Origin of the sequence: Rhodococcus jostii NBRC 16295 (genome assembly GCF_001894825.1) — a bacterium.
Taxonomy (GTDB): Bacteria; Actinomycetota; Actinomycetes; order Mycobacteriales; family Mycobacteriaceae; genus Rhodococcus_F; species Rhodococcus_F jostii.
Window position 1 is genome coordinate 1 of sequence record NZ_BCWY01000028.1, and the last position, 113,872, is coordinate 113,872.

Below are 113,872 nucleotides of genomic sequence, written 5' to 3' on the forward strand. Positions count from 1 at the left end.
GACGTGACCGCGCCGCCGCCGGGGCTGCAGGCCGAACGCACGGTGCTGGCGTGGCGTCGCACGCTACCGGCGGTCTGCCTGTGCCTCGCCGCAGTCGTGCGCGCCGCGCTCGTGCACCCGCACATCGCCCATGCCGGTGCGGTCGCCGGAGTCTGCGTCGCTGCCGCGTCGGTGGTCGCAGGCGCCGTGACGCGGCACCGCCGATACCGTCGGCGCGCCGACGACCCCCGCCCACTCGGCCTTCTGATACCCGCCGCCGTCAGCGTCGCAATTTTCGCGACGTCCGGTGCCGCCCTGGCCGCCTTGGCCTGACAAACCGGTGTCCTGCGGGACATCTCACACTCGTATCCCGATCCGACAGAGGAGATCAGCTGTGTCGCAATTGCCACTCTCAGAACTTAAATGGACGCTCGGATTCACCGACCCGGCGCAGGTCCGGCGGCAGGCGACGGCCGTCGGCGAGACCGGCCCCACGCGTCGAGTCTGGCGCGGCGACGGTCCGCGCTGGGAACCGCCGGAGCAATTGCAGGACCTCTCACGGCTCGCCGTCGAGACCGGAGGCGGGGGAGCGAGCACCCTGTACCAGTTCCTCGTCGACGCGCATTCGGACGGGATGATCGTGCTGCACCGCGGCGCGGTCGTCTACGAGCAGTACCTGCACGGCCTCCGCCGTCAGGACCTGCACCTGACCGCGTCGATGGCCAAGGCCTTCATCGGCCTGCTCGCCGGGATTCTCGAGGACCAAGGGTTGTTCACGCGAGAGGACCTCGTGTCCACGTTCGTTCCCGAGTTGGCGGGAACGGCATTCGGCGACGCCACCATTCGTCACCTGCTCGACATGACGACACAGGTGGCATACGGGGGACGAGAATTCCATCGAGAGGTCGAGGCGCACCGGTGGTGGGCGGTGGTGGCCCCCGCGATGCGGCCCGACGGATACGACGGGCCGACGACCCTGCTCGACCGATTGACGACGGCCCGCGCGACCGGTCCGTACGGCGAGGTCTTCCACTACGAGAACGGAAGCTGCGAGGCGATGGGTGCGCTGATCAGCCGCGTCACCGGCACGACCGTCTCGGACCTGCTGAGCGAGTTGATCTGGTCGAAGATCGGCGCCGACGAGGACGCCCGGTACATCCTCGACGCCGCCGGCGTCGAAACCGCCTGCGGAGGGTTCGCGGCGACACTCCGGGACATCGCCAAGGTAGGGGAGGTGCTCCGCTGCGAAGGCGCTCTCGGCGACCGCCAGATCGTCCCGGAATCGGTGGTGCGCGCGATCAGCACCGTCCCCGAGGGAGCCACCGCTCAGGTGCGGTTGCCGCGTGCGTCGGCGAATTCGCCTGCTACGATGAGCTACCGGGACTACTGGTGGATTCTCAACGACCCGTTCGACTCCTTCATGGCCAGCGGAATCCACGGCCAGCGGTTGTTCGTCTCCCGCCAACTCGACCTCGTCGTCGCACATTTCGGGTCACAGATCATCTCGCCGTGCGTCGAGACCCCACCGTTCCCGGCGGTGTTCACGCGGCTCGGAACCCAATTGGCGTTGACGGGCGTCTGACGGCTCGCCGAACCACGGATCGGCCGGTGGTCAGCCGCGGCCGACGTAGGGCATGCGGGAGGCCATGATCGTTATCGTCGGCACGGTGACGTCGAGGGGGAGTTCGACCAGTCGGGTGACTGTGTCTGCGACGTACCGTGGATCGAAGGTGGGTTCCGCTCGCAACGATCCGTCCGGTTGGCGGGCGGATTGGCCGATCCCCGCGGTCATGGCGGTCTCGGCGTTCCCGATGTCGATCTGGGTGCAGCAGATGTCGTGGTCGCGGCCGTCGAGTGCGATCGACTTGGTCAATCCCGACACTCCGTGTTTGGTTGCCGTGTAGGCCACGCTTGCCGGTCGTGGCGTGTGCGCCGACAATGAACCGTTGTTGATGATGCGTCCGCCGCGTGGGGTCTGCGACTTCATCATCCGGACCGCCTCCCGTGAGCAGAGGAAGACCCCCGTCAGATTTGCGGCGACCGTCCGGTCCCAGTCCTCCGGTTCGATCTCGTCCACCGCACCGGACGGGCCGAATGTCCCCGCGTTGTTGACGAGTACGTCGAGGCGGCCGAACCTGTCGGCGACGACGGCAAAGAGATCGTGCACCGACTGGGGTGACGAGACATCGCACGGCACCACGACCGCGCGTTCGTGACCTTGCGCTGTCTCGCCCAGCCTCGCCCGCGTCCGTCCTGTCAGCACCACGTGATGCCCGGCATCGAGCAGTCCGGTCGCGATGGACCGCCCGATTCCCGAACCTGCACCCGTCACCACGACGACTCGTTCCGTCACGTCCACTCCCTATCCAATGGTTCTCCGTGAACCTCACCGAGATTGTCCCCGATCGTCGGTATTCACACGCCGCTATTGGGTCGGCCGGCGGTGCACTCAGGAATCACGGTGCGCCTAACCCTGGAGAGGGAGACGGTGGTCGGCTTTCCTGTCTCGGTGACCATCGCAGACATCGCAGACATCGCACCCCGCACGGCACTGCAGCAGCGCTACTGGGACGCCGCCCTCACCGAACCCGCACAGTGGAATCCGATTCTGGAAGCCCTGCACACGCACCGGTCGGTCCGCCGCTACCTGCCCGATCCGGTGGCCGACGAAACCCTCGACGTACTCGTCTCGTCGGCGCAGTCCGCCGCCACGTCGTCGAACCTCCAGGCGTGGAGTGTCGTCGCGGTCCGCGACCCCGCCCGCAAGGCCCGGCTGGCCGCCCTCGCGGGCGACCAGGCCCACATCGTCGAGGCCCCGGTGCTGCTGGTGTGGCTCGCCGACTTCGCCCGCGTCCGCCAGCTCGCCGACGATCGAGGTGCGCCGATCGAGGGCGCCGACTATCTCGAGAGCAGCTACATCGGATTCATCGATGCCGCGCTCGCAGCGCAGAACGCCGTGACCGCCGCGGAGTCACTCGGGCTGGGAACGGTATTCATCGGCGCACTCCGCAACAAGCCCGAGGAGGTCGCCGCGGAACTCGGACTTCCTCCCCACGTGTTCGCGGTGTTCGGTCTCGTCGTCGGGCATCCGCATCCGGACGCCGACGCCCAGATCAAACCCCGCCTGCCCCGGGCGGCGGTGTTGCACCACGAGACGTACGACCTGCCTGTCCAGCGCGACCACGTCGACGCCTACGAGGGCCGCATCGCCGCCTTCTACGCGGCGCAGCATCTCGAACATTCGTGGATCAGCCGGGTCCTGGACCGACTCGCGTCCGGCGCGCGGCTGAACGGCCGGGACCGGCTGAAGGAATCGCTGATCCGCCTCGGGTTCCCACTTCGCTAGAGGCGTCCCGGGGTCGGCGGTGCGAGGCGGCGGGCCTTCACCGAAGTGTAGCGTCGCATACGGGAGGTCACCGTCATGGCGAGAACCGGTGCGTTCTGGGACGGCGTCGAGGGCCGCACCCCGATGCCGCAGGCGGCGCGCACTCTGGGGTTCGAGCTGATCGACGCCGATCCCGACGCGGGGACGATCACGGTGCAGTTCGAGGGCGCGCAGGCGTTCACCAATCCCTTCGGAGAGGTACTCGGGGGCTTCCTCGCCGCCATGCTCTACGACACACTCGGTCCGGCTCTGCTGGCGACCCTGCCGGACGGGCAGTTCATCGAGACCCTCGATCTGCAATGCTCGTTCACCGCGCCTGCCCGTCCGGGACGCCTTGTCGGGCGGGGGCGGGTCGTCGCACGGGACGCCGATATCGCGACGCTCGACGGCTCGTTGATCGACCACACCGGAACCGTCGTGGCCACCGCCACTGCTACCGCCAGGGTCGTCGTCCTCGACGAGGGACACGAGCAGTAGCCTGCGCGGCCCGTCCTTGCGTCGAGGTCAATTCCATGCCGCTCCAACATGATTCCTGTATCAGGGGATTGGTCGTGCTGACGCATGGGTCGTGGATCCCTCATCCCTGTGCATGCGGTTTCCGCACCGGTCGGTATGTGAGGTAGACGATGTCGCCATCGACGGTCCGGGTGTCGACCAGCCGCACGAGTGTCTTGTCGCTGGTTTCGCCGAAGAGTCGCTTGCCGCGACCGAGCACCACCGGGAAGACCATCAACCGCAACTCGTCGACGAGGTCGTGCTCGATCAGCGTGCGCATGAGCTGGAAGCTGGCGTAGACGCGGATGTCGCCTGCAACCTCGTGCTTCAGCGTCGAAACCTCTTTCACCACATCGCCTTCGAGGACCGTCGAGTTGCTCCAGCCGGGATCGTGAAGGGTCGAGGAGGCGACGTACTTGGGCAAGGTGTTCACTCTGTCGGCCAAGCCACCACGCCGGGGTTGCCACCGCGCGGCGAAGAACTCGTAGCTGCGCCGTCCCAACAGCAGGGCCTCGGAATGCAGCGCCTCGCCGAGCTTGACCGCGTACAGCTCTTCGCGATCCTCGAGATGGCCGACCCACCCGCCGGCTCCGAATCCTTCTTTACCGTCGGGGTCCTGAATGACGCCGTCGAGCGGGGCGAACTCGCTCATGATGATCTTTCCCATTTCGGTTCTCCCTCGCCTGTGGTGTCAGATCACTCATGTAGACACGGCGACATCGGGAAAGTGGGCGCCGGCCGACCGCCCAGTTCACCGCTCGGCCGGTGTCGATATCAGCTATGGGTATGCGACAAAGGTGCGGGAAGAAGGTGGTGTCGGTGGAGCCGGTGACGACGGAGCTGATCGCACGGGCGCGATCCGGGGACGGGGAGGCATTCCGAGAGCTGACCGAGCCGTACCGCCGCGAGCTGCTGGTGCACTGCTATCGGATGCTCGGATCCTTCCAGGACGCCGAGGACGTCCTGCAGGACACGCTGCTGGCCGCCTGGCAGGGCTTCGCAGGCTATGGGCGACGCGCCTCACTGCGCACCTGGCTCTACCGGATCGCGACCAACCGGTGCCTCAATGCGCGTCGCGCCGCGAGCCGACGCGCCGCGAAGGAGTGGGACATGTCCAAGGTTGAGCCGCCCGTGCCGACCCGGCTCGGTGAAGTCGTCTGGCTCGAGCCATTTCCCGACGCCCTTCTCGAGGGGGCGATCGGCCCCGAGGCCCGCTACGAGCGAACCGAATCCATCTCCCTGGCTTTCGTCACCGCTTTGCAGACCCTGCCGCCTCGCCAACTGGCCGTTCTCGTTCTGCGCGACGTCCTCGGATTTCATGCGGACGGGGTGGCTGTGATGCTCGACTCGACCGTGGAATCGGTCAACAGCGCTCTCAAACGGGCCCGTGCCGGCCTGCGGAGCCGCAGGGAGTCACCGACCACCGAGCGCGACCTGGCTCCCGTTCCCGACTCATCCTCCGAGCGCGCGCTTGTGGAGAAGTTCGTCCGCGCCTACGAGTCCGGGGATCTGGGCGGACTGGTCGCCTTGCTCACCGACGACATCTTCGTCTCGATGCCGCCGATTCCGCTCGAATATCAAGGCCGAGCTGTCGTGGCCCGCCTCTTCGCGAGCATCTTCAGCTCGGGCAGGAGGGTCGATCTCGTCCCGACCAGGGCCAACGGGCAGCCGGCGTTCGGTGCCTATCTGCGTACCTCCACCGGCATCCGCCACGGATCGGGCCTGTTCGTGCTCACACTCACCGGCGACCGCATCTGCGCCTTCAGCAGATTCGAGAGCAGCATGCTTGCCTCATTCGGGCTACCGCGATCGCTCCCGAGCCGATAACGATCTCACGTTCGGATGAGGAACCGGCGTCTCTGACTGGAGGTCGCCGGACATCGGCCCGGCGACCTCCAACGAAACCCGTTCGGTGTTCCCGCTCAGTTGAGCTTCTGCGGCACACCGTAGGTCATGACGGTGTCACCGTTCTCCGTCACGGCCATCGCGTACGGCCGGATGGTGACCGGTCCGATCGCTCCGGAGATGGAACCGTGGACGCCCTGCATGCGCACCAACGCCTCGGGTCCGTCGAACTCCTGGCCCTCGAGCAACGGGACCGTGGTGATACCGCCCGGCTCGAGGTCGATGTCCAGCTCCTGCGACGGGATGATGTCACCTGCCAGCTCCGCGTTGGTTCCTGCATTCAGGTCCAGCGTGAAGTCGGGGACAAGTCCCAGGTTGATTCCGTTCTCCGACCCGATCGCGAACCCGAGGCCGGGCGAATTGAGGACGATGGTGGCACCGGCCAACGCGACCGGGTAGCCGATCTGGTAGCCCACCGTGAGCTGTGTCCCCTCGAACTCCGCCGCGTCGGGGCCGCTGATGTTCACCGCGGCGTACCCGTTGTGGAAGAACTCGACGCTGGTCGGAACACCGTCGAGCGGCGGAACGACTTGATACTGCGTGTCGCCCTGCAGGACCTCGATACGGTTGCCGTCCGCGTCGATGACAGAGCTGGAATTGTCGATACCGGCCGAGGCGGTGCCATTACCCATCACCATCGCGAGCACCGAGATGCCCGCGACCGCCGCCAGGCGGGTGAGGCGTTTCTTTCCGGGTCGAGCCGTGCTGGTCTTCGTCATGCCGATCCCCATTCAGTTTGTACTGCAACCGATATGAAAAAGCATGCAGAGCGTAACCATTCGGAGTCTGCGCCGTCTCGGTGTTGTTCAGAAGTTCACGCGCGTTTCGTATGGTCCGCCACCGCTGACCTGGTAGTTCGCGGCACAATGGGCGGTCCGGATTCGTCCGCCGATCGATCGGGCAGGGTGTCGCACGGGAATCCGTTGCTGTTCTAGCCGAAACGAGTTCCCGCAAGGGCACACGGGACGCGTTCGCTATGCCGGGATACGTACCTTCCGTGTGATCGCTGCGACGCAGAGCAGGCTGAGCAGGGTGACCGCGGTGAGGTACAGGGTGATCGGTGTCGACGAACCCCAGTTTGCGTACAGCGCGGCGGCCACCGTCGGAGCGAGCCCGCCGCCGAGAACCGACCCGATCTGATAACCGAGCGAGGCACCGCTGTACCGGACCTCGGCGCTGAACAGTTCGGTGAACAGCGCCGCGATCGGGCCGTAGACGATGCCCATGAACACCGCGGTGCCGAGCAGGGCGAGCATCATCACCGCGGGGTTCCCGAGGTCGATCAGCGGGAAGAGCGCGGCCGCCCAGAGAGTCAGCCCCACCGACCCCGTGACGAGGAGTCGCCGTCGGCCGTACCGGTCCGACAGCGTCGACGCGACGGGGATGACGATCAGCCACACGAACGAGGCGACCAGCGTGAAGACGAGTACGAGTGTCTTACTCATACCCAGGACTTTCGTCGAATACGACAGCAGGTACGCCATGAAGATGTAACCGACGGTGTTGATTCCGATGAACGCGCCGGCGGCCAGGAGCACTTCGCGGAGGTTCTCCCGCAGGACGGTGACGATCGGCAGTCGCTGATCGCGGTGTGCGCTCTTGACCTCTTCGAAGTCGGGGCTCTCGGTGATGGTGAACCGGATGACGAGCCCCATCAGCACCATCACTGCGCTGGCCAGGAAGGGAACCCGCCAGCCCCAGGCCAGGAACGCTTCCTCGCTGAGGCTCGTCGACACGCCCAGGAACACGAGGTTCGCCAGGATCAGGCCGCCGGGCACACCCATCTGCGGAAAGCTGCCGTAGAAGCCCTTTCTGTTGGCGGGCGCGTGCTCCACCGCCATCAGTACCGCTCCACCCCACTCCCCGCCGACGCCGATTCCCTGCACGAAGCGCAGCGTGACCAGCAGTATCGGCGCCCAGACGCCGATGGTGGCGTAGGTGGGGAGCAGCCCGATACCGACGGTCGCGCCACCCATCAGCATCAGGGAGAGGACAAGCATGGACTTGCGTCCGATGCGGTCGCCGAAATGGCCCATCACGACGCCGCCGATCGGTCGTGCGATGAATCCGACGGAGAACGTCGCGAACGCGGCCAGCGTTCCCGCGATGGAGGAGAAGGACGGGAAGAACAACGGGCCGAACACGATTGCCGCTGCCATGCCGTAGATGAAGTAGTCGTACCACTCGATGGCGGTTCCGATGAGGCTGGCGCCGGCCACCTTCAGCGGGCGGACGGTCGTCGGTGATGTCACGGAGAGATGGGTGGAGGTCATGTCGATTCCTTCGAGGACGCCGGGGCAGCAGACGTGCTGCCCCGGCGGGATGGTGACGGGATGCCTACCGAACTGCCGAACCCACTAGTTCAACGTCACCTCGCTCGACTTGCGCGCGTCGACCGACTGTTCGGTCAGGCTGTCGGTTTTGCACTGGAAGTTCCGGTACATGTCCATCTGGTCGCTGTAGTGCCGTGACCGCGTACCGTCCGGTGCGATGAATCCGCTCTGGCCGGGCGGTCCGACGGTGCAGAGGTCGGCGATGCCGTCGCCGAGCACGATGCGGTCGTTCTGGGTTCCCCGGTTCATGTACGGCGACAGGGACAGCACCTCGTCGCTACCGGCCTGAGGGACGCCCAGGTAGTTCTTGTAGTCGAACCGGTTCGCGCTGACCGGCATCTTCCAGGCGGCGGCGTCGGGGCCCTGCTGGGTGCGTAGTGTGTCCACGGCCTGGCCGAACGTCGATCGGAGGACGGACTTCGGGTCGGCGCCGTTGAAGAAGTCGGTGGTCTGCGGAACTCCGGACTCGTTGCCGCGCAGCGCGTTGTAGACGAGTTTCGTCGCCTCGGCGGGGCGCGCGGTGCCGGCGGCGGGGTACACCTTGGCCGCGTACGAGTCGTATACGTCCTGCGGAAGGTCGTCGCGGATCACCGCGTCGAACAGGATCGGCAGCCACGTCCGCATGATCGCCGGTGCCGGGCCGTCGTACACGCCGTCCGAATTGTCGTCAGTGGCCTGTCCGTCCCAGTCGCGGAGCAACTTCACGCCCGCGGCAACGGGGTCGCTGTCGGGAAGTTGCTCGGTGGCCTGGGTGAGGTACGGCAGCAGATAGTCGACGTTGAGGTCGGCAAACGACGTCTGCCGGTTGATGTCCCAGATCTCGCCGGGGGTGAAGTGGTCCTTGGCCTCGAGGCGAGTGGTGATCGCCTGCACGCGGTCGACGGGGGACCAGTTGTAGCCGTCGGCGAGCGCACCGGCTGCGGACTGGTTGTTCCAGTTGGCGAGGTAGCCCTGTTCTGGGTTGTACGACTGCGGGTTGTCCTCGAACGGGCGGATGCCCTCCCACTCCATGCTGCCGTCACCGATCGCCGGAAGTCGAAGGTCCTGCCCGGCCGGGCGGACCGGCAGTCGACCGGGGGATACATAACCGATGTTTCCCTGATTGTCGGCGTAGTACCAGTTGATGGTGATGGCCACCTTCTTCGCCTGCTCGAGGAATTCGTCCCAGCTCGTGGCCTTCATGATGTCGATCCAGGCGACCAGTGACTGGATCTCGTACCCAGCCCAGCTCTCCTTCAGGGAGTAGGCGCTCCCGTTCGGGGTGTCGAAACTGGTGACCCGGCCGTGGACCGTCGAGTAGACGGGGTACGCCACGTCTGCGCCGCCTCGCACCTTGATCGTCTCGTTCCGGACCTCCATCGGCCGGTACTCGCCGTCGTGCCGGTATGCGTGCTCGTTCGCGGGATCGAGCACCTCCTGATAGACGTCGTTGACGTCGAGCGGCCCGGCGGTGGCGCCCCACGAGATCGTCTTGTTGGTGCCGAACAGGACGGTCGGGACGGCGTAGGGGGTGTTACCCGCGACGTCGAAACCGGCGCCGTGCAGGCCCACCCCGTAGACGTAGGACGGGTTGAACCAGCCGAATTGCGGTCCGTTCATCAGGACGGACGTGCCGTCGGTGGTCTTGTCGGCGCCGACCATCCACAGGTTGCTGGCCTCGGGTTTCATGTGCGGCCATTCGCCTCCGCCCGCGTTCTTCATCCGGGTCAGATTCGCGTCGGGCAGGGCCTGGGTCACGTCGGAGAGCCCGGCTTCCTGGGACATTGCATGCGGCTCGTCGGATGAATCGGACTCGTCACGCGGAACCGTGGTCGGAGCGCCGGGATCTTCCTCGGGCCAGATCAGCTGGTCGAAGAGTTGCCGGCCCTTCTCGTCGCCGTTCTTCGCCTGCAGGCTCCTGAGGACCTGGAGGTTGGCGAGTTCACTGCTCGACTGGGAGAATCGGTTGGCCATGGTCTGCACCCAGACCATCGCGACGTCGTACCCGGTCCAGTGCTCCGGCCGGAAATTGCCGTCCAGGAACTGCTTTGGCATCAGGTGTGACGGATCCGCCTCGACCTCGTCGATCCGCTTGTTGAACCCCTCGGCGTAACCGTCGAAGATGTCGCGCTCATCCTGCGGCAGCCCGTTGAGTTGATCCTTGATCGACTGTGGATCGATGCTGTTACGCGCCGTCTTGTCGATCTCGACGTAGTCCGGTCCGAGCACCTCGGCGGCCGTGCCGACCGACGACCGCTTGGCCATCTCCATCTGGAACAACCGATCCTCGGCAACCGAGTAGCCGTAGCCCGAGTACAGCGCGCGCGTGGTGTCGGCGTACACGTTGGGGATTCCGTAGCCGTCCCTCTTCACGGTGATACCGGATGTGGGGGACTGCTGACCTTCGGTTGCCGTGCAGGCCGTCAGCAGCACGCTGAGTCCGACCCCGAGGGCCAGCACTGCCCTCGTCGTCTTCATCGACAACCTCGGGTCCGGTCCGTCGCAGACCGGTGGCGATCACATCGATACATCTCGCTCCTATAACCGTACGTTCGGTTGGTATATCGGGGTATTGTGTCGTGAAACACGATCGTCGTCAAGAGTGGTGGTGGCCTCCGGATTCGATCCCGGCGATACTGTGGATGCTGGCACGATCCACATCGCACCTTGCGGTCCCGGAATATCGGTCGGACCGCCGCGACGCCTCAGGCCAGGACTCGACGCGGTAGTGCCGGCGTGTAAATCGCCCGAATCCTACTGAACCAGAATTAGTTTCGGTGCGGCGGCCTCGATCCCGCGCGGTACTCGCGCCGTGAGCGTCGGCGTCATGGCCGGTCGGACATGGTGATCTCCGCCGTCGGCGTCAGGATGTTCTGGTGGTAGTCGGAGATCGAATCGACGAGCGCAGATACAGCGGGAGCGGCGAAGTGCTCAGGATCCCAGCCGGCATAGAGGGTGACCGCGAGGACGCCCTCGGGGATTCGGATCGGCACTCGGATGAGATCGAAGAGGGGTTGGTCTGTCAGTACCGCAACCCCCAGTCCTGATGCGGCGAGCGCTCTGGCCACGGATGTCACCGACACAACTCGGGGGTCGACGTAGGCGAGGCCTTGACTGGCAGTTGCGGTGTCGAGTGCGAGTCGGGCTGCGTTGTTGCGGTGCATGAGGATGAGTGACTGTTGAACAAGGTCCGCTACGGCGACGTTGGGCTGTTCGGCCAGGGGGTGATCCCGTGCAGTCAGCGCGCACACCGGGGCGCGGCCGATCACTCGGGTCTCCATCGACCCGGGCGGTGGGAACGTCGAGATCCCGATGTCGGCATCTCCGCGGTGGACGGCGTCGTACACGATGCGTGTGTCCCGCTCGATGATGTCGTTCAGTCCGGACCTCAGGTATCGACCAGCGAGATACGGTGCGAGGACATCGGCGATGGTGGTCGCCGGCGCCGCGATCGTCAGCGGTATGTCGTCGCCTCGGGCGAGGTGCCTGAGTACTGCGCTCGCTTGGTCGGCCCGCGCCACGAGGTCACGCGCGAGGGGCAGGAAACGTTCGCCCGCGACGCTGAGACGCATTGCGCCCGGTCCGCGGCGAAACAGATCGACGCCCAGCTTCTGCTGCAAATTGTGGAGTTGCCGAGAGAGCGAAGGTTGCGCAACTCGCACTGCTCGGGCGGCCGCTGTGACCGACCCGTGGTCGACGACGGCCAGGAAGTATCGAAGTACGCGAATTTCCACCATGCCTCCCAGGCATCGGTCCGCTGCGAAATGGATATTGGACGGTTATATCAGCACTCCGCACACTTATCTCCACGCACGTGACTGTGAGCTGCTCGTGGCTCCGTTTCTTTCGAGGAGAAGGCATGAACGCTATACCTGGACCGGATCCGGACGTGGTCCCGAACCTGCGCGGGGCTCGAAGGGCAGGCTTCGGTGCGTTGATCGGCACCACGGTCGAGTGGTACGACTTCTTTATCTTCGGCACCGCGGCCGCACTCGCTTTCGGGCACGTGTTCTTCCCGTCGGCATCGCCGACCGTGGGATTGCTCGCCTCGTTTGCGACGTTCTGGTCGGGTTTTCTGGCCCGCCCGCTCGGGGGAGTGATATTCGGTCATCTCGGAGATCGGATCGGCCGGAAGAAGACGCTGATCACCACCCTCGTTCTGATGGGTCTGTCCAGTACCGCCATCGGACTGTTGCCGGGCTACGCATCGATCGGCTTTGCAGCCCCCGTACTGCTCATCCTGCTCCGAATGGTTCAAGGACTCGCCTTGGGTGGCGAGTGGGGTGGTGCGGTGTTGATTGCCGCCGAGCACGCGCCCCCTGGTCGACGCATGCTGTTCGGCGCTTTTGCGCAGCAGGGATCGCCCGTAGGAAACATCTTGGCGACCCTGGCCTTTCTGGGCGTCAGCACACTCCCGGCTGACGATTTCGCCGCCTGGGGGTGGCGGATCCCATTCCTCTTCTCAGCGGTACTGCTTCTGGTCGGGTTGATCATTCGAATCGGTGTGGAGGAATCACCGGAATTCCTTGCGGCGAAGGAACATGGGGAAATTTCCGAGGCGCCGGCACTCGAGACTGTCCGAACCGCTCCCGTCCCACTCCTTCTCGGAATCGGGGCCGCCGCGATCGGTGTAGGCGGGGCCTATTTCATGGGCACGTTCATGGTTGCGTGGACGACCACGGACCTGGGTGTCAGCCGATCGACGATCTTGTCGGCCTTGCTGCTGGCAACGGTCGTACAGTTCTTCGTCCAACCCGTCGGCGCACTCCTGGCGGACCGCTTCGGGGGTTCTCGCATCATGGTGACGGCGCTGGTCGCCACGGCGATTTTGACTCCGCTTGTTTATGCGTTGGTCGGCACCGGGGAGATTGGTCTGATCTACGTCGGCCTCGCCCTCGGCGCTCTGACGAGTCCGGCATACTTTGCGGTGCTGGCCGGCTTCCTCGCGCAAGCGTTCGACGCCCGGATCCGCTATACCGGCATCTCTTTGGCCTACCAGTTGTCTGCAACGTTGATCGGCGGAATGGTGCCGTTCATCGCTCAGTGGCTACTCGCCGGCAGCGGCATCGCAATGGTGGCGGGGTACCACGTGGCCCTCACGTTGCTCACCTTGGTGTGTGTGGTCCTGCTCGCCCGGCGAACTCGGACCCAGCACGCCCCTCACTCGGAGCGCACAGATGTCAGCCTCGACGTCGCGGCCGACCGTCACATCGTTGCCGAAGTCGACTGAACACCATCATCATCACCACCACGAGATAAGGATTATCCCATGGACACACCGACACAACCCCACATCGTTCGCGGACGGCGAATCCTCACTTCCGCAGCGGAATCCGCCAACGCGATAGCGTTGATCGGTGACCGTGTGGTCGCGGTCGGCCAGGCCGACGATCTGCGCGGACAGTTCCCCACGGCGCGGATGGACGACAGGGGAGACGCCGTGATCTCACCCGGATTTCACGACGCACATCTGCACCTCGCAATGGCTGCAGACAACGAACTGAAGCTCGACGTGTCACCCGCGCAGGCATCCTCGCTCACACAACTCCTCGACCAGATCGGTACGGCAGCCAAGGGCGAGCCCGCACAAGGTTGGGTCCGCGCTGTGGGCTACGACGACGCAAGGATGCCGGAAGGTCGTGTTCTCACGCGCTGGGACCTGGACGCCGTCACCGGAGACGTACCCACGATCGTCCTTCACGTCGCCTGCCATTGGGGAGTCGTGAACTCCGCCGCGCTGGCGGCGGGTGGGATCACGGACAACTCGGAGCCGCCCAGCGGGGGTGACTTCGGCCGAGACGGAACCGGCCGACTCAACGGCATCCTCTATGAACGCGCACTCACCGACTTCGCCTACGCCCAAGGCAATGTCGACGGCCGAACCGTCGTACCACAGCTGGGACTCGACGAACGGGTGGCAGCCCTGGGGCGAGTGATTCAGCGATGGCACGCAGCAGGACTGACGTCAGTGTGCGATGCCTTCGCCGGGCCCGAGGACATTGCTCTGTTCTCGGCTGCTCGCGAGCAGGGCCTGCTGACGATGCGTGTCGGATTCCTTCTCGCCGCCGAGCACTACGACGCGGTGCACAGACTCGGTCTTCGCTCGGGTTTCGGCGACGACCACCTCCGCTTCGTCGGAGTGAAGGCGCTCGTCGATGGCGCTGTCGGCGGCCGAACACTGCTGCTGGAAGACCCGGACCACGATGCAGGGCATCACGGCATCCAGGTGCTCACTCGTGCGGAACTTGCAGACGTCGTCCAGAAAGTGCACGGCGACGGTAACCGGGTCTGCATCCACGCCAACGGTGACCGCGCAATTCGCCTCGTCCTCGATGAACTCGAAATCGCGCAGCAGAATATGCCGCGACCCGGAGTGCGGCACCGCATCGAACATTGCAGCGTGGTGGACGCGGACATCCTGCGACGAATGCACGACCTATCCGCGATCGCGGTACCTTTCGGCAACTATGTCCATCAACATGGTGGCCACCTGATCGACTGGTACGGCGAGGAGCGCGTGGAGCGGATGTTTGCGCACCGAGCGTTTCTCGATGCGCGGGTAGCCGTGGCGGGGTCCTCCGACTTCCCCTGTGGTGCAGTCGAACCGCTCCTGGCGATGCAGAGCATGGTCACTCGAACAGGGTGGGATGGTGTCCTCGTCGGACCATCGCAGCGAATCTCGCCGACCGAAGCCCTCTCGATATACACAGCAGGTTCCGCAATTGCCACCGGGGAAGAAGACCGCAAGGGCACCCTGGCCGCAGGCCGGCTCGCCGACTTCGTGGTCCTGGACGACGATCCACTGGAAGTGCCGCACGACCAGATCTCGAAAATCGGTGTCCGATCGACATTTGTCGGGGGTGTGGAGGTCTACACCCGAGGCTGAGATCATGACCGCCGTGGCGGACATGGTCGCCACGGCGAGGGTTCGGTCAGCGCTCGTGTTCGCTGGGTGCGATCGAACGGAGGAACCGGTCACGGTCGACGATCGCCCGGTCGATCTCGCCTGCCGCGACAATGGTCCCCGAGCTGTCGACGGCCCGCACTGCGAAGGTGAGCCGGTGGCCGACAGCGGCGGCCGGCGGCTCGGCGGTGATCTCGACTTCGGCACCGACCGGCGTCGGGACGCGGTGCTCGATTCGTATGGCCGTTCCGACCGTCGTCTGGCCCGCCCCGATGAACGGTGCAGCGCAGACTACGGTGGCCGCCTCCATCCACGCGATCAGCCGTGGGGTCGCCAGCACCGGAACGTCACCGCTGCCCAGCGCGGTCGCGGTATCGGCCTCGGTTACCTCATAGCGCACCGTGAGAACGGTACGCCTGGGGGCGCCGCGCGTCCGGTCGATTCGGTGTGTGATGTGCGGGATGTCGCGATCGCCCACCCGACGTGCGCGCTCCCTTACGCGAGGATGACGAGTTGCCGGGTCGCGCGGGTCATCGCGACATAACGGTCGACGGCTCCTTCGATGCCGTCGCCGAACGACTCCGGATCGACGAGGACGACGAGATCGAACTCGAGGCCCTTCGACAGTTCCGGGGTCGACGACCGCATGCGGGTTGTCGCCCGGAACGTCGGATCCCCGATGACACAGGCGATTCCGTCGGAGTTCGATTCGAACCAGGTGTCGAGGATCGAGTGCAGATCCGACGCAGATCCGTGCACGACGGGGATGCCGCTGTGGCGGATGGAGGTCGGCACGTTGGCGTCCGGAAGCGCGGCCCGGATGACCGGCTCCGCTTCCGTCATGATCTCTTCCGGAGTCCGGTAGTTGACGCTCAGGGCGGCCAGGTCGATCCGGTCGAACCCTATCCGCCCGAGCCGTTCCTTCCATGACTCCGTGAAACCGTGCCGTGCCTGGGCGCGGTCCCCGACGATGGTGAAGCTCCGGGACGGGCAACGGAGCAACAGCATCTGCCACTCCGCGTCCGTGAGTTCCTGAGCCTCGTCCACCACGATGTGCGCGAACGGCCCGGCGAGCAGGTCGGGGTCGGCGCTCGGCAGGGCGGACTCATCGACGAGGGTCTCCTGCAAATCCTGGCCACGCAGCATCGACATCACCAGCAACTCGGAGTCGTCGGCCGCGATCAGGTCGTCGACGACACTGCTCATACGCGCGCGTTCGGCCGCGACGGACGCGTTGTACCGCCGTTGACGACGGGACGCCTCCGGGTCTCCGAGCCGCTGCCGTGCCGCGTCCAAGAGCGGCAGGTCGGACACAGTCCAGTTCTGGGCGTCCGCGCGCTGCAGTTTCCGGACCTCGTCCGGGCTGAGCCAGGGCGCGCACTTGCGGAGGTAGGCGGGCACCGACCACAGGTCGGCGACGAGGTCGGCAGCTTCGATCATCGTCCACGCGTTGTCGAGGATCGTGCGCAATTCGTCGTTCTGCAGCAAAGACTTCCGGAGCTGGGCCGGCGGAACATCACCCTCGCACTTGTCCACCAGGATCGTGAGCAGCAGTTCCCAGATCTGCTCACGCGCTTCGTTGTGCGGAGTACCGGGTTCCGGTGCTTCGAACGCCTCGGCCCAGTCGTCGGGGCTCAGCCAGATGTCGGACCAGTCGGTCGCGACCGTCATCCCCTTCGTGGGTGGCTCCTCGTAGAATCTGACGGCCGCTTCGATCGCCTTCACCAGATCCGCGGACGACTTCAGGCGAGCCACGTCCGGGTCGGATTCGATCTTCGCGGTGGAACCCTCGGCCACGAGGTCCCGCAGGGTGCAGAGTTGCACGCCCTCCTCGCCGAGGCTGGGCAGGACATCGGCGACGTAGGCCAGGTAGGGCTCGTGCGGGCCGACGAACAGCACGCCGTGACGGAGTCGAGGGTCGGAATAGAGCAGGTACGCGGCGCGGTGCAGCGCGACGACGGTCTTGCCTGTGCCCGGGCCGCCGTCGACGACGAGGGCGCCGCCGGATCCCGCCCGGATGATGGCGTCCTGATCGGCCTGGATGGTGCCGAGCACGTCCCGCATCCGCGCCGACCGGTTGCTACCCAGGCTGGCGATGAAGGCGGACTGGTCGTCGAGGGCGGCGTTCCCTCCGAACCCGTCCGACGTGAACACCTCGTCCCAGTAGTCGCCGACCCGCCCGCCGGTCCAGCGGTACCGGCGACGGCGCGTCAGTCCCATCGGGTTGGCGTGGGTCGCCCCGAAGAACGGCTCGGCCGCGGGGGAGCGCCAGTCGACCAGCAGCTGATTGCCCGCGCTGTCCATGAGGCCGAGACGTCCGACGTACACGGGCTCGGGGTTCTCTGCGGTGACGATGTGGCCGAGGCACAGGTCCAAGCCGAAGCGACGCAGGGCGCGCAGTTCCGCAGTCAGCTGGTGGACCATCATGTCCCGCTCCAACGCCTCCTGGCCCAGGCGGCGGGGCGCCTTGCGTTCGGCATCGATGCGGTTCGACAGGTCGGCTATCGACTGTTCGAGGCTGTCCGCGATCGCGAACAAATGCCGCTCGTCGCCGGCGATCAGTGTCGGGTCAGCCTTGGGCGCGAGGTGGTCGGGAAGGTCGAACACGCTGGTGGTCAGGGGGCTCACGGCAACAGCTCCGATCTGAGGTTCGTGGTGGTGGATCCAGATTCTCGGCTGGTCGAGTCGAGCAGCAGCTTCGCGGCCACCGTCGCCCCGTCGGTGCGGATCGCGCCGGCGACGGCGGTCGCTCGGGCGCGGGTCTCAGCGGTCAGCGTCGCCCTGAGTGCGGCCGACAGGGACTCGAAGGTCGGAGTCGGACCGTCGTGCGCGGTGCCGATGCCCAGCGCGGCCACCCGGCCGGCCCAATACGGCTGATCCACCGCCTGGGGTATCACCACCTGCGGCGCGCCGGCCCGGGTGGCCGTCGTGGTGGTGCCCGCGCCGCCGTGGTGCACGACGGCCGCCACCTGGGCGAACAGTGCCTGCTGGTTGACCTCGCCGACAGCGAAGCAGTCGTCCTGGTCGTCGATCAGGGCCAGGTCGGCCCAGCCGCGGGCGACGAGTGCGCGGTGGCCCTGCGCGCGGATCACCTCGATGGCCACCTGGGCGACGTCCGTCGATGCGCGCATGGGCATGCTGCCGAAGCCCACGTACACCGGTGGTGTTCCGGCGTCCAGGAACGCCACCAGTTCGTCCGGGAGCGGGCGTTCGTCCGGCAGGATCCACGCGCCGGTCTGCACGACGTCGAGGTCCGCCGGCGTCTGCCACGGGTCCAGGGCCGGGTCCGTCGCCAGCCACGGCTGCTCGCCGATGACATAGTCGCGGACGTTGTCGACCGGCGGCAGGCCGATCGACGCCCGGTGAGTGTCGAGCGCCTCGCCGAACAGCGCGTCGATGCTCTGGGAGTCCAGGTCCCACAGCATCCGGTTATCGGTCACCTCCGGCGGGAACGGCCGGCCTGGATACGCCAGTGGCGGGTGGTACGGCGACGGCAGGGTGAGCTGCTGGAAGGCCGCGTATACGTACCGGATGCCGAGCTTCTCGGCCACCGACCGTGCGCCGGCCGCGGCAGGCATCACGCCGGTCGCGACCAGTGCGTCACATCCCTCGGCCGCGGCGGTGATCGCGGCGAACTGGCTGGCAATCAATTCGGATGCTCGCCGGGGCAGGTCAGTCGACGACGGCGCCGCCGCGGTGGTCAGCGCGCGCGCCGACTGGCCGAAGGGCACCATCGGCACGCCGACCCCGGCGAGCCGCTGCGCGAAATCCTCGTCCGGTGGTGCGCACACCCGCACCTCGGCGCCGAGTTCCCGCAACGCCACCGCCAGACCCACCAGCGGTTCGACGTCTCCGCGCGACCCGTACGTCGACAACAACACACGCAATTCGTCTACTCCCACTTCGTCGGTTCCCGCTTCGATTCGACGATTCTGCGGCACGACCCGGGCCTTGCCGCAAGACCCCCTGTGCGCTATAAATTGAAAGTGGAAGAGGTTGTACTTCGCTTCCTTCATCGTCCGATACGGACGGAAACTTCCTTGCAAGCGACGAGACGCCCCATGTGGCGGGCGAGGCGTGAATCACGGACGCGCCGCCTCGAGTAAAGCCCCGTTGACTCGACAGATGCAAGATTACGTAGCACGCGTTCGTCCCGGCGCACCAAGGATTTCGGGCGCCAGGACGAACTCGTTGTTGCTGACTACAGTTGGTGGTTGTGACGGCGCGGTTACACCATCCGGCGGTTGTCGTCGGTTTGGAGGCCGAGGATGAACTCGGCGTGGCTTTCGAAGCCCGCCTCGCTCATCACTCCGTGAGCGGAGATGGTGTTCAGGTCGCGGAGGAGTTTCGACAGGATGCTGTCCTCGAGGATTGCGCCGGCGCCGGCGTGCCGGAAGGCGCGGGTGACCACCTCCACCGAGGTTTTCGCGGCAAGTGAGGCGGCGGTCTGCATCTGGTCGAGCAAGGGGAGTTGGACCCGGCCGCAGGCGTCGACAACGTCGTTGACCTGGTGCAGGGTGTCGATGCACAGGCTGCGGGCGGCGCGGATGCGGGCGTCGAGTTCGCCGAGTTCGCGTCGGAACCAGGTGAGTTCGGTGAGGGCGGGGGGTTGTTGCAGGTTGATGCGTCCACCGCGCCGGATCTTCGGTGCGGCGGTGATGATTTCGTCGAGCGCGCGGCGGGCGGCGCCGAGGACCATGCCGGGATGCATCTGCAGCACGAACGGCACCATGCCGAGGCGGGACAGGGCGGTATCGGTGCGTCGGCCCTCGCCGAGCGGGTCGTAGATCATGTCGTCGGGGACGAAGACCTGCTCGGCTTTGAAGCTGCTGCTGCCGGTGCCGCGCATGCCCAGGACTCGCCAGTCGTCGAGGACATCGATCTCGGCGCGGGGCAGAAGCGCTGCCCGGCGAACGGTCTGACCGTCCTCGTGGTCGATGAGGAAGGTGGCGGTGACGTAGTCGGCGTGGTGCAGGCCGCTGACGAAGTCCCAGCGGCCGCTCATCACGTACCCGCCGTCGACCCTCGTTGCCGTGCCGGGTTTGAGGGAGCCGGCCTTGAGGGCGATGCCGGAGGCGAAGATCTTCCGGGCGGTGTCGTCGCTGACGACGGTGGCGAGTTCGCCGGCACCTTCGAGGAGGATGGTCGCGGTCCAGGCGGTGGCGGGGTCGATGTGCCCGATCTTCTCGATCACCTCGAACGCGGTCACCGCATCGACGACGTTGCCACCGAGATCGTCGGGAGTCATGATGCCGAGGACCCCGGAATCGCGAAGGGCATTGATGGAGCGGTCGCTCAGGCGGCGTCCCGCCTCGGATTCGGCAGCGCCGGCGGCGAGTTCGTCGCGGATGGCGTCGACAGCGGCCAGTGCGGTGGCGCGGCGGTCGACACGGGCGAGCGGCCAAGCACTCGGGGCGGTGATGGTCATGGTGGCGGGTTCCTTTTCAGCTGGTGGGTTCGGGTCGGAAGATCCGAGAATTCACATTCGGACCGGGGTTGGCAGGGGAGTGTGGATCCCGAACCGGCGATTGCGGTAGGCGAGGGTTTGGGTGTGTTGCTGCTCGAGCGTGACCACGTATCCGAGGACTATGACGTGGTCGCCGCCACCGACGATCCGGGCGACGTCGCAGCCGAGCCAGCCGGGGACGTCGAGCAGGCGCGGCAGTCCGGTTTCGGGATGCCAGGGCGTCTGAGCGAACTTGTCGATGCCGCCGGTGGCGAAGTTGAGCGCGAGTTCCTGGTCGCGTTCGCCCAGGATATTGACTCCCATCCGGCCGGTGGCGGTGATGGCGGAAAGCACCCGCGAGCGTCGGTCGAGGGCAACGGTGACCATGGGCGGGGTCAGCGACAGCGAACTGAAGGCGCTGACCGTGGCCCCGACCGGGGTGTCCTCGTTCATCGCGGTGATCACCGTGACCGGTGAGCACAACGAGGCCATCGCATCCTTGAATGCATCGGCGATCGACGCCGAGCAGGACGTGCCCGTGGAGTCCGTGGTAATCGTCATGATTCCCTCACTTTCGTGGTCTGCTGTCGGGAGTTGTTCTGGCTCAATCCTGCTCGGCGTCCGTTCGGTGGGGCATCCCCAGAAGTCGGCATTTGCGCCGGCACCGGGAACTGGTCACCGCCGCCTGCGTCACCGCAGGCGGCGGCGGTCAGCGGCGGATCAGGCCGAGAACGTGGGCGCGCAGCTCGGCGAATGCCGGCTCGAGTTTGGTGCGTAGTTGATCGCGGGGTGCGGGCAAGGGAACGGCGATGATCTCGGTGACCGATGTCGGGGCACCGGACAACACGATGATCCGGTCCGCCAGATAGACGGCTTCGTCGATGTCGTGGGTGACGAGGACGATGGTCATCCTCAATTCGTCCCGCAGACGAAGCATCAGGTCCTCGAGGTCCGCTCGGGTCTGCGCGTCGACCGACGCGAACGGTTCGTCCATCAGCAGCACCTGGGGTTGACAAGCGACCGCGCGGGCGATGGCGGCGCGTTGCTGCATGCCACCGGACATCTGCCAGGGATACAGTGACCCGGCATCGGCCAGACCGACGGCCTCGAGCGCCTGCTCGGCGAGGCGGAGCCGCTCGGCGCGGTTCGAGCCGAGTCGGCGCAGCGGCAGCATGACATTGCGCAGCACACTCATCCAGGGCAGCAGTGATCGAGAGTAGTCCTGGAAGACCAGGGAAAGCCCTTTCGGGGGTGCCGTGATCTTCTGCCCGTGCAGTGCGACCTCACCGGCGTCGGGGGCCAGCAACCCGGCAAGGCAGCGCAAGAGGGTGGTCTTCCCGGCGCCGGACGGTCCGACGACGGTGACGAACTCGCCCTGATGGACGGCGAATGTGACATCGGCAAGGATCTGCCGGGTGGCTGGGCCGCGGCCGTAGGATTTCGCCACCGCTCGCACGTCCAGACTGAGCGGCGTGCCGGATGTAGCGCCGTGGGCCGTGCCGGCCGATGCGATGCCCGAGGTCGTGGATGTGGTCATGATGCAGAACCTCCTTGCCCAGCTGTCCTGAGCCCGTGGTACCAGCGGAGTAGATATCGTTCGATGCCGCGAAATGCGATGTTGCTCGTGTAGCCGAGACCTCCGAGAAGTATGAGCGCCGACCACATTTCGGGGATGGCGAAGGTGCGCTCTGCGTGCAGTTGCACGTAGCCTATTCCGTGTGTGGAGGCGACGTATTCGCTGGCGATGATGAGCACGACGCCGAGCGCGACGCTGATCCTCGCCCCGGCCAGGATCTGTGGACTCGCACCGGGCAGGATCACCCGCAGCAGCCGGTGGTGCATCGGGATGTGGTAGCTGCGCATCATGTCTCGCACGAGTGGGTCGAGGGAACGGACCCCGTCGATGGTGCCGAGCAGGATCGGCCAGATCGCGCCATAGGCGATTACCGCAACCTTCATGCCGTCGCCGACTCCGATCAGCACGAGAAAGACGGGGACGAGAACGATGCCGGGAACCGACCGCATGAACTCGAAGACCGGGAGTGCAGCGTCGTACAGGCTTTCGCGCAAGGCGAGCACCAACCCCGCGCCGATTCCGATCACGGTCGCGATGACGAGCCCGACCAGGAAGTTCCGCACGCTCGGAACGGCATCGGACCCGACCCGGTCGAACAACCACATCTGCTGAAAGGTCTGCGCCACCTGCTGCAGGGGTGGGAAGTAGAAACTGCTACCGCGGGCGGTGGCCACCCAGACCAGGACGATCATCAGGATCGGCAGCCACAGCTCCATGGCCGCCGCGCGGACCGCACGTACGCCTTGTCTCATCACCGCACCGTCTCTCTGTTGGCCGGCGCCCACGGGAGCAATCGCCGTTCGAGATAGAGCAGGATGACGTTCAGGCCGACCCCGAGTAGCCCCGCGACCACCAGGTAGGCAAACATCACATCGACGGCGCCGGCCTGCTGCGCCATGCCCAGAGATTTCCCGAGACCGGGTGCGGAGCCGAGGTATTCGGCGGCCGTGGTCAGCATCAGCGCGATGGCCGCCGAGATGCGCAGCCCGGTAGCGACGAACGGCAGCGCGGTCGGCAGAACCAGCCGGAGCATACGATCGATGCGGGGCAGGCGAAGTGATCGCACGGTATCCGCGGCGACCGGGTCGACGTGCCGGACTCCGTCGATGGTGGAGGTCAGTAATGGCCAGCACGCTCCGAACACGACCAGGAGGACCTTCATCTGCATGGTCGAGCCCAGGATGAGGAGCAGCACCGGGGTGAGCGCGACGGCGGGGATGGTCCGCAGGAAGTCGATGACGAGGCGGGTGCTGCGGGTGAGGAACTGCGACGTGCCGATGAGCAGACCGGCGGGGATGGCGATTGCAGCGCAGAGCAGCAGACCGATGCCCCATCCGGTGGCCGTCTGCTCGACGGTGCGCCAGAATTCCGGGGTGGTCAGCATCTTCGCGAGCGTGAGCACGGTCCGCGTTGCGGTCGGAATCGACGTGGCGGGGAGTAGCCCGGACTGTACCGTCAGCTGCCAGCACACCAGGGCGGCGAGGATGAAGCCCGCCCGAGCAGCTACTCGGCGGTGGAGTTGTGAGAGCTGTCGCGGAGGTGATTTCGTGGCAGCCGGTGTGGGTCGTACGAGTGTGGTCATGATTGCTCAGCTCATCAACTCGTCGATATCGACCGGGCCGGAGACGAAGGTGTACTGCTCCATCAGGCCGGTCCACAGCGTCAGTGCCGCGTGTGGGTCGGTGGCATCGAACTCCGGCAAACGCATCGCCGGAAGCAGTTCGGCCGGAATCGGACTGATCTTCGGGAGCGCCGCACGTACTTCGTCCGGGTGCGTGGCCGCGTATTCGATGCCCTTGTTCAACGCCCGGACGAAGCCCTCGACTGCCTCCGGGTGCTCCTTCTCGAACGTGGCCGATGTGGCCACCGTCAGCTGCATCCCGCCGGGCACTGCCTCGGCGCCCGGTGACATCAATCGGGTGGCGCCCTCGGCGAGGGCGGCGGTGTCGAACGGAGAGATCGTGCTGATCGCGTCCACCCGTCCCTTGGACAGTGCGTCCGTCATGTCCGAGAGCGGCATCTCGAGGAACTTCACTCCGGCGCTGTCGGCGCCGGCCTTGTCCAGGGCGGCGCGCAGGGACAATTCGCCGCTGCCCTCGAGGGCCCCGACGGCGACGGTCTTGCCGTTGAGGTCCGCGGGGGTCTTGACCGGGCTGTTCTTCGCGACGAGTACTACCCCGGTGTCCTCGGCGGGGATGTCTGTGCTCTTGGTGACTCCGCCGATGATTCGAACGGGCAGACCTTTGTCGAAGGCTTGGACGACGATTGCAGTCTCGCCGAGCGCGAACTGGTCTGAGCCGTTCACCAGATTGGTGATCATCGCGCCCGCGTTGGTGACGTCGGGTGTGGCGTTGAGTCCCTCCTCCCGGAAGAAGCCCTTGTCGACGGCAAAGGTGAACGGAACGGAATCGACGATGGGCAGCTGGCCGACCGTGACGTCGAGCAGCCCGTCGGTCCGGGAGTCTGCGTTGGAAGAGCTGCAACTCGCGGTCGACACCAGCGTGAGTGCAATCATGCCGGCGAGGACGGCGTGTCGAGAAGGTATGAGCATGGGTGATTCCTTCGTGTGAGGAACGACGCCGAAGTCGGGAACTCGTTCGAGTCCGGGGATTTCGGGAGCCTGGGTGTGGCGAACATCTCGTAGTCACGAGCCTGGCGGGTTCGGGTGGCGCCCACAATGACGAGAACTCGGTATTCTCGGCCGCGGCCGCTGGGCGGAGTCGGCAGCGACTCCGTCAGTCGAGCCATCGTTTCAGGTGCAGAAGGGTGCGGTCGAAAGCGAGGTCGGTGGCGTCGGCGTCGAAGGTGTCCCGTCCGAATGTCGCAAATGCGTGTCCGACGCCCTGGTACCGGTAGAGCTCGACATCTTGATGCCCGGTGAACGCCTCTGCAATAGCGGCCCGCGCATCCGGGGGACAGTAGTGGTCGTGCTCGGCGAAATGGAACAACACCGGCACGTTGATTCTCTCTGCGAGGTCGAGGTGGTCCTGAACCCCCACACCGTAGTAGCTGACTGCGGTATCGACGTCGGTGTGCGCAGCCGCCAGGATGGCCAGCCCGCCGCCGAGGCAGTACCCGAGCGTGCCGACCCGGCCGTTGCTCGTGTCGCCACCGCGGAGGAAGTCGCTCGCGACCCCGATGTCGAGAGTGACGGTCGACCTGTCGAGATTGTCCCGAAGTTCGAGCGCGTGGGTGAAATCGTCCCCGCTGTAGCCGAGTTCGACGTCTCGCTCCTGGCGGGCGAAGAGATCGGGAACGAGGGTGTGGAAACCGTGCCCGGCAAAGATCTCGGCCATGGTGCGCATGTAGGAGTTGATGCCGAAGATCTCGTGCAGCAGCACGAGCCCGCCCACCGGTTCGGTGACTTCTGGTGATACCGAGTAGGCCCGGAAGGTGTGGCCGTCGGCGGCGGAAAGGGCGACCATGGAGCCGCTTGTCATCACTGTGCCTTCCAGTACTCGAGGTGGGGGTCGAACGCCGCGTGGCCCATGGGGTGGTGACGGATCTGGGGGCGTCCGTCGCCGGTCGCGAGTGCCTGCGCGATCGGGACCGGAACCATCCGCACGGTGTCCGACGCTCCCGGGAGCGCGGCCAGATCGCGGGATGGCAGCGCGTAGACCACCCGCCCGATGCCGCTCAGGTAGATCGCGCCGGCGCACATCAGGCACGGCTCGGTGCTGGTATACATCGTGGTGCCCTCCAGCGTGGACGCCCACCGGGAGTCCGACGCGGCCCGTACCAGATTCGTCTCGGCGTGTGCGGTCACGTCGCGCTTGGTGATCTCGGTGTTGTTGGCGGTCAGCAGGATTGCGCCGTCGGCGTCGGCGAGAAGGGCGCCGAAGGGTCGGTCCCCCTGCGCCCGCGCCGCTCGCGCGAGATCGAAGGTGTGCAGCAGATGCGTCCGGTCCTCGGCGACCGGGTCGTCCGCGGATCTCACGCCGGCCTCGTGAAGATCAGCACCGAGCGCCGTTCCTGGAACCGCCACACCTCGTCGCCGCCGCGCACGTAGAGGTCCCGATATTCGGACACCGCGTGGGCGACGGGTTCGCCCAGGGTGGTGCCGTCGTGCATGTAGAGGGTGACCAGCACGGTGCCTTCGATCAGGGTGTCGGACAGGCGGACGAGGCGATGGTTGCTGAGCACACTGCGGGAGGTGCGGATCATCGCGGTGCGCGTGTCGGCAAATTCTTGTAACCGAGCGAGGCCGGCGATCACGCCCTGGCCGGTGATGAAACGGCCGTCGGCCTCGAACAGGTCCGCGAAGCCGGCCGGTTCGGCGTGATCGAGCTTCCACGTGAATTCGACTATCAGGTCATGAATTTCCGAGCGAGTGGGAGTGTCGACATGGCCCAGAATCTTGTTCATCAGCAGCTCCTGTGATGCAGTTGTCGTGTGGTAGTAGCTTCTCCCGATTCCACCGGCGCGCACATCACCAGAACTCGTCACATTTGCGGCACACACCGCCTCGGCAAAGGCAGCGAGGCGCGTCTTCCTCAGTCCTCCATCAATCCGGACCTTATGGCGTAGGCGGTGGCCTCGGCTCGTCCGGAGGCTCCGATCTTGCGATAGAGATTGCTGATGTGCCGTCCGACGGTTTCGATGCTGATCACGAGTTCGGTGGCGATCGCTCGACTGGTGGAACCGCCGGCGATCAACCTCAGAACCTGCACTTCGCGGACGGTCAGCCCATCCGGAAACCGGCCTCGCCTACCCCTGCGGGCACCTGACCGAGAGTTGGCTCCCACGAATTGCGGGGCATAGGCAAGCACATCCCCGACGGTCATCCCGAAGCCCTGCGCATGCAGCACTGCAAGATTCGATGATGAGCCGGTCGGTATCGCGGTGACATCGATGGCGCGGGCCGGGAATTCGACCCAGCCGTGCAGGTTCAGGGTGGAGCGGATCGAAAGGGCGAGACCCACGAGCCGGGCGGCGTAGGAGCTTTCGCCGAGGTCGTTGAGGCTGACCGCCAACCCCTCCAGGCACCAGATGAACCGCGGCTTCGCACCGATCTCGGCGGCGAGGGCGAGACTGTCGAGATAGTTCGAGGCCGCCGCCGGAGAGTTGCCGCGCGCGAGGGCGATATCGGCCAGCAGGTTGAGGAACACCGACGTGTTCCAGGCGTCGCCTGCACCACGGGCAAGCCGTAGGCCTTCGGTCAACAGGGCGACCGCCTGGATGTCGTGGCCGTCTTCGTGGAGGAACCGGCCGAGTTGTTGCAGCGGGACGTTCGTGTAGGAGCTGTCGCCGATGTTGCGAAATCCTTCCACCGCGCGGTCGAGATTGGTTCGGGCGAGGTCGCGGTGGTTTCCGGTGGTCGCGGCGGATGCCCCGAAGAGGCTGCGGGCGTGCGCTGCCCACCAGAGATCCCGGGCGTCGTCGAGCGTGGTGATTGCCTCCTCGAACAGCGGACGAGCGAGTTCGAACCCGTTCACCTCGAACTGGGCGGCGGCGAGGTCGACCATGGTACGGGCGCGGGCCACCGGTTCGCCGAGTTCCTCCCAACGGTCGACGCATTCCGAGAGGTCCTCGAGGACACTGGCGTAGGACGATGCGGCACCGGTGAGTACCGCGCGGGCCTCGAGGGCCCTCACCATGGCCACGGTCCGGTGATCGGACGCGGTTGCGATGCTGTCGGTGAGCCACTCGACGCCCTCCTGCAGCAGGCCGCGGGCGAGCCAGTAGTTGCGCATGCCCGCCGCCACGGCGAGGGCGCGTGCGTCGCGGATGCCGAGGTAGAACCGTAGGGCGGAGCGGATGTCGGCGAAATCCCCGTCGGTGCGGGACAGCCAGGTGTCGGCGTCCGAGCCGACCAGATCGGCGCCCTCGACGACTCGCCGCCGGAAATATTCGGCGTGCGCGGCCCGAAGGCCCGACTGACGGGGATCGGCGTGCAACAGGTGACGTCCGTAGTCGCGGACGATGTGTGTCATCGCAAAGGCGATCGAACTCCCGCTCGATCGGTCGTGAACGGGGTGCAACAGAGTGTGGTGCACCAGTTCCCCGAGGTGCTCGACGACCGTGTCGGGGGTGAATGTGTCACCGCACGCTCCCTCGATTTCCGCCGCCTCGGTGAGAACCTCGACGACCGCAGCTGGTTCGACGACGCCGTCGAAGAGCGCCAGTACCGGGATGAGCGCCGCATCGTCCGGGGCGAGGAGGGTCACGCTGTCCGCCAGGGTGCGCGCCAATGTGTGGTGCCGGTCGGGCAGATCACTCGGACCGCGCATGCTCGGCGACCCTCCGGATTCCAGCCGCCCTCGTAAACCTTCCAGCGTCACCGTGCCCAGTTGGTTCGCGGCGATCAGCAGGGCGAGCGGGCTGCCGTCGAGCCGCCGGCAGGCAGCGGCAACGGTCGGGGTATTCGATTCGAGGTCGGTCTCGAAGGCCACTCGGCGGGCATGATCGAGGAACAGTTGCAGGGCAGGGCCGCGACCGCCGTCAGCAGGCACCTGGTCCTCCAGGGGCGGGCACGGTAGCGGGTCCAGCCGGTAGCGGTACTCGCGGGAGAGGCCGGTCACTGCCCGGCTCGTCGCGAGCAGTGCGACGTCCGGGTGCGCGGCGGCGATCGCACCGAGCGCGCGAACCTCGGTCCCGATCCTCTCCAGACTGTCGACCACGACGACACGGGCGCTCTCCGATGCGCTGGGCCGCGCACAGGCCGCCGCGATCATCGCCAGTCCGTCCCTGCCGGCGGCACACTCGGACAGGTCGACCCGGGACACGTCGATCCCCGACACCGTCAGCCGCTCGGCGACAGCTGCAACGACTGCAGTCTTTCCTACCCCCGCTTGCCCGACGACGGTAAGCATCCCGACAGCTGGGTCGCCGAACAGAGCACAGATTGCCGCCACGTCTTCCGTGCGGCCCACCAGAGCGGGCCGCGGGGGTGGTGCCTCCATCTGCGAATCCTGTCAGAGATCGACGGCGCGCGGTGTGCCGGCGAAGAACCGATCTCGAATCATCCGAGTGGAATGGGGAATTGGACGGAGCTCTTGCCCACCAAGTGTGGTCCGATCAGTTCGGCGACGATGCGCCGGTGATCGGGAGATGTCAGGTAGGCGGTGAAAGCGTCCTCGTTCTCGAATACCGCGGTGACCGCGTAGTCGGCGTTCCCGGGACGGTCCCCCTGGTCGGGTCCGTGCCGGTAGGAATCGATGCCGGGACAGGCCTCCGACAACTCGTCGAGCCTGTCGGCGAGGGTGCTGAGGGTGCCGGCAGGAAGGTCGGGGGAGAAGGTGAAAGTGACGACGTGAGCGAGTGGCATGCGGCGTTCCTTATCCGGTGCGCAGGGCGGTGGTGTGCCGGGGCCGTGCCGGGGGAATGCGCTTGTGGGTGCAACCCCCGGCACGGGCGGGAGTCACCCTTGGGTGGAGTGTGCTCCGGTCATGAGGGCGGCGAGGTCGTCGGGTTCGAGGAAGGACGGGGGCGGCGGTGGTCCCCAGGCGTAGAGGCCTTGGAGTCCGTGGAGAACTTTCGGGCTCCAGAGTTCGTCTTCGGGGACGGTGTCCATGTCGGAGTAGTACTCGGAGAAGTTCCCGGCCGGGTCCTTGAGGTACCAGAAGAAGTTCGCCCCGGCGTAGTGCCGGCCGAGGCCCCAGATGTGCCGTTCCGGGTTGCCGTCGAGCATCGCGTGCGCGCCGCGGCCGACCTCGTCGATGTCGTCGACCTGCCAGCTGGTGTGGTGCATGAAGTTCACCGGTGCGGCCATGACGAGCACGTTGTGGTGCTCGACGGAGCAGCGCAGGAACGCGGCCTTGTCGCCCATGTAGTCGCTGACCTTGAATCCGAGTCCGTCGGTGAAGAACTTCATCGTGGTCTCGAGGTCGGTGGACCCGATCACCGCGTGTCCGAGTTTGCGGGGGCGGACCGGCTCGGTGCGGGTGAGGAACGGGGCCCGCCCCCAGCGGTCGATGCGGCCCGGCCCGTTGTAGACGGTGGCGGGGACCGCGGGGTCGATGACGATCCGAGGCCGGACCTGCACACGCACGACCGTGCCGGTGACCGGTTCGACGGCGCGGACGGAGGTGCCATCGTGCTCGGGTGCCAGACCGAGTCGGTGCAGGCGGGCGGTGGTGGCGGCGATGTCGTCGGCGTCGTCGGCGGCGACGGTCAACTCGACCAGCCGCCGGGCCGGCGCGTGGACGATCTCGAGTTGTTCGCCGCCGTTGACGGTGGCGAACACCCCGCCCCCTCGGTGGTCGAGTCCGAAATCGGTGTAGTAGGCGATGGTGTCGTCGACGTTGGGTACGCCGACGGTGACCTTGCCCAGTCCGTGCAATGCCATGGCGTGCTCCTCTACTTCGTGCCAGGGTCGGCGACGAAACTCTGGTGCAGTTGTCCGATACCCTCGATCCAGCTGTCGAGTTTCTCGCCGGGCTGCAGGAATCGTTGCGGGTCGCGGCCGACGCCGACCCCGGAGGGGGTGCCGGTGAAGATGACGTCGCCGGGGTAGAGGGTGACGGTGTGGGAGAGGGCGGCGATCAGCGCGGCGACGGGGAAGATCAAATCCTTGGTGCGGCCCTTCTGCACTTCTTCGCCGTCGACGGTGCAGCCGAGTTCGAGGTCATCCGGGTTGGCGAATTCGTCCGGGGTGACCAGCCAGGGGCCTTGCGGGGAGAAGCCGGGGAAGGACTTGCCGAGTCCGAATTGCGGTGCGGGGCCGCGGAGCTGGGACACCCGCTCGGAGATGTCCTGGCCCGCGGTGAGTCCGGCGACGTGCGACCAGGCGCCGGCGTCGTCGATGTTGCTGGTTTCGCGGCCGATGACGGCGACGAGTTCGATCTCCCAGTCGACGTTGCCGCCGGCCGGGATGGTCACGTCGGTGTCGGGGCCGGTGAAACTGGAGACGTATTTGGTGAATACCGGCGGCAGGTGGGTGGGTGATTCGAAGCCGGATTCGGCGGCGTGGGCGTGGTAGTTCAGGCCGACGGCGAACACCTGTCGTGGGGTGGGTGACGGCGCTCCGAGGAGGGCCCGGTCGATCGGGAAGCTGTCGTCGGCGAGGGTCGAGAAGTCCTGTTCGGCCGCCCATGCCGTGACGTCGTTCCAGGCGTCGTACACGGCGGGCAGTTCGGGGCCGAACCGGCCATGGGAGGCGGTGGCCAGATCCAGCGCTCTTTCTGCACCCTCCTCCCCGACGACGAGGGCGGCACGGTTGTCGATATTGGCGATACGCATGAAAACGGTTCTCCTAGTGTGTTATTGGTTAGGCAGAGCTGGTTGTCGAGGGAGTACGGGCGGCTGTGTGGGCGGTGATGCGGAGTCGGTCACGGTACTCGGCGAGCATGTCCGGCACGGTGTCGCTGTCGAGTCCGGCGCCGAAGAGGTAGTGGTCCGGGCGAATCAGGGCCGAGTCGATGCCGTTGTCGTCGAACCAGCGGGACCATTGACCGGTGACATCGCATAGATCCGGGTCGCCGGTGTCACCGATGGTGATCATCCGGACCCTGGTGTCGTCGAGCAGCGACTGTAGTGACGCAGCCACCCGAGCGGCCGAACCCCCGTCGCGTACCAGCAGGACTGCGCCGTAACCGGTGACCTCGTCGAGCAGGTCCCGCCGCCCGTTCGCTTGCACCGGGAACTGCGGCGCGAGGGTCCCTGCGAGAGCGGTTCGTTCCTCGGCAGGGGAGATGACCCCCTCGCCGAGAACCGGCAGCGCGGTGACCGGTAGGACTTTCGCCGGGTCGGCGCCGCCGGCGATCATTCGGGCGTCGCGCTCGGCGGCTTTGTCTTCGTCGAGGACGCAGATGACCCGGCCCAATTCGACCGACATCGCGATCGCATGCGCGAGGTGGGTGCTGCGTTCGGTGGTGTAGGAGTCCATCAGCGCGACTTCGGACTCGCCGCGCAGTATCCGGTCGAGTTTCCAGGACAGGTTGGCCGCATCTCGCATGCCCGAGCACATGCCTTGGCCCGCGAAAGGCGGCATCTGGTGCGCGGCATCACCGGCGATGGCCAGTCGGCCGTGGTTCCACCGGTCCGCCCAGCGGGCGGCGAAGGTGTAGACAGCGTGCCGTTCGAGCTCACTGTTCTCCGGAGTCCGGCCCCACGCCTGCAACAACTCCCACGCCTTGCCGGGCGTATTGAGCTCCTCCCGCGTCTCACCGGGTAACCGCATGAACTCCCACCTGCGGCGTCCCGGACCACCCGACACGACTGTCGTCGGCCGGGCGGGATCGCACAATTGCCAGTTCAGCGGCGACCACTGGCGGTTGTCCCGCGGGATCGTATCGACGATCAGCCAGTCGAAGAAGAATCCCTGATCGTGCATCGTCGCGCCCATACGTTCGCGCACGAAGCTGTTGGCACCGTCGCATCCGATCACGAACCGTGCGCGGGCGTGCCGTTGCTTGACAACGGTGCTGGTGAACGTCACGACGACGTCGTCCGCGCCCTCATCGATACCGACCACCTCGGCGCCGCGCAGCAGGGTGACGTTCGGCATCGCCTCGACCGCGTCGGCGAGGACCTGCTCGAGTTGCGGCTGGGAGAAAAAGGACGCCGTCGGCCAGCCGCTGGGGCCGGTTCCGGACCAGTCGATCCGCACCAGCGCCTCATCGGCGGCATTGCGCCACTCATAGCAGTCGGGCACGGCCTCCGAGATCGCCTTGACCTCGTCGGTCAGGCCCATCGACTGGAACACGCGGCCGATCTCGTCGTCGAAATGAACGGCGCGCGGCAGTGGGTACGGCTCTGGCCAGCGCTCGAGAATCATCACGTCGTGACCGCGGAGTCCGAGCATCCGCCCCAGCGCCAGTCCTACGGGTCCGGCGCCGACGATCACCACGTCGTGGAGGTTGTCCTGCATGTTCTTTGCTCTTCCTCGGTTCGAGTGCAGTAGTGAACACCAATTCAGCCCTATTGAGCATGTTCAATAGATACAGAATGCTGTGACCCACCTCGCATGTCAAGGGACTCGGCCGCATCAATCCCTATCGAGCATGCTTAATCCAGTAAAATGGGCTATTGCGCCCGCCCCGGCGACGAAGATTTCATGAGCAACGCGGGGCCGGGTACGACGAAACGAGGAGACGATGACCGATCTCGCGCAGCGGATGATGATGGATGCATCGCTGAGTCGCACCGAGCAGGCCGCGCTGGCCATCGGCCAGCTCGCGGAGCGGGCACAGCAGGGCTCGCGGCTCGGCACCAAGAAGGAACTACAAGAACGATGCGGAGTCGCGAAGGGCACCTTCAACGAAGCCCTTCGTATCCTGCAGTCACGCGGCGTGATCACCGTCCGATCGGGACCAGGTGGGGGACTGTTCGCGGCTTCACCCACCCCCATCGCGCGTCTCGGGAACTCCATCCTCTCCCTCGACGCCGCCGAAGGTGACGTCGCGGACGCCGTTCGCATCCGAGACGCCCTGGACCCGCTGCTCATCGAAGACGCACTCGATCACAGTTCCGCCGTCGACATCGCTCGCATGCGCACCGCTCTCGACGTCATGCAGCAATCCGCCGACGCCGGCGATGCGACGGGATTCGTCCGAGCCAACTGGGAACTGCACGCCACGATCGCCCGCGTGAGCCCCAACGCCATCCTGAAGTCGATCTACCTGAGCCTGCTCGATCTGATCGAATCCCACACCGTGTCAGTCGAACCCGTCGGCGAGAGACCTCTGTCGGAATACATCGCCGAACGTCAGCAACTACACGCCGATCTCGTCGACGCTCTCGACCGCCGTGACCGGGAGAAGGCCCTCCGACTCATCCACGAGCACAACACGACACAACGGGAAACCGAGTCTGCGCGCACTCAGACAGCCTGACGAACTTTCCGCGGTATCGGACCATTACGGCTCGCGGAATGTGGTTCGACGTCGCTTGTGCGGTATCAGTTCAGCTGGGACATCGTCTATTGCCAGCCGTCACGGTTCAGGCGACCCCGGCCGGCTCGGCGGACCGGACGGCGTGCCCACCGAACTGGTTGCGCAATGCCGAGACGGCTTTCATTGCGGGGGAGTCGTCCTGGCGGGACGCGAACCGGGCGAACAACGCGGCGGAGATCACCGGCGCGGGGACCGCGTGGGCGATGGCCTCTTCGACGGTCCAGCGGCCTTCACCGGAATCCTCGGTGTAACCGGAGATCGACGCCAATTGGGGATCGTCGGACAGCGCCTGCACCAGAAGGTCGAGCAACCAGGAGCGGACCACGGTGCCCTGGGACCACGCGCGCAGCACGGCAGGTACGTCGACGATGGATTCTTCCGCCGCCAGCAGTTCGTACCCCTCGGCGTAGGCCTGCATCAGTCCGTATTCGATGCCGTTGTGCACCATCTTCGAGTAGTGGCCGGCGCCGACCGGGCCGGCGTGGACGAAGGAGTCTTCCCGATCACCGTCCGGCCGCAGCGCGTCGAAGACCGGCATCAACCGGTCGATGTCGGCGGCGTCACCACCGGCCATCAGTGCGTATCCGTTCCGTCGCCCCCACACCCCACCGGAGACGCCGCAGTCGACGTAGCGGATGCCGTGTTCGGCAAGGACGTCCGCGTTGAGCTTGTCCTCGGTGAACCGGGAGTTGCCGCCGTCGACGACGAGGTCCCCGGGTGCGAGCAGGCGAGAGAGCTGCCCGATGACCTGGCGGGTCGGCGCACCGGCGGGCACCATCACCCACACGGCACGCGGCGCCGGAAGCGATTCGACCAACGCTTCGAGGCTGCCGGCATCGCTGTCGGCGGCGTTCGGGTCGTATCCGATCGCCTCGACTCCACGTTCACGCAGCCGCTCGCGCATGTTCAGCCCCATTTTGCCCAGACCGACCAATCCCAGTTTCATCGTCACCGTTCCACTTTCGATTCTCGAGTATCGTGCCGGGGTCTATGTCTACGGGGGTTCGGCGGCCGCCTCACCTGACCGGACGGGCAGCTGTCACTGGCCGCTCGGCCAAGTGCATTACCTCGCCGCGCCTTCGACACTGGTATCCGACGCATTGTCTGAATGCGCCTGTGGTGGATCGAAAGACGGAGTGCAACAAAGTGACCGTTTCTGAAGTGCAGGAGAGGTATCCGCTGGCAGGCGGCTCGGGCGGCGTTGTCGGCGCGGCGTTGATCGGCAACATCGGTCAGCTCGCGGAGCCGGTGTCGATGGTGATCTTCGGGATCACCGGTGATCTCGCCCGCAAGAAATTGCTCCCGGCCATCTACGACCTCGCCCACTCCGGCCAGCTGCCAGCGGACTTCGATCTCGTCGGTTTTGCCCGGGAGACCGCAGACGCCGAAACCCAGCTTCGCGAGTCGGTGACCGCGTATGCGCGCACACCGTTCGACCCCGAGGTGTGGGAGTCGCTGGCCGAGCGTATCCACCTCGTTCAGGGTTCGTTCGACGATACCGCGGCGTTCGCCCGGCTCTCCGCCAGGCTGGCCGAGCTCGATGTCCGCCGCGGCAAGTCCGGAAATTACGTGTTCTACCTATCGGTTCCACCGTCCTTCTTTGCGACGGTCTGCGACCAGCTGGCAATCTGCGGGCTGAACCGAAGTGCGCACGGGTGGCGCCGGGTGGTGGTGGAGAAGCCGTTCGGGCACGACCTCGCCAGCTCGCAATCGCTCGGTGTCGCGCTGGAACGCGTGTTTCCGCCGTCGTCGATCTACCGCATCGATCACTACCTGGGGAAGGAGACGGTGCAGAACATCCTCGCGTTGCGGTTCGCGAACGGGATGTTCGAGCCGTTGTGGAACAACCGGCACATCGACCACGTGCAGATCACCATGGCCGAGAGTGTCGGAGTGACCGGGCGTGCCGGGTATTACGACGGCGTCGGCGCCGCGCGCGACGTCATCCAGAACCACCTGCTGCAACTGCTGGCGTTGATCGCGATGGAAGAACCCGTCGCGTTCGACGCCGACGGCATCGCCGCCGAGAAGATCAAGGTCCTCTCCGCCACCGAACTCCTCGGACCGCTCGCGGAGACATCGGCCCGCGGCCAGTACGGGGCGGGAGTGGAGAACGATGTTCCCGTACCAGGATTGGCTGACGAGGCAGGGTTCCCCGCCGACTCGGCGACAGAGACCTTCGCGGCCCTGACCGTGGGGATCGCGACCCGCCGGTGGGCCGGCGTGCCGTTCTTCATCCGCACCGGTAAACGCCTGGCGCGGCGCACCGCCGAGATCGCGGTGACGTTCACACCGCCCGTCCATGGGTCGCCCGCTAGCCGGGCCGCGGCGGTCTCGAACGTACTCGTCTTCCGGGTCCAGCCCGACGACGGAATCGAACTGCACATCGGCGCCAAACGCCCCGGCGGCGGCATGCACATTCAGCCGGTCAGCCTCGGGATGGACTTCCGGTCGGTGTTCGACCCCGCACCGGAGGCCTACGAACGGCTGATCTGTGACGTGCTGCGTGGCGACGCCACACTCTTCCCTCGCAGGGAGGAGGTCGAATGGTCCTGGAAGGTAGTCGATCCGCTACTCGACTACTGGACGGGTTGCGGCCGACCGGAGACCTATCGTTCCGGGTCGTCCGGTCCGGCGTCGGCGGAGCGGATGCTCAGCCGGACCGCACGCGCGTGGCGGACGCTCTGACCTCGCAGCGTATAACCGACGACGAAAGACCCCGAACACGAAAGTGTTCGGGGCCTTTCGCGTTTGTGGCTACTTCGCGAGCGCGTCCCTGAGCGCCTTCGCGGCCGCGGCGGGGTCCTCGGCGCTGTAGATCGCGCCACCGGCGACGGCGACGTCGGCACCCGCATCGCGGACGGCGGCGATGGTGTCGACCTTGACGCCACCGGCGACGGAGAACGGCACACCGGCGATCTTGCCGTCGTCGAGGAGGGTCTGGATGGAGTACCCGGGCTGGGCCTGCTCGTCGAGGCCGGCGTGGATCTCGACGAACGCGACTCCGAGCTTGGCGATCTCGCGGGCGCGCTCGACACGGTTTTCGACGCCGATCAGGTCGGCGACGACCTTCTTGCCGTGCTTGCGGCCGGCCTCGACGGCGCCCTTGATGGTGGCATCACCGGCGGCACCGAGGACGGTGACCAGGTCGGCGCCGGCGGTGAACGCCAGGTCGGCCTCGAGGAAACCGGCGTCGGCGGTCTTGAGGTCGGCGAAGACCTCCTTGTCCGGGTGTGCGGCCTTGATCGCGCTGATGGCACTGAGGCCGGCGCTCTTGATCAGCGGAGTGCCGAGTTCGATGATGTCGACGTACGGGGCCACCTTGTTGGTGAGCGCCAGCGCGTCGGCGGTGGTGAGCAGATCGACTGCAACCTGCAGCTTCGTCATGTGTTTCTCCTGTTGTCTATCTTCGGGGGTTCAGGGGTGTCGGTTCAGCCGATGTTGGCGTGGCGTTCCCACAGCCGCTCGGCGGTCTGGTCTTCGTTGCTCCACAGCGCCTGGAACAGCGCGTCGAACGCGAGGAGCACGGACTGCTCGAAAAGGCTGCCCGCGTACTGGCGGGTGATGGATGCGCTGTGATCCTCTTTGTCGGCCGCCGGCAGGATCAGGACGTCGTCGGCGCGCTGGGCGAGCGGCGAATCCGGGGCCGTGGTGACGGCGAGCACCGAGGCACCGACCTTCGTCGCGGTGTCGGCAGCCCCGACCACCGAGGCGGTGGTGCCCGACCCGGACACGGCGATCAGCACGTCGTGTGCGCCGAGGGCTGGGGCGGTGACCTCACCGGCCACGTGGACGCGCAGACCGAGGTGCATCAAGCGCATGGCGGCCATCTGGATGGCCAGGCCGCTGCGCCCGTTGCCGATCACGAAGACCGCCCGCGCGCTTGTGATGAGCGAACCGGCGCGGTCCCACTGTTCTGCAGCAATGGAATTGAGCAGCCGCTCGTTCTCGTCGAGCACGATGCGGCGCCCGTCGCTGAACCGTGTTCGGGTCTGCTCGACGGTGACGGTCATGATCCTCCTCGATGATGGCTGTTCTGTCCTGGTTCCCAGGCTGCCGACCCCGCTGCGCTTCGGCACCCGGCCGCTCGGCCGGTTCGGGCTGGTCGGTTGGCCAGTGCCTTCTCACCGGTAGCGGCAATACTGTGAATGCGTGGTAATTGCGGAGGACTCTGTTCGGTTGCAGGTTGATGCCTGGGTGGAGATGCGGAAGGTGATCACGGGCCCGCTCCCGGATATCGCGGCCGGCTTCTCGCGGTTCCTGGGACAGTTGTTGTCGCACGACGCTCTGGTGATCTTCACCCGTGAATGCACCGGACGCCCCCGCAAAGTGGCTGGTAACCGTCAGATCGTCGACCGGGTGACCATCGATGAACTCGACGAGATCAAACAGTCGATCAACCCGGGTGGCGTTCTCGACGGACCCGCCCTGTTGGCTGGTTCCCACCGACGAATCTGGGCTGTGCGCGATATCAGTGACATCCTGCTGGTCCTCGTTCCGCGGCCGTCCCAGCCCGACGCACCCGATGCCGACGAGGTCGCGGCAGTGTTCGGGATCGTCGCAACCTCCATCCAGCAGCAGGTGGCCCAGGCCAGCCCCGACTACCTCGCCGAGTCGCGGGCCGCGTCGAGTGAACGCGCCCGCACGATCGCCGAACTCAGCGAGGCGCACGAGGCGACCCTCGCGTCGGTGCTCGGCACGCTCCGCTCGAACGACCTCGATGATCGCCGCGCACGAATCACCGCCAGCGAGACAGCCTCTGCCGCGTTGATCGCCCTGCGGTCCGCGGGTGCAGCGGACCGGGCCCTGTCCGAGGAAGCGGTCACCACCGCATTCGCACGCCTGCAGGGTGAATTGCGGCCACTGTTGCGATACCGGGAGGTCGAGGTCGACTACATCGAACCGCCGGCCGACGGTCGACCACTGCCTGGTGAGGTGGCGCACGCGGCGCGGGCCATGGTCCGGGCCATCGTGCTCGCGTTCGGTGCGCAACCGGTGCTCACCCGAATGCGGATCGCGTGGGACTGCGACGGTGACAACGTCCTGATCGAGGTCCGCGACCAGGGGCCCGGCACCATCGACCGCAACGCCCTCACACGGCAACTGTCCGGACGCCTGAACACCTTGCGCGGGCGAATCGCCGTCGAATCGATCACCGGGTGGGGGAGCCGGGTCACACTCACCGTCCCCCTCGACCCGCCCGCGGCCCGGCCTGACGAGCACCTCCTGTCCACACTGAATCCCCGCGAACTCGAAGTCCTCGCGCATCTCGCCGTGGGCAAGCGGAACCGCGCCATCGCCGAAGAACTCGGTATCAGCCAGAGCACCATCAAGTTCCACGTCGCCAGCGTGCTCAAGAAACTCGACGTCGCCAATCGAGGCGAGGCCGGAGCGATCGGAATACGAGCCGGAATCGTGCCGGGAGGGGCACATGCTGCGCCCGGCCGAAGCTAGAGGATCACCGAAGATTCCCGATTTCGTCACCGTGCCCACATGGATGGCCGCGGCGGACACCATGTCGCCGAGGAGGGCACTCGGTCCGGGTTCCTTCTCGCGGCCTCGGCCCCGAAGATCCTCGTGCTGGTCGTGACCGCTGCAGCGGTCACCGCGGAGGCGAATACCGACGTCCGCGCCGGCAACAGCCTCCAGCGACCGCTCAGACCTCGCCGAACTCGCCGCCGCCGTCGCCTACCTCGTCAGCGACGACGCCAGCTTCGTCGCCGGCACCGAACTCGTCGTCGACGGCGGATTCCGGGCGCGCTGACAGGCGGCGCGAAGAGCGTCAGGTGGTCGCAACGAGGAGATCCTCTCCGCTAGACGGACGTAGACCGTCGGTCCGATCGGCGAAGTAGCGTTCGGCGAGGGTCCTTCCCGCCACGTGGTGCGCGTCCTCGAGACCGGCTTCGTGGGCCAGGGCCAGCATTTCCTGCGGGGTATAGAAGCTGATGAACGGAGTTCCGGCTGCTCGTGCACCGCTCTCGGACGCCCGGAGTCCGGGTCTGTCGGCGTCGTCGAGAAGTTCGGTCGGCAGCAAGAAGGTCATCGCCAGCGTCGATCCGAGGGCCAACCCGGCGAGCTGGCGCAGGGTTGCCGCCGTGGCGTCTCTCGTGAGGTACATGGTGACGCCGGTGGAGACAACGACCGCCGGCTCGCCAGGATCGAAGCCCGCGGCACCCAGCTGCTCCCACCAGGACTCGCTGGCCTCGAAATCGACCGGCACCAACCGCAACCAGTCGGGGACACCGAAGCCGAGCTCGACCAGGCGGCGCCGCTTCCAGGCTTGGGGGCCGGGCTGGTCGACCTCGAACACCCGCAGGCGGGAGGCGATCTCCGGCCTGCGCTGGGCGAAGGTGTCCAGACCGGCCCCCAGAACGACGTACTGGCCGACGCCGCGGCGGGCCTCCTCTGCAACCAGATCTTCGATGAATCGAGCGCGGGCTACGATCGCCGCCCGAAATCCGCGGGTGCCGGCAGGGTCCATGTCCGGGCGGCCCCGCCACCCGTTGTCCGGCCCCGCCAGTTGCAGACCGATCTCGTCCTCGAGTACGTGCGGCGGCGGGTCGACCTGAACGTGCATCGCCCGCCACAAGGCGACTCGCACCGCCGTGCTGTCAGGTACCTCGGTTTCCTCGTCTGCCATGCCCTCTTCCTCCTCGCAGTTCAGTTCTCGCCGTTTCACGTCCAGAGCTAATCGAGTCCTTCGCCGTCAGTGTCCGCCACAACGGCTCATACTGGGCTGCGAGCAGAGCGAAATCGGAGGTAAACCGGTGACTACGCTTCAGGACGCTTTCGAGCTCGCCCGCGCCGATCAAGGATTGGCCGTCGTTGCGACGCTCCGTGCCGACGCAACCATTCAGTCGAGTGTGGTCAACACCGGCATCCTCGCGCATCCCGTCACAAGCGAGAGTGTGCTGGCGTTCGTTGCCCACGGCAAGGTCAAGCTGGCCAATCTGAGGGTCCGACCGCAGGTGACGACGACATTTCGCAGTGGCTGGCAGTGGGCCACCGTCGAAGGTCGTGCGGAGCTCGCCGGTCCGGACGATTCTCAGCCGTGGCTGGACTCCGAGCGGTTGCGGCTGCTGCTGCGCGACATCTTCGTCGCGGCGGGCGGAACTCACGACAACTGGTCCGAATTCGACCGCGTGATGGCCGCCGACCGCCGGACTGCGGTGCTCGTCCGACCGGATCGCATTTACAGCAATCCGGCGCCGTCGAGCGCAGAACAGTCGGGGTCGTGACCTACGTGTACTCCGCTCCTGGTGTGGAAGCTCCGACAAGCGCCATCCACTGATCTCCGGCGCTGACCAGGGACGATCGGCTTTTATTTGAGAGGTGCTGGGGTCGGGGACGGTGCTGAGTTGTCATGTCACCGACGAAAGGCTCGAGCAGATGCGCAGTCTCCGATGGTCCGTGTGCAAGGCCCTGCTGGTCGCAGGACTGGTTGCGACTCCTCTTGTCTGGAGTTCCGGGGAAGCGGTCGCAGCGCCGGGGGTGACGCCGTTTCAGATACCCCGCGTGTGGGCGTCGGGGACGTTCGGTTTATGCTTTCCGGCCTGCGTCGACGCCCCGTTTGCGGTTACCGGAGAGGCGCCGGGCGTAGTGACTTTTCACGACCCAACTCTCATGGAATCTATCGTGCTGTGGGTTGGGTGGACCAACCTGTCCACTGGCGCATCGGGTGTCGTTCGCGTGACCGGGGACGCGCCGGGGATCGGCTTCACCGGTGCCGGGGTCGTGGTCGCCTCCGCGATGGGGAACCTGGTCGAGTACGTCGGGGCAAGGGGTATCTTCTACGTCCAGTAGGGGACCGACATCGAGTGGTCGTTGCGCCTCGTTGGTCCTTGTTACTGGTCGGCCAAACCCTGAGACGAGGCTTCATGTCGTAGGCGCGAGGTACATTCTCGCTGCGACGAAACAGGTCGCCACTCACACCTCATATCCGAGAGATTCCGGCTCGGGTGGATGCGGGGTGCAACCGCACTGCGTATCCAGGGGGAGTGGCGACCTTTCGTTGTCCATCGAATTTTCCGGCAGCTAGCGGGAGGCGGAGGTGGCGTGCCGGGGATCGGCGCTGGGGCTCGAGTGCACAGGCGTGTGTGGTGGGGCCTCGCCGCGACGGAGTCTGCGGGTGTGCCGTCGGCGGTCGGCTTCGGTCATACCACCCCAGATTCCATAGGGCTCGTCGTTGCTCAGAGCGTGGTCCCGGCACTGGGCGAGGACGGGGCAGTCCTGACAGATCTGTCGGGCGCCCGATTCGCGCCGGGCCCGGGCGTGGCCGCGTTCTCCGTCGGGGGAGAAGAAGACCGACGATTCGATGCCGCGGCACGCGGCGCGACCCTCCCAACTTCCGGGGCTGGTGAAGATCTCGTCGGCCGGTGTCGGTCGATAAGGGTCGTGCGGGGGCACTGCGGTTCCTTCCGTCCCGAACGGTGGAACTGTGAACAGATCCGCACGCTGGGAAAACTGATATTGATGTCGTTCGTGTACTTCTTTCCGGTTACGCCTCGTGTCAGATAACAAACCGGACACCCTGTTTAGAGGTATACCTGATCACCCGACTCCGACGCCACTCGGTCGGGTGTCCAGCTGTGTGCGGGTGTGGGATCGGTCGGCCTGCATTCCGCGGCCTCCGACTGCTGGGCGCCTGTCCATCACTGCCTTGGTACGCGCCCGCGGATGTGGGCCGGCGGAAACATTCCCGGAAATGCCCCACTCGGCTCCCACGTACTTCACAATGGCCACCGAAAGAGCTTGAGGTGCAACGTATGTCGAACCATTATCGCTGTAGGGAAACTCGAGACATAGGAGACCCGATGCCCGTTTCGTCACACGTGTTGTTGCAGCATGTGCAGGACCGCACGACCGATCTGCGCCGATGGTTGGATACAGGTGGTAACGGTGCGGCCCTCAACGCTTATCTTCGCGACGAACCTGTCGACGACCGGTGGTTGGCCACTTATGAGCGCCTCCGGCGCGATCTGCTGCGGGCCGTCGGTCACGCTTGCCCGCCCCCGGCTCGGCGCGAGAGGCCGATGTCGAGCGTGGGGCACCGACCCAACGGCCGATGAACCAGGATCAGCGCCGGGCCCTGGAGCAGGTGCGCGACACCTGCGCCATGCTGCACAGTTTCATGAACACCGACCTGAGAGACCGGCCCAGGGAGCGGGTCCGATCCGCGACCTTCCAACAACTCACCGACGACCTCCTCGACGCTGTCACCGCGGCAGAGTCGGCGGGTGTCCCCGAACACCTCATCTTCGACAGCATGTGAGATCGGGCGGGGTGGAGGAGGCCGGCCACGACGACGCGCGGGGGCGGTGGCAAGAATCCCGAGGTGGGGACGCGCGCGGCGCCCGAACGGGACTAGCGTCGAAGAAGAACCGCAACCACCTCGATGAGGAGGGGCTATGACTCTCACCCGAGAACTGTTCGACACCATGACCGCCAAGTCTGGGCTGAGCAGCGAAGTGCTCGCCGGCGCCGTGGACACTTTGCAGGAATGCGAGGAAATCGTCGCCGCCTGCGCGATGGGCATGATCGGCGCGCAAGACGCGCGGCAACTGGCCCCCTCGATCAGCTGCGACCTGGACTGCGCCGACCTCCTCGGTGTCACCCGCCGCGTCCTGACCCGCGGCAGCGGCCCCGACCACACCCTGATCACGGCCCAGGTCGAAGCCTGCCTACTCGCCTGCGAACGCAGCCACGAGTTGTGCAGCCAACACGCCGACCACCATGTGCACTGCCGGATGTGCGCGGAAGCGACTCGCCGCTGCGCCGACATGTGCAGACAAGTCCTTCGAGCGCTTCACGCATAGCGTCCACGCGTCGTGCCCCGGACCGTGCACTCAACGTCGTCTCCCCATCGACGTCACGATACGACTGGTGCGTCAGCCGGGTACCTGACCAGTTGAGCCGACGGAAGCCTTGGCGACGGACACCCGAGATGTCCCACCCTGTACCCCCGAGGGTGGGCGTTCCGGAAAGTATGTCGAGGACACGGCGTTCTACTGGTCAACCCATTCGCAGACGTCCGCGAATGGGTTGGAACGCCGCTTTGCCGCACCCGGCATGTCGATGGGTACGGGACAAAGCGGCAGGTCAGGAGCTTTCCGTCACAGGGCTGCTATCGGGACGCGCTGGTCAGCGTTCGCCTATCGGTCGGGTCTCAGACGGGTACGGATCGCATGGACGTGGCGCTATCTGGAGCAGGCCGACATCTCACCGGCAGTGTCGGTGCCGGAATCATTCTCTCTGATCTCCAGGGTTCGCGGCTCGTCTCGGCGCTCATGATCCGATCGTCGCACGCCGCGATGAGCAGGAGTCCTCCCACTCGATCGGCCGCGCGAAGATTCATGACCTCGGAGAAGGAGCGACTAGCCGCCGCGCTTGCGGCGGAAGGATCCCCGGCCATTGCGGCGCAGCAGTGCGACCGTGGTGGCGAGGCGACCCCGATTCGGATCGGGTTCCAGCCCGGCGCCCACACGGTGCAGCTGGTCGGTGTGCCAGCCGAGGTCGAGGACCCCGTCGAGCGCTGTGATGTCGACCAACTTGCCCAGGACGCTGCGCATCCCGGATCGCAATTGGTGGGTGGTCAGGGTGTCGGCGCGCCGGGCGAGGATGACGTCGGCGGCGTCGGTGGTGGTCGCGGTGGGTCGGCCGATGCCGACGACGTCGCATTCGCCGGCGTGGATCGCCTCGTCCATCGCCGTGCGGGATCGGAATCCCCCGGTCACGGCCAGCGGGACGGTTCCTGCCAGGCCGCGGACCGTGCGGGCGTACTCGAGGAAGTAGGCCTCGCGGGCGCGCGTGCTTGCGGCGGCACTGCCCATCATGGCAGGTGACTCATAGCTTCCACCGCTGACCTCGATCAGGTCGAGGCCTTCCTGGGCCAGTGCCGCGATCACACCGCGCGACTCGCCCTCGGTGAATCCTCCTCTTTGGAAGTCGGCGGAGTTGAGTTTGATGCCGACTGCGAAGCCCGGCGATACCCGCGCGCGGATGCGGCGCACGACCTCGAGGACGAAGCGCATCCGGCGTTGGGGGTCACCGCCCCAGTCGTCGTCGCGCCGGTTCGCCAACGGTGAGAGGAACTGTGCGACGAGGTAGCCGTGCGCGCCGTGGATCTGCACGCCGTCGAATCCGGCTGTCTCACAGACTGTCGCGGCGGTCGCGAAGCGTTCGATGATGTCCTCGATCTCGCCGGGGGTCAGCTCACGGGGTGTGGCGGCGCCGGGGATGTTGAGGGGGACCTGACTGGGGGCGACGGGGGTGTGCCCGAGCGCGAGCGGGTTCGACTGGCGTCCGGGGTGGTTGAGTTGCACCCAGATCGGGACGCCGGCGTCCTCGGTCGTCTTGGCCCAGCGGGCCAGTGCGTCGAGGTCGCGTTCGTCCTCGATGACGATGTTGCCCGGCTCGCCGAGCTGGGTGCGGTCGACCATGACGTTTCCGGTGATGAGCAGACCGTAGCCACCGCGGCCCCAGGTGGTGTAGAGCCGCTCGAGGCGGCCGTCGGGAGAGTTCCGCGCGTCGCCGAGGGCTTCGCTCAGCGCGGCCTTCATGATCCGATTGGGGAGTACCTGGCCGCAGGGCAGTGTCAGCGGGTCGTGCAGGGAATTCATAGAGAGCTTTCCTTTCGCAGGGTTCGATGGTCACGACGCCGTAGCGGCGGTGGTGTGGGCGGCCCGCAGCATGGTCTTGTCGATCTTGCCGACGGCGTTTTTGGCGATGGCGTCAACAACGACGATGGTGGTGGGCCGCTTGTAGTGACTGAGTTGGTGCGCGCAGTGCGCTGTGAGCGCGGCGGTATCGACCCTCGTGCCGGGTCGTGGTTGGACGTAGGCGACGACGACCTCGCCCCATTTGTCGTCGGGGATGCCGATCACGGCGGCCTCGAGGACGGACGGGTCGCCTGCCAGCACGTCCTCGATCTCCTTGGGGTAGATGTTCTCACCGCCACGGATGATCATGTCTTTCGATCGTCCGACCAGTGTCAGGTAGCCCTCCGCATCGAGGTGGCCGACGTCGCCGGTGTGCAGCCAGCCGTCGACCACGGTGCGAGCGGCTTCCTCCGGGCGGCCGAGGTAGCCGCGCATGACATTGGGGCCACGGACGATGACCTCACCGTCCACCCCGGTGCCCATCTCGGTGCCGTGCTCGTCTACGATACGAATCTCCTGACCCGGCATGGCAATTCCCACCGTTCCGGGGGGCCGATGTCCCGACACCGGGTTGAGGGTGGAGGCGCAAGTTCCTTCGGACAGCCCGTAGCCCTCGAGGAGGGGGAACCCGTACCGGGCCTCGAACCGGTTCAGCAACTCAGCCGGGGCGGGTGCGGCGCCGCAGATACCGAACCGCAGGGACGACGTGTCGGGTCGGACGTCGTCGGGGAGCGCCGCCAGAAGGTTGTAGATCGTCGGCACCGCGCTGAAGTAGGTCGGACGCGCGGATTCGACGAGGTCGAAGAAGGTTCGGGGATCGAACCGGCCTGCGATGGTGACGCTCGCGCCGGCGAGGAGCGGGGTGAGGACGCTGACGACGATGCCGTTGACGTGGAAGAGCGGCAGGATCAGCAGGCACCGGTCGGCCGGCCCCAGCTGCAACGCCTGGACACCCATCTGTGCCATGGCGTCGATGTTGGCGTGGTCGAGCATCACGCCCTTCGGCACTCCGGTGGTGCCGCTGGTGTAGATCAGCAGGGCGAGCGCGGACGAGTCCGCACGTGGTGTGGGATCCGCCGCCACCGGCGTGTCGTACAGCTCGCCGACGGCGAGTGTGGCGACGCCACCCACCGGGGTCGTGCCGTCCTCGACGACGAGCAGGCGTGCGGCGGAGTCGGCGAGCTGACGAGCGACCTCGACGTCGGTCAGGGTCGGATTTACTGGAGTAATGGTGGCGCCGAGCCGCCAAGTCGCGAACAACAGCACCACGAAATCGGCCCGGTTTGGCAGTTTCAGGGCCACGACATCTGCGGGGCCGATTCCGAGGTCCTGGAGGTGACGGGCTGCCGCGCGGACCCGGCCCAGTAGCTGAGCATTGGTGAGCGACCCGGTGGCGTCGGAGACCGCGGGTCCGTGCGGGTCGAGATCGGCGCGGCGGTCGGGGAGCGAAGCGAAATTCATGGTGGGTGTACTCACCTTCGGTTCGATGCGATTCGGCCGGGAGTGGGTGTTGTGGGTGCGGGGTCGAGGTGGCGGGTGAGGAAGTCGATCTGGTCGTGGACCAGTTCCTCGAAGGGTGCGCCGAGGTAGAAGTCGAAGTGGCCGGCGTCGTAGGTCTTGATCTCGCCCTGCGGTGCGGTGCGGGCGTATCGGAGGGTCTGGGCGGGTGGGGTGACGGTGTCGGTGTTGCTGATGCAGAAGAGGATCGGGAAGGCGATGTTTTTCGCCGCTCGGCCGGGTCGGTAGGTGACGAGACTGGGAATGACCCGTGCCGCCACCTCGTTCCGGAACGTTGTCCCGGCGGGCGCGATCGCCCGGTAGCCGGGCAGCGCGTCCGGGGCGTTCATCAGCGCGAGCGACCCGGGTGCGCCGGCGAGGGGAATCGTAACCGGTGCGTTGCGGCGGGCTTTGGCCGCCAGATCCCGGGCAATCACGGGAGCCGCCTTCAGCGTGGCCGCCGGGCCGAGCGCGAGGGCGGAGGCCAGCCCGTCGGTGAACGGGCACTGGGCTACCGCGGCCCGCAGTTCCGGGTGCCGGGAGGCGACGGTGATGGCGTGGCCGCCGCCGAAGGAGCTGCCCCAGACGGCGATGCGGGTGCCGTCGAGACCGCGGCGAGCCTTCACCCAGGCGATGGCGGCATCCCAGTCGGCGAGCTGCTTCTTGATCGACAGCAGCTGGCGGGGGTGGCCGCCGCTGTCGCCGAAGTGCCGGTAGGTGAACGCGAAGGCGGCGATGCCGGCCTTGGCGAAGTGTTCGGCGAAGGCGTCCAGGCGCATGTCGCGGGTGGCGCCGAGGCCGTGTCCGAGGATGACGACCGGCGGGGAGGTGACACCGGTGGGGAGGTAGAGCCACGCGGCGCAGGAGCTGTCGCCCGAGGAGAAGAGGACGTCGTGACGGGTGTAGGGCTTCTTGGTGGCCATGGCTGGTCTCACCGTCCGTTCGTCGAGCGGAGTCCGGGCACGCGCCCGGATTCGAGAGCTTGCTTGTAGATGTCCGGGTTGTAGAGGGGCAGTTCACCGGTGGCGTCGGTGGTCTCGAGATAGTCGAGCATCAGTTGCTGCCCATCCTCGGACTGGTCGGTGCCGAGGAACTCGGTGCGCTCAACGTGCAACCCCTCTGCCAGCGACATCGAGCCGCCGAAGTACACCGACCTCTTGACGGCCGCGATCGCCTCTCTCGGCCGGGAGCCCAGGTATCCGCCGAGTTCGGCGGCCCGCGTGATCAGTTCGCCCGGCGCGACGACCTCGTCGACGGCACCGTTGGCGAGAGCCTGCGCGGGGGTGAACGGCTTGCCTTCGAGGATCGCGACCAGGGATCGGTGGGTGCCGATCAGCCGGGTCAGTCGCTGGGTACCGCCGCCGCCGGGATTGATTCCGAGGAGTACTTCCGGCTGACCGATGAAGAAGTCCCCGTCCGCCATGACCCGCAGATCGCATGCCCAGGCGAATTCCGCACCGAGGCCGAGTGCCGAACCATTCAGGGCGGCAACGAAGATGATGCCGCTCGCGTTCATCTTCAGGAACGTCGCGTGCAGGCGGTCGAGCTGGACGGCCCCCCAGAGCGGGGTCCGGCGTACCACGGGCTCGAGAAGACGGGCTCGATCCGCGCCTCTGGCTACCCGCGCGATCGCGGAGGCGCCGCGCCGGCCCAGCGGCGGCACCGCAGCACCCTCTTCCTGCAGCCACCGCACATCGGCGTGGCTGACGAACCGGCCGGCACGCGTGCCGGTGAACACGACTGCGCGGACGCCGGGGTCGCGGTCGACCCGATCCACCAACTCCTCGAGCTGGTTGGCGATGTCGAGGCCGAACAGGCTGTGCTGGCCGCCGTCGACCCGCACGATCAGCACGTCTCCGCGGTCCTCGACCTCGAGGTGGCCCTTGTCTCCGTGTGTCATGAGATTTTCACTTCCGTGAGGTGGGGGATGGGAAGTACGTGCGGCGAGTGCCGCGTGGGCGTTCGAACGGCACTGTAACTTCGTTATGAAGTACTATAACCATGTTATGCGCAGGTGGCAACCGTCACTTGGGCAACTTGCGCCTCCGACGGGCGCACGTGCAGTCAGGTGGAGATATGGGAGACACGTCGCCGGCGCCCGAGGGTGTGCCGGAGCGGCTGATTCGAGCCACGGTGGGCCTGCTGGCCGAGCAGGGACCGTCCGCGATCAAGGCGCGGACGGTGGCGTCCGCGGCGGGATTGTCGACGATGGTGGTCTACCACCACTTCGGCGGCATCCCCGAGCTTGTCCGCGCGGTCGTCGACCATGGTTTCACCGAGCTCGGCATCGCGTTCTCACAGGTGGGGGCGACGGACGATCCGATCGCGGACCTGTTCACGATGGCGTTGACGTGCCGGCGGATCGCCCGAGAGAACCCCCATCTGTACGACCTGATGTTCGGATTGTCCACGCGCGCGACGTATCGCCCACTCGAGTCGGATGAGCGGTTGAGCGGACATTCGCCGGCCTTCCGGGCCGCCCACGCTCGCGTCACCGATGCGTGCGCCCGTCTGGTGAGTTCCGGCCGGGTCGGGGCGCAGGACCCCGAGGTCGTGGCCGCGCAGTTGTGGAGTTTCGTGCACGGCTACATCACCCTGGAGCTGGGCGAGCACTTCGTCGAGTTCGACGACGCCGTGATGCAGGTGCTGCTGCCGATGGGTGTGAATTTCTCTGTCGGACTGGGGGACACGCGCGAACTCGCGCAGGCCTCACACGAGAAGGCTGCGCGACTGTACGAGTCGGCGCAGCCGGCGAGCGGCACTTCCGCAGACGCCTGAGTCGAGACTGCGAGGCCCCGGACGGGCAGTCCTCGGCACGAGCGCAGATGTGCGGGCTGCGCTCTGGTCGCGCACCGATACGCGAGGTCCTCGGTCGAGTCCGGGACCTAGTGGCGAGCTCATTCCGCCGATGGGTGATGTTTTACCCCCGCGGCGTCAGTGTGCGCGCGATCGGATTGTTGGTGACAGGGCATTGCATCTGTCCTATAACGAAGTTATAGTCGCAGGATGAAACGTGATCTGGTGGGCCGCAAAGTAATCGTTACCGGGGCCGCGCGCGGCATCGGCGAGAAGGTGGCTCGCCTCGCCGCGGCCCAGGGGGCTCGTGTCGCCCTGATCGGACTCGAACCCGACAGACTGCGCGCCCTCGCCGAGGAGCTCGGTTCGTCGGCGCACTGGCGCGAGGCAGACGTGCGCGACAGCGCGACGCTGCAATCCGCGATAGACGAGTGCGCCGGCACGATGAACGGCGTCGACATGGTCGTCGCCAATGCGGGGGTGGCCGCGTACGGAACAGTGCGACACGCGGACGAGGCGTCCTTCGAGCGTGTCGTGGACATCAACCTGAACGGGGTCTTCCGCACCCTCAAACATGCGACACCCCACCTGCACCGCAGCCGGGGCCACGTGCTGATCGTGGCATCCGCGCTATCTTTCACCTCGATAGGCGGTCTGGCCTCCTATGGCGCGAGCAAGGCGGGTGTCGAGTCGCTCGCACTGGCCTATCGGGCGGAGGTGGCCCATCTCGGGATCACGGTCGGTCTTGTCCATCCGTCCTGGATCGACACCGACCTGGTCCGAGGCGCCGAGATCGATATTCCCTCCTTTCAGGCGATGCGCACACGCCTGCCGTATCCGGGCAACGTCACGACCAGTGTCGACCGGGCGGCCTCGGCCATCGTGGACGGACTCGCGTTTCGGCGAAGCCGGGTCTACGTGCCGCGGGCCGTCGTCGTCGCCAACTGGGCCAAAGCACTACTGAATTCACCACTGATCTGGCCGTGGACACGGCGGTTCTCCGCCGCGACAGTTCCGTCCCTCGAGACCGAAGTCGCCGCCTTGGGTCGCAACAACCAGCTCGTTCCGGAGTTGCCGCATCCCACCGACAATGATCAGCACAGCCCGGCGCGCATCTAGAGCAAGCCACTGTGGTCCGCACGAAGTATAGAGATAGGAAACATGATGAAGGCTGTCGTACTCGATCGTTACGGGAGCAATGACGGTGTGCGGGCTGGCGAAGTACCCACCCCGCCGGTGCGAGATGATGACGTCCTGGTTCAAATCCGCGCCGCGAGCGTGAATCCCTTGGATCTGAAGATTCGAGAGGGGAAGCTCAAACCCATTCTGCCGTACCGGCTACCGATCGTCCTGGGCAATGACCTGGCCGGTGTCGTCGTCCGTGTCGGACCCGCGGTGCGACGATTCCAGCCCGGCGACGAGATCTATGCGCGACCTCACCAAGACCGAATCGGCGCGTTCGCGGAATTCATTGCCGTGAACGAGGAGGACGTGGCGCTCATGCCACGCGAACTCACCATGGAGGAGGCGGCCTCGGTCCCGTTGGTCGGATTGACCGGATGGCAGGCGCTGACGGAGAAGTCGAACCTGCAAGCGGGACAGAAGGTTCTGATCCATTCCGGCTCCGGCGGTGTCGGCACGTTCGCGATTCAACTGGCCAAGCATCTCGGTGCGACGGTGGCCACGACGACGAGCACGGCGAACGCCGAGTGGGTAGGGCGCCTGGGTGCCGATATCGTGATCGACTACAAGAAGGACGATTTCGCGGAGATTCTGCAGGACTACGATCTCGTTCTCGACACCCTCGGCGGTGAGACGCTCGAAAGGTCACTCCGCGTTCTCAAACCTGGTGGGAAGGTCATTTCCATCGCCGGTCCGCCCGATCCTGGCTTCGCGAAGGAAGCCGGATTGAACTGGCTCGTGCAACAGGTGATGCGGCTGCTGAGCTTCCGAATCCGGAGGGCAGCGAAACGGCGCAAGGTGACCTATTCCTTCCTGTTCATGAAATCGAGTGGAGAACAACTACGCCAGCTCGCGTCCATCATCGACGCCGGTGCGATACGCCCGGTCGTCGATAAGGTCTTCCCGTTCGAATCGACCAAGGCAGCATTGGCTTACGTCGAGCAGGGGCGCGCAAAGGGAAAGGTCGTCGTCAAGATCGGATGAAAACACCCCGCGTCAGCCGGAATGGGTCAGCTTCCGCCATCGTTTCGTCAAACGTCGTCGAGGACCGAGGTCACCCTCTGATGTCGCCGTCGGTGCCACCCAGAGGTCGCGGGCCGCACCTGCGGCGCTCGTTCGTCGGGACGGAATATCTCTCCGTCAGTTGCGCGATGAACACCTGCTGCGCGAGCGGTCGAGGCGCTGCACCGAGGCGAACCGATCGCGGTGTTGGCCATCCGGCTAGGCTTCTCCGACCCCCGACCTTCCGCCGAGTCTTCACGCGGTGGACCGGATCGGCCCCTAGCACATTCGCCCGAAGTGCAAACCCCGTTCACGCCGGTCACCTCTTCGATCTTCCGGCGCTGCTGGAAAGCGTCTGGCGATAGATGCCCAGCACGCACGTGGCGGTCCCGGCCTGCCAGCCGGTGGTACCCGCGGTCTTCGCCCCCTTGCGCGATGGGACGACACTCGCCCGCGGAGGCGGCCGATATAGAGCCCGGATCCTGCTGAAAATCTCGCCCGCGGGAGGGGCGTTGCGGCCTACGATTGAGATCCAGCCCTGCGGCTCATCCCCTCTGGTCGCGCGCCCAGCCGAGTACATCCACGGAATTCGACAGCCGGTCTCGCCAAGAGAGCGAGCAGCCGGTGCGTCGAGTATCGGAGGGATGCCATGAGTGCAACACCCACATTGAAGAAGGCGCTGAGCCAGCGGCAGCTGACGATGATTGCCATCGGCGGGGTGATCGGCGCAGGGTTGTTCGTCGGGTCGGGCGTCGTCATCGGCGACACCGGGCCGGGGGCCTTCATCACCTATGCGCTTGCCGGGGTCCTGATCATCATGGTTATGCGGATGCTGGCCGAGATGGCGGTGGCCAATCCGTCGACCGGATCGTTCGCCGACTATGCCCGCGCCGCGTTGGGCAACTGGGCCGGCTTCTCCGTCGGCTGGTTGTACTGGTACTTCTGGGTGATCGTCGTCGGCTTCGAGGCGATCGCCGGCGCGACGATCATCCAGTACTGGATCGACATCCCACTGTGGTTGTCGGCGTTGGTTCTGATGATTCTGATGACGGCAACGAATCTGTTCTCGGTGTCGTCGTTCGGCGAGTTCGAATTCTGGTTCGCCGGGATCAAGGTGGCAGCGATCGTGGTGTTCATCGGGCTGGGCACACTGTTCGTTCTCGGGGTGTGGCCGAACAAATCGCTCGATTTCTCGAACCTGTGGAGCCATGACGGGTTCCTGCCGTTCGGCGCCATGGCCATCACGGTCGGTGTGGTCACGGTGATCTTCTCCATGGTCGGCGCCGAAATCGCGACGATCGCCGCCGCGGAATCGGCGGATCCGGAGCGGGCGGTGACCAAGGCCGCGAACTCGGTGATCGTGCGGATCGCCGTGTTCTTCGTCGGCTCCACGTTCCTGCTGGCGACGATCCTGCCGTGGAACGACGAGGATGCGGCAGCGTCCCCCTTCGTCGCCGCGTTCACCGAAATGGGGATCCCGTACGCCGACCACATCATGAACGCCGTGGTGTTGACCGCCGTGTTGAGCTGTCTCAACTCGGGCATGTACACCGCCTCCCGCATGCTGTTCGTCCTCGCTGCGCGCCGGGAGGCGCCTGCGCAGCTGGTCAGGGTGACCCGTCGAGGGGTGCCTGCTACCGCGATACTCGCGTCCTCGGTCGTCGGCTTTCTGTGCGTCATCGCCGCGGCAGTCTCACCGGACACCGTTTTCGTCTTCCTGCTGAACTCCAGCGGTGCGGTCATCCTGTTCGTCTACCTGCTCATCGCCGTCTCCCAGATCGTGCTGCGGTACCGCACCCCGGACTCGGAGCTACGGGTCAAGATGTGGCTGTTCCCGGTGTTGTCGATCATCACCGCGGCCGCGATCGTGGCGATCCTGGTGCAGATGTATCTGCAGGATGATGTGCGGTCGCAACTGGTGCTGAGCCTGTTGTCGTGGGCCGTCGTCATCGTGCTGTTCCTCGCCAACAAGTGGTTCGTGGGCAGGCGGCCTGTCGTGGAAGGGGTCGCGGCGACGACACGTCCGCACCGAGTGCTGGTGCTGGCGAACCAGACCGTCCAGTCCAAGGAAATGCTCGACGAGCTTCGTCGCATCGACGCGGATCGGGATGCCACCTACTTCGTGGTCGTGCCGGCCAGTCCGATCGAGACCGGAACTGCCGCCACCCACGGTCCACTCGACGTCGCGGAAGCGACCCGAGAGGTCGCACAACAGCGGTTGGACGACACGCTGGCGACACTTCGCGCGGAGAACCTCGAAGCCGACGGTGAGTTGGGTGACTACCGCCCGCTGCGGGCCCTAGCCGCCGCCGTCGACTCGTTCCGTCCGGATCAGATCGTCATCTCGACACTGCCACCGGAAGAGTCGGTGTGGCACCGCTTCGACGTCGTGGACCGTGCACGCGCCGAGCACAGTGTGCCGGTGACGCACGTCGTCGTCACCCCGGTCGCCGCAGAGGGATCCCCCCGATGACGATCATCGCCGGATTCAGCTCGAGCCGTCAGGGGACCGCGCCCCTCAACCTGGCGGTGCAGATATCACGCTGGACCGGTGACAAGGTAGTGGCCGCGGCGATCGTGGAACGGCCGTGGCCTGCGAAAAACGACCCCCTCGAGCGCGAATACCTGGGCTACGTCACCGAGCAGGCTTCGCGCGCACTGGACGGGGTGGTCGGCCAGCTGCCCGGGGGTCTGGATATTCCCAGCGTCGTCCACCAATCCGATTCCATTCCAACAGGTTTGATTGAACTCGTGACCACCCACGGCGCGCGCCTCGTCGTTGTCGGGTCGTCGTCGTCCGGGTTGCTGGGCAGGGTGACGCTGGGCAGCGTCACCGAACGGCTGGTCCATACCGCGGCGGTGCCCGTCGCGATCGCTCCGCGCGGCTACCCGCCGGTGCCCGAGTCGATCTGCCGGATCACCGTCGCGTACGGAGGCGAGGCCGACGTGAACGGTCTCGTTGCTGCCACCGCCGAACTGGCCAGACAGTGGCCGGTGCAGTTGCGGATCGTGTCGTTCACGGTGCGGCCGATGACGATGTTCGGCGGCGCGATCGAGCGATCGACGGAGGATCTCGTCGTCCAGCAGTGGGCACGCCGGACGCGCGAAGATATCATCAAGCAGCTCAATGCAGTTCGCGCCCGAATTCCGGTTCCCGACGTGGATGTCGTGGTGGGCAGCGGCCACGACTGGCGTGAGGCGGTGGAGGCCGTCTCCTGGGAAGCCGGCGACATGCTGGCGCTGGGGTCGGGCGCGGCCGGACCCGCGGCCCACGTATTCCTCGGCTCGGCCGCCTCGAAGATACTACGTCACGCTCCCGTGCCCGTGATGATCGTTCCCAGGCACGCATTGGCGGCGTAGGCAGAAAAGGTGCGATCGGCGGGCGAACGGGGAGACCCCGCCGATCCGCCTCGAGGAGGCGACGTCGACGGGGTCATCCACCACCTCGGTGTTCTCGCCCCTCGTCTCGAACACCGTTGTCGCCGTAGCCTCTCCCAGGACTACGGCGATATGAACGTACCTGGACGCTCGGCTATGCGCACCAAATCAACTCGCTGAGAATATAATTCGATGACTGTTCCAACCATGGACACGCGCAGAGTGCGTGACCTGCACAGACCCGTCGAGGCTCACCGGCCGCGGCGTGCGAGCCGTTCGCCCGGTGTCGTGGCACCCCAGACGCCGTGCTGTTGGCCGGTGTCGAGTGCATACGCGAGGCATTCCCTCAACACGGGGCAGGCGCGGCAGAACTCCTTGGCGAGATCTTCCCGCTCGGAGCGAGCATTCCTGCGTTCGGCGTCCGCGGGGAAGAAGATCTCCGCGTCCTCTCCATGGCAGCGCGCAGACAATCGCCACTGCCACAACTCGGTGTCGTGGCGTTGCAGTGTTGTCACCGGTGTCGACATCGGATCGACTACCCCCTTCTCTCTCGGGTCGTCCTGTAGTACAGCGCATTCGCACATGGCCGAGAAGAATTCCGATCTTCGGGATTTCGGATGAGCCGGCGAAGATCGGATCGGCGTGACGAGAACCCTGTTGTCCGTCCGCTGCTCTTGCGATGCTGACCGAGTGACACTCGGGCGGCCTCGAGAGGCAGACGTATGACCATCCTCGATTCTCCGACAGTCGACGCCGCGAGCCTCGGCGTGTACGACTCGATCACCGAAGCCATCGGCAACACACCCCTCGTTCGGCTGAACCGGGTGACCGGGGGCATCTCCGCGGCGGTGTATGCCAAGCTCGAGTTCCTCAACCCCGGCGGAAGCGTGAAGGATCGCGCCGCCCTGGCCATGATCGACGCCGCGGAGGAGTCCGGGGAGCTCCTGCCCGGCGGCACCGTCGTGGAAGGCACCTCGGGCAATACCGGGGTCGGGCTGACATTGGTGGCCGCCGCTCGGGGATACCGTTCGGTGGTCGTGGTACCTGACAAGACAAGCGCCGAGAAGATCGCGTTGCTCCGGGCGCACGGGGCGCAGGTGCACGTGACCCCGGGCGGTCGGCCCAGCCACCATCCCGAGTTCGTGCGCAACGTCGCCACTCGTCTTGCGGCAGAAATCCCCGGCGGCTGGCTCGCCGGCCAATACGACAACCCGGCCAATCCGGGTGCGCACCGCACCACGACCGGACCGGAGATCTGGCGTCAGACCCAGGGCCGAATCACTCATTTCGTCGCGGGTGTAGGGACCGGTGGGACCATCACGGGGACGGGGGAGTTCCTGACGCAAGTCTCAGGCGGGGAAGTGCAGATTATCGGAGCGGATCCCGATACCTCCGTGTACGGCGGCGGAGACGGCCGGGCCTGGTACATCGAATCCGTCGGCCATTTCCTGCACCCGCAGACCGAACAGGACGAATGGCCGGACTCCTATCGTCCGGACGTCGTCGATCGGCTCGAGAGGATCCCGGACGTCGAGGCGATCGAGGTGCTACACCGGCTCGCCCGGGAGGAAGGCCTACTCGTCGGAGGCTCCGCCGGTACAGCGGTCGCCGCCGCCCTGCGGGTCGCGCGGACCCTCGGACCGGACGACGTCGTGGTCGTGGTCGTTCCGGACTCGGGCCGGGCGTACCTGTCGAAGTACTTCGACGACGAGTGGCTGGGGCGACTGGGTTTCCCTCTCTACCGCACAGCGACCGGACCTGTGGTGGGTGACGCGCGGCAGGGCAGGGAAATCGCGCCCAGGGCAGTGCCGTCCACCGCCACCGTGGCCGAGGCGCGCGAGGTGCTCGCGGACGGCCCGGCGCTGCCCGTCGTCCTCGCCCGTCAGACGGCCGGGCCGACGATCGTCGCGGAAATCCTGGGGTCCGTCAGTGCTTCCGCCCTGGCGGGCGTGCGCGACGGCGACCCCGTCGACTCGCACCTAGACGAGCCGTTACCCGTGGTCGGTGTGACCGAACCACTGTCGGAAGCGGTGCGGCGAATCGGGGGCTACCGTGGCCCGGTCGTCGTAGCCGAATCCGGGCGGGTGGTTGCACTCGTCGACGCCGCCACCGTCCGCGCATCCGGACACGGCAGCCCGTCGTGAGGTCCTCGTCCGTGCTGCAGCCGGCAGTCGTCACCCCTGATCGAATACCTTCTCGAAGCAATTCGAGAAGGGCAGGATCTCGTACGGCGAGAAGATCGGAATCCGTGAGTAGCCACTCTTCTCGTACAACCTGACCGCATCTGGTTGCCGGTCGCCGGTCTGGAGAATCAGGCGAGGTCGTGCCGCCCTCCTGGCGGCATCCTCGACGGCGCGCAGCAGAGCTGTCGACACGCCGGTGCCACGGTGCTCAGCTGTGACGAACATCCGTTTCAACTCCAGGTCCTCGCCGTTCCACCGCAGTGCAGCGTGACCGACCGCTTCCCGCTTGTCGGTGCCTTCGTCAGCCGCGTACACCACCACCGTGAGGAAAACGGACTGCGGGTCAACCGCATTGGTGGCGGCGCGGTCTGCAGTCGACACTCGGTCGGAGTATCGCGGCCCGACTTCAGCGGCCATGGCTGCTCGCAATTCCTCCGCGTCGGGATCGAACCACGACACTTCGCTTACCTGAAGAGTCGAGAGCGCAAGTTCAGAGGGCATGTACCTTCTCCGTGGATGAAGCCGCCAGTGTGGCCGATGCTTCACCATCGTCATCCTGACTTCGAGAGTTGAAATCAGCGTGACGCCAATACCACCCACCGATCTCAGCTCCACCAGGCGTGAACGTGAAGTTGCACAGGGCTCTTCCGATCTGGACGAATTAATGTCCGATCGCGTCGATTCATGCCAGGTCAGAACCTGTTTCTCGTCGTGGATGACGCAGGTAGTGAACGACCGATGGTGGAAAATGACGTTAACCTTCTCGACGTCCGGATGCTGGTCACGTCAGCGAGTCATCACCGACGTTCGCCGAGCGCAGCTCGCCCAGCTCGCCGCTGATCACGACCACCGAACAGGAATAGTCCCCCGATGAGTCTCGAATTCCTCTGGTACATCCCCAATCAGGTCGCACCGGGGCACCGCGGCGAGCCCGTCGCGGCCGACCACAACAGCCTGGAGACCCTGACCGCCCAGGCGAAGGCCCTCGAGGAGCACGGTTGGAAGGGTGCGTTGATCGGCACCGGCTGGGGACGCCCGGACACACTCACCGTCGCCGCCGCCCTTGCTGCGAGGACGGCGACCTTCGAGCCGCTCATCGCGATCCGGCCCGGCTACTGGCGGCCGGCGAATGTCGCGTCCGCTGTCGCCACCCTCGATCATCTGACCGGCGGCCGGGTCCGGGTCAACATCGTCTCCGGGAAGGACAATCTCGGCGCGTACGGCGATCACGAGAGCGACCAGGCTCACCGGTACGCCCGCACCAAGGAATTTCTCCACCTCGTCCGCAAGCTGTGGAGGAGAACGTCACCTACCGAGGTGAGCACTTCCAGGTCACCGATTCCACGGTGCTGCCCCGGATCGTGCCGCGCGGAGACCGGCTGCACCCGAAGCTCTACTTCGGCGGCGCATCCGAAGCGGCCGAGCGGGTGGCGGCGACCGAGGCAGACGTGCAGCTCTTCTGGGGTGAGCCGCTCGCGGGTGTGGAGGAACGGATCGAGCGGTTGCGGTCACTGAGCGAGAAGCTCGGCCGAGAGCACGCGCCGCTGGAGTTCGGCCTGCGGATCACCACCTTCGTGCGGGACACGACCGAGCAGGCCTGGGCCGAGGCAGAGGCGAAGGTCGCGGAGATGGCGAAGAACGATATGGCGAAAAACAAGGGGGCGCTTCCGCGGAACCCGTATCGCCAGACCGCCGTAGGACAGCAGCGACTCCTCGACCTCGCCACCCGTGGCGACGTGCTCGACGACAACCTGTACACCGCACCCGGGAAGGTCGGTGGCGGCGGCGCCGGCACCACCTGGCTCGTCGGCTCCCCCGAGGACGTCGCGAAGTCACTGCGCAAGTACGAAGATCTCGGCATCACCCACTTCGTACTCTCCGACACCCCGTATCTGCCGGAAATCGAGCGTCAGGGCAACCAGCTCCTGCCGTTACTGCGCGAATGAGCCGGGGGAGCGCTACTTACGCTTCCCCGCAACAGCTTTGTGCTGCTCAGTGACAGTTACCCGCCCGCGTTGCAGGCGCGGGCGGGTATCTGGCTGTCATCGGCTGGTCGCTCTGTCGCATAACGAGCCCCGGCGGACGAAGCCCGCCGTAATCTCGTCCTCGGTCAGAGCCTGAGTCCGGTCCCGTGCACACCGTGTTCCTCGATGAGCGCGAGTTCTTCGTCGGTGAGCGCCGGGAAGGTCAGGGCCGCAATGTTGTGGTCGAGTTGATCGGTAGAACTCGCACCGATCAGCGCCGACGTGACCTCCGGCCGTCGCAGTACCCACTGCAGCGCGAGCTGTGCGAGTGACTGGCCCCGGGCCTCGGCGATCTTGTTGAGCTCGGCAGTGCGCTGCCGGTACGTCTCGTCGATCACGTCCGGCGTCAGGAAGGTGCTGTTCTGCGCTCGCGCGTGCTCGGGAATCGTCTGCAGGTACTTGTCGGTCAGCAGACCCTGCGCCAACGGCGAATACACGATCAGCCCGAATCCGTCCTGGCGGGCGGTGTCCAGCAGGCCGTTCTGTTCGGGGCGGCGGTCGTAGATCGAGTAGCGCGACTGGTGGATGAGCAACGGGACGCCGGCCTGGCGCAGCAGTTCGGCGGCTTCATGGGTGCGGTCGGGTAAGTAGTTGGAGATGCCGACGTACAGCGCCTTGCCTTGCTCGACCGCGCTGACCAGTGCACCGACGGACTCCTCCAGCGGCGTGCTGAGGTCCGGACTGTGGTGATAGAAGATGTCGACGTAGTCGGTGCCGAGGTCGCGCAGACTGTGGTCGAGCGAGGTGAGGATCGACTTGCGCGAGCCGCCCCTGAGGTACGGGCTCGGACCGATCGGGTTGCCTGCCTTGGTCGACAGGATGAGCTCGTCCCGGTAGGGCGCGAGGTCCTTGGCGAGTACCGTGCCGAAGTTCTTCTGGGCTGCGCGGTGCGGTGGGCCGTACCGGTCGGCGTTGTCGAAGTGGGTGATCCCCAGGTCGAACGCGTGGAGAATGATGTCCCGCTGCGTCGCGAAGGCGTAGTCGGCACCGAACTTCTGCCACAGGCCGAACGAGAAGGCAGGCAGGTCAAGACCGGAGTTTCCGGTGCGGTGGTACGGGACCTTCTCGTAGCGGTCGTCGGCAGCGGCGTAGGTGACTTCGAAGGGGATTTCGGTCATGCGGACACTGTCGTCGAACGACGAGGGAATAGGAACGGTTCGGATCGTGCAGATCAATAGGAATGACTCAAGGCGACGCTCAGATCAGTCGGGTGGTGAGGATTCGTCGAGCAGCCGTTCGAGGTAGTTCAGGTCCTGACGGATCATCGCGATCGCTCGTGCGGGACCCTCCGGGGTTGCGGACTGTGGGTCCTGCTGGGCCACCGAGCGTACTGCCATGTCTGCGAGTTGAGTGGCGATGGCGCGATCGTCGTCCGCGTTTCCGGGCTGATGCCACCAGGCGATCCAATTGAGCATGCCGATGACGCCCAGTGCTGCGGTTCGCGGATCGACCGGGCGCATCTCGCCGGTGCGGATTCCGTCTTCGATGACGTGAATGAATTCCTTGAGCACGTGTCGGCGGCTCTGCTGATAATTGCGCGAGATGTCGTCGGGTAGCTCCGCTTCGGAGCGGATGATCAGCCGGAATCGATCTGGAGCTTGCGCCTGGTGCAGCGCGATGGCGGTCGCCATCTCGCGGAGTTTCTCGGTCGGACCCAGGTCGGTGCGCTCGTTGATGGTGTGTAGCAGGGCGGCGGGCGTCTCGGTGCTTTCGCTGACCAGGCGGGAGAGGAGCTCGTCCTTGTTGGCCACGTAGTGATAGAGGGCGGGCCGCGTCAGGCCGGTTGCGTCGGCGATGTCCTGCAGCGTGGTGCTCGCGAATCCTCGTTCGGCAAACAGCCGGGTGGCTTGCTCCATGATCTGCTTTTCCACCAGCTCACGGCGAGGGTTGCTACGGCCGGCCGCGCTCTCGGGTGCAGCCTGCTCGGTGGAACGGGTTTTGCCCCGGCCTCTGGGTCGGCGCCCGTTCGCGGCCTCCTCGCTTGTCATGTCCGAAGGATAACGGGCGCGCGCCGCTGGTCGCGTACTCATGCCGAGACCCGTGATCCGGACAGCGCTCGATCAGGCTCCGACGATGCCGGATCATTGAAGAACGTCAGGTGCATGCGTACGCTGGCCAACCCTGCGGCGACGTCGGCGCGACAGGACGCGGGGGCCTCGACGACGAGGACCGCATCTGTGTGGTGCCGTAGCCGTTCGGCGAAATCGAGTCGGCTGAGCAGCGATGAGCGGGTGGATGGGCCGGTGAGCCAGAGGGTCCGCGAGGTTGGTGCGGTCTCGATGAGTGCGGTGGCCTCCGGACCCCAGGCGGAATCGAAGTCGATGTCGAGCACCGTGGTGGTTTCGGCGTCACGGAGGTACGTGGGCGCGATCCGGTGCTCGAATCGGAAATCACCGTGGTCGAGTGGTTGCGCGATGGTCCAGTCCGTGATGTCTGCGTCAGGGATCGCATCCGAGGGTAGGTCCGCGTAGCTCGCCAGGCCTTCCCGGACGAGTGTGGGCGCGGTGTCGTGGAATCGGCTGAGGCTGACCTTTCCGGCGCGGGTCATGTAGGCGATCATCAGCTGTTCGATCGGGAGGTCCATCCGCTGTGGGAAGGATTCCCACCAGAGTTCGCTGCGGTGCGCGATCTGCTGGAGGTGTTCGACGGCGGGGCGGCGAGCCCGTTCGTATTGCGCGAGCGCTTCCTCGATATTCGGGGCCGTGATGAGTGCGTGGTCGAGTGCGATGGCGTCCTCCATGGCGAGTTTGGTGCCCGAGCCGATGGAGTAGTGCGCGGTGTGGGCGGCGTCGCCGAGCAGGACGACGTTGCCACTGTGCCAGCGCCCACACGAGATGGTTCGGAAGCGCATCCAGCGGGTGCGGTTCCCGATCAGCCGATGCTGTTGCAAGGTCTCGGCGAAGGCCTCCTGCAGGTACTGCAGGGCGGTTTCGTCGCTGTCGAGCGGCGCTGTGTGCTCGGTGGATACGTCGAACCCTGCCCGCCGCCACGTGTGCTCGTCGGTTTCGATGAGGAAGGTGCTGCGGTCTGCCGCGTAAGGGTAAGCGTGTGCGACGAACGTGCCGTGCTCGGTGGTGACCGGGATGAAAATTGCACTCGGCAGAGCGAAATCCGTTCCGCACCAGAGGTACAGGCCGGCGCCGGTGCTGATATGTGGGTCGAACCGGTCTGCGAGCTGTGCGCGTGTGCCGCTGTTGATCCCGTCGGCCGCAATGATCAGGTCCGCGTCGAGGTCTGCGGGGTCCCGGCGTTCGCCGAAATGCAGCCGGACGCCGGCATGTCGGGCTTGTTGCTGCAGTACGTCGAGCAGGGAAGTGCGCGCGATCGCGAGGAGATCACCGTTCGCCAGCCGGGCGATGTGCTCGCCGACCTGCATCGACATGTCGTGCGGATGGGCGGCGGCGACGATGGCCTCGAGCGATGCCGGGTCGGCCTCGCGAAGATTGCGCTGGGTGCGGGAGGCGAGTCCGACGCCGAATCCGAATGTCTTGTCCGGGGCGCTCTGTTCGTATACCGCCACTTCGGCATCCGGATGGCTGAGTTTGAGCAGTCTTGCGGCGTAGAGGCCGCCAGGTCCACCTCCGAGAACTGCGACTCGCTCGAGGTTCATGGTAAAACTCCAGTCTGTGTGACGTATCAGTCGATTATTCTACGTGCATGTCGAAGAGTCAATGTGATGCGTCGTCGAATCCCGGTGTGGCCTTCGGGGCATGCCCATACGGACATGCCCCGAAGGTGTTGATCGTCAACGGAACCGGACGACGCCCGGTCCTACGCGACCACGCCGTGTGCGTCGGCTTCGGCGAGCAGTTTCGCTGCGATCTCGGCACGCAACCGCTTCTTGTCGATCTTGTTCACATTGGTGTGGGGCAAGGACGGCACCCATTCGAGCCGTTCGGGCCACTTGAACTTCGCGACACCGAGCTGCGCCAGATGCTCCTGAACGGCCTTCAGCAACAGTGGTTCTCCGTCGACGGACACCAGGTACGCGCAGGCCTTCTCGCCGAGTCGGGGATCGGGCATGGCGACGACCGCCGCGTTGGCGATGCCGGGGTGCTCGAGCAGGAGCAATTCGAGTTCCTCGGCGTTGACCTTCTCCCCGCCTCGGTTGATGAGGTCCTTGATTCGTCCCTCGATCGACAGGTACCTCTTGCCGTCGATGACGGTGATCGCGGCGAGGTCACCGGTGCGGTAGAACCCGTCGGAGGTGAAGGCATTCTGGTTGTGTTCCGGGGCGTCGAAGTAGCCGGGGATCGTGTAAGGCCCGCGGCAGCACAGTTCTCCGACGCCGCCGTCGCGGAGTTCGTTCTCGGCACCTGGTTCGAGGATAGAAATTTCGTCGTCGGAGGCGATCGGGGTGCCCACGGTTGTCAGTCGGGCGTGTGCGGGGGAGTCGAGAGGGGTCACCGTGAGCAGCCCTTCGGACATGCCGAACAGCTGACCTGCCCAGTGCCCGGCACCGTCGTCGACGCGGTCGAAAAGTTCGGGTGGAACCTTGGCGCCCGACAGCACGACGCGTCGGAGAGACGTGCGGGCCTTGTCGAAGTCGTGGGTCAGAACCGCCTGGTAGTGACCGTGTCCGATGAGGACTTCGGTCGCTTCCGTCCGTGCCATCAACTCGAACGCGGCGGGAGCGTCGGCAGTGGCGAGGACCAGACAGGCGCCGACGGAGTGCGCCGCGTGCAACCCACACGAGATTCCGGCGTTGTGGATGATCGGTATCAGGTGCGCCACGCGGCTGTGTTCGTCCCAGCCGAGCCGCTGTGCGTAGAGCAGGGCGTTGTTCCAGTATTCGGCGTGGATGCGCGGAATGACCTTGGGCACACCGGTGGTGCCGCCGGAAAGCTGGAACGCGGCGACGTCGAGTGGATCGGTCTGCCCTTCGATCTGCTCGACCAAGGAACGCGCCGCGACGGGATCGGTCTCGAGTCCCAGGTCTTCCAGTCGGGTCACGCCCGGTTGGTCTCTGCCCGACTCGTCGCCGACGGTGATGATGTGCCGGATGCTGGGATGCCCGGTCGCATGTTCGCGCGCGAACTCGACGAGGTCGAACCCCGCGGTGCGGACCTCGACGATGTGCCCGACGGCGCCGACCTTCCGGCTGACGTGCCCGATCTCGTGCATGCGATGCGCGGCGAGGGTCGCGACGGGGACGAGGCCGGCCTTGATGCAGCCGTACCAGGCGAGGACGGTTTCCTGGCGATTGGTCAGCTGGAAGATGACCGGATCCAGTCGGTTGAGCCCGAGTCGGATCAGGCCGGCCGCGATCTGGTCGGTCCGGCGATCCAGTTCGGCGAAGCTCATCGAGCCTTCGGCGCTGATCACTGCGGTCCGCTCCGCGAACCGGTGCGCGATCTGGTGCAGTCGCCGCCCGGTGGGATCGTCGCTCCACATTCCGCTTTCGCGGTAGTGCCGGGCCCGGTCCTCGGGAAAAGTGACGAGGCGTCCGCCCCAATCCGAGTAGGTCACCGCTGCCCTCCTGATGCCTGTGTCATCACGGGTTTCACCGACATTATCGCTCCGCAACCGCAGGGAGGAGTCGTGCGATGTCGAGGGCGTGATCGGGGTGATCAGCGGGGACGATTCCGGAGTAGACGGCGGTCCAGCAGCCGGGGCAGCAGAGTTGCCGGAATACGACGGGGGTGTCGACGTATTCGCGGGGATCGGAGGTCACCTGCGGCCCGGCTGTCGAGGACGGGCCCTCGAACCGCGCCAGGTCGAGCGTGGCGGTGCCCTTGTCGTCGCCGAGAAGGCGCCCGCATTGGGCGCAGGCGATCGCGCGGGTGTCGCCGATCGTGACCTCTGCCAGGTTGTCGTCGAGTCTGCGAGAGCCGGTCAGGTCGAGCACGGGGGCATCGGACGGACTTCCCCCGGAGCGGTCTCGGCGCGTCGTACGCATCTCGTCGCGCCGCTCCGAGGTCCGGATCTCGTCGGCGTCTCCGTCGTCGAGGACGACTCCGTACACGGTCTCGGCACCGTATTCGGTGACCTTGCCTTCACGGAAGTCGGCTGCCACGGCGGCCGGGTCGCGCAGCAGCGGATCACCGTATCCGCCGCCGCCCTGCCAGTGCATGTACAGCACTTCACCGGGCGCGACGTAGCTCTCCGCGTAGCACGCTCCGAGTTCACGGCCGCCGCCGAGATCGTTCAGGGCATCGGGTATGCGGCCGGCGGCGAACTGTTCGACGATGTCGGTGCCGCGGGCGAGAACTTCGACGCCGGTGTTACCGGGGTATCCGCCTGCGAGGCCGTTGTTCTGGGCGACGGCCTTGCCCGCCGACGCCAATACCAGACCCATCGGCAGGCTGGTGCCGTAGGGGGTGATGGCGATGGAGGCGCTGACACCACCTCGCTGGCGACCGGGTCCGCCGGAGTCGGGTTCCTCGCGGCGCCACAGGGTGAGCAGCGGGTAGAGGAATTCGGTCATCTCGGTGTCCGGAATGCGGCCCATCGGGATGCAGAAGAGGCCACCGGTGTCCATGCCGTCGGCGGTGGGGCGGGCCCCGTAGCCGCCGGCCATCGGCTCCATCATGATGTTGAGGAACGGCACCGACTGTTCGGGGCGTTCGTCGAGACCGGCGATCACGGCGGTGTCCCACGTGCCGCAGCACGCGGCCTGCACACTCTTGCCGAGATCGACCGACCGGTCGAGCATCTGCGACAGGCATTCCGCAATCAGGGTGCCGGTGAGCCAGGCCGGCCCGATCGGTCCGCGGCTGACCGCTGCGGGGAAGGTGGCGTTGTTGATCGTGCCCTCTTCGGAAACCAGGTCGAAGCAGCGCATCAGTCCGCCCGCAGACCAGGGGATGTCTCCGGCGAGGATCGGAAGGAGGGCGAGCATGACTCCGCCGCGCATACCCGCGTAGGTGCAGTTGATCACGCCGGTCTGCGGATCGGTGCCGGTGAAGTCGAAGGTGAGGTGATCGGCGGTCTTGGTCATGGCCACGGCGATCTTGTGGATTCCGCGGTCGCCGGTGTGTGACTGATCCTGGTAGCCGGTGGCCTTCCAGGTGCCGTCGGGCAGCGACGTGAGTTTGCCGCGCAGACGTCCCTCCGCGTCGGCCATCATCCGCTTCATCACGGCCTTGACGGTGTCGGCACCATACTGCTCGATCACGGCGAGAAGTCGGTTGCGGCCCACGGTGTTGGCGCCGATCTTCGCGCGCAGATCGAGTCCGACGAGCATCGGCACCCGCGAGCGCCGCACCCAGGCATCGGAGACGTCGCGTTGTAGTTCGTAGTCGCGCACAACCTTGATCGGTGGCGTCGGGAGCGATTCGGAGAACACGTCCTGGGCGGAGGGGTCGAACGAGCCGAGCCCGGATCCGCCGAGATCGGGTTCGTGACAGATGGCACTGGTCCAGGCGAAGAGCTTGCCCTCGTGGAAGATTGGTTGATAGACGATCACGTCGCTCTGGTGCAGTCCGCCGCCGACCCAGGGGTCGTTGCACAGGAACATGTCGCCCGCGGTGATTCCGGGGTTCGTCGCGCGGTGCTGGAGGGTCCAGTAGATGGCGAGGTCGACGGCACCGACGAGCATGGTGTTGTAGAGGCCGACCTGCACTTCCTGCCCGATTTCGTCGCTGATCGCGAAGTCGAAGTCGTTGGCGTCGGTGACGATGGGGGAGCCGGACATGCGCTTGAGCGCTTCGCCCATTTCGTCGGTGACCGACCACAGCCGGTGCCGGATGACCTCGTAGGTCAGCGGGTCGAGGTCGTCGATCTGCTCCTGCGTCACGGTGTGGACGGGAAGGGACGGCGGCAGCGAGCGCGAGAGTGCGTCAGGGTCGATCGGTCGGCTCGAGAAGATTTCGGAGCCGGGGATTTGCATGGTCATCTTCGGTGCTCCTACTGGGCGACGATGGTGAGGTTGCCGAGGCGGTCGACGGTGCCGGTGGTGCCGTGGGGAACGACGACGGTGGTCGTGGGTACTTCGATGATCGCCGGGCCGTGCAGGACGTGTCCGGCGAGCAGTGTGCTGTAGTCGTAGATGTCGGTGTCGACGTAGCCGATCCTGCCGTCCAGACACACTTCTCGGGTTCCGATGTGTGCTGGTGTGGGATCGGCGGAGTCCGCGGACTTGACCTCGGGCAGCGTGGGTGAGAACGGCAGGAGTCCGGTGGCCCGCACGCGGTAGGTGATGGCCTGGATTCCGGCCTCACGGAAACCGCTGTCCTTTCCGTAGAGTTCGGCGTACCGCTGCTCGAACAGATCCGACGCGGCATGGATACCGGCGGCGTCGAGGTTTCCGGCAGGCACCGCTGTCGCTACCTCCGCGAGTTGCATGGTGTAGCGCATGTCGATCTCGCGTTCGATCTCCACGCCGGTGAACTTCAACCCCTGCCGGTTCAGTTGCCCGAGTACCTGGGTCTCGAGTTGGGCGAAGTTGCGCTCCGCCCGGGCAGGGTCGAGCGGCATGGCAGCGGGGTCGGAGAGTTCGGCCGCGAGGACGATGTTGGACGAGGCCAATCCGTACGCGGAGAAGGCGGAGGCCACCTGGCCGAGCGGAACGATGACTTCCGTGACCCCGACCTCGCGGGCGTAGGCGGCGCAGTGCGCTGGGCCGGCACCGCCGAACGCGTAGAGCACGAAGTCGCGGGGGTCGTGCCCCGCCTCGACGACGGTCTTGCGCAGCAGGTCACCCGTTTGGGCGTTCTGTACGGCGTAGATGGCCGCGGCTGCGTCTTCGATCGACAGCCCGAGGGGTTCGGCGATCTTGGTGCGGATCGCCTCCCGCGCGAGGTCCTTGTCCAGCGGCTTACGCCCGCCGAGGAGCCCGTGTTCGGGCAGAATCCCGAGAACCAGGTTCGCGTCCGCGTTCGTCGGTTCGGTGCCGCCCTGCCCGTAGCAGGCAGGGCCGGGTACGGCCTGTGCACTGTGGGGGCCGATCTGCAGATTGCCGCCCGGGTCGACCCAGGCGATTGCGCCGCCGCCGGATCCGATGGCGTGCACCTCGAGGGTGGGGACATTGATCGGGTGGTGATTGATGATCGTGCTGGAGGCGCGGACCGGTTCCCCGTCGACGACGAGTCCGACGAGGAAGGTGGTGCCGCCCACGTCGGTGGCGATGATGTTGCGGTGACCGAGTTGCTTGCCGAGGGACACCGCACCGACCACGCCACCGGTCAGCACCGAACCGACGGTACTGATGGCGTTCTTCGGTGCCTCCGCGGCCGCGACGGCGCCGCCGTTGCTCTGCATCACCAGCAGTGGGCCTGCGAGTTCGCGTTCGCGCAGCTTCGACTCCAGGTTTCCGAGGTAGTCCGCGAGCCCCGGGCCGATCTGGGTGCTCATGATGGTCGTGGCGTTGCGCGCGAACTCGCGGATACGTGGGCTCACCTCACTGGACAGGGACACGAACACCGTCGGGTCGATGTCGTGGACGAGTTCGCGGATGCGCTGTTCGTGGACGGGGTTGCGGAACGACCACAGCAGTGAGACCGCGATCGCGGAGATTCCGTCGTCGAGCAGTGCGCGAATGGCCCGGCGGGCGGAGTCCTCGTCGAGTGCGACGACGACGTTGCCGTCGCGGTCGAGTCGCTCGGTCACCTCCAGTGCATGCTTCTTCGGTATCAGACCATGAGACTTGCTCTGCCCCAGTACATTTTGCAACTGCTCTGGCGAGCCACCGAGGTAGCGGCCCTCGACGTTCATGATGTAGATGGAATCGCGGTGGCCCTTGGTGGTGAGGAAGCCGACCGGGGGCACGTTTCCCATGACGAGCGCGTTGAGCGATGAGGTGGTGCCGTGCGCGATATGGTGGGTGTTCGCCAGCATCTCCTCGATTGGGCATCCCAATTGCTCGGCGAGTGCCTCGAGGACATCGATCACGCCGCGTGAGTAGTCCGGCGGCGTCGAGGGGGCCTTCGCAGCGAGAACAGTGCCGGCATCGTCGTCCAATACCGCGTCGGTGAACGTGCCACCGACGTCCACTCCGATCACATATGCCATTGGTGCTGCGCTCCTTTGTGCCTGGGGGGAATTCTGCGGGTGGTGTGAGGTCATCCTCGAACACTCCTTACGTCTGTGTCGAGTATTCGACGTGAATGACAACATGTCAAGGGGCAATTGTGATGGCTGTCACGGAGGTGGGCCCGGTTCGGGGATGGCGGGAGTGCCGCAACCCGTGCTTCCACCGCTGGAGCCTTGACGAATCGTCGTTGGCGTCGAATACTCGTCATGGGCGTAAATGCTGTTCGGGTCGGGGACGTTCCCCCGACACCTCGACAATCCACACCAGAAGGGCCACATCATGGGCATTCATCGCATCGGGCTCGTCGTACCGAGTTCGAATGTGACAGTCGAGACGGAAATGCCGGCACTGCTCAACCGGCATCCGGACGCGCAGTTCTCGTTCCATTCGAGCCGGATGCGGATGCAGTCTGTATCGCCGGAACAGCTGCGGGCGATGAACGCCCAGCGCGAGCGGTGCATCCTCGAACTCGGTGATGCGGGCGTCGACGCCATCCTCTACGCGTGCCTGGTCGCCCTCATGTCGGTGGGGCCGGGGGAGCACCGGAGGGTGGAGGGGCTGGTTGCCGAACAACTGGCCACCGGCGGTTCGGAAGCGGCCATCCGCACGAGCGCGGGCGCCCTCGTCGAAGCACTCCACGCCATCGACGCCGAACGGATCGTCCTGGTCACCCCCTACATGCGCCCCCTTGCCGAGCAGGTCGTCGCGTACATCGAGGCCGAGGGAATCCAGGTATCGGATTGGCGTGCACTCGAGGTCGCCGACAACGCGGAGGTCGGCTGCATCCCCGGCCACCGGGTCATGGACGCTGCTCGATCGCTCGATCGCACCGGAACCGACGCGCTGGTGATCTCCGCGTGCGTGCAGATGCCTTCGCTCGACCTCGTCCAAGCCGCCGAAGACGAATTCGGGCTGCCCGTCCTCTCGGCAGCCACGGCCGGCGCCTACAGCCTGCTACGCGCACTCGACCTTCCGGTCGACATCCCCGGAGCCGGCGGTCTGCTGCGTGCCGACGCTCCGGCCGCCGCCCTTCAGTAGACCCGAATCCATTGGAGTTCACCATGTCCGAACTGAAACACACGGTCAAAGGCGTCGATCACGTCGCCTACCCGACATTCGACCCCGCTGCCACCGTGAAGTTCTACCGTGACGTTCTCGGGTTCCCGGTCGTGCACTCGATCTGCGCGGCCGGTTGGGGCCCGGAAAGGCACCCCGACTTCATCCACTTCTTTTTCGACATCGGCAACGACGACCGACTGGCCTTCTTCTACTACTTCGGCCTGGAACCGTTCGAGGGAGGGCCGCAGGGCGACTCGTACTCCCGCTTCGCCGAGGACGTACCCGTCTTCTTCATCCGCTCCCGCCATCTGGCCATCCACGTCGACAGCGAGGACGACCTGATGGAATACCGGCGGCGGCTGGACAGCAGCGCATGGCCGGTGGAGATGCAGATCCAGCACGAGACGATCGAGTCGATCTACACCCACGACCCCAACGGCTACATGATCGAAATTACCCGGGCGCTGCGCCCGGTCACTCCGCAGGAAGACCTCGACGCCAACCTCACCATCGACGCCCTCGTCGACGTCGTGTCCGGCTCGGACCCCAGCATGGCCGCGCTGCTCACCCGCAAGGCCGAGCTGATCACCGAACGGGCGGCCGCCTGGCAGCAGGAACAGGAACAGAAGGAGATGGTGACCAGATGACCACCCTGTTCGTCCTCGACGTCCCGGAGAACACCACGATCGCCGCGGTCGCGGACCAGGACCCGGCGGTCACCATCGACCACGTCGGACCCTACTTCCGGATCGACTCCGACTCCGCCATCGTCATCGACCGCCGCGCCACGGGCTGCCGCCACGCCGTCTGGTACAGCAGCGTCGCCGGATTGGCGGGGTCCCGAATTGCGCAGTGGGACAAGGAAGCCCTGCGAATCGAGTCGCAGTGACCGAGAATACCCAGCGGCTCGGCGCCGGACGGTACATCGACGTCGCCCAGGCCCCCGACACCACCGTCACGTCGGTGCACGAACTCGCCACCGCGGACGGAGCGAAGGTCTCCGGTGTCCTGCGGGTCGTCCCCGGTGCACGCACCGTCGTCGCGCTGATGCACCCGCGCCAGGATCTGACCCATCACGTGCTGGTGCCCGAACTACTCGCCCGCGGGTACGCGGTGTGGACGCAGGGCACCCGATCGGTCAACAACGACATCTCCCTGGTGCACGAGCAGGCCCTGCTCGATGCCGCTGCAGGGCAAGTGTTCCTGCGGGAGAGGGATTTCGACCATGTCATCACCCTCGGCCATTCCGGAGGCGGGACCCTCTTCGCGTTCTACCACCAGCAGGCCGCTCTGCCGTCGGGGGAGCGGTTACGTCACACGCCCGCCGGCCGACCCATCGATCTGGCAGGGACTGCGATGCCCCCGCCCGACGCGGCGATATTCATGGCACCGCACCCCGGTCAAGGTTCGCTGCTGCTGCGGCTGATCGACCCGTCGGTCACCGACGAGTCCGATCCTCTCTCGACAGATCCGGACTTGAACCCGTTCGATCCCGCCAACGGATTCGCCGAACCACCCCACAGTTCGTCCTACTCCCCGGAATTCATCACCCGCTATCGACAGGCGCAGCACCACCGCATCGCCCGCCTCGACGCCATCGCCCGGCAACGTGTCGACGACGCCGCCGACGCGCGCCGCCGGTACAAGAGCACCTCCGATCCGGTCGATCGCCGCGCTGCCCTCGCGCCCCGCGTCCTCACCGTCTACCGCACCGACGCGGACCTGCGGTTCACCGACCTGTCCCTGAACCCGAACGAGCGCCCCTACGGCTCACTGTTCGGCCGAAGGCCGGACCTGACCAACTACGGACTCGTCGGATTCGGACGCTTCGCCACCCCGGACGCCTGGCTGTCGACCTGGTCCGGACTCAGCAGCAACGCCGACTTCCTGCGCTGCGCCCCCGCTGTGACCGCACCGACACTGTTCGTCGAGCTCACCGGAGACCAAGCCTGCTTCCCCGACGATGCCAAGACGATGTGCGATGCACTGGGATCCACGGACAGAACCCACGTCCGTGTCGCCGGCACCCACTTCGGAGGTCCGATCCGTGACGGCGCACCCACCGGTGCCAGCCTCGCAGCCGCCGACATCGGCGAATGGCTGGCAACGCGATTCCCATAGGCTCACCGCCGTCTCGATGGCGTCCCCGCCGTGGTGGGATTACCGGCTCTGGTGCGGTTGGTTGCGGTCAGTGTTCGCCGACGCCGTGTTCGCCGACCGGGTTGCGGCGGGTGACGATCAACGGATCGACGGGCGTGAACGGAAAGTTCGGCAGGTCGTCGATGTGCGTGTCGAATGTTGCAGCCAGTACTTCGCGGGAGTAGGCGCTGGCGGAGGCGCGGTAGCCGATGTCGCCGGGTGTGGGCTGGTCGAAGAAGATCAGGAAGTGGATGTCGTCCGAGCCGACGACCTCGATGTGGTGCGGGTAGGCACGCGGGATGAAGTATGCGTCGCCCTCCTGGAGGTACCAGGTGTCCACGGTGCCGTGCGGATCCATCACCGTCATCCGCGCCGATCCGCGATGGACATACCCCATCTCGGCAGTCTTGGGATTCCAATGTGGTTCGCGCATACCATCTTCGCGGATCCGTAGCGAGTACATGGACAGATCTTTGAGTGCGGGCCAGAATTGCACCCGCGCAAGCCGTGCGGATCCGACCGCACCACCGAGCGGTGGATGCTGTTCTTCGAGACCGAACTTGTGCGGATCGCCGAATCGGGCAGTAGGTGGAACGGTGGGGTTCCCGACCCGGGCGGCCAGCGGGCGGTCGGTGGTGTCGCGCCGGATGGTGGCGAGATCGGAGGCGGGAAGGTCGTAGGTGTTTCCGAGGACGGCGTCGGTCATCGCGCCGAACTCCGCAGCCAGCCCGAAGTCTTCGGGGCGTTCGCTTCGGAATGCGATGATGAATTCTGCGACATCCTCGCCGATGTTCTCGATGTGGTGCAGGGAGCCGGAGTCGATGTGGAACATGTCTCCTGCGTTGACGACGAAGCTGGAGAAGGCACTGCCGTCGTCGAGCACCGACACCAGACTTGTTCCGGACACACAGTAGGTGAGTTCATTGGCGTTCGCGTGCCAGTGCGGGGTGCGCATCGCACCGGGGTTGATCAGCACCCGCTTGATCGACAGTCCCTTCAGTATCGGGAAGTTGTCGGCGGTCAGCCGTCGGATCGACCCCAGGTCGGACTCCTCGACGACCTCTGCGTCGAGGAGCGAGATGGCATGATTGCCGCGCCTGCTGTGAGCCGTCATGTCGTGCCCTCCCGAGGTGGTGTTCCGTTGACGTGGGCCCGTCGATCCTGTCGAGCCCGGGTTTGCTAGGGCTGCGCGACCACGGTGTTCCCCTTGTCGTCGGTGCAGTTGATCGTGTAGCCGATCTCCGCGGATTCCGGGTCGCCCGCGAGGCGGCATTCCCAGCCGTCGAAGCTGTACACCGGGTCGCTCTTGTCGGGTGCGGCGAAATACGTGGTGAGCATCGCGTGCGCCTCGTCGCAGCGGAGTGTTCCCTTCACGATGACCACGGTCGCAGGTTTTCCCGTCGTCGGATAGACAACGGGGCCACACTGATTCGATCCGCTCGCCTGCTGGGGGAGTGGAGCGATGCGGGGCGCGACCTGCACGGGGCCCCCGCTGGGGATGCTCATCGGTATCGGCGTGAACTCGAACCTGTAGCCGCTGGTCGAGATGGTGAAGCCCTTATCCGTTGCATCCTCTTTGCACGAGACACCGGAGAACTGCACGTTGCAACTGAATCCGTCGATCGCGAGGGTGGTGTCGTAGGGGAGGACGTTCGCGTTGTCGGGAAAGAGTGCCTGGTTCCAATTCTGGAAGTCCGGTTCCTTCCCTTCCTCGACCGCGATGATGTTCGCCTCGGCCGGCGGGCCGCCCTCGGGTGAGGGGACCTGTGGAACGCCTGGGACTCCTAGTGGCCCCGCTGTGGGGTGGGAGGCGCATCCGGCGACCTTCTTCGTGGGGATGATCGCGCACAGCCATTTCCCTGACGGCGTGACGAAACCGTAGGCAACGCTCTCCGGGTCGCCGGAGGCGTACTGCTTCGCGTCGACACTGTCGACCGCCTCCTCCGCTGCCGGTGCCTCGCTCGAGACGCTCGGTGAAGTCGACTCGGTGCCACCGGTCGACGACGCGTCCTGGGCGCAGGCCGCGAGCAACAGGGTCGAGGCACCGGCGATCGATGCCAGTGCCGCCGCGGGCCGAAGTCGAATCCTGGTCATGCGCCACACCCCTTTCTGTTCGGTCCGCCGGACCGATCGGATGAGATGTTCCCACGAATACACGTGTGCCGTGTCGCATCGATCGATGGACGCCGAAACTGGATCCGGCAAGCGGTAGACGCCGTCCGCGTCTACCGCTTGCGATAGCTGACCTGAGGTGTCGAGAAGGGCCACCCAGGTGTCGCGTTCTTCCACCCTGCGGTGATGGTGCCGAGCACGGTTCAACACGAAGATCAACCCTGTGTTCCCAGAAATGGCCGGATCCACGGGCGGCACCCGGTGAGCCTTCGCGCGCAGAGTGCGGCCTCCCTGGTGGCCGCCGTACTGGCTGTCGCGGTGGCGGCATCCGTCGATTGGCAGATGTGCCGGGGTACTTTCAGCCCAACGGAATTGGCACTGTTCGTGATGGTCGGCGTGGTGTTCGTCGCGTCGGGGCTGGTCGCCAAGTGGCACCGGCCGGAGGACAACCTGGGTTGGCTGCTGATTGCCGCCGGGCTGCTGTGGCTGATGAAGGGTTTTCGTCTCTCGACCGTCCCGGCCCTGTTCACAGCCGGCGCGGCGCTGACCAACATGTACATTCCGGTGCTGATACAGCTCGTCTTCAGTTTTCCCCGGGGACGGTTGCGGCACCGGTGGGAGCGGTGGTTCATCGGCGGAAGTTACGTGTACTACGCGGTCTCCGTCGTGTCCGAGCTCGCGTTCCTCGACACCCACCGCATCAGTCCGGCCCATCCACCGGCGTTGAATCTGCTCCTGGTGCGTGACGAACCGAGGATCTTCGCCGCGTTGCAGGTGATGTTCGGCGCGGTGGGGATCGCCCTCGGTGTGGTCCTGATCGGTGTCGTGGTCGCCCGGTGGAGATCGGGTTCACCGGCCTACCGGGCCGCAGTCGCGCCGCTGTGGATCGCAGTGCTGCTCGGGACGGCCGCCACCGCGTGGACGCCGTTGGTCTCGGTCTGGGTGCACAGTCCACAGCACGCGTGGACGTTGCTTCTGCGATATCCCGCGACCGCGCTCATCCCGCTTGCGGTGCTGGTCGGGATGTGGCGCTACCGCGTCACCCGGGCCGCGGTGCGCAACCTGGTGATCGAGATCGGCGCAGCCCCGCTCGGTGACGCCTTCCTCGACGCGCTGCGGGCGGCGTTGCGTGACCCCGACCTGGCGTTGTGGACATTCTGCCGCGCGCACGACGGGTACGTGGACGCGCAGGGACGGCCGCAGGTTCTGCCGTCCCGGAACGATCCTCGAGGCGACCGCCCTGATCCGCGACGGTGTCCTCGTCGGGGCATTGGTGTACGACCGGGCGGTCGCGGATCAGCCGAGGCTTCTAGCGGCAGTGCGCGCTGCGACCACGCTGGCACTGGACAATCAGCGACTGCACGGCGCATTGGAGGCACAGTTCGAGGAGGTCCGCAGGGCACGTGAGCAGATCGTCTCGGGTGGGCAGGCCCAGCTGCGACGGCGGTACGACAGCGCCTAGCGGACCGGCCCCCACCGGTCAAGACCGCCGGTTCCGCAACTCGGCGGTGCTAGAATCTGGGCATCGTCGCAGGTCCAGCGGTTGACGCCCCCGCGTCTTCCTGTCGGAGTCGCCCCGCCGAGGAGACCGTCCCATGGCTGAGTCATCGGTACTACCCGCGGATCTCGGCGGGAGCCCAGATCTCGAGCGCATCATCCTCGAACACGCGTATCGCGGAGCGCATTTACAAGTCGTGCTTCGTGGTGTGCTGGCGCTCTTCATCGCACTGACGCTTGTGTTCGTCCCGCCCATGCACGATGCGGGCGTGTGCCTGGCGATCCTGATCGCGTACGCAGTCTGGGCCTGCGGCCTCGCCCTGTGGACCCGTCGAGGCGGGCCGGGGCCGGTGAACGCGATCTGGCTCGCCTTGTTCGTCGACCTCGCGGTGATCGGCTGCCTCACACTGTTGACCGGTATTGCAGCACAACAGAGTTGGACCGCAGACATTTTGAGCAACGGATTGTTCGTGATCCCGCTTCTCGCCTGCACGCAGCTGCGGCCGGGTGTCTGCGCCTCCGTGGTCGCACCGACGGTCCTGGTGTTCCTCGCCGCCAGCTGGGCCACGATGGCGTCGAACGAAGAACCCTGGTCGTCGATCCTGCTCAGCACGATGGCGCTCGCCATCCTCTGCGTGGGCGCCGTCATGCTCAGCAGAATCCAACGATCGAGGGTGCTGACCATCGGTCATCTCGTCCGCGACCGCACCGCCCTGCTCGCCGAGTTGATGGGTCTCGAACAGCGCGAACGACGTGCATTGTCCGAGCAACTCCACGACGGGGCGCTTCAATACGTCCTGGCCGCCAAGATGGACCTCGACGACCTCAGCGGCAGCGCCGATCCGGAGGCAGTCGCCCGCATCACCCACGCACTCGGTGAATCCGCAATCCTGCTCAGGGCGACTGTCTCGGAACTGCATCCCACCGTACTCGATCACCTCGGACTCGCCCGAGCCCTCGGCGACCTCGCCCGATCTGCCCAGGCGCGTGGCGGTTTCGACGTCGAGCTTCTCACGTCGGAATGGGTCGACGACTTGCGCACCTCGGCCGATGACGTGCTGTTCAGCGCGGCACGCGAATTGCTCAGCAACGTCGTCAAACACGCACAGGCCCGCACCGTGCGGGTCGAGCTGACGCGGTTGGATGAACACGCCGTCCTCGACATCGCGGACGACGGGCGCGGCATCTCCCGTGAGGCAATCGACCGGAGCCTCAGCCGAGGCCACATCGGACTGACTTCGCACGAACTCCGTGTCGTCGCGGCCGGAGGCAGCTTCGCGGTTCACCCCGGACCCCTGTCCGGGACGGTTGCGCACATCGAAATGCCGTTCGAGATCGAGACGGCACCCGATTCACTCACAAGCGCGGCGCACTAGCGGATCGTGGGACCGACGACGCGGCCCCCGAGCGTAGACTTGCGGGCGTTCGGTCGATTGCGCCGGCGGGCCCGGCGGCTCGGTAGGCCAGGGCCAACTCCCTGGTTCCGTCGTCGATCTGCACTGCTCAGGCGCCGCGTCCGAGTCTTCGACACGATCGGGAGGGTACGTCAGCGATGCGAACCGATGGAGACACCTGGGACATTGTCAGTAGCGTCGGCCTCACCGCACTGGGGGTGGCGACGTTCCGGGCACTGGAGACGGTCCGCCCCGATGCGTTGATCCGGGACGACTTCGCGCCGTGGTTCGTCGAGGCGGCGGGGGAACCGCATTTCACCGGCCTGTTGGCCGACCCGTCCTCACTGGGGGACACACCCTTCTCGGGTTTCATGGGTATGCGAACGAAGTTCTTCGACGAGTTCTTCCTGTCAGCGGCAGGGACGACGCAGGCGGTGATCCTGGCCGCCGGATTGGACGCGCGGGCGTACCGCCTCGACTGGCCGGCCGGCACGACGGTGTTCGAGGTCGACCAGCCGAAGGTGCTGGAGTTCAAGGAGAATGTGCTCGTCGAGCACGGTGCCAGGGCGAAAGCCGATCGTCGCCCCGTGGCCGTCGATCTGCGCGAGGACTGGCCCGCAGCCCTCGAGGCTGCGGGGTTCGACCCCGGGAAGCCCACGGCGTGGTCGGCGGAAGGCCTGCTGGCGTACCTCCCCGGCGCGGCGCACGACGCGCTGTTCGAGCGGATCGACGAGCTCTCCGCCCCGGGTAGCCACCTTGCCGTGGACAACTTTGCGGCGGGAGCCGACGTACGACGCTTCGATGCGATCAGGTCGAAGTACTTTCCCAAGGACCCGTTCGGTGACCTCGACGTGTCCCAATTGTTCTACGGCGACGAGCGAGCCGATCCGGTGCAATGGCTGACCGAGCGGGGCTGGTCGGCGCACAGTGTGAACCCCCTCGAGTTGGCGGCAAGCTATGGGCGGCCGGTTCCGGAGCTGCCCGAAGAGCTTGCCGACCTGTCGAAGCGGTCGACGTATCTGACGGCGATCAAGTAGACGATGGCCGGACGGCAATTACTCGAACCTCCGTCCAGGGTGTGGTCAGTCGGATGTGACGGCAGAGGGGCTCGGTTCCAGGAGGGCTGTGACGCAGGTTGGCCCGAGCCCTATCTCCGGCCACCCCGCCGAGATCATGATGTCGTGCGGGCGCGTGCACGTTCCGAGCCAGTAGTTCGGCTCCGTGCGGTAGGCGGGCACCCCGCCCCACTTCAGCGGTGAGCCGGATCGCGGGAGGTAGGGGTCGGCGTCACCCGCGACAGAGCCCAGTTGCAGCAGCACCGACAGATACGACCATTGGGTGTCGGGATCCGCTGGATCGGACAGACACCGTGTCTCGTGATGCGCACGCTCGGCAGCACGCCCGGTCGCAGTCAATGCGAGGCGAACATGGATTCCGGACGAGAAAGCGACGATTCCGAGCAAGTCGAGGGTGAGGTGCGTTGCGGACGCGAGGATGGTGGGGCCGTGTACTGCGGTCCCACCGGCTGCCGGCGGCGCGAATGCCGGCCAACGCGCTCTGCGCATGCCCACGATCGTGCACCTACACCAGGGCAGAATCAACGTCCCACGCCCGTGTGCGTACTCGGAAATTTCAAGGGCGAGCGATCGCGGTGGCACCCGCCGGGTGGGCTGCGCCAACGGCGTGGCCTCAGCGATTGGTGGCGGCGCTTATCGTGGATGGTGGTCATGAGGCGTGCGGGACGGAAGGTTCGCAGGGGAGGGAGTTTCCATGGAGGCGTTGCCGGATTCGGGGATGTTGCTCGCGGTTCTCGAACACACTCCGGCGTTGGTGTTCGTGTCCGAATTCGTGTCCGGGCGGATTGTGTATGTCAATCCCGCGGGTGTCGGTGTGCTCGGCCTGGGTGATGCCGTGCACGCCTATGCGAGGACGACGGCGGAGCTGTTCACCGATGTCGGTCTCGTGCAGGCACGTGAGGTGGAATCGGCTCTGGCCGAGCGGGGGGAGTGGAACGGGCTGACGGAATTTCGCCATTTCGTGACGGGCGAGCCGATCCCGATGCTGATCTCGACGTTCGTGCTGCAAGACACGCCTACCGGCCCGTCGCTGATCGCATCGATTGCACAAGACCGCCGCAGCGCAGGGGAGGAAGAGCAACGCCTGCGCAACGCGCTGGGGGAGTCCGCGTACCGGGCCCGCGAACAGCAGGCGATCGCCGACCTCAGCCAACTCGCCGTCGGCGGAGACCTCGAGGAGCTCCTGGCGGCGGCGGCCGGGGCGGCCGCGGCGCTGATGGGGGTGCACTGCTCGTCGATCGCGAGGGTGGCCGACGACGGGGAACTGGCGGTGCTCGCCTATCGGGGGCCCGCGCCCTCGCCGACGACCTTCGCACCGGGAACGGGTTCGCAACCCGGGTACGCCGCCGCCAGCGGGTCGGTGACCGTGTGCGCCGATCGAATCAGCGAGACTCGGTTCTCCACGGTGGGGATGAGCGGCCGGGGGCTGCACAGCGGGGTGTGCGTTCCGATCGGCTCCGAAACGGTGTGGGGTGTGCTGACCGCGCACAGTCGTCGACCTCGCGAATACACCGACCGTGACCTGACCTTTCTGCGCTCGGTGACGGCGGTTCTTTCTGCGGCGATCCGCCGCATCGAGGCCGAAGCTGCATTGGTGCACCTGAGTTTGCACGACCCTCTGACGGGGTTGCCGAACCGCGAACTGGCCCGCCGCCAGATCGACGAGGCATTGGACGCGTCACGCCGAGGTGGCACCCGCGTGGCGCTGTTGTTGGTCGATCTCGACGACTTCAAGGTCGTCAACGACAGCCTCGGACATGCCGGCGGCGACGACGCACTGATCGTCCTCGCCGGACATCTGAGGTCGGCGGTGCGCCCGGGCGATACCGTGGCCCGCCTCGGCGGCGACGAATTCGTGGTGGTGTGTGAGAACGTCGCGGGCCCAGCGGAGGCGGTGGCGATTGCTGCCCGCATCACCGGAGGCCTCGCCGACCTGAATCGGACAGGCCCGCTGCAGTGGCCGATCAGCGGTAGTGTCGGTGTCGCACTGTCCGATGCGGAGTGCACCCGCGAGGAACTTGTTCGCCGGGCAGACTCGGCGATGTATCGCGCGAAGGCGGCAGGGGCAGGCGGCCACGCGTTCTACGACGGCACCTTCTGAGGCGGCAGCAGAACCCGAATGGCGGGTGTTTCCTGTCTTCCCAGCTGACAAACACGAAGTCGGTGCGACCGATAGGCACCCTAGGGAGGGGATTTTGTCATCTTGACGCAGATCTCCACCCGTCGAATACTTTCCGTACAGGGTGGATCCCATCGACGTTCTACGCGAAGGTTCCACGCTTCGCCGTTGTGAGAGAAAAATATTCGAGCCGTCGACTCCTCGTGAACGCATCGGCGGATCCGGTCGACCTGCATCAGAGAACTGAGGTGCCGCGATGGCCGATCTCGACCCGGACGCGACCCAGGCTGCGGCTGTCCGCGCAGTGGGCCACGGAATCGTGGCCGAGTTGGACGCCGCCGGGTTCGCGGGTGCCGAGGAGGTCGGCCGAGGAGGCTTCGGTGTCGTGTACCGCGCGCTGCAGCGGTCACTCGGCCGAATCGTGGCAATCAAGGTTCTGACGTCAGACCTGGATCCCGAGAATCGCGAGCGCTTCCTGCGGGAGGGCTACGCGATGGGTGGGCTCTCCGGTCACCCGAACATCGTGAACATTCTGCAGGTCGGCGTGACGGAGGCCGGTCGCCCGTACATCGTCATGCACTATCACCCGCGCGATTCGCTGGCCGTGCAGATCCGCCGAGAAGGTCCGCTGCCCTGGCCGGAAGCGATCAGCATCGGGGTGAAGTTGGCGGGAGCCTTGGAGACGGCGCACCGGACCGGCACACTGCATCGCGACATCAAACCCGCGAACATCCTCCTCACCGACTACGGCGAACCGCAGCTGACCGATTTCGGCATCGCGCACATTGCCGGCGGCTACGAAACGGCCACCGGCGGGTTCACAGGTTCACTGGCGTTCACCGCGCCCGAAGTGCTCAACGGGGAATCGCCGACCGCCCGATCCGACGTCTACGGGTTGGGCGCGACGATCTTTTCGCTCATCGCTGGAAGGGCGGCGTTCGAACGGAAGACCGGCGAAGAACTCGTCGCGCAATTCGTGCGGATCAGTAGCCAGCCGGTCCCGGACCTGCGCGCCCAAGGCATCCCGGAAGGCGTGTGCGCCGTGATCGAGAGGGCGATGGCGACGAACCCCGCCGCCCGGCCGGCCTCCGCCGAGGAGTTCGGACACGAACTCCAAACCGCCCAGCGACACATCGGATTGCGCTCGGACTCGATGGCACTGGCCCCTGTGGAGGCCCCGCACACGACGGACGCGCACCGGTCGGCGTCGGGTGCCGGTGACCTTCGTCAATTCCGGCACGACGGTCCGGACGTCGGTCGGCACCAGTTCATCGAGCCGACGCACCAGATTCAGCCGGAGCCTCACCCGTCGAGCCCGTCGTTCTGGCCGCCGACAGACCCGCCGCCCTGGCCGCCCACACCGGCACGTACGCGTCGGCGCTGGGTTTTGACCGTGCTCGTGCTGGTCATCGCGCTCGCGCTGGCCGGCGGCGGCTATCTCGTGGTCAGAGAAGCAACCGCCCCCGGCACCGCAGCACCGACCACCGGCGATGCCGGCTCGTCTCCTGTCGTCGACCCGACGACGGCGTGGCGACCGGTCGCCGATGCCCGTGTCGCCCGCCAGCAGACGGCGACGACCGTCGCGGATGGGACGATCTGGGTCTTCGGAGGGTTGGACGACAACGGTGTCTCCGCGCGGCAGGAGGGCTACGACCCGGCCATCGACACGTGGAAGGCCGGCCCCGACCTTCCGGTGCCGCTCAATCATGCGATGGCCGTGACCTACAACGACGAGCCCGTTCTGATCGGCGGGTGGAAAGCGGAAGGTCAGAACCTGACCGCGATCGCCTCCGAGCGGGTGATGGCCATGCGCGACGGCCGGTGGGTGGACCTTCCGCCTCTGAACCAGCCGCGGGCGGCCGGTGCCGCCGCCGTGGTGGGCGACAGGATCGTTGTCGCCGGGGGACAGGCGAACGGTGTGCTGGTGCCGACGACCGAGGTGTTCGACGGTACGAAGTGGACGACCGTCTCGAATCTGCCCACGCCGCGGGAGCATCTGGCCGGGGTGTCGGACGGGAAGTATTTCTACGCCGTCGGCGGGCGGGACCTCGCCTCGGATCAGAACACTGCCGCGGTCGAACGGTTCGACGCCGCCACCGGGACGTGGGTGTCGTTGCCGCCGATGCCCACCCCCCGCGGCGGGCTGGGTGCGACGTTCATCGACGGCCGGATCGTCGCGGTCGGTGGTGAGGAACCGACCCGGGTGTTGCCGACCGTCGAGGCGTACGACGTGGTCGCGGGGACCTGGTCGCAGCTGCCGCCGCTGCGCACACCCCGGCATGGGGTGGCGGTCGGCGCGGTCGGCAACACGGTGTACGCAGTCGGCGGCGGCACCAAGCCGACGCATGCCGAATCGACGGCTGTTTCCGAGGCCCTGCAGATCGCGCCACGCAAGACTCAATGGGTGCCGGCGTGGCGTCCGTTGCGGGATGCGCCGATCGCCCGCCAGCAGACGGCGACGGCCGTCGCGGACGGGACGATCTGGGTGCTCGGCGGCCTCGACAATGCAGGGTCGACCCCGAAGGTCGAGGGGAACGACCCGGCCATCGACACGTGGAAGGCCGGCCCCGACCTTCCGGTCCCGCTCAATCATGCGATGGCCGTCGAATACGGGGGTGAGGTGGTGGTACTCGGCGGATGGGTGCCGGACGGCCCGAACCTCACCGGGACGACGTCGGATCGGGTGCTCGCGCTGCGTGACGGCAGTTGGGTGGACCTGCCTCCGCTGAACGAGCCGCGGGCAGCCGGTGCCGCAGCCGTGGTGGGCGACAAGATCGTGGTCGCGGGGGGACAGGCGGACGGTGCTTTGGTGCCGACGACCGAGGTGTTCGATGGCACGCAGTGGACGACCGTCTCGGACATCCCCACACCGCGGGAGCATCTGGCCGGGGTGTCGGACGGGAAGTATTTCTATGCCCTCGGCGGGCGCGATCTCGCGGCGGATCAGAACACTGCCGCGGTCGAACGGTTCGACCCCGCCACCGGGACGTGGGCGTCGTTGCCGGGTATGCCGACGGCGCGCGGCGGGCTCGGTGCGGCGTTCATCGACGGCCGGATCGTCGCGGTCGGTGGTGAGGAATCCACCCGGGTGCTGTCGACCGTCGAGGCCTACGACGTGGTCGCGGGGACCTGGTCGCAATTGCCGTCCCTGCCCATCGGGGTCCACGGGATGGCGGTCGCGACAGTAGGCCACACCGTCTATGCCATCGGCGGTGCGCTGCGGCCCACGCACGCAGAATCCACGGCGATCGCGCAGGCTCTGGATTTCTGGTGAGGGCAGAGGCGGTCGGTGCTATCTCCGAATCAAATTGTCGGACAAGCGGGCTTCTTTCGCCGCGCGGCTGGACGGATCACAGCGGTACTGCCCCGTGGTGGTGTGGCGGTAGCCGGGCCCATCCTTGACGACGGTCTGGGCGCAGTAGCGGCACTCGTCACCGCGGGGCCCGAATCGGATGGTCTCGACTGTGGGATAGGTGTTGGCTCTCATTGCTCTCGTTCTTCGGTATGGGCGGTCGAAAAGGTAAAGGTCATGCGTATTCGGCGGCGGGCGCGTCGGAACCCGAGCGGGCGGCACGGTCGAGCGCTTCCCACGCGATGTCATAGCGTTTGAGGGTCATCTCGTCCGCGCCAGCGAGCAGGGCGTCCAGAAGGGAGTGCGGATCGTTCTGCCAGGAGTGCAGGGCGGTCGCGACCGTGCGATTGGTGAACAGACCCGACTGACCCAGCGCATGACCCCACTCGTCGAACAGGCCGTGGTGAATCCGTTCGACGGCGTCGTAGTCGAATCCCTCGGCGACGAAGTCGCGAGAGAATGTCGCCGTGACGTAGTCACCGCAGGTAATCGGTACTGCATTCATCGGTGCGGGCACCTTCCGTGATGGCGAAATGCGGGCCATCGTGGAGCCCCTCTTCGCGACTATGAGACAGGTCACATCATCCCCTGGGGTGGGGCGGCGCGGCATCGGCCGAATCACCGGGGGGCATACCTATTTTTTCGTCCCATGGATCTCGCATCAGGGTGGTCGACGGACTGTTTCGCCGGTCAGAGCGACCGTGCCCCGCTGAGCAGTCGGGCGAGGTCGAGTCGGATCACGTGCTCCGTGGCTCGTGTGGGCACGGTCCGGACTCCGTGACCGGTGATCCACACCGTGCCGGTCCCGTCCACGGTGACGTCGGGATCGGAGGTGTGGACAGGTGTGCTCGCCACCGGACCCAGGGTACGGGCGTCGAAGAGGCTGAGCAGCCAGTAACGACGGTCGTCGCCAAGGAGCCGCTCCCGATCGTGGTGGACGATCCACAGCAGATCGTCGGCCGTCCCGCCGCCGAACCCGTCGATCGGGCACCGCATCGGATCGGCGAGGGTCAGCCCCGAACTGATCCGCCGGACATGTCCGGCGCAGTCGAACAGCCTCGGCGGGTCCATCACGAGAACAGCCTGTGCAGCGAGATCTTCCAGATCGGGGCCGATCATGATCGACCCGTCGAGACCGATCCGGAGCAGACGTCCTTCCCGCACACTGAGCCCACGCCAGGCCCGCAGCAGAACCAGGAAGCCGTCGGGCCCGGCGCCCATCGCGACGAGTTGCCCATCCGGAACCTCGAGATCATCGTGCCGCCCGTCTGCACGAAACAGCCCCAGGAGCGTCCGTCCTTCCGCCGTGCGATGACACGTCAGCAGAGTGCCTGCCGATGCCGTCGAGCCGGCCACGGTCCGACCGGACAATCGGGTCATCCCCGCGTCCTCGTCGCAGCGGTAGACGCCGTCCCAGCCGGCCACCCAACACCCTGTCGCATCCGCGTGGACCCGGCGGGGCATCTCGTTCGGTGCCGCAAACACCTTGCCGGGCAACGTGTAGTCGGTGACTCGGGAACGCTCGTCCACACGGACGACCAGCGGTAGCTGCGCGTCCGTGACCCACAACCGGTCGGCGTGCGCCGAGATCGCCGCCGGAACGAGGAGAGGCCGGGCCGGCACCGGAGGCACGTCGTCGAGGTCCAGGTCGACGAGCACACCACCTTCGCGGACGTGCCCCTGGCCGGGAACCCGTCGCGAAGTGGAGAGGACGTCGTCGCGGAAATTGCTCGGCGAGGTCTCGACGTCGCGCAACTGCCGGGTGCCGGGTACCGCCGCCCAGTGGCGCGGGCGGGTCCGATCTTCGCGGTACATGTCCGAGACGACCTGGACCCGTCGAATGCGACCACGCACGGATCCGGCGGTGGCGTAGCCGAGGTCTCCGATGACCCGACCGGTCACCCGAACGGACCCCACGGCGGGGCGGGTGCTGTTCCAGGTTGCCGACCAGCCATCGGCGCGCAGGAAGATCGACCACTCCCACCGTCGATCGTCGTCGGCATCAGGAGACGGTTGCAGCGTCGGGAACCCGTCGCCGAGGGGTTCGGCGTCGGCGTGAACGGTGACAATCGTGGGATCGGAGTCGTCAGCCGCCGTTTCCTCGAACAGCAGCGGGAACGAGCCCACGCTGCCGACCACCGGCGCCGGGGTTTGCCCGTCTTCGATTGCCAGGGCGACGACCAGGATTCGCAGGGTGCGGTGCGGACGCATCCGCTCCGCCGAGGACACCATCAATCCAGTCTTGCACGTTGCGCCGGCGATCCGGACTGTTCGGTAATCGGCCGAATCGTCACCGGCACGGCGCGCTCGTCCCGCGCCGAAAATCGCGGCGCACGCGGCATTGCGGTGGACCGCTCTGCGCGCGTACATTGAAGGTGCGGATCGAACAAGTAATCGGAAACGGTGAAACATTCGAGAAGCAGAGATCCGGCCGAGAATGTGAACGCATTCCCGGCCGAACCCCTGTCTGGGGGCGACCTGACAGATTCCGCTGTTTCAGGTGTGGGTGTCGGCCTCGACCGCATCGAAGGCCTTACGAGCAGCGATGAGCACCGGGTCCCACACGGGCGCGAACGGCGGGGCGTAGGACAGGTCGAGTCCGAGGATCTCGTCGACTCCCATTTCGTTCCAGATTGCTGTGGCGAGGACGTCGATGCGTTTGGCAGCGCCTTCGCGGCCGACGATCTGCGCGCCGAGCAGCCGTCCAGTGCGTTTCTCGGCGAGCATCTTGATCCGGATCGGTCGTGCGCCGGGGAAGTAGCCGGCGCGGGTCGTCGAGTCCACCGAGGCGGTCACATACCGGTAGCCGGCGATATCGGCTTCCGCAGCGGAGAGCCCGGTGCGGGCGACTTCCAGTTCGCACACCTTGGTCACCGCGGTGCCGATGACCCCGGGGAACGTCGCATAACCACCACCGATGTTGACGCCGATCACGCGGCCCTGTTTGTTGGCGTGGGTACCCAGCGCGACGACGACCCGCTGCCCGGACAGTCGGTGCACCGATTCGACGCAGTCGCCGGCCGCCCACACGCCGTCGACCTGGGTGCGCATCCGGGCATCGACGGCGATCCCACCGGAGGTGCCCAGCGGGATTCCGGCCCGCTGGGCGAGGTCGATGTCGGGGCGAACGCCGAGGCCGAGCACGACGAGGTCGGCAGGCAACCGCCGCTCGGCGTCGGTGTGCACGGCTGTGGCCCGCCCATCGTGTCCGGTCTCGATCCCGACGACCGCCTCGGAGTGCACGAGTGCGATGCCCATGGCACGGACGGCGTCGCCGAGGAACACGCCGATGTCGGGATCGATGGTGCCGACGAGGGTAGGGGAGCGGTCGACGACGGTGACGTCGAGATCGCGCACTCGGCAGGCCTCGGCGATCTCGAGCCCGATGTAGCCGCCGCCCACGACCACCACTCGGCGAACCCGTTCGCTGTCCAGTTCGGCGCGCAGGGCGGCGCCGTCGTCCAGGGTCTGCACCCCGTACACGCCGGTGGCGTCGATCCCCGCGATCGGCGGGCGCAGGGGGACGCTGCCGGTGGCGTAGACGAGGGTGTCGAACGGTTCGTCGTACTCGCGGCCGTGGTCGTCGAGGTCGCGCGCTCGGACGGTGCGAGCGGCGAGATCGATCGCAGTGACCTCCGTGCGGGTCCGCACGTCGATACCGTTGTCGCGATGCCGCGCAGGACTGCGCGCGATCAGGTTGTCCTCGCGGGCGACCGCTCCACTGATCCAGTAGGGAATTCCGCACGCCGAGTACGACGTTGCCCGGCCCTTCTCGAACGCGACGATCTGTAGATCCGCAGGATCTCGCCGTTTGCGTGCCTGACTGGCGGCGCTCATCCCCGCAGCGTCGCCACCGATGACCACCAGACGTTCCCGCGCCACCGGGTCAGCCTAGTGTCGGTGCGGACGGGATCGCGTGCGAACTGTCCGCGTTCGTGATCGGCGGTGCCGGAAGGTTCCCGGCGAGAGCCGTCGGCCACCACCGCCTAGACTTCACGAGTGGAGGCGGTCCGACCGCCCCGGTGCACAATTCCGCAGACGCGGCCATTTCGAGCGGCGGAGAGTGACGATGCAAGTTGGAGCCCTGTTCGGCAGGTACCGGTTGGACCGGCAGCTGTCGGTGGATGCGAGCGGCGAGGTGTGGGCGGCGTTCGACACGGTCACGCACCGGCACGTCGCGGTGCGGGCGCTGCCGGCGGAAGCCACCGAGGACGACGCGTACCGTGAGCGTTTCGAACGAGATGCCGACATCGCGGCGCGCGTGCGGCACCCGAATGTGATTCCGGTTCAGGACTTTGGGCAGATCGCGGACCGGCTGTTCGTCGCGACGCCGCTCACCCACGGAACGATTCTGCAGACGATGCTCCGGTCCTCGGGCGCGATGGATGTGTCTTTTGCGGTCGGCGTCGTCGAGCAACTGGCGTCGGCGCTGGAGGCCGTGCACGTTGCCGGACTGCGCGACCAATACGTCACGTCGGCGAACGTGCTGGTGCAGGATGACGGGTCTGTCTACCTCACCGAGGTCGGGTTGCCCACGAATCTCGGTGCCGCGTCCGGCGTCTACGGCCTGACCACCGTGTTGTACGAATGCCTCACCGGCACCTACTTTCCGTCGTCGAGCCGAAACGAGTTGCAGCGCCGCCCGTCGGCCGTGAATCCGGCGGTGCCGGTCGGCATGGACGTTGTGATCGCACGCGGAACGGCAGCCGAACTTGCGCGACGCTACCGGTCCGCGGGTGAGCTGGCAGCCGCTGCCCGTGCTGCCGCGCCGGCGCCGGCTCCACAGCACGTGGCCGACGTCGCCCCCGCGACCTCGCGCGTCGACCGGAACCGTCGTGGCCTGATCGCCGGTCTTGCGGTGGCGGCGATCATCGCTGTCACGGTCGTCGGGGGTGTGATCCTCGGATCGGGACCGTCCTCGCCGGACGTTTCCGGTCCCGCCCCGTCGTCGGCCGCGGCCACCGCTCGGTCCGGCACGAGTCCGACGGCGGGGGCGCCGTCGTCATCGGAACAACCACAACCGCCACCGCAGGCGGAAATACAGCCCGAGGACCCTCCCGTCCGTCAAGAAGCGGCTCAACCGACACCGACTCCGCAACCCGCACCGCAGGTACCGCCAGCACCGGCACCGGCACCGGCACCGGCACCGGCACCGCCGCCTGCAGCGTCTGCTCCGGGGGTGTTGCCCTGTTACCCCGGCTACGAACACACTCCGCCGCCGGACGGGCCGTGTCTTCCACCCGGGTCGCCACCGGCTCAGGCACCCGCACCCGCTCCTGCACCGGCGCCCGCGCCCGCTCCGGAGGTGCTGCCCTGTTACCCCGGCTACGTACACACCCCGCCGCCGGACGGGCCGTGCTGGGCTCCGTGATTCCGAGGTGGCGGTGTCAACGCTCCGGGTGGTGGGAGATCCAGGAGTCGTAGACGTCGCTGACGGCGTCGGCGATCGCTCGCCCGTAGTGCATCCGCGCCGCCAGGCACTGTTCGATCTGAATTCCGCCGGCAGTGTCGACGGTCAGGCGATTGACCACGTTCGATGCGGATCGCCCGCTGAATTGTTCACCGGGATCGGCGACGCGGACGCCGATTCCGCTCCCGCCGAGCGCCTGCGCGATAGCGTTCCGGACTTCGGACCTGAGCCGCGACGGAGCGAGGCCACCGATGAGTACCTCGCTTCCGCTGTACCCGTGGAACGACACCGCCCACCGGAAACGTCTCGTTGCCAGGGACCGGAGAAACGGAAAGCTGTGCACGCTGAGGTCACTCGAGGAAATGTGCCATGCCGAGTAGGCGTGGCCTCCCTGTCGCCACCCCTTGCAGGTCCACAGCGTCGAATTCTGTGGTCCGAGCGACTCGAAGACGTGCTCGGCTTGCCGATCGGTATCGACCTCGATGGCGCCGCCGTGCGGTGCGAGAACGACGAGACGTCGATGATTCCCGTCGTCATCGAGCCGCTCGAGGAATTCACCGTCGATCCGGGCTTGCGGTTCGGTCATGCCGGGGTCGATGCATCGAAGGTCGAGAATCACCGGCTGTCCCGGCTCCACGCCGAGCCGGCGACGCCCGGATTCCGAAACCCGGATGGAGTCGATTGCCGTCGCATCGGCGTCCGGGATCAGTGTGAACAGTGCGGTCCTTCCCGAGTGGCTCACACGCGCCTGCTGACGAGGCCGGGCGCCCAGACGCGCCAGCATCCGGGGATGAACACCGGCACGTTCGGCAACGTATGCGCTGGTAGGGCAACTGTGACGGTCCTCGAGGCGCAACGTCACCGAGGGCGGCCGCGCCCCGAAGTCGTGATCGTCGTCGTCAACGTGGTCCATCCAGACACCTTGTCCGTTGTGCGTGCGGCTGCTCACGGACAGAATCTCACGTCGTCGGGGTCATGCGGCGGCGTCGAGCAGATGCAGTTCCTCCGCCACGATCAGGTCGACCTCGTCACTGGTCAGACCGGACAACAGATGTGCCGACAACATCGCGCTCACCTCCTTGCTGTGCTGCTACTGATACGTCGAACCGGCAACCGCGAATTCGACATCCTCACGGCCCTCGTCAGCGAGAAATTTCGGCGTCGATCGGGTGAACCCGATACGGGCGGTTCGCCGTCGAAACCGCCCGGGCGATTCACCGTTGGGGCCGCGTCTTCGACAACCGGCATCGGCGCCGCCGAGTGGCTATGCTGGCGGATCCAGTGACCGGCAGTATCCGGCGCGGGAGACACGCTCGGCGGCATGCCGTGCCGCCGGGCCTTCCTTACGGAGGAACGCCATGTCCGCTGACGCAGTCCCTGCCCCGTCCGAGAGCGCCGCCGGCCACATCCGATTGACCTCGCACAGCAGTGGCGTCGGCTCCCTGCCGATCCACTGGGGAGCACCCACCGCGTCCGAGCGCGGACCGGTGGTCGGCACTACCACCAACCGCGCCCACCGAAACGTGGTGGGTACCCACAGCGGCTCGTACAGCATCTATCGAGCGCTGGCGATCGCGTCCGGCGCGCTGTCGCGCCAGCACAAGGCCGACCTCACGAATACGGCGCCCACGGACACGATCGGTCCGTACCCGCAGTGGAGCGAGCCGGGGAAGATCGTGAGCCTGGATCCCTGGGGTGCGATCGTTTCCGAGGTCTTCGCCGCCGAATCGGCGGCCGGTCATGACATCCGCCCCAGCATTGCGGTGACGAAAGCGCACGTGATGCTACCGGAGGTCATCGAGGCCGTGCAGAGCGGCCGCTTGCGCCCGGACGGCCGTTTCCTGCTCCCCAGCGGGGCGGCGCTGGTCACCAAGGCGGCGATCGAGCCTGTCTGGTACCTGCCGGGCGTGGCGGAGCGCTTTCGATGTAGCGAGACGGATCTGCGCCGCGTGCTGTTCGAGGAGACCGGAGGCATGTATCCCGAACTCGTGACGCGCTCCGACCTGGAAGTGTTCCTGCCGCCGATCGGTGGGCAGACCGTGTACATCTTCGGCGACGCACGCGACCTGGCCAACCCTGCCGTGGAGTTGACCGCGCGTGTGCACGACGAGTGCAACGGCTCGGACGTGTTCGGCTCGGACATCTGCACCTGCCGCCCGTACCTCACGCATGCGATCGAAGAATGCATCCAGGGTGCACAGCGCGGTGGTGTGGGCCTGGTGTCCTATTCACGTAAGGAGGGCCGCGCGCTCGGTGAGGTGACCAAGTTCCTGGTCTACAACGCGCGTAAGCGCCAGGCGGGCGGCGACACGGCCGACCAGTACTTCGCCCGCACCGAATGTGTCGCCGGCGTGCAGGACATGCGTTTCCAGGAACTGATGCCCGACGTGTTGCACTGGTTGGGCGTCAAGAAGATCCACCGCCTGGTGTCGATGAGCAACATGAAGTACGACGCCATCACCGGCTCGGGTATCGAGGTCGACGTGCGCGTCGATCTCCCCGAAGACCTGATCCCGCCCGACGCGCGGGTGGAGATCGACGCCAAGATGGCGGCGGGCTACTTCACACCGGGAGCGGTGCCGGACGCCGAAGAATTGGCGAAGGCCAAGGGCCGGGGGCTGGACGTATGAGTGTGCTCGGCGTCGGTCCCGATCTGGATACCGAGCGCGCCGAGGGTGCGGCCGCCGCATTGCGCTCGACCAGCGCGGTGCGGGAGCGTGCGCAGCAGTTGCTGCGGCGCGCGCGGGACGGGGAGTCACGCTGGTTCAGCGTGGACGACGACGCGTTGCAGACGGCCGCAGCGGAGGTTGCGGACGTGACAACTGCTCGCTACCCGGACCTGAGCATCCCCTTTCACAGCCGCTGGCGCCATTTCGAGGCAGGCGGTGTGGACCGCTGGGCCGAACTGGACGCTCGGCTGGCGGGGCTTGACGCCCCGGCCCGCGCTCGCGCGATGATCGACCTGGCCGTGGTCAGCGTGCTGCTCGATGCGGGGGCAGGCCCCGACTGGCAGTACCACGAGGAGCCGAGCGGGCAGAGCTTCACTCGTTCCGAGGGGCTGGGCGTGGCGAGCTGGCACGCGTTCCTGGGCGGACTGTTCTCGAGCGATGCGGCGCACCCGCTGCGCGTCGATGCCGCCGGCCTGCACGCGCTGAGCGCGGACCGGCTGGCCGAGGCGTTCCAGGTAGGTCCGGCCAATCCACTGGTCGGTCTGGAAGGTCGGATGCTGGTGCTGCGCAGGCTGGGCGAGGCGCTCGACGCGCAGCCCGAGGTGTTCGGCCCACAGGGCCGGCCGGGCGGCCTGTTCGACGTGTTGGTCCAGCCCGGCGCGGACCTGCCCGGGGCGACGGTGGCGGCGCACGACATTCTGTCGCAGCTCCTGCTGACGCTGTCGGGCATCTGGCCGGCGGGCAACGCCATCGGCACCCACCTGCTGGGCGACTGCTGGCGCCACGAGGCGGTGCGCGGCCCAGGCCTGACGGACGGTTGGATGCCGTTCCACAAGCTGTCGCAGTGGCTGAGCTACTCGTTGCTGGAGCCCTTCCAGTGGGTCGGTGTGCAGGTGGTGGGGCTGGACGCCCTGACCGGCCTGCCCGAGTACCGCAACGGCGGCCTATTGCTTGACACCGGCGTGCTGCGCCTGCTCGACCCTGCCTGGGCTGCGCGCAGCTGGACGGTGGACGACGAAGTGGTGGTCGAGTGGCGTGCCCTGACGGTGGCCCTGCTGGACGAACTGGCCCCGCTGGTGCGCGCACGGCTGGGCGTGGACGCCGACCGGATGCCGCTGGCGTGCGTACTCGAGGGCGGCACCTGGGCCGCGGGCCGTGCGCTGGCACAGCGTGCGCGGGGTGGGCTGCCGCCGCTGTCGATCGTCAGCGACGGCACGGTCTTCTAGAGCGACAAGAGGAGTAATTCATGGGTTCGGTACACCTGATCGACCACCCCCTGGTTCAGCACAAGCTTACGATGATGCGCCGTAAGGATGCTTCCACCAACAGTTTTCGGCGTCTGGCGAACGAGATCTCCGCGCTGATGACCTACGAGGTGCTGCGTGACATCCCGATGCAGGAGGTCGAGATCGAGACGCCGATGGAAACCACGACCGGCAAGGTCATCGACGGCAAGAAGCTGGTCTTCGTCTCCATCCTGCGCGCGGGCACCGGCATCCTCGACGGCATGCTGACCGTTGTGCCCGGTGCGCGCGTCGGGCATATCGGCCTGTACCGCGACCCCAAGACCCTGGGGGCGGTGGAGTACTACTTCAAGATGCCCAGCGACCTGCAGGAGCGCGACGTCGTGGTGATCGACCCGATGCTGGCCACCGGCAACTCCGCGGTGGCCGCGGTGGAGCGGTTGAAGGAATGCGGCCCCAAATCCATCAAGTTCGTCTGCCTGCTGACCTGCCCCGAAGGCGTTGCCGCCCTGCACAAGGCCCATCCCGACGTACCCATCTACACCGCCGCCGTCGACCGCGAACTCGACGAACACGGCTACATCCTGCCCGGCATGGGCGACGCCGGCGACCGGATCTTCGGCACCAAATAGCCGCAGGCGACGTAGCCGACCGGACCACCTTTCGCGGCCGGTCGGCTACGAGGCCGTCGCCTCCGGCGCCTCGACTTCGGCGTCCGGTGCTGCGCGGAAACGGAGCGCGAGCGCTGCACCGATTTCGATGTGGCGCAACAGGAACGCGCGCTCGTCGAGCCGCTTGCGCCGTAGCCAGCCGGTGACTTCGTCGTTGCACTTACTGGCGTTGCAGGAGCCGCAGGCCGGCGCGATGTTGTCGAGCGTGTACCGCCCGCCGCGGGAGAGTGCCAGCACGCAGTCGCGTTGCAACGGCTTGTCGGTCGCGCCGCAATACGCGCAGCCACCCCACGCCGCCACGAGCGCTGCCCACTGCTCGCTGCTCAGGTCGTGCTCGACACTCTCCATCCGGCGCTTACGTTTGCGCGCACCCCGGGCCTTGCGACTTCGGTTGACCGCCATCGCCCCAGCGTAGGTGGGGCGGGCATCGAAGTCAGGTCACATCCAGGGCATGTCGGGATCGAGCGGGTGGGAGATCACGCCGTCGTCGGGTTCGAGCGGGTAGTTGACCTGGTGCATGGTGCCGGCCGGCAGAGAATCGACGGATGCGGACGCGGGACCGTACAACGACGTGCCGGGTTCGACGAGGGTGGTACCCGGCTCGACGAGAGTGACCTGCGGGGGGACGTCCTCGTCCGGCGCATCGCAGGCAACCATGGGCCATGCGTTCGCGCAGCCGATGCGATCCCTGACCTCGACCTTGTACGGGGAGAGTTCGGATTGCGGGGATACGACCTGCGGGAAAGTCTCCTGTGCGGGCGCCGCGGCGGCGGTGGCGCTCTGGGCCACCAGTATGCCGAACCCGAGGGCGGCGCCTGCTGCGACTGCAGTTGCGGTGCGATTGTTGATGAACGACATTGTGTTACTCCCGACTGTTGTGTGGACTTCCGTGTCCTGTGAACGAACACCAGTCTTCGCCGGAACAGGCTTCGAGTAAGGGCCCCACAGGGGTGGTCGAGCAGGCATCCAGGGGTCGAAGATTGCACCCCTGGGGTTGTTCCGATCGAGCAGACGGCTGCCGATCAGTGTCCGCAGCTTCCTCATATCGTGGCGGTACTGCCGAATCCCCTCGTCCGACGCGTGTACACAAGAGTCGTTCGTGTAGACGGCAATTCGTTCGTGTAAACAACGCGTTAGATGACCCGTCGGGGCTGGACTCCCGCACTGCATTCAGTGTATACAGTGAATATGTCGCCTACGTCACAAGAGTTCGGGTCTCCAGAAGGGGATCTGACATCCCGGCTCCGGACCTCGATCGTCGAGGGCATTTATCCCCCTGGCCATCGTTTGGTGCAGGAGGAACTGGCCGATCGATTCGGAGTGTCCCGGATTCCCCTTCGTGAGGCCATCCGCACCCTCGCGGGGGAGGGCCTCCTGCGGTCGGTCCCCGGCCGCGGCACGTTCGTCACCGCGCTCGACCTCGACGAGATCGACGAGATCTACGATCTTCGCCGCCTTGTCGAGCCGAGCTTCGCCGAGCATGTCACCGAGCGGGTCTCGCGACGAGACATCGGCCGTTTCGAGACGATGGCAGAAGAGATGGACCGTGTGGCCGAAACCGGTGCGGATGTGTGGTCGCGCACCAATCTGGCGTTCCACCTCGACATGTACCGGTTGTCGCGCTTGCCGATGCGTTACGAGATCATCGCGCAGATGTATCACCGGCTCGAACCGTACTCCCGGTACTACGTGCACGGGACGTGTGCCTACGGCCGGGTGCAGGACGAACACAAGGCCATGGTCCAGGCGCTCGCCGACGGCAATTCCGACGAACTGGCGCGCCAGATCGTCCTGCACATCGACGGCGGGCAGACCGGTCTGCACCGCGCGTGGGAGAACTCTGCCGAGGACATGCGCACCTACTGGGCGGAGCGCAGCTGATGAATGCCCGAACGGTCTCGATCAATACCGACATCGGCGAAGGGTTCGGGGTATGGGGCGTCGGTGACGAGGCCCCGTTGATGGACCAGGTCACCGCCGCGAACATCGCATGCGGCTTCCACGCCGGCGACCCCGACACCTTGCGCAGCACGTGTGAAATGGCCTCGGCCCGAGGGGTTTCGGTGGGTGCGCAAGTGTCGTATCGAGACCTGGTCGGGTTCGGGCGCCGTTTCATCGACGTTCCGACGCCGACGCTCGTCAACGACATCCTGTACCAGATCGGCGCCCTGCAGGCGTTCGCACGCATCGCGGGGACGGAGGTGTCCTACGTCAAGGCGCACGGCGCGCTGTACAACACCGCCGCCCGGCATCACGGACAGGCGCACGCAATCGTCGAAGCGATCGGGCTGCTCGATCCGGAACTTCCCGTGCTCTGTCAGTATGGCACGGTGCTGTGGAACACCGCGCTCGACGCCGGATTGAGTCCGCATGCAGAGGTTTTCATCGATCGCTCGTACACCGACGACGGTCTGCTCGTGCCGCGGTCACATCCGGACGCTCTTGTCCTCGACCCGTCGGCGGCCGCGAAACGCGCCGTGCAGATGTTCGCGACCGGTTCGGTCGTCTCGGTGGGCGACCAGACTGTGGCGGTGGTGCCGGAAGACGCCGCAACGATCGCCATGTGCATCCACAGTGACGCTCCGGGCGCGGTCGGCATCGCCCGTCGGACTCGCTCGCTCCTGGAACAGAACGGCGTGGCGCTGGTCCCGATCGGTGATCGTCGCCATGACTGAGTCCGGCGACCTTCTCCGGGCGGGCGATCGCGCCTGGATCGTCGACGTCACTCCCGACCGGATCGCATCCGTTGTCGCTGCGGTGCGTGTGCAGACGTGGTCGGCGCTCGTGGAGGACGTCGTTCCCGCCGCTCGCTCCATCATGTTCCGCGCCCACACGTCGGCCGACATGCGGGCGCTCGCAGACAACGTCCGCCAGCTGTTGAGAACCGCCCGTACCGACGCGTCTGCTGGTCTTCCCGATCGGGACACGGTGGTCATTCCGGTGCGATACGACGGCGAGGACCTCGACGAGGTGGCGCGGTCACTGGGGATGACCACGCAGGAGGTCGTCGAGGCGCACACCGCCGCCGAGCATCGGGTCGGGTTCTTCGGATTCGCACCGGGTTTCGCGTATATCGACGGCGCACCAGACGCACTGAAATTGCCTCGGCGCTCCTCTCCACGCCCACGGGTCGGTGCCGGCCTCGTCGCCATCGCCGGCACGCAGACGGTCGTCTACCCCGGCGGCACACCGGGCGGGTGGCATCTGATCGGTTCGACATCCGAGGTTCTGTGGGATATCGATGCGGCGAATCCCAGCCGACTGTCGGTGGGTGATCGGGTGATCTTCGAGGTGGTGAGTCGATGACCACGACCCTGGCCGATCCCGTTCGACTTCCCTCCAGCGCACAGACTTTCGCGCAGGTTTTCGTCGTCGACGCCGGCCTGAGCACGGTGCTCCAGGATCTCGGGCGGCCCGGTTTCGCGCACCTCGGGGTCACCGTGTCCGGTGCTGCCGACCGAACCAGCCTTGCACTGGCGAACCGCCTCGTCGGCAACGCGGACGGCGCGACCGCGCTAGAGAACACCCTCGGCGGGCTCGTCATCACCGTGTCCTCGGATCGGTACGTCGCGATAACCGGCGCGACCGTCGACATCCGCATCGACGGTCGCGCTCCGGCGGAGGGCCGGCGGACACTCCTGCGGGCCGGACAAGTTCTGTCGCTCGGCCGTCCTGCCACGGGACTACGTGCTTACGTCGCGATCGAAGGCGGAATTCAGACCGACCGGGTCTTCGGCTCCGCAGCGACCGACTGCCTGTCCGGCCTCGGGCCCGGCAGGGTACGGCCCGGGGCCGTCTTCACGCTCGGGACGCGTGCTCGGCCGCCCCTCGAGGTTCCGCTCGAGCTGACCCCACCGCGCTTGCCGGTCGGGGAAGTCGACGTGCGGTTCCGCTGGGGCCCGCGCGACGGCGTGTTCGCACCTCGAGATCGGGCCGCGCTGACCACCACGACCTGGACGGTGAGCGCCGACTGTGACCGCGTCGGAGCTCGACTCACCGGCCCGCCCTTGAGCATTGGATCGATCGATCTGCCGAGCGAGGGCATGGCCCTCGGGGCGATCCAGATTCCGCCCTCGGGTGAACCGATCATCTTCCTTGCCGACCATCCCGTGACCGGCGGGTACCCCGTCATCGGGGTGGTGACCGAACGTGACGTCGACCTCCTGGCGCAGGCAGCACCCGGCACCCGGATCCGACTCGCAGCGCTCCCGAGAGGAGAGGACTGACCGGAAACCGACCCACCAATCCCACATCGAGTTCACGAAACACAGAAAAGGACGACACATATGACGGCCCAACTGACCACCCTCGTACCGTTCCACCTGGCCATCCCCGTCGACGACATCGACGCCGCCCGCAACTTCTACGGCGGCGTGCTGGGCTTCAGCGAAGGCCGGTCGGATACCAAGTGGATCGACTGGAACTTCCGGGGACACCAGGTCGTCACTCACCAGGTCGGTGACGGCTCCCGCTCGACGTCCCGTGACGGCGTCGCCGGGACGAACCCGGTCGACGGACACGACGTACCCGTGCCCCACTTCGGCCTGGTTCTGCCGGTCGATGAATTCAAGGTCCTCGCTGACAAGCTCACATCCATCGGGACTAAGTTCGTGATCGAGCCCTACGTCCGATTCGCCGGCGAACCGGGCGAACAGTGGACGATGTTCTTCTTCGACCCCGCCGGAAACGCACTCGAATTCAAGGCATTCGCCGACCTGAACCAATTGTTCGCGGTCTGAACCCTCGAACAGGGTCATCGGCAGGACTGCCATCCTGCCGATGACCACTTCGGCACCCCAGCGCCGCGGTGCCACGTTTCCCGAACCCTGACCGGGTTCTTCCTCGCAGCACCTCCGCCACTTCTTCGTTGGAGTTCGCCATGACCACCGTACCTGCCTCCGTGCCCCACACGGGCGACCACGTGCCCGCCCCACCCCGCATGCAACCGCGCCGTGCGGCCGTCGCCGCCGCGGCCGGCACCGCCGTCGAATACTACGAGTTCGGGGTGTACGGCTATCTCGCCGTCATCATCGGACCTCTGTTCTTCCCCAACGACAACCCGACGGCCTCACTCCTCGCCACCCTTGCGGTCTTCGGTAGCGCTTTCATCATGCGGCCCCTCGGCGGAATCGTCCTCGGTCGCCTCGGCGACCGGATCGGCCGCAAACCCGTACTGGTCGCCACCATTGTCGGCATGGGAACCGCCACCGCAGTGGTCGGTCTTCTCCCCACCGCCGAATCGATCGGCATCCTCGCGCCCATCGCACTACTGCTCGTGCGACTGGCGCAAGGCTTCTTCGCCGGGGGCGAAGTCACGGGATCGGCGACCTACCTCTCGGAGTCCGCACCGGTCGGCCGCCGCGGCTTCTTCGGCGCATTCACCCCGGTCGGGGTCGCTCTCGGCGGTGGCACCGCCGCGGTGGTAGCCGGTATCACCACCACAGCACTGAATGACGACCAACTTCGTGACTTCGGTTGGCGCATACCGTTCCTGCTCGCCCTGCCCCTGATCGCCGTCACCCTCATCGCGCGGAGCAAACTCGAGGACTCGCACGCATTCGTCGCCGAAACGGAACGGAACGCTCCCGCGAAGTCCCCGCTCGTCGAGGTTCTCACCGAACACGCCGCGGCGGTCTTCAAGGTCATCTTTCTCTCGATCGGGTCCAACACGGGGTACTGGGTGGGTCTCATCTTCATGAACATCTATCTGACCACCTACCTCGGTTACCCGAAGTCGAACACCTTCTGGATCATGGGCGCCATCAGCTTCTTCGTCGCCACCCTGATGCCCTTCTTCGGTGGACTCTCCGACCGGATCGGTCGCAAGAAGGTCATCACGATCGGCTTCCTCGGCTACGCGATCTTGGTGCTGCCCACCATGATCGTGATGGACAAGGGCAGTTTCGCGCTCGCGGTGGGTGCAATGGTGGTCCTCGCGCTGCCCATGCCGATCGTTCAATCGGTGACTTACCCGACCTACGCGGAGCAGTTCCCGACCCGCGTGCGGTACACCGGGCTGTCGATCTCCTTCAACATCGGCACCATCATCGGAGGCGGGCTCACCCCGTATCTGGCCACCTATCTCATCTCCCGCACCGACAACCTCCTGGCCCCCGGATTCCTGCTGATGGGCGCCGTGGTGCTCGCACTGATCACACTGCGCACCGTGCGGGAATCGGCCAAGGAGGCACTGCAATGACGCCGCCGTCACCCGCGCACCCGCGGGACCTCCGCCGACTGGTCGCGGCAGGGGAGTGGACAGCACCCACCGCCGGCATCCTCGACGACTATCAGCAGGCCAACCTCGTCGTCGTACCGTCCGCCGCCGCCGACGAATTCGCGGAGTACTGCCGCCGCAATCCCGACGTGTGCCCGCTACTCGCCAGGACGGACCCGGGCGACCCGGAACTGACCTATGACAACTGCACGGTCGACGTGCGGACCATGCTCCCGCGGTACCGCGTCTGGGAACGCAACGCACTCGTGGCCGAACCCACCGACCTGATCGAACACTGGCGCGACGACGCCGTCGCGTTCGCATTGGGATGCAGCCACACCTTCGACGCCCCGCTCCGCCGGGCCGGAATCCCCGTCAGTCACGCTGCACCAGCGGTCTACGTCACCAATCGAAGTACCGCGCCGGCAGGGATCTTTGCCGGCCCGCTCGCGGTCAGCATGCGCCCGGTGCCGTCGTCTCTGGTCGACACCGCGATCGAGGTGACCGGCCGATACCCGACCGGGCACGGTGTTCCCCTACACGTGGGTGAACCGTCCGCGCTGGGAATCGCCGACCTCACCCAGCCCGACTTCGGGACCTACCCCGGGCTGGCCGTGGACGCCACCCCGGTGTTCTGGGCGTGCGGGGTGACGCCGCAGATGGCCATACCCGAGGCGAACCTGGAGTACGCCATCACCCACTTCGCCGGCCACATGCTCGTATTCGACACCCTGCTCGACACCGCCACTCCCTCCGGCCCCAGGACCGCCCGATGACTATCGCTCACACCGTGAAATCGACGGACTTCGCAACCCGAATCGAACACGACCTACTGGGCGATCTCGAAGTCCCCGTCGACGCCTACTACGGAATCCACACCCTGCGTGCAGTGCAGAACTTCCCGATCAGTGGAACGTCCATCGCGCATCACGGCGAACTCGTTCGTGCGATGGGAGCGGTCAAAGCGGCTGAGGTGACGGCAAATCGGGATCTCGGGCTACTCGACTCCCGTCTTGCCGCGGCGATCGTCAGCGCATGCGAAGAGATCCGAGACGGGGGCCTGCACGAGCACTTCGTCGTCGACGTCATCCAGGGCGGGGCGGGAACGTCGACCAACATGAACACCAACGAGGTCGTCGCGAACCGGGCTCTCGAACTGCTCGGCCACGACCGTGGCGAGTACCGGCACCTGCACCCACTCGAATTCGCCGACCATATCAAGATGGGCAGAACCCAACTTCAAGACGCCGTTCCGATGACGCTCGGGCAAGAGTTCGGGACGTACGCCGTCATGATCGGTGAGGACATCGCCCGCCTCGACGAGGCCGCTCTCCTGGCCCGGGAGATCAATTTGGGCGGCACCGCAATCGGGACCGGTCTCAATTCTCATCCCGACTATGCACGCCGGGCCTGCGCCGCGCTGCGTTCGATCACCGGGATCGACCTCGTCACCGCCGAGGATCTCGTCGAGGCAACGCAGGACGTCGGGGCGTTCGTCCAGATCTCCGGAACCGTCAAGCGTGCTGCTGTGAAGCTGTCCAAGATCTGCAACGACCTCCGGTTGCTGTCGTCGGGGCCGCGGGCGCGCCTGGCCGAGATCGTACTTCCAGCGGTGCAGGCCGGGTCGTCGATCATGCCCGGCAAGGTCAATCCGGTCATTCCCGAAGCGGTCTCGCAGGTCGCGTTCGAGGTGGTCGGCAACGACATCGCGATCACGATGGCGGCCGAGGCCGGGCAGCTCCAACTCAACGCCTTCGAACCGGGCATCGCCCACAAACTGCTCGAATCGATCACCCACCTGTCGGAGGCGGTCGATACCCTCGCGACCCGATGCGTCCCGGGCATCACCGCGAACGTCGACCACATGCGAAAGGCTGTCGACAACTCCATCGGCCTCGTCCCCGCACTCAACCCGCACATCGGATACGAGGCCGCCACCGCACTCGCCGCTCGAGCGCTCAACTCGGACCGCACTGTCACCGAACTGCACGGGAATCAGGTCTACTCACTCGCGCGCAACTGGACATGATCCTGAGCCCGCACAATCTGGTTCGTCCCCGGCGCTCGCGTGGGGGATACGTCTGAGAGGACCGGGCAACCTGGATGCCCGGGACCCACCCATAGTGGAACGGATTCACCCCAGGGGTAGGGACAACCAGCCCTGGGGGCGATGGAATTTCTCATCGGCACGGACGAGAGTCGACATTGTCCAAGCCGAGGGAGAACTGTTCGTGCCCAGCGATTTCGTGTCACATGTCCGCGCTCAGGTTGCCACGTACGGCGACGACCGGTCCTACTTCTACCACCGGGAGGTCGGCCGCGAGCTCGTCGAGGAGGAGGTGACCTACCGCGAACTGGACCGGGACGCACGCGCACTGGCGGCATGGCTGTCGGGGCGTCCCGAGGCCGAACACCCCGTGATGCTGCTGTATGTCGAAGGTATCGACTTTCTCGGTGCGTTCCTCGGATGCCTTTACGCCGGTGTGGTTGCGGTTCCCGCGCCCGTGCCGCACGACGCCCGCAGCATGCAGCGCGTGGCCACGATGTTCGACGATGCCGACGTGCGCCTCGTGCTCACCACCTCCGCGGTCGGCGATCTGCTCGACGTCTGGATTCAGGATTCCGGTCTCGCGGGCACGGTCGTCGTTGCTTCCACGGACACCATCGAGTTGGGCGATCCCGACGACTGGCGGTTGCCGGATCTGGACGGTGACTCCCTTGCCTTACTCCAGTACACGTCGGGGTCCACCAGCGAACCCAAGGGCGTGATGGTGACGCACGGAAACCTCCTGCACAACGCCGCCGCGATGACCCTGGCGAACGGCGCCGACGATGCGGTGACCGGAGTCGGCTGGCTTCCCCACTTCCACGACATGGGGTTGATCGGCATGCTGCTGCTGCCGATCTACTTCGGCGGGAATCTCGCGTTCATGTCGCCGATGGCCTTCCTCAAACGCCCGGTTCGCTGGCTGCAGTTGATCGACCGGCACCGCGCCGACATGACCCTCGGCCCGAATTTCGCCTACGACCTCGTCGCTCGACGCATCTCCGACGACCAGCTGGCCGGCCTGGACCTTTCCTCGGTGCGGGTCGCGCTCAACGGGGCCGAACCCATCCGGCCGCGGACGCTCGACGCCGTGATCGACCGGCTGGGCCCCTACGGATTTCGGGCCGGTGCGTTCCTGACCGCTTACGGAATGGCCGAAGTGACCCTGCTGGCCACTGCCAGCGAGGTGGGTCGCGTCCCGCGATATCTCGAGGTCGACGTTGCGGCTCTCGAGCGCAACGAGCTCGTTCCCATGGTGGGCGGCAGTCGACTGGTCAGCAGCGGTCGGCCGTTCGGTTGCGACATTCGGATCGTCGACCCGCACACCGGTCGAGAGCTACCGACGGGCCGAGTCGGCGAGATCTGGATCTCCGGTGGCAGTGTCGCCGCGGGTTACTGGAACCGTCCCGACGAGACCGAGGTGAAGTTCCGCGCGACCCTCGCGGGCGTCGGACAATACCTGCGCACCGGTGACCTCGGGGTGTCGTACGACGGCGACGTCTACGTCACCGGCCGCCTCAAAGATCTGCTGATCGTCAACGGACGAAACCTGTATCCGCAGGACATCGAGGAAGCGGTGCGGGACCTGCATCCTGCGCTCACCGGTTCGGCCGGAGTGGTGTTGTCGATGGACACCGGAGCGCACGAGCGCCTCCTGGTGATCCACGAGGTCAAGACCGCGTTGGTCGACGATCTGACACTGCCCGAGCTCGCTCGCCGGATCAAGCTCTCCGTTGCCCGGAACTTCGACGTCCACGCGCCGAGTGTGGTGCTGGTCGACCGTCACGGTGTGCATCGCACCACGAGCGGGAAGGTGCAACGCCGATCGATGCGCGCGTCCTTCATCGACTCTCGCGTCGACGCGGTGCTGCACGAGGAGATCGATCCGGCGGTGCAGCGACTCCGCACATCAGCTGTCGCACCGCACGCCTGACCCCACGACCTTCGACCAGGAGACCTCCCGATGCATTTCCCCACCAAGTCCAATGCGAGTGCACTCGCACCCATCATCGTCTGGCTCACCGGAAGGGTCGCGTTCCACACCGACCAGCCGCCGAGTGACGTCGACCCCGACATCCCCCTCACCGAGCTGGGAATCGCATCGGTGTCAGCGGTGAGCCTGTGCGGCGAGATCGAAGACCAGTGGGAGCTCGAGCTGGATCCGACCGTGGTGTTCGACTACCCCACGGTCGCGGAGATGGCCGTCTTCATTGCCGGCGAAGTCGACTTCGCCGACCGGAACGCCTCGTGACCGACATCGCCCTCGTCGGTCTCGACTGCCGCTTTCCGCAGGCACCCGACGCCGAGGCGTTGTGGCGGCTGCTGCTGGACGGCGGCGACGGGATCGGCGACGTCCCGGCACAGCGATGGAACGCCGACGACTTCTACGACGAAGCCGGGGGGCCCGGCTCGGTCAACAACCGCAGCGGCGGATTCGTGGTCGACGCGGACGCGTTCGACCACGAGTTCTTCGGCATCGCACCCCGCGAAGCTGCCGCCATGGACCCGCAACAACGGCTGCTTCTCCAGACGGCATGGCGGGCGTTCGAGGATGCCACATTGGACCCGAAGGCCCAGTCCGGTTCCGACACCGGCGTGTTCGTCGGCGTGATGGCCAACGAATGGAACCTCCAAATGCGGGACGTCGCGCGCATCACGCCCCAGCTCGGAAGCGGCAACGGCTATTTCATGACGGCCAATCGGGTGTCCTACCACCTGAACCTCCGGGGCCCGAGCATGGCGGTCGACACCGCATGTTCGTCGTCCCTCGTCGCGGTCCACCTGGCGTGCGCGGCGCTGCGGGCCGGCGAGTGCGATCAAGCCCTCGCCGGCGGTGTCAACATCGCCGTGACCCCCGCGTTGAACGTCTTCTACACCCAGGCAGGACTTTCCGCGCCCGACGGACGGTGCAAGCCGTTCAGCGGAAAGGCAGACGGAATCGGTCGTGGCGAAGGTGTCGCGGTACTCGTGCTGCGTCGGTTGGAGGACGCCCAGGCCGAGGGTCTGCCGATCTATTCGGTGATCAAGGGAAGTGCCGTCAACAACGACGGCCGCAGCAACGGGATCACCGCGCCCAATCGCTGGGCCCAGCAGCAGGTCATCGAGAAGGCGTACCGGCGTGCGGGCGTATCGCCGGCGCAGGTCGCGTTCGTCGAAGCGCACGGCACGGGAACGGTGCTCGGCGACATGATCGAGGTCAACGCCCTCGGGCACCTCCACGCCGTGAACCGCCCCCAGCCGTGCGCTGTCGGGTCGATCAAAGGCAATCTCGGTCACACGGAGGGAGCGGCGGGTGTGGCCGGACTGATCAAGGTCGCCCTCTCGCTGCACCACCGCGTAGTACCGCCCAGCCGCTGGTCGGAGGGCGAGAACCAGCGACTGCGTATGGCGCACAATGGACTTCGCCTTCTTTCCGAACCGATGCCCCTGCCCGACGGCGAGGTGTACGGCGGAATCAGCAGCTTCGGGATCGGCGGCACCAACGCCCACCTGGTGATGGCCGGCGCTCCCACATCTGCGCCGACTCCACCGAGTGTCGGCGGCGGTGTGCTCACCCTGTCGTCGAACAACCGGGAAGGTCTGGCGCGCAACGCCGCCGTGCTCGCCGACGATCTGAGTACGAGTCACGCCGAGCTGGGCCGGATCTGCTGGTCCACGAACACCGTGAAGGTGTCGGGGCGACATCGGCTGGCGCTTCCGGCGCACGACCGGGACCAGGCGGTGGCGGCGCTCCGCGACGCGGCCGTCGACGATCGCCGACTCGAGTCGCTGTCCGGACTGGCCCGTCCCGCGAGCGTCGGCTGGCTCTTCACCGGTCAGGGTTCGCAGTATCCGGGAATGTCACGCTCACTGCACGAGAATTTCGGCGCCTACCGGCGCGCATTGTCCGAAGTGGATGAGCAGATGGCGCCACACCTGGGCCGCTCGGTCCGGACGCTGCTGCTCGATGCCGGTGACGAGATCCACCGTACCGAGTTCGCGCAGCCTGCCCTGTTCGCGTTGGAATACGCACTCGCGCAGGTACTCACGGAGACCGGAATCGAGCCGGCGTGGCTGGTCGGGCACAGCGTCGGCGAGTACGCGGCCGCCGCGCATGCCGGCGTGTTCAGCCTGGACGACGCCTGCCGACTGATCGTCGCGCGCGGACGGCTCATGCAACAACTGCCCCGGGGCGGCACGATGCTGGCGGTCCGGGCCGCCCGCGAGGAGGTCGAAGCCCTGCTGGCCGAGGAACCAGCGGCGGCAGTGGCCGCGGTGAACGGGCCGCGGGATCTGGTGTTGTCGGGGGCCGCCGACACACTCGAACGCCTCGGCGCCACGCTGGCCGCAGCCGGATTCCGGGTCCGTCGCCTCACCGTGTCGCACGCGTTCCATTCGCCCCTCATGGAGCCGATGCGGGACGCCTTCGCCGAGGTCGCCGCGGGATGCACCTACCGCCCGCCCGAGATTCCTGTCTTCTCGACCGTGCTGGGACGGTTGCTCGACGTCGGCACGCCGATGGACGCGGCATATTGGACCGACCAGATCACGGCCACCGTGCGATTCGCGGACGCCGCAGCGGCCGCCATGGCCTCCGAACCGACCCATCTCCTCGAGTTGGGACCCGCACGTATCCTGTTGCCGCTCACGGCACGCGCGCATCCCGGCCAGTCGGCGCGGTACCTCGCGCCGTGCCCAGGTCCGGCGGCCACCGGCCACGAACTCGCCGACACCGTGTCTGCGCTGTACCGCGACGGACTCGATCCCAGGTGGGACGCACTCTACGAGCCGGGCTCCCGGGTCCGCCGACGCCTGAGCGGCTACCAATTCGCGACCGAACATCGCTTCTGGACACCCGCCGACGCGCCCGTCCTGACCAACGCGACCACCGAATCCGGGCCGCCGCCCACACCGATCGCCTGTAGCCACGAGCCCGAGGACACCACGATGGATCAACTGATCGCCCTCTTCCGACAGCAGACCGCCGTTCTCGCCGCTGCCGTCAATGGTGCGCCCGGAGTGGCCTTTCCCGACGCGGCGCCATCGACCGACGGTGCGCAGGCTCGCGCGGTTGCGGTCGATCGCATCGCGGCCAGGGTGCGCTCGGAAACCGCGCGAGTCAGCGGATTCCGCGCTGAGGCATTGAAGACGACGCAGACCATTGTCGGCGACCTCGGATTCGACTCGATCATGATCACCGACCTGTTCGGCGGATTGAGCCGCGCATTCCCCGGTCTCGTCGTCGAACCGGAATGGTTCTCGCCGAACCGCACTCTCGGCGATGTGATCGATCACGTGACCGCGCAGTGGGCACCCCGGTCTTCCGCCGCAATTGCGCCGGGGCGGGACGAGTCCGTACCGGCGCCCCCGCGCACGAGCGTGGCACCCGAGTTCCGCATCGAAGAGTTTCCAGAGGTCGAGGCGCTCGCCGAACGACTGAACACAGCCGAGGGTCTCGGCGTCACCAACCCGTACTTCCTGGTCAACGACGGGGTCACGCGGGACACCTCGATGATCGGCGGTGAGCAAGTGGTGAATTTCTCCAGCTACAACTACATCGGGATGTCCGGCCACCCCGCCGTCGTCTCGGCGGTACAGGACGCGGTCGCCCGGTACGGCAGTTCGTCTTCGGCCAGTCGCTTGCTGTCGGGCGAGAAACCGGTGCACCGCGAACTCGAAGCCGAACTGGCCGGCCTGCTCGGCACCGACGACGCCATCGCCCTCGTCAGCGGGCACGCCACCAATGTGACGGTGATCGGTCATCTTCTCTCGGAGGGCGACCTGGTCATACACGACAGTCTGGCGCACGACAGTATTCTGCAGGGCTGCGCGCTGTCGGGCGCTACCCGGCGTCCGTTCCCGCACAACGACTACGCCGCGTTGGACGGGATCCTCACCGCGATCCGATCGCAGTACCGGCGGGTCCTCATCATCATCGAGGGTGTCTACAGCCAGGACGGTGACATTCCCGACCTGCCGGCCATGATCGCGGTGAAGAAGAAGCATCAGGCGTTGATGATGATCGACGAGGCGCACAGCATCGGGGTGCTCGGCGCCACCGGTGGCGGCATCGGCGAGCACTTCGGCGTCGACCGCGCCGACGTGGAGTTGTGGTCCGGAACGATGTCGAAGGCCTTGGCCGGCTGCGGTGGGTACGTCGCGGGCAGTCGTGCGCTCATCCGATACCTGAAGTACACGACCCCCGGTTTCGTCTACAGCGTCGGGATGACGCCGATGAACGCCGCGGCATCGCTGGCCGCGATCCGGCAGATGCGGGCCGAACCGGAGGCGCTCGCTCGTCTGCGCCGGAACTCCCAACTCTTCCTCGCACTCGCCACCGAGGCCGGGATCGATACGGGAGACACCAGGGACACACCCGTGATTCCCTGCATTGTCGGGGATTCACTCCGGGCGCTCGCTCTGTCCAACGCGCTGCTCAGGCGTGGTATCAATGTGAATCCGATCCTCTACCCGGCCGTCCCGGAAGACCTCGCACGGTTGAGGTTCTTCGTCACCTCGTGCCACACCGAAGACCAGATCCGCGCCACGGTACAGGCCCTCGCCGAGGAACTCGCCGAACTCCGGGTGAGTGCGTAGCGACATGCTCAGCCCGTACCTCGACCGTCCGGGTCCGTCCGGTCCCCTTCGCCTGTTCTGCTTTCCTCATGCCGGCGGCGGGCCCGCCATGTATCGCCGCTGGCACCGCGCGCTGAGCCCACAGGTGTCGGTGTGGCCTGTGCAGCTGCCAAGGCGGGACGCCCACGTGGGAGAAGAACCGTTCAGCGACCTCGAGTCACTCGTCGCCGAACTGGAGACGGGGCTCGCTCAGTTCCTGACGGTGCCGCACGCGTTCTTCGGACACAGCATGGGCGCGCTCGTGGCCTACCGGTTGGCGTGCCGCCGTCGCGCATCCGGCAATCCACTACCGCAGGCGTTGGTGCTGTCCGCGTACTCCGCCCCGCACCTGCCCCCGCCGCTGCCTCCGGTCGACGATCTGGACGACGCGACGCTGATCGGGTTTCTGCGCGCGACCGGTGGTCTCCCCGACGAGCTCCTGGACTGGCCTGCATGGCTGGACCGATGGCTCCCCACCGTGCGGAACGATCTCTGTCTCTGCACAAATTTCCGGGATCCGGGGGACTCGGCTCTCACCTGTCCCACGTATGTGCTCGGCGCCGACGCCGATCCGCTGGTCGGCGAACGCGATCTGCGGGCGTGGAGTCGACATACCACCCGGCTACGCGAGGTGCGCATGGTGGCGGGCGATCACTTCTATCTCGACAACGGACCCGAGCAGTTCTTTCGCGTGCTCAGACCGATGCTGCGCCCCCACGCCGAAGCGGCCGGGCACCAACGACACGGAGCGTAATCGACCCCGAGCGGGTGTACGAGTTGGTCCACCACGGTTCTTCACGTGGGTGCTGCCGATCGCCTCGGCCATGTGAGCCCCGAACTGCACCCCTCGAACTCCCACCAGCGCTTCCGCATCCCTCCAGGGCTGCACTGGCGAGATGCCTGTTCGGGCGGAGCCCGGCCAGTGCCGACGCTCTCGGCGCCGAGGACCTGATCAACCGGATCCAAGGCGGCTGGCCTGTAACGGCTAGCCTCGATCCATGATGCTGGCGAACGCCTGCGAGCTGTATCGAGACGCAGGCTTTATCGGGCAGCCGGCGGCCGCTGTCACCAGCCTGGCCTTCGTGGTTGCGGGCCTCGCGGTCGTCGCGCGTCGTCCGCACGGCGCGCCGACCGTGACCTACGGCCTGCTCGTCGTCGCGGTCGGGGCCGGGTCGCTTGTTGCGCACGGACCCAACCCGTCGTGGCAAGCCTATGCACACGACATTCCGATCGCGACACTGCTCGCCTATATCGCCGTCGACGCCGCCTCCGACCGGTTTGGCCGTCGGCTGTCGCCGGGGTGGTGGCTCGTCGTTCCGCTCGTGATGGTTCCTACCGTGGCTGCCGGTTCGAGTGCATCCACGATCGTGCAGGGAATGCTCGCCGCGGTCGCCGCGGGACTCGGTCTGGAACGCGCCCGTGTCCGTCCGCAGCTGCGGCGCACGACGATCGTCGCGGCACTGCTTCTCGCGTCCGGCGCTCTGCTCGGCACCGTCGGCGACCGGACGTCGATCTGCCGGCCGAGCAGCGTCCTGCAGGGTCACGCGCTGTGGCACGTTCTCGCCGCCGCTGGATTGTGGCGGCTCGCGCCCACGATCGGTTCATCGTCAGATACGGCAGCGACATCGGCGGGCTCACCGCCGCCCACGAGCTCCGACGGCGGCTTCCGCCGACCGACGACGTGACGGACCAGCTCGCGTTCGAGCTGGAAGGAACACTGCTGGCGGCCAACTCATATTTCCATCTCTTCGCCGACACGCGCTATCTCGACCGCGCCCGCCTCGCGATGCGTACGCGCCTGTCGAGTGGAGCATCGACACCAGAACGGACGGCAACCCGCGCATGAGCACCCACACAACCGATAACGTCGCCTCCGGCGTCAGCGCTACCCGCCGCGGCCTCGGTATCTGAGTGACCCCACTCGAAACGCGCCGTGAGGTGATACTGCACGTCGCCCGCCGCGCCGAAGATCTCGGCTATGACGGGTTCTTCCTCGCCGAAGGGTGGAGCCCGGATGCCGCCGTCCTGCTCGCCGAAATCGCCACGAAAACCGAACGAATCATCATCGGTACCGGGGTGCTCAGCGTCTGGGGCCGCACCGCCGGGACCCTCGCGATGCTCGCCACCAGCCTCGACCAGGTCTCACACGGCCGCTTCGTCCTCGGCTTGGGTGCAAGCAGTCCACAGCTCGTCGAAGGACTGCACGACCAATCGTTCACCGCGCCGGTGGCCAAGCTGCGCGCGGTCACCGCACAGGTCCGTCGACTGCGCGACGGCGAGCGGGTCCACCCGACGGCAACCCACGACCACCGGCCCCTGCGGCTGGGTGTCGCCGCGCACACCGGCCTGCCGATCTACCTCGCCGGACTCGGCAACAAAGATGCCGATCCTCACCCTCCCACCCCACCCCACCGCACCAGCGCCGAACTCGACTACATGCTCGAAACCATGCGCCCACACCCCTGACGTTCCGCGGGGGCGGACGGTGCTGCCGCGTCGTCGTAACCCACCATTCGACTTCCGTCGGCCCCGCCGCAGTGGATCGTCGACGGATGGTGTGCGCCACCCCGCCCGGGTGAAGGTGTAACAATCCACGGAGAATCCGCAACCGTTTTCGAGTCTCACGGGCTGGCCAGCGGTTCCCGCTTCTGACCCGCGCTGCGCCCCGGCGAACGAATCGCTTCTCGTTCCGGCCTTCATGCGGATCGCCGGCGACGCCAACTGGTGGGCGCCGCGCCCAAACGCACACATCGGAATGCACGAGACGGCAGATCAGTGGGGCGCGATGACACCCCGGTCGCCGATCTCGGCGCGGACGTCGATTACACGCCCGGACAGCAACCAGTCCGACGGGCCGCGTCGCCACTGGTCCCGGTACTCGCCGAGGCATTCGTACGTGGCGCCTGCATGGTCGCCGAGGCCGACGTGAAACGCCCGGAAGTAGGACCGGGTGCGTGCCGTGTCACCGTCGAGGTCGATGCGGATGTTGCCGATGAGGTGCTGGGTGACGCCGCAGACGTCGAGATGGGAGCGGACGCGGGCGACCACATCGGCCGGCCCGTTCCGGCCGTAGGCCACGACATCCTCGGTGAGGGTCGCGGCGAACCCCGGCCAGTTTTTCGTGTCGAGCAGAGTGGCGAGAACGTGCAGGCGGTCGGTGATCTGGACGCGGTCGGGAAGAGACTCGGGCATGGCTCGATCCTCCTCGGAGGACCGGCCCTGTCGGTCCCGGCATCCCGCTGATCGAGACCAGGGTGTCGAACCCACACCCCTAGGGGGTGTTCTCGCGCACGGCGATCCGCGGGACTGTAGTGGCGTCGGTTCGTCCGGCTCCCCCTGCCCAGAGGACCGAGCGTCCCGCCGTGCATTCAGCGGCGCAAGCACCCTGGTTGGTGATGTGATGGAACACGCTGTGCGAGCGAACTACCGAGAGCACCGATCCGATCCGTTCCCGCTGTCTGCGGCGCAACACGGGCTGTGGTTTGCGCAGCAGCTCGCCCCGGACGTGCCTATCTGCATCGCGCAGTACGTCGACATCCACGGTCTGCTGGACGTCGAACTGTTCCGTGAGGTGGCGCTCGTTGCCGGCCACGAATACGAGTCGGTGTTCCTGCGTCTGGTGCACGTCGACGGTGAGCCGCACCAGGTGGTCGATCCGCCGACCGACGCGGCCATGGGAATCGTCGACTTCCGCGGCGCATCCGACCCGATGGCCGCGGCCGAGGAATGGATGCACGAGAACTACACGGCACGAGTTGATTTCGAACACGACTATCTGTGTGAATCGTCGCTGCTGCGGGTCGGTGACGAGCGGCACCTGTGGTACAGCCGCATCCACCACATCGCCCTCGACGGATACGCGGCGATGACAATGGTCAACCGCGTCGCTGCCCTGTATACCGCGGCCGTCCAGGGCCTCGAGCGCGAACCGAACCGTGCAGCGGACCTGCACACCCTGCACCGTCTCGAAGAGGACTACCGGGGGTCCCACCGGTTCTCTTCCGACCGCGACTACTGGGCCGAACGTCTCCACACGCGCACGAACGGCACCTCCCTGACCGACGTCGAGGCGCCTCCCGCCGCCCACAGCCTGACGGTGCGCACGGCGCTGTCCGCCGGTGCCGTCGCGCGACTCGAGAACACCGACGGCCGGCCGGGTGCGACAGCCGCAGCCGCGTTGATCGCCGCCTTCGCCGGCTATCTCTCGCGGCGGACGGGACGGCAGGACGTGCTTGTGGACATTCCGCTGTCCGCACGCACCACCGCCGTATTGCGCCGTTCCGGCGGCATGCTCGCCAACGTCGCGCCCCTGCGGGTGCAGGTCCGGTCCGAAGACACCGTTGGCGACCTCGTGGCTCGAGTCCAGCACGAACTGATGGGCGCAATGCGGCACCAGCGCGGCAACGTCGAGGATATTCTGCGGGAGCTGGGTGTTTCCGCCGAGGCCCGCAGGATCTCCGGACCGATGGTCAACGTCATGCTCTTCGATCAGGACCTCACCTTCGGATCGCTGACCGGAGACTTCCGGATCCTCACCACGGGTCCCGTCCCGGATCTGTCCGTCAATGTGTACCGGAGTGGAACTCCGGCATCGACGTTCGTCGAGTTCGAGGCCAACCCCTACCGCTACCGCGACGACGAACTGCGTTCGCATCACGCCGGCGTCGTCGGATTGATCGACGAAATACTCGCCGCAGACCCCGGCACTCCGCTCGCCGCGATCGGTGTGGCGGAGTTGGAGCGG

General features: G+C 66.5%; 99 protein-coding genes and 2 pseudogenes. 50 read left to right on the top strand and 51 right to left on the bottom strand.

The genetic code is table 11. The features are described 5' to 3' along the window. On the top strand, positions 1–312 hold a 312-nt coding region (locus RJ1_RS18980), incomplete at its 5' end, for a DUF202 domain-containing protein (protein ID WP_255284892.1). 61 nt (positions 313–373) lie between these two features. Continuing rightward, a complete protein-coding gene (locus RJ1_RS18985; protein WP_073362576.1) occupies positions 374–1,561 on the top strand; it encodes a serine hydrolase domain-containing protein in 1,188 nt (395 codons plus the stop codon). A gap of 30 nt (positions 1,562–1,591) precedes the next feature. Here the strand turns inward: RJ1_RS18985 and RJ1_RS18990 are convergent, their stop codons facing one another. Beyond that, a complete protein-coding gene (locus tag RJ1_RS18990; protein ID WP_073362578.1) occupies positions 1,592–2,338 on the bottom strand; it encodes an SDR family oxidoreductase in 747 nt (248 codons plus the stop codon). 129 nt (positions 2,339–2,467) lie between these two features. Here RJ1_RS18990 and RJ1_RS18995 point away from each other — a divergent pair, with 129 nt between their 5' ends. Further along, a complete protein-coding gene (locus RJ1_RS18995) occupies positions 2,468–3,325 on the top strand; it encodes an NADPH-dependent oxidoreductase (protein WP_073362580.1) in 858 nt (285 codons plus the stop codon). A gap of 75 nt (positions 3,326–3,400) precedes the next feature. Next, positions 3,401–3,841, top strand: a complete 441-nt coding sequence (locus RJ1_RS19000; protein ID WP_073362583.1) for a PaaI family thioesterase — start codon at positions 3,401–3,403, stop codon at positions 3,839–3,841. Between the two features lie 100 nt (positions 3,842–3,941). Here the strand turns inward: RJ1_RS19000 and RJ1_RS19005 are convergent, their stop codons facing one another. Continuing rightward, the gene (locus tag RJ1_RS19005; protein ID WP_073362586.1) at positions 3,942–4,526 is read right to left on the bottom strand and encodes a dihydrofolate reductase family protein; all 585 of its coding nucleotides are present in this window, start codon (positions 4,524–4,526) and stop codon (positions 3,942–3,944) included. A 152-nt stretch (positions 4,527–4,678) separates the two neighbouring features. Between RJ1_RS19005 and RJ1_RS19010 the strand changes: the two genes are divergently transcribed. Further along, positions 4,679–5,686, top strand: a complete 1,008-nt coding sequence (locus RJ1_RS19010; protein WP_240320078.1) for an RNA polymerase subunit sigma-70 — start codon at positions 4,679–4,681, stop codon at positions 5,684–5,686. 95 nt (positions 5,687–5,781) lie between these two features. Here RJ1_RS19010 and RJ1_RS19015 read toward each other — a convergent pair whose 3' ends face one another. The 4 genes from RJ1_RS19015 to RJ1_RS19030 all read right to left on the bottom strand — a co-directional run bounded on the left by RJ1_RS19015 (position 5,782) and on the right by RJ1_RS19030 (position 11,813). Continuing rightward, a complete protein-coding gene (locus tag RJ1_RS19015) occupies positions 5,782–6,483 on the bottom strand; it encodes an MspA family porin (protein WP_073362592.1) in 702 nt (233 codons plus the stop codon). Between the two features lie 255 nt (positions 6,484–6,738). Beyond that, a complete protein-coding gene (locus RJ1_RS19020; protein WP_073362595.1) occupies positions 6,739–8,037 on the bottom strand; it encodes an MFS transporter in 1,299 nt (432 codons plus the stop codon). Positions 8,038–8,121: 84 nt separating this feature from the next. After that, entirely contained in the window at positions 8,122–10,554 is a 2,433-nt protein-coding gene (locus RJ1_RS19025; protein WP_073362597.1) for a penicillin acylase family protein, read from the bottom strand. A 347-nt stretch (positions 10,555–10,901) separates the two neighbouring features. Further along, positions 10,902–11,813, bottom strand: coding sequence for a LysR family transcriptional regulator (locus RJ1_RS19030; RefSeq protein ID WP_240320079.1), 912 nt, complete (start codon positions 11,811–11,813; stop codon positions 10,902–10,904). A 122-nt stretch (positions 11,814–11,935) separates the two neighbouring features. Here RJ1_RS19030 and RJ1_RS19035 point away from each other — a divergent pair, with 122 nt between their 5' ends. Together RJ1_RS19035 and RJ1_RS19040 are read left to right on the top strand one after the other, a co-directional pair. Further along, the gene (locus RJ1_RS19035; protein WP_073362600.1) at positions 11,936–13,306 is read left to right on the top strand and encodes an MFS transporter; all 1,371 of its coding nucleotides are present in this window, start codon (positions 11,936–11,938) and stop codon (positions 13,304–13,306) included. 39 nt (positions 13,307–13,345) lie between these two features. After that, positions 13,346–14,962: an amidohydrolase gene (locus RJ1_RS19040; protein ID WP_073362603.1), complete on the top strand. Its 1,617-nt coding sequence runs from the start codon at positions 13,346–13,348 to the stop codon at positions 14,960–14,962. A gap of 46 nt (positions 14,963–15,008) precedes the next feature. Here RJ1_RS19040 and RJ1_RS19045 read toward each other — a convergent pair whose 3' ends face one another. The 17 genes from RJ1_RS19045 to mhpA all read right to left on the bottom strand — a co-directional run bounded on the left by RJ1_RS19045 (position 15,009) and on the right by mhpA (position 32,812). Further along, a complete protein-coding gene (locus tag RJ1_RS19045) occupies positions 15,009–15,380 on the bottom strand; it encodes a thioesterase family protein (RefSeq protein ID WP_073362771.1) in 372 nt (123 codons plus the stop codon). Between the two features lie 95 nt (positions 15,381–15,475). After that, entirely contained in the window at positions 15,476–17,608 is a 2,133-nt protein-coding gene (helR, locus tag RJ1_RS19050) for an RNA polymerase recycling motor ATPase HelR (RefSeq protein ID WP_073362606.1), read from the bottom strand. After that, a complete protein-coding gene (locus RJ1_RS19055) occupies positions 17,605–18,867 on the bottom strand; it encodes a glycosyltransferase (RefSeq protein WP_073362774.1) in 1,263 nt (420 codons plus the stop codon). The genes helR and RJ1_RS19055 overlap by 4 nt, the downstream gene beginning before the upstream one ends. 341 nt (positions 18,868–19,208) lie before the next feature. Continuing rightward, a complete protein-coding gene (locus tag RJ1_RS19060) occupies positions 19,209–20,408 on the bottom strand; it encodes an acyl-CoA dehydrogenase family protein (protein WP_073362608.1) in 1,200 nt (399 codons plus the stop codon). Positions 20,409–20,459: 51 nt separating this feature from the next. Beyond that, on the bottom strand, positions 20,460–20,987 hold the full coding sequence (locus RJ1_RS19065; RefSeq protein WP_073362611.1) for a flavin reductase family protein: 528 nt from the start codon (positions 20,985–20,987) through the stop codon (positions 20,460–20,462). A gap of 148 nt (positions 20,988–21,135) precedes the next feature. Then, on the bottom strand, positions 21,136–21,963 hold the full coding sequence (locus tag RJ1_RS19070) for an ABC transporter ATP-binding protein (RefSeq protein WP_083400808.1): 828 nt from the start codon (positions 21,961–21,963) through the stop codon (positions 21,136–21,138). After that, positions 21,960–22,754 (bottom strand): ABC transporter permease, encoded by a 795-nt coding sequence (locus RJ1_RS19075; RefSeq protein WP_073362780.1) that lies wholly within the window; start codon positions 22,752–22,754, stop codon positions 21,960–21,962. Before RJ1_RS19075 ends, RJ1_RS19070 begins: the two co-directional genes overlap by 4 nt. Next, complete coding sequence (locus tag RJ1_RS19080) at positions 22,754–23,584, bottom strand: ABC transporter permease (RefSeq protein ID WP_083400810.1); 831 nt, start codon at positions 23,582–23,584, stop codon at positions 22,754–22,756. The genes RJ1_RS19075 and RJ1_RS19080 overlap by 1 nt, the downstream gene beginning before the upstream one ends. 6 nt (positions 23,585–23,590) lie before the next feature. Continuing rightward, positions 23,591–24,553, bottom strand: a complete 963-nt coding sequence (locus RJ1_RS19085) for an ABC transporter substrate-binding protein (RefSeq protein ID WP_073362613.1) — start codon at positions 24,551–24,553, stop codon at positions 23,591–23,593. Between the two features lie 184 nt (positions 24,554–24,737). Next, positions 24,738–25,442, bottom strand: coding sequence for a dienelactone hydrolase family protein (locus RJ1_RS19090; RefSeq protein ID WP_073362616.1), 705 nt, complete (start codon positions 25,440–25,442; stop codon positions 24,738–24,740). After that, positions 25,442–25,939, bottom strand: a complete 498-nt coding sequence (locus RJ1_RS19095) for a nucleoside deaminase (protein WP_073362618.1) — start codon at positions 25,937–25,939, stop codon at positions 25,442–25,444. The genes RJ1_RS19090 and RJ1_RS19095 overlap by 1 nt, the downstream gene beginning before the upstream one ends. After that, positions 25,936–26,367, bottom strand: coding sequence for a nuclear transport factor 2 family protein (locus RJ1_RS19100; protein WP_073362621.1), 432 nt, complete (start codon positions 26,365–26,367; stop codon positions 25,936–25,938). Before RJ1_RS19100 ends, RJ1_RS19095 begins: the two co-directional genes overlap by 4 nt. A gap of 128 nt (positions 26,368–26,495) precedes the next feature. Next, entirely contained in the window at positions 26,496–28,904 is a 2,409-nt protein-coding gene (locus tag RJ1_RS19105) for a LuxR C-terminal-related transcriptional regulator (RefSeq protein WP_083400811.1), read from the bottom strand. A 59-nt stretch (positions 28,905–28,963) separates the two neighbouring features. Further along, complete coding sequence (locus RJ1_RS19110; protein WP_073362625.1) at positions 28,964–29,269, bottom strand: Dabb family protein; 306 nt, start codon at positions 29,267–29,269, stop codon at positions 28,964–28,966. 93 nt (positions 29,270–29,362) lie between these two features. Beyond that, positions 29,363–30,289, bottom strand: a complete 927-nt coding sequence (locus RJ1_RS19115; RefSeq protein WP_073362627.1) for a VOC family protein — start codon at positions 30,287–30,289, stop codon at positions 29,363–29,365. 11 nt (positions 30,290–30,300) lie between these two features. Next, positions 30,301–31,182 (bottom strand): fumarylacetoacetate hydrolase family protein, encoded by an 882-nt coding sequence (locus tag RJ1_RS19120; protein ID WP_073362629.1) that lies wholly within the window; start codon positions 31,180–31,182, stop codon positions 30,301–30,303. Positions 31,183–31,210: 28 nt separating this feature from the next. After that, positions 31,211–32,812 carry a bifunctional 3-(3-hydroxy-phenyl)propionate/3-hydroxycinnamic acid hydroxylase MhpA gene (mhpA, locus tag RJ1_RS19125; RefSeq protein ID WP_073362632.1) on the bottom strand — a complete coding sequence of 534 codons (1,602 nt, stop codon included), beginning with the start codon at positions 32,810–32,812 and terminating at the stop codon, positions 31,211–31,213. Between the two features lie 226 nt (positions 32,813–33,038). On the opposite strand from mhpA, the gene RJ1_RS19130 reads away from it, so the two are divergent. Further along, on the top strand, positions 33,039–33,776 hold the full coding sequence (locus RJ1_RS19130; protein ID WP_073362634.1) for a FadR/GntR family transcriptional regulator: 738 nt from the start codon (positions 33,039–33,041) through the stop codon (positions 33,774–33,776). Between the two features lie 106 nt (positions 33,777–33,882). Here RJ1_RS19130 and gnd read toward each other — a convergent pair whose 3' ends face one another. After that, positions 33,883–34,782, bottom strand: coding sequence for a phosphogluconate dehydrogenase (NAD(+)-dependent, decarboxylating) (gnd, locus tag RJ1_RS19135; RefSeq protein WP_073362786.1), 900 nt, complete (start codon positions 34,780–34,782; stop codon positions 33,883–33,885). A 200-nt stretch (positions 34,783–34,982) separates the two neighbouring features. Between gnd and zwf the strand changes: the two genes are divergently transcribed. Then, positions 34,983–36,524: a glucose-6-phosphate dehydrogenase gene (gene zwf / locus RJ1_RS19140; protein WP_073362637.1), complete on the top strand. Its 1,542-nt coding sequence runs from the start codon at positions 34,983–34,985 to the stop codon at positions 36,522–36,524. Positions 36,525–36,593: 69 nt separating this feature from the next. On the opposite strand, the gene hxlA is transcribed toward zwf, so the two are convergent. After that, a complete protein-coding gene (hxlA, locus tag RJ1_RS19145; protein WP_073362640.1) occupies positions 36,594–37,223 on the bottom strand; it encodes a 3-hexulose-6-phosphate synthase in 630 nt (209 codons plus the stop codon). 44 nt (positions 37,224–37,267) lie between these two features. Then, positions 37,268–37,849, bottom strand: a complete 582-nt coding sequence (hxlB, locus tag RJ1_RS19150) for a 6-phospho-3-hexuloisomerase (protein ID WP_073362643.1) — start codon at positions 37,847–37,849, stop codon at positions 37,268–37,270. Between the two features lie 190 nt (positions 37,850–38,039). Between hxlB and RJ1_RS19155 the strand changes: the two genes are divergently transcribed. Continuing rightward, positions 38,040–39,290, top strand: a complete 1,251-nt coding sequence (locus tag RJ1_RS19155) for a helix-turn-helix transcriptional regulator (protein WP_073362789.1) — start codon at positions 38,040–38,042, stop codon at positions 39,288–39,290. A 163-nt stretch (positions 39,291–39,453) separates the two neighbouring features. Then, a complete protein-coding gene (locus tag RJ1_RS47295) occupies positions 39,454–39,600 on the top strand; it encodes an SDR family oxidoreductase (protein ID WP_240320150.1) in 147 nt (48 codons plus the stop codon). Between the two features lie 18 nt (positions 39,601–39,618). On the opposite strand, the gene RJ1_RS19165 is transcribed toward RJ1_RS47295, so the two are convergent. After that, complete coding sequence (locus RJ1_RS19165) at positions 39,619–40,476, bottom strand: class I SAM-dependent methyltransferase (protein ID WP_073362792.1); 858 nt, start codon at positions 40,474–40,476, stop codon at positions 39,619–39,621. 127 nt (positions 40,477–40,603) lie between these two features. On the opposite strand from RJ1_RS19165, the gene RJ1_RS19170 reads away from it, so the two are divergent. Then, a complete protein-coding gene (locus tag RJ1_RS19170) occupies positions 40,604–41,074 on the top strand; it encodes a TIGR03618 family F420-dependent PPOX class oxidoreductase (protein ID WP_073362645.1) in 471 nt (156 codons plus the stop codon). 385 nt (positions 41,075–41,459) lie between these two features. Continuing rightward, a complete protein-coding gene (locus RJ1_RS45980) occupies positions 41,460–41,639 on the top strand; it encodes a hypothetical protein (protein WP_143049022.1) in 180 nt (59 codons plus the stop codon). A 231-nt stretch (positions 41,640–41,870) separates the two neighbouring features. Here RJ1_RS45980 and RJ1_RS19180 read toward each other — a convergent pair whose 3' ends face one another. Together RJ1_RS19180 and RJ1_RS46790 are read right to left on the bottom strand one after the other, a co-directional pair. Then, positions 41,871–42,200, bottom strand: coding sequence for a WhiB family transcriptional regulator (locus RJ1_RS19180; protein ID WP_073362794.1), 330 nt, complete (start codon positions 42,198–42,200; stop codon positions 41,871–41,873). Between the two features lie 461 nt (positions 42,201–42,661). Next, positions 42,662–42,835, bottom strand: a complete 174-nt coding sequence (locus RJ1_RS46790) for a hypothetical protein (protein ID WP_162850415.1) — start codon at positions 42,833–42,835, stop codon at positions 42,662–42,664. A 65-nt stretch (positions 42,836–42,900) separates the two neighbouring features. On the opposite strand from RJ1_RS46790, the gene RJ1_RS19190 reads away from it, so the two are divergent. Next, entirely contained in the window at positions 42,901–43,107 is a 207-nt protein-coding gene (locus RJ1_RS19190; protein WP_073362653.1) for a hypothetical protein, read from the top strand. 136 nt (positions 43,108–43,243) lie between these two features. After that, positions 43,244–43,651 (top strand): four-helix bundle copper-binding protein, encoded by a 408-nt coding sequence (locus RJ1_RS19195; protein WP_073362655.1) that lies wholly within the window; start codon positions 43,244–43,246, stop codon positions 43,649–43,651. A 558-nt stretch (positions 43,652–44,209) separates the two neighbouring features. Here RJ1_RS19195 and RJ1_RS19200 read toward each other — a convergent pair. Genes RJ1_RS19200 through RJ1_RS19215 form a run of 4 tightly spaced genes read right to left on the bottom strand, consistent with a single transcriptional unit; the run spans position 44,210 to position 48,890 of the window. Beyond that, complete coding sequence (locus RJ1_RS19200) at positions 44,210–45,454, bottom strand: NADH:flavin oxidoreductase/NADH oxidase family protein (protein WP_073362658.1); 1,245 nt, start codon at positions 45,452–45,454, stop codon at positions 44,210–44,212. A gap of 30 nt (positions 45,455–45,484) precedes the next feature. Next, complete coding sequence (locus tag RJ1_RS19205) at positions 45,485–46,954, bottom strand: class I adenylate-forming enzyme family protein (protein ID WP_073362661.1); 1,470 nt, start codon at positions 46,952–46,954, stop codon at positions 45,485–45,487. Positions 46,955–46,965: 11 nt separating this feature from the next. After that, positions 46,966–47,913 (bottom strand): alpha/beta hydrolase, encoded by a 948-nt coding sequence (locus tag RJ1_RS19210; protein ID WP_240320080.1) that lies wholly within the window; start codon positions 47,911–47,913, stop codon positions 46,966–46,968. A gap of 8 nt (positions 47,914–47,921) precedes the next feature. Continuing rightward, positions 47,922–48,890, bottom strand: a complete 969-nt coding sequence (locus RJ1_RS19215) for an enoyl-CoA hydratase/isomerase family protein (protein WP_073362667.1) — start codon at positions 48,888–48,890, stop codon at positions 47,922–47,924. A gap of 176 nt (positions 48,891–49,066) precedes the next feature. Here RJ1_RS19215 and RJ1_RS19220 point away from each other — a divergent pair, with 176 nt between their 5' ends. The 5 genes from RJ1_RS19220 (at position 49,067) to RJ1_RS19240 (ending at position 55,330) form a co-directional block, all read left to right on the top strand. After that, positions 49,067–49,768 (top strand): TetR/AcrR family transcriptional regulator, encoded by a 702-nt coding sequence (locus RJ1_RS19220; RefSeq protein ID WP_073362670.1) that lies wholly within the window; start codon positions 49,067–49,069, stop codon positions 49,766–49,768. A 228-nt stretch (positions 49,769–49,996) separates the two neighbouring features. Then, a complete protein-coding gene (locus RJ1_RS19225; RefSeq protein ID WP_073362672.1) occupies positions 49,997–50,905 on the top strand; it encodes an SDR family oxidoreductase in 909 nt (302 codons plus the stop codon). 45 nt (positions 50,906–50,950) lie between these two features. Beyond that, positions 50,951–51,952 (top strand): NADP-dependent oxidoreductase, encoded by a 1,002-nt coding sequence (locus RJ1_RS19230; protein WP_073362797.1) that lies wholly within the window; start codon positions 50,951–50,953, stop codon positions 51,950–51,952. Between the two features lie 667 nt (positions 51,953–52,619). Continuing rightward, the gene (locus RJ1_RS19235; RefSeq protein ID WP_073362675.1) at positions 52,620–54,443 is read left to right on the top strand and encodes an amino acid permease; all 1,824 of its coding nucleotides are present in this window, start codon (positions 52,620–52,622) and stop codon (positions 54,441–54,443) included. Continuing rightward, entirely contained in the window at positions 54,440–55,330 is an 891-nt protein-coding gene (locus RJ1_RS19240) for a universal stress protein (RefSeq protein WP_073362678.1), read from the top strand. Before RJ1_RS19235 ends, RJ1_RS19240 begins: the two co-directional genes overlap by 4 nt. A 269-nt stretch (positions 55,331–55,599) precedes the next feature. Here the strand turns inward: RJ1_RS19240 and RJ1_RS19245 are convergent, their stop codons facing one another. Next, the gene (locus RJ1_RS19245) at positions 55,600–55,863 is read right to left on the bottom strand and encodes a WhiB family transcriptional regulator (RefSeq protein WP_255284893.1); all 264 of its coding nucleotides are present in this window, start codon (positions 55,861–55,863) and stop codon (positions 55,600–55,602) included. 207 nt (positions 55,864–56,070) lie between these two features. On the opposite strand from RJ1_RS19245, the gene RJ1_RS19250 reads away from it, so the two are divergent. Next, positions 56,071–57,492, top strand: coding sequence for a PLP-dependent cysteine synthase family protein (locus RJ1_RS19250; RefSeq protein WP_073362683.1), 1,422 nt, complete (start codon positions 56,071–56,073; stop codon positions 57,490–57,492). Between the two features lie 30 nt (positions 57,493–57,522). Here RJ1_RS19250 and RJ1_RS19255 read toward each other — a convergent pair whose 3' ends face one another. Continuing rightward, positions 57,523–58,032, bottom strand: coding sequence for a GNAT family N-acetyltransferase (locus tag RJ1_RS19255; protein ID WP_073362686.1), 510 nt, complete (start codon positions 58,030–58,032; stop codon positions 57,523–57,525). Between the two features lie 369 nt (positions 58,033–58,401). Here RJ1_RS19255 and RJ1_RS19260 point away from each other — a divergent pair. Further along, a pseudogene (locus tag RJ1_RS19260) lies at positions 58,402–59,477 on the top strand (LLM class flavin-dependent oxidoreductase). 164 nt (positions 59,478–59,641) lie between these two features. Here the strand turns inward: RJ1_RS19260 and RJ1_RS19265 are convergent. The 6 genes from RJ1_RS19265 to RJ1_RS19290 all read right to left on the bottom strand — a co-directional run bounded on the left by RJ1_RS19265 (position 59,642) and on the right by RJ1_RS19290 (position 69,506). Beyond that, entirely contained in the window at positions 59,642–60,673 is a 1,032-nt protein-coding gene (locus RJ1_RS19265) for an aldo/keto reductase (protein WP_073362800.1), read from the bottom strand. Between the two features lie 84 nt (positions 60,674–60,757). Next, positions 60,758–61,543, bottom strand: coding sequence for a TetR/AcrR family transcriptional regulator (locus RJ1_RS19270; protein ID WP_174695000.1), 786 nt, complete (start codon positions 61,541–61,543; stop codon positions 60,758–60,760). A gap of 38 nt (positions 61,544–61,581) precedes the next feature. Further along, positions 61,582–63,165 (bottom strand): FAD-dependent monooxygenase, encoded by a 1,584-nt coding sequence (locus RJ1_RS19275; RefSeq protein ID WP_073362690.1) that lies wholly within the window; start codon positions 63,163–63,165, stop codon positions 61,582–61,584. 161 nt (positions 63,166–63,326) lie between these two features. Continuing rightward, positions 63,327–65,024 (bottom strand): (2,3-dihydroxybenzoyl)adenylate synthase, encoded by a 1,698-nt coding sequence (locus RJ1_RS19280; RefSeq protein ID WP_073362693.1) that lies wholly within the window; start codon positions 65,022–65,024, stop codon positions 63,327–63,329. 43 nt (positions 65,025–65,067) lie between these two features. Beyond that, positions 65,068–67,392: a hydantoinase B/oxoprolinase family protein gene (locus RJ1_RS19285; RefSeq protein ID WP_073362695.1), complete on the bottom strand. Its 2,325-nt coding sequence runs from the start codon at positions 67,390–67,392 to the stop codon at positions 65,068–65,070. Between the two features lie 11 nt (positions 67,393–67,403). After that, positions 67,404–69,506 (bottom strand): hydantoinase/oxoprolinase family protein, encoded by a 2,103-nt coding sequence (locus RJ1_RS19290; protein ID WP_073362697.1) that lies wholly within the window; start codon positions 69,504–69,506, stop codon positions 67,404–67,406. A gap of 301 nt (positions 69,507–69,807) precedes the next feature. Between RJ1_RS19290 and RJ1_RS19295 the strand changes: the two genes are divergently transcribed. From RJ1_RS19295 to RJ1_RS19310, 4 genes are read left to right on the top strand one after another with little or no spacing between them, the layout of a single operon-like run. Then, positions 69,808–70,566, top strand: coding sequence for a maleate cis-trans isomerase family protein (locus RJ1_RS19295; RefSeq protein WP_073362802.1), 759 nt, complete (start codon positions 69,808–69,810; stop codon positions 70,564–70,566). A 23-nt stretch (positions 70,567–70,589) separates the two neighbouring features. Next, entirely contained in the window at positions 70,590–71,234 is a 645-nt protein-coding gene (locus RJ1_RS19300) for a VOC family protein (RefSeq protein WP_073362805.1), read from the top strand. Continuing rightward, on the top strand, positions 71,231–71,476 hold the full coding sequence (locus RJ1_RS19305) for a hypothetical protein (protein ID WP_073362699.1): 246 nt from the start codon (positions 71,231–71,233) through the stop codon (positions 71,474–71,476). The genes RJ1_RS19300 and RJ1_RS19305 overlap by 4 nt, the downstream gene beginning before the upstream one ends. Beyond that, complete coding sequence (locus tag RJ1_RS19310; protein ID WP_073362702.1) at positions 71,473–72,708, top strand: alpha/beta hydrolase; 1,236 nt, start codon at positions 71,473–71,475, stop codon at positions 72,706–72,708. Before RJ1_RS19305 ends, RJ1_RS19310 begins: the two co-directional genes overlap by 4 nt. 67 nt (positions 72,709–72,775) lie before the next feature. Here the strand turns inward: RJ1_RS19310 and RJ1_RS19315 are convergent, their stop codons facing one another. After that, on the bottom strand, positions 72,776–73,840 hold the full coding sequence (locus RJ1_RS19315; protein ID WP_073362704.1) for a cupin domain-containing protein: 1,065 nt from the start codon (positions 73,838–73,840) through the stop codon (positions 72,776–72,778). Positions 73,841–73,905: 65 nt separating this feature from the next. Beyond that, positions 73,906–74,820: a hypothetical protein gene (locus tag RJ1_RS19320; protein WP_073362807.1), complete on the bottom strand. Its 915-nt coding sequence runs from the start codon at positions 74,818–74,820 to the stop codon at positions 73,906–73,908. Between the two features lie 279 nt (positions 74,821–75,099). Here RJ1_RS19320 and RJ1_RS19325 point away from each other — a divergent pair, with 279 nt between their 5' ends. The 3 genes from RJ1_RS19325 (at position 75,100) to RJ1_RS19335 (ending at position 78,766) form a co-directional block, all read left to right on the top strand. Beyond that, positions 75,100–76,245, top strand: coding sequence for a hypothetical protein (locus tag RJ1_RS19325; protein ID WP_240320084.1), 1,146 nt, complete (start codon positions 75,100–75,102; stop codon positions 76,243–76,245). Between the two features lie 188 nt (positions 76,246–76,433). Further along, complete coding sequence (locus RJ1_RS19330; protein WP_073362706.1) at positions 76,434–77,711, top strand: sensor histidine kinase; 1,278 nt, start codon at positions 76,434–76,436, stop codon at positions 77,709–77,711. 176 nt (positions 77,712–77,887) lie between these two features. After that, positions 77,888–78,766, top strand: a complete 879-nt coding sequence (locus tag RJ1_RS19335) for a class I SAM-dependent methyltransferase (protein WP_073362708.1) — start codon at positions 77,888–77,890, stop codon at positions 78,764–78,766. 45 nt (positions 78,767–78,811) lie between these two features. Here RJ1_RS19335 and RJ1_RS19340 read toward each other — a convergent pair whose 3' ends face one another. Next, the gene (locus RJ1_RS19340; protein ID WP_073362711.1) at positions 78,812–79,294 is read right to left on the bottom strand and encodes a hypothetical protein; all 483 of its coding nucleotides are present in this window, start codon (positions 79,292–79,294) and stop codon (positions 78,812–78,814) included. 205 nt (positions 79,295–79,499) lie between these two features. On the opposite strand from RJ1_RS19340, the gene RJ1_RS19345 reads away from it, so the two are divergent. Together RJ1_RS19345 and RJ1_RS19350 are read left to right on the top strand one after the other, a co-directional pair. After that, positions 79,500–80,906, top strand: a complete 1,407-nt coding sequence (locus RJ1_RS19345; RefSeq protein ID WP_073362713.1) for a sensor domain-containing diguanylate cyclase — start codon at positions 79,500–79,502, stop codon at positions 80,904–80,906. Positions 80,907–81,180: 274 nt separating this feature from the next. Further along, entirely contained in the window at positions 81,181–84,198 is a 3,018-nt protein-coding gene (locus tag RJ1_RS19350; RefSeq protein ID WP_073362715.1) for a serine/threonine-protein kinase, read from the top strand. A 253-nt stretch (positions 84,199–84,451) separates the two neighbouring features. Here RJ1_RS19350 and RJ1_RS19360 read toward each other — a convergent pair whose 3' ends face one another. The 3 genes from RJ1_RS19360 to RJ1_RS19370 all read right to left on the bottom strand — a co-directional run bounded on the left by RJ1_RS19360 (position 84,452) and on the right by RJ1_RS19370 (position 88,158). After that, positions 84,452–84,781, bottom strand: coding sequence for a hypothetical protein (locus RJ1_RS19360; RefSeq protein WP_073362720.1), 330 nt, complete (start codon positions 84,779–84,781; stop codon positions 84,452–84,454). A gap of 185 nt (positions 84,782–84,966) precedes the next feature. Then, complete coding sequence (locus RJ1_RS19365; RefSeq protein WP_143049024.1) at positions 84,967–86,508, bottom strand: DUF6578 domain-containing protein; 1,542 nt, start codon at positions 86,506–86,508, stop codon at positions 84,967–84,969. 264 nt (positions 86,509–86,772) lie between these two features. Continuing rightward, positions 86,773–88,158 carry an FAD-dependent oxidoreductase gene (locus RJ1_RS19370; RefSeq protein ID WP_073362722.1) on the bottom strand — a complete coding sequence of 462 codons (1,386 nt, stop codon included), beginning with the start codon at positions 88,156–88,158 and terminating at the stop codon, positions 86,773–86,775. A 187-nt stretch (positions 88,159–88,345) separates the two neighbouring features. On the opposite strand from RJ1_RS19370, the gene RJ1_RS19375 reads away from it, so the two are divergent. Beyond that, complete coding sequence (locus RJ1_RS19375) at positions 88,346–89,647, top strand: serine/threonine-protein kinase (protein ID WP_073362812.1); 1,302 nt, start codon at positions 88,346–88,348, stop codon at positions 89,645–89,647. 16 nt (positions 89,648–89,663) lie between these two features. Here the strand turns inward: RJ1_RS19375 and RJ1_RS19380 are convergent, their stop codons facing one another. Continuing rightward, positions 89,664–90,599 (bottom strand): poly-gamma-glutamate hydrolase family protein, encoded by a 936-nt coding sequence (locus RJ1_RS19380; RefSeq protein WP_240320086.1) that lies wholly within the window; start codon positions 90,597–90,599, stop codon positions 89,664–89,666. Between the two features lie 445 nt (positions 90,600–91,044). Between RJ1_RS19380 and RJ1_RS19390 the strand changes: the two genes are divergently transcribed. The 3 genes from RJ1_RS19390 to upp are packed head-to-tail and all read left to right on the top strand — an operon-like array spanning position 91,045 to position 94,231. Beyond that, positions 91,045–92,316 (top strand): GTP cyclohydrolase II, encoded by a 1,272-nt coding sequence (locus RJ1_RS19390; RefSeq protein WP_073362726.1) that lies wholly within the window; start codon positions 91,045–91,047, stop codon positions 92,314–92,316. Further along, positions 92,313–93,581 (top strand): URC4/urg3 family protein, encoded by a 1,269-nt coding sequence (locus RJ1_RS19395; RefSeq protein ID WP_073362729.1) that lies wholly within the window; start codon positions 92,313–92,315, stop codon positions 93,579–93,581. Before RJ1_RS19390 ends, RJ1_RS19395 begins: the two co-directional genes overlap by 4 nt. 20 nt (positions 93,582–93,601) lie before the next feature. Further along, on the top strand, positions 93,602–94,231 hold the full coding sequence (gene upp, locus RJ1_RS19400) for a uracil phosphoribosyltransferase (protein WP_073362731.1): 630 nt from the start codon (positions 93,602–93,604) through the stop codon (positions 94,229–94,231). A gap of 45 nt (positions 94,232–94,276) precedes the next feature. Here the strand turns inward: upp and RJ1_RS19405 are convergent, their stop codons facing one another. Continuing rightward, positions 94,277–94,618, bottom strand: coding sequence for an HNH endonuclease (locus RJ1_RS19405; RefSeq protein WP_073362817.1), 342 nt, complete (start codon positions 94,616–94,618; stop codon positions 94,277–94,279). 90 nt (positions 94,619–94,708) lie between these two features. Continuing rightward, on the bottom strand, positions 94,709–95,128 hold the full coding sequence (locus tag RJ1_RS19410) for a hypothetical protein (RefSeq protein WP_073362734.1): 420 nt from the start codon (positions 95,126–95,128) through the stop codon (positions 94,709–94,711). A 330-nt stretch (positions 95,129–95,458) separates the two neighbouring features. Between RJ1_RS19410 and RJ1_RS19415 the strand changes: the two genes are divergently transcribed. The 14 genes and pseudogenes from RJ1_RS19415 to RJ1_RS19485 all read left to right on the top strand — a co-directional run bounded on the left by RJ1_RS19415 (position 95,459) and on the right by RJ1_RS19485 (position 111,594). Next, the gene (locus RJ1_RS19415) at positions 95,459–96,151 is read left to right on the top strand and encodes a GntR family transcriptional regulator (protein ID WP_073362737.1); all 693 of its coding nucleotides are present in this window, start codon (positions 95,459–95,461) and stop codon (positions 96,149–96,151) included. Continuing rightward, positions 96,151–96,945: a LamB/YcsF family protein gene (locus RJ1_RS19420; RefSeq protein ID WP_073362740.1), complete on the top strand. Its 795-nt coding sequence runs from the start codon at positions 96,151–96,153 to the stop codon at positions 96,943–96,945. Before RJ1_RS19415 ends, RJ1_RS19420 begins: the two co-directional genes overlap by 1 nt. Next, positions 96,938–97,576 (top strand): 5-oxoprolinase subunit B family protein, encoded by a 639-nt coding sequence (locus tag RJ1_RS19425; RefSeq protein WP_073362820.1) that lies wholly within the window; start codon positions 96,938–96,940, stop codon positions 97,574–97,576. Before RJ1_RS19420 ends, RJ1_RS19425 begins: the two co-directional genes overlap by 8 nt. Continuing rightward, complete coding sequence (locus tag RJ1_RS19430) at positions 97,573–98,496, top strand: 5-oxoprolinase subunit C family protein (protein ID WP_073362742.1); 924 nt, start codon at positions 97,573–97,575, stop codon at positions 98,494–98,496. Before RJ1_RS19425 ends, RJ1_RS19430 begins: the two co-directional genes overlap by 4 nt. 60 nt (positions 98,497–98,556) lie before the next feature. Then, positions 98,557–99,009, top strand: coding sequence for a VOC family protein (locus RJ1_RS19435; protein WP_073362745.1), 453 nt, complete (start codon positions 98,557–98,559; stop codon positions 99,007–99,009). Positions 99,010–99,149: 140 nt separating this feature from the next. Continuing rightward, positions 99,150–100,469, top strand: coding sequence for an MFS transporter (locus RJ1_RS19440; RefSeq protein ID WP_073362747.1), 1,320 nt, complete (start codon positions 99,150–99,152; stop codon positions 100,467–100,469). Further along, complete coding sequence (locus RJ1_RS19445) at positions 100,466–101,263, top strand: D-glutamate cyclase family protein (RefSeq protein WP_073362749.1); 798 nt, start codon at positions 100,466–100,468, stop codon at positions 101,261–101,263. Before RJ1_RS19440 ends, RJ1_RS19445 begins: the two co-directional genes overlap by 4 nt. Continuing rightward, positions 101,260–102,572 (top strand): annotated as a pseudogene (locus RJ1_RS19450) (aspartate ammonia-lyase). Before RJ1_RS19445 ends, RJ1_RS19450 begins: the two are co-directional and overlap by 4 nt. Positions 102,573–102,718: 146 nt before the next feature. Further along, a complete protein-coding gene (locus RJ1_RS19455) occupies positions 102,719–104,467 on the top strand; it encodes a fatty acyl-AMP ligase (protein ID WP_073362752.1) in 1,749 nt (582 codons plus the stop codon). Between the two features lie 30 nt (positions 104,468–104,497). Continuing rightward, positions 104,498–104,785: an acyl carrier protein gene (locus RJ1_RS19460; protein ID WP_073362755.1), complete on the top strand. Its 288-nt coding sequence runs from the start codon at positions 104,498–104,500 to the stop codon at positions 104,783–104,785. Next, entirely contained in the window at positions 104,782–109,110 is a 4,329-nt protein-coding gene (locus tag RJ1_RS19465; protein WP_073362757.1) for a type I polyketide synthase, read from the top strand. Before RJ1_RS19460 ends, RJ1_RS19465 begins: the two co-directional genes overlap by 4 nt. Next, entirely contained in the window at positions 109,103–109,882 is a 780-nt protein-coding gene (locus tag RJ1_RS19470) for a thioesterase II family protein (protein ID WP_240320088.1), read from the top strand. The genes RJ1_RS19465 and RJ1_RS19470 overlap by 8 nt, the downstream gene beginning before the upstream one ends. A 244-nt stretch (positions 109,883–110,126) precedes the next feature. Beyond that, positions 110,127–110,813, top strand: coding sequence for a hypothetical protein (locus RJ1_RS19475; RefSeq protein WP_073362762.1), 687 nt, complete (start codon positions 110,127–110,129; stop codon positions 110,811–110,813). Between the two features lie 226 nt (positions 110,814–111,039). Next, a complete protein-coding gene (locus RJ1_RS19485) occupies positions 111,040–111,594 on the top strand; it encodes an LLM class flavin-dependent oxidoreductase (protein ID WP_240320089.1) in 555 nt (184 codons plus the stop codon). Between the two features lie 306 nt (positions 111,595–111,900). On the opposite strand, the gene RJ1_RS19490 is transcribed toward RJ1_RS19485, so the two are convergent. Further along, entirely contained in the window at positions 111,901–112,320 is a 420-nt protein-coding gene (locus tag RJ1_RS19490; RefSeq protein WP_073362764.1) for a nuclear transport factor 2 family protein, read from the bottom strand. 220 nt (positions 112,321–112,540) lie between these two features. On the opposite strand from RJ1_RS19490, the gene RJ1_RS19495 reads away from it, so the two are divergent. Then, on the top strand, positions 112,541–113,872 hold a 1,332-nt coding region (locus RJ1_RS19495; RefSeq protein WP_255284894.1), incomplete at its 3' end, for a condensation domain-containing protein.

Excerpts from the sequence above, each read along its gene's own strand:
- RJ1_RS19000 (WP_073362583.1), top strand. The coding sequence starts at position 3,401 with ATGGCGAGAACCGGTGCGTTCTGGGACGGCGTCGAGGGCCGCACCCCG.
- RJ1_RS19005 (WP_073362586.1), bottom strand. The coding sequence starts at position 4,526 with ATGGGAAAGATCATCATGAGCGAGTTCGCCCCGCTCGACGGCGTCATT.
- RJ1_RS19015 (WP_073362592.1), bottom strand. The coding sequence starts at position 6,483 with ATGACGAAGACCAGCACGGCTCGACCCGGAAAGAAACGCCTCACCCGC.
- RJ1_RS19020 (WP_073362595.1), bottom strand. The coding sequence starts at position 8,037 with ATGACCTCCACCCATCTCTCCGTGACATCACCGACGACCGTCCGCCCG.
- RJ1_RS19025 (WP_073362597.1), bottom strand. The coding sequence starts at position 10,554 with ATGAAGACGACGAGGGCAGTGCTGGCCCTCGGGGTCGGACTCAGCGTG.
- RJ1_RS19030 (WP_240320079.1), bottom strand. The coding sequence starts at position 11,813 with ATGGTGGAAATTCGCGTACTTCGATACTTCCTGGCCGTCGTCGACCAC.
- RJ1_RS19035 (WP_073362600.1), top strand. The coding sequence starts at position 11,936 with ATGAACGCTATACCTGGACCGGATCCGGACGTGGTCCCGAACCTGCGC.
- RJ1_RS19040 (WP_073362603.1), top strand. The coding sequence starts at position 13,346 with ATGGACACACCGACACAACCCCACATCGTTCGCGGACGGCGAATCCTC.
- RJ1_RS19060 (WP_073362608.1), bottom strand. The coding sequence starts at position 20,408 with ATGACCATCACCGCCCCGAGTGCTTGGCCGCTCGCCCGTGTCGACCGC.
- RJ1_RS19065 (WP_073362611.1), bottom strand. The coding sequence starts at position 20,987 with ATGACGATTACCACGGACTCCACGGGCACGTCCTGCTCGGCGTCGATC.
- RJ1_RS19070 (WP_083400808.1), bottom strand. The coding sequence starts at position 21,963 with ATGACCACATCCACGACCTCGGGCATCGCATCGGCCGGCACGGCCCAC.
- RJ1_RS19075 (WP_073362780.1), bottom strand. The coding sequence starts at position 22,754 with ATGAGACAAGGCGTACGTGCGGTCCGCGCGGCGGCCATGGAGCTGTGG.
- RJ1_RS19080 (WP_083400810.1), bottom strand. The coding sequence starts at position 23,584 with ATGACCACACTCGTACGACCCACACCGGCTGCCACGAAATCACCTCCG.
- RJ1_RS19085 (WP_073362613.1), bottom strand. The coding sequence starts at position 24,553 with ATGCTCATACCTTCTCGACACGCCGTCCTCGCCGGCATGATTGCACTC.
- RJ1_RS19090 (WP_073362616.1), bottom strand. The coding sequence starts at position 25,442 with ATGACAAGCGGCTCCATGGTCGCCCTTTCCGCCGCCGACGGCCACACC.
- RJ1_RS19100 (WP_073362621.1), bottom strand. The coding sequence starts at position 26,367 with ATGAACAAGATTCTGGGCCATGTCGACACTCCCACTCGCTCGGAAATT.
- RJ1_RS19105 (WP_083400811.1), bottom strand. The coding sequence starts at position 28,904 with ATGGAGGCACCACCCCCGCGGCCCGCTCTGGTGGGCCGCACGGAAGAC.
- RJ1_RS19110 (WP_073362625.1), bottom strand. The coding sequence starts at position 29,269 with ATGCCACTCGCTCACGTCGTCACTTTCACCTTCTCCCCCGACCTTCCT.
- RJ1_RS19115 (WP_073362627.1), bottom strand. The coding sequence starts at position 30,289 with ATGGCATTGCACGGACTGGGCAAGGTCACCGTCGGCGTACCCAACGTC.
- RJ1_RS19120 (WP_073362629.1), bottom strand. The coding sequence starts at position 31,182 with ATGCGTATCGCCAATATCGACAACCGTGCCGCCCTCGTCGTCGGGGAG.
- mhpA (WP_073362632.1), bottom strand. The coding sequence starts at position 32,812 with ATGCAGGACAACCTCCACGACGTGGTGATCGTCGGCGCCGGACCCGTA.
- RJ1_RS19130 (WP_073362634.1), top strand. The coding sequence starts at position 33,039 with ATGACCGATCTCGCGCAGCGGATGATGATGGATGCATCGCTGAGTCGC.
- gnd (WP_073362786.1), bottom strand. The coding sequence starts at position 34,782 with ATGAAACTGGGATTGGTCGGTCTGGGCAAAATGGGGCTGAACATGCGC.
- hxlA (WP_073362640.1), bottom strand. The coding sequence starts at position 37,223 with ATGACGAAGCTGCAGGTTGCAGTCGATCTGCTCACCACCGCCGACGCG.
- hxlB (WP_073362643.1), bottom strand. The coding sequence starts at position 37,849 with ATGACCGTCACCGTCGAGCAGACCCGAACACGGTTCAGCGACGGGCGC.
- RJ1_RS19155 (WP_073362789.1), top strand. The coding sequence starts at position 38,040 with ATGCGGAAGGTGATCACGGGCCCGCTCCCGGATATCGCGGCCGGCTTC.
- RJ1_RS19165 (WP_073362792.1), bottom strand. The coding sequence starts at position 40,476 with ATGGCAGACGAGGAAACCGAGGTACCTGACAGCACGGCGGTGCGAGTC.
- RJ1_RS45980 (WP_143049022.1), top strand. The coding sequence starts at position 41,460 with ATGGAATCTATCGTGCTGTGGGTTGGGTGGACCAACCTGTCCACTGGC.
- RJ1_RS19190 (WP_073362653.1), top strand. The coding sequence starts at position 42,901 with ATGAACCAGGATCAGCGCCGGGCCCTGGAGCAGGTGCGCGACACCTGC.
- RJ1_RS19195 (WP_073362655.1), top strand. The coding sequence starts at position 43,244 with ATGACTCTCACCCGAGAACTGTTCGACACCATGACCGCCAAGTCTGGG.
- RJ1_RS19200 (WP_073362658.1), bottom strand. The coding sequence starts at position 45,454 with ATGAATTCCCTGCACGACCCGCTGACACTGCCCTGCGGCCAGGTACTC.
- RJ1_RS19205 (WP_073362661.1), bottom strand. The coding sequence starts at position 46,954 with ATGAATTTCGCTTCGCTCCCCGACCGCCGCGCCGATCTCGACCCGCAC.
- RJ1_RS19210 (WP_240320080.1), bottom strand. The coding sequence starts at position 47,913 with ATGGCCACCAAGAAGCCCTACACCCGTCACGACGTCCTCTTCTCCTCG.
- RJ1_RS19215 (WP_073362667.1), bottom strand. The coding sequence starts at position 48,890 with ATGACACACGGAGACAAGGGCCACCTCGAGGTCGAGGACCGCGGAGAC.
- RJ1_RS19220 (WP_073362670.1), top strand. The coding sequence starts at position 49,067 with ATGGGAGACACGTCGCCGGCGCCCGAGGGTGTGCCGGAGCGGCTGATT.
- RJ1_RS19225 (WP_073362672.1), top strand. The coding sequence starts at position 49,997 with ATGAAACGTGATCTGGTGGGCCGCAAAGTAATCGTTACCGGGGCCGCG.
- RJ1_RS19230 (WP_073362797.1), top strand. The coding sequence starts at position 50,951 with ATGAAGGCTGTCGTACTCGATCGTTACGGGAGCAATGACGGTGTGCGG.
- RJ1_RS19235 (WP_073362675.1), top strand. The coding sequence starts at position 52,620 with ATGAGTGCAACACCCACATTGAAGAAGGCGCTGAGCCAGCGGCAGCTG.
- RJ1_RS19240 (WP_073362678.1), top strand. The coding sequence starts at position 54,440 with ATGACGATCATCGCCGGATTCAGCTCGAGCCGTCAGGGGACCGCGCCC.
- RJ1_RS19250 (WP_073362683.1), top strand. The coding sequence starts at position 56,071 with ATGACCATCCTCGATTCTCCGACAGTCGACGCCGCGAGCCTCGGCGTG.
- RJ1_RS19255 (WP_073362686.1), bottom strand. The coding sequence starts at position 58,032 with ATGCCCTCTGAACTTGCGCTCTCGACTCTTCAGGTAAGCGAAGTGTCG.
- RJ1_RS19265 (WP_073362800.1), bottom strand. The coding sequence starts at position 60,673 with ATGACCGAAATCCCCTTCGAAGTCACCTACGCCGCTGCCGACGACCGC.
- RJ1_RS19270 (WP_174695000.1), bottom strand. The coding sequence starts at position 61,543 with ATGACAAGCGAGGAGGCCGCGAACGGGCGCCGACCCAGAGGCCGGGGC.
- RJ1_RS19275 (WP_073362690.1), bottom strand. The coding sequence starts at position 63,165 with ATGAACCTCGAGCGAGTCGCAGTTCTCGGAGGTGGACCTGGCGGCCTC.
- RJ1_RS19285 (WP_073362695.1), bottom strand. The coding sequence starts at position 67,392 with ATGACCATGCAAATCCCCGGCTCCGAAATCTTCTCGAGCCGACCGATC.
- RJ1_RS19290 (WP_073362697.1), bottom strand. The coding sequence starts at position 69,506 with ATGGCATATGTGATCGGAGTGGACGTCGGTGGCACGTTCACCGACGCG.
- RJ1_RS19295 (WP_073362802.1), top strand. The coding sequence starts at position 69,808 with ATGGGCATTCATCGCATCGGGCTCGTCGTACCGAGTTCGAATGTGACA.
- RJ1_RS19300 (WP_073362805.1), top strand. The coding sequence starts at position 70,590 with ATGTCCGAACTGAAACACACGGTCAAAGGCGTCGATCACGTCGCCTAC.
- RJ1_RS19305 (WP_073362699.1), top strand. The coding sequence starts at position 71,231 with ATGACCACCCTGTTCGTCCTCGACGTCCCGGAGAACACCACGATCGCC.
- RJ1_RS19315 (WP_073362704.1), bottom strand. The coding sequence starts at position 73,840 with ATGACGGCTCACAGCAGGCGCGGCAATCATGCCATCTCGCTCCTCGAC.
- RJ1_RS19320 (WP_073362807.1), bottom strand. The coding sequence starts at position 74,820 with ATGACCAGGATTCGACTTCGGCCCGCGGCGGCACTGGCATCGATCGCC.
- RJ1_RS19330 (WP_073362706.1), top strand. The coding sequence starts at position 76,434 with ATGGCTGAGTCATCGGTACTACCCGCGGATCTCGGCGGGAGCCCAGAT.
- RJ1_RS19335 (WP_073362708.1), top strand. The coding sequence starts at position 77,888 with ATGCGAACCGATGGAGACACCTGGGACATTGTCAGTAGCGTCGGCCTC.
- RJ1_RS19340 (WP_073362711.1), bottom strand. The coding sequence starts at position 79,294 with ATGCGCAGAGCGCGTTGGCCGGCATTCGCGCCGCCGGCAGCCGGTGGG.
- RJ1_RS19345 (WP_073362713.1), top strand. The coding sequence starts at position 79,500 with ATGGAGGCGTTGCCGGATTCGGGGATGTTGCTCGCGGTTCTCGAACAC.
- RJ1_RS19350 (WP_073362715.1), top strand. The coding sequence starts at position 81,181 with ATGGCCGATCTCGACCCGGACGCGACCCAGGCTGCGGCTGTCCGCGCA.
- RJ1_RS19360 (WP_073362720.1), bottom strand. The coding sequence starts at position 84,781 with ATGAATGCAGTACCGATTACCTGCGGTGACTACGTCACGGCGACATTC.
- RJ1_RS19365 (WP_143049024.1), bottom strand. The coding sequence starts at position 86,508 with ATGGTGTCCTCGGCGGAGCGGATGCGTCCGCACCGCACCCTGCGAATC.
- RJ1_RS19375 (WP_073362812.1), top strand. The coding sequence starts at position 88,346 with ATGCAAGTTGGAGCCCTGTTCGGCAGGTACCGGTTGGACCGGCAGCTG.
- RJ1_RS19380 (WP_240320086.1), bottom strand. The coding sequence starts at position 90,599 with ATGGACCACGTTGACGACGACGATCACGACTTCGGGGCGCGGCCGCCC.
- RJ1_RS19390 (WP_073362726.1), top strand. The coding sequence starts at position 91,045 with ATGTCCGCTGACGCAGTCCCTGCCCCGTCCGAGAGCGCCGCCGGCCAC.
- RJ1_RS19395 (WP_073362729.1), top strand. The coding sequence starts at position 92,313 with ATGAGTGTGCTCGGCGTCGGTCCCGATCTGGATACCGAGCGCGCCGAG.
- upp (WP_073362731.1), top strand. The coding sequence starts at position 93,602 with ATGGGTTCGGTACACCTGATCGACCACCCCCTGGTTCAGCACAAGCTT.
- RJ1_RS19405 (WP_073362817.1), bottom strand. The coding sequence starts at position 94,618 with ATGGAGAGTGTCGAGCACGACCTGAGCAGCGAGCAGTGGGCAGCGCTC.
- RJ1_RS19410 (WP_073362734.1), bottom strand. The coding sequence starts at position 95,128 with ATGTCGTTCATCAACAATCGCACCGCAACTGCAGTCGCAGCAGGCGCC.
- RJ1_RS19415 (WP_073362737.1), top strand. The coding sequence starts at position 95,459 with ATGTCGCCTACGTCACAAGAGTTCGGGTCTCCAGAAGGGGATCTGACA.
- RJ1_RS19420 (WP_073362740.1), top strand. The coding sequence starts at position 96,151 with ATGAATGCCCGAACGGTCTCGATCAATACCGACATCGGCGAAGGGTTC.
- RJ1_RS19425 (WP_073362820.1), top strand. The coding sequence starts at position 96,938 with ATGACTGAGTCCGGCGACCTTCTCCGGGCGGGCGATCGCGCCTGGATC.
- RJ1_RS19430 (WP_073362742.1), top strand. The coding sequence starts at position 97,573 with ATGACCACGACCCTGGCCGATCCCGTTCGACTTCCCTCCAGCGCACAG.
- RJ1_RS19435 (WP_073362745.1), top strand. The coding sequence starts at position 98,557 with ATGACGGCCCAACTGACCACCCTCGTACCGTTCCACCTGGCCATCCCC.
- RJ1_RS19440 (WP_073362747.1), top strand. The coding sequence starts at position 99,150 with ATGACCACCGTACCTGCCTCCGTGCCCCACACGGGCGACCACGTGCCC.
- RJ1_RS19445 (WP_073362749.1), top strand. The coding sequence starts at position 100,466 with ATGACGCCGCCGTCACCCGCGCACCCGCGGGACCTCCGCCGACTGGTC.
- RJ1_RS19460 (WP_073362755.1), top strand. The coding sequence starts at position 104,498 with ATGCATTTCCCCACCAAGTCCAATGCGAGTGCACTCGCACCCATCATC.
- RJ1_RS19475 (WP_073362762.1), top strand. The coding sequence starts at position 110,127 with ATGATGCTGGCGAACGCCTGCGAGCTGTATCGAGACGCAGGCTTTATC.
- RJ1_RS19490 (WP_073362764.1), bottom strand. The coding sequence starts at position 112,320 with ATGCCCGAGTCTCTTCCCGACCGCGTCCAGATCACCGACCGCCTGCAC.